This window comes from Enterococcus sp. AZ196, from assembly GCF_050498845.1.
In the GTDB taxonomy this organism is placed as follows: domain Bacteria; phylum Bacillota; class Bacilli; order Lactobacillales; family Enterococcaceae; genus Enterococcus_A; species Enterococcus_A murrayae.
Map to the genome: position 1 here is coordinate 3633751 of NZ_JBIPAM010000001.1, position 82426 is coordinate 3716176.

General features: G+C 40.3%; 77 protein-coding genes and 1 tRNA gene (1 of these 78 cut by a window edge). 55 read left to right on the forward strand and 23 right to left on the reverse strand.

The window, feature by feature from the left end; translation table 11 throughout:
* The 16 genes from IGI67_RS17450 to IGI67_RS17525 form a co-directional block, all read left to right on the forward strand.
* Window positions 1–119, forward strand: the end of a protein-coding gene (locus IGI67_RS17450; RefSeq protein ID WP_429958566.1) for a BglG family transcription antiterminator. 1933 nt of this gene lie to the left of the window's left edge; the window shows 119 of its 2052 coding nt (coding positions 1934–2052); the start codon falls outside the window, past its left edge; it ends in the stop codon at window positions 117–119.
* A gap of 33 nt (window positions 120–152) precedes the next feature.
* On the forward strand, window positions 153–590 hold the full coding sequence (locus tag IGI67_RS17455; protein WP_207109914.1) for a PTS sugar transporter subunit IIA: 438 nt from the start codon (window positions 153–155) through the stop codon (window positions 588–590).
* Window position 591: 1 nt separating this feature from the next.
* Window positions 592–1731, forward strand: coding sequence for a mannitol-1-phosphate 5-dehydrogenase (locus IGI67_RS17460; RefSeq protein ID WP_429958567.1), 1140 nt, complete (start codon window positions 592–594; stop codon window positions 1729–1731).
* Between the two features lie 383 nt (window positions 1732–2114).
* Complete coding sequence (locus tag IGI67_RS17465) at window positions 2115–3383, forward strand: M20/M25/M40 family metallo-hydrolase (RefSeq protein WP_429958568.1); 1269 nt, start codon at window positions 2115–2117, stop codon at window positions 3381–3383.
* Window positions 3380–4186: a DUF3100 domain-containing protein gene (locus tag IGI67_RS17470; RefSeq protein ID WP_207109917.1), complete on the forward strand. Its 807-nt coding sequence runs from the start codon at window positions 3380–3382 to the stop codon at window positions 4184–4186. Before IGI67_RS17465 ends, IGI67_RS17470 begins: the two co-directional genes overlap by 4 nt.
* Window positions 4167–4655, forward strand: coding sequence for a hypothetical protein (locus tag IGI67_RS17475; RefSeq protein WP_207109918.1), 489 nt, complete (start codon window positions 4167–4169; stop codon window positions 4653–4655). The genes IGI67_RS17470 and IGI67_RS17475 overlap by 20 nt, the downstream gene beginning before the upstream one ends.
* Window positions 4656–4821: 166 nt before the next feature.
* Entirely contained in the window at window positions 4822–5523 is a 702-nt protein-coding gene (nagB, locus tag IGI67_RS17480; protein ID WP_207109919.1) for a glucosamine-6-phosphate deaminase, read from the forward strand.
* Window positions 5524–5768: 245 nt separating this feature from the next.
* Complete coding sequence (locus IGI67_RS17485; protein WP_429958665.1) at window positions 5769–6395, forward strand: CatB-related O-acetyltransferase; 627 nt, start codon at window positions 5769–5771, stop codon at window positions 6393–6395.
* Between the two features lie 89 nt (window positions 6396–6484).
* Window positions 6485–7195: a pseudouridine synthase gene (locus tag IGI67_RS17490; RefSeq protein ID WP_429958569.1), complete on the forward strand. Its 711-nt coding sequence runs from the start codon at window positions 6485–6487 to the stop codon at window positions 7193–7195.
* A gap of 73 nt (window positions 7196–7268) precedes the next feature.
* Window positions 7269–7973: an MgtC/SapB family protein gene (locus IGI67_RS17495; protein ID WP_207109921.1), complete on the forward strand. Its 705-nt coding sequence runs from the start codon at window positions 7269–7271 to the stop codon at window positions 7971–7973.
* 198 nt (window positions 7974–8171) lie between these two features.
* A complete protein-coding gene (gene tnpA, locus IGI67_RS17500) occupies window positions 8172–8642 on the forward strand; it encodes an IS200/IS605 family transposase (protein ID WP_429956540.1) in 471 nt (156 codons plus the stop codon).
* A 254-nt stretch (window positions 8643–8896) separates the two neighbouring features.
* Complete coding sequence (tnpA, locus tag IGI67_RS17505) at window positions 8897–9370, forward strand: IS200/IS605 family transposase (protein ID WP_429956784.1); 474 nt, start codon at window positions 8897–8899, stop codon at window positions 9368–9370.
* 201 nt (window positions 9371–9571) lie between these two features.
* Window positions 9572–10246 (forward strand): response regulator transcription factor, encoded by a 675-nt coding sequence (locus tag IGI67_RS17510; RefSeq protein WP_429958570.1) that lies wholly within the window; start codon window positions 9572–9574, stop codon window positions 10244–10246.
* Complete coding sequence (locus IGI67_RS17515) at window positions 10219–11346, forward strand: sensor histidine kinase (protein ID WP_429958571.1); 1128 nt, start codon at window positions 10219–10221, stop codon at window positions 11344–11346. The genes IGI67_RS17510 and IGI67_RS17515 overlap by 28 nt, the downstream gene beginning before the upstream one ends.
* 103 nt (window positions 11347–11449) lie before the next feature.
* The gene (locus IGI67_RS17520; RefSeq protein ID WP_207108917.1) at window positions 11450–12109 is read left to right on the forward strand and encodes an ABC transporter ATP-binding protein; all 660 of its coding nucleotides are present in this window, start codon (window positions 11450–11452) and stop codon (window positions 12107–12109) included.
* Window positions 12110–14593, forward strand: coding sequence for an ABC transporter permease (locus tag IGI67_RS17525; protein WP_429958572.1), 2484 nt, complete (start codon window positions 12110–12112; stop codon window positions 14591–14593).
* A 42-nt stretch (window positions 14594–14635) separates the two neighbouring features.
* On the opposite strand, the gene nrdF is transcribed toward IGI67_RS17525, so the two are convergent.
* The 3 genes from nrdF to nrdH all read right to left on the reverse strand — a co-directional run bounded on the left by nrdF (window position 14636) and on the right by nrdH (window position 18260).
* Entirely contained in the window at window positions 14636–15601 is a 966-nt protein-coding gene (nrdF, locus tag IGI67_RS17530; RefSeq protein WP_207108915.1) for a class 1b ribonucleoside-diphosphate reductase subunit beta, read from the reverse strand.
* A gap of 116 nt (window positions 15602–15717) precedes the next feature.
* On the reverse strand, window positions 15718–17877 hold the full coding sequence (gene nrdE, locus IGI67_RS17535) for a class 1b ribonucleoside-diphosphate reductase subunit alpha (protein ID WP_207108914.1): 2160 nt from the start codon (window positions 17875–17877) through the stop codon (window positions 15718–15720).
* A 164-nt stretch (window positions 17878–18041) separates the two neighbouring features.
* Window positions 18042–18260 carry a glutaredoxin-like protein NrdH gene (nrdH, locus tag IGI67_RS17540; RefSeq protein ID WP_010780000.1) on the reverse strand — a complete coding sequence of 73 codons (219 nt, stop codon included), beginning with the start codon at window positions 18258–18260 and terminating at the stop codon, window positions 18042–18044.
* A 378-nt stretch (window positions 18261–18638) separates the two neighbouring features.
* Between nrdH and IGI67_RS17545 the strand changes: the two genes are divergently transcribed.
* The 4 genes from IGI67_RS17545 (at window position 18639) to IGI67_RS17560 (ending at window position 23535) form a co-directional block, all read left to right on the forward strand.
* The gene (locus tag IGI67_RS17545) at window positions 18639–19109 is read left to right on the forward strand and encodes a FeoA family protein (protein ID WP_207108913.1); all 471 of its coding nucleotides are present in this window, start codon (window positions 18639–18641) and stop codon (window positions 19107–19109) included.
* Window positions 19110–21275, forward strand: a complete 2166-nt coding sequence (gene feoB / locus IGI67_RS17550) for a ferrous iron transport protein B (RefSeq protein ID WP_429958573.1) — start codon at window positions 19110–19112, stop codon at window positions 21273–21275. It begins immediately after the preceding gene.
* Window positions 21263–21397, forward strand: a complete 135-nt coding sequence (locus tag IGI67_RS17555) for a FeoB-associated Cys-rich membrane protein (protein ID WP_207108911.1) — start codon at window positions 21263–21265, stop codon at window positions 21395–21397. Before feoB ends, IGI67_RS17555 begins: the two co-directional genes overlap by 13 nt.
* Window positions 21398–21768: 371 nt before the next feature.
* On the forward strand, window positions 21769–23535 hold the full coding sequence (locus tag IGI67_RS17560) for an ABC transporter ATP-binding protein (RefSeq protein WP_429958574.1): 1767 nt from the start codon (window positions 21769–21771) through the stop codon (window positions 23533–23535).
* Window positions 23536–23591: 56 nt separating this feature from the next.
* On the opposite strand, the gene leuD is transcribed toward IGI67_RS17560, so the two are convergent.
* From leuD to IGI67_RS17580, 4 genes are all read right to left on the reverse strand, one after another.
* Entirely contained in the window at window positions 23592–24176 is a 585-nt protein-coding gene (leuD, locus tag IGI67_RS17565; RefSeq protein ID WP_207108909.1) for a 3-isopropylmalate dehydratase small subunit, read from the reverse strand.
* Window positions 24176–25549 (reverse strand): 3-isopropylmalate dehydratase large subunit, encoded by a 1374-nt coding sequence (leuC, locus tag IGI67_RS17570; protein ID WP_429958575.1) that lies wholly within the window; start codon window positions 25547–25549, stop codon window positions 24176–24178. Before leuC ends, leuD begins: the two co-directional genes overlap by 1 nt.
* 65 nt (window positions 25550–25614) lie before the next feature.
* Window positions 25615–26667 carry a 3-isopropylmalate dehydrogenase gene (gene leuB / locus IGI67_RS17575; protein ID WP_429958576.1) on the reverse strand — a complete coding sequence of 351 codons (1053 nt, stop codon included), beginning with the start codon at window positions 26665–26667 and terminating at the stop codon, window positions 25615–25617.
* A 69-nt stretch (window positions 26668–26736) separates the two neighbouring features.
* Complete coding sequence (locus IGI67_RS17580) at window positions 26737–28251, reverse strand: 2-isopropylmalate synthase (protein WP_429958577.1); 1515 nt, start codon at window positions 28249–28251, stop codon at window positions 26737–26739.
* A 606-nt stretch (window positions 28252–28857) separates the two neighbouring features.
* Here IGI67_RS17580 and IGI67_RS17585 point away from each other — a divergent pair.
* Window positions 28858–30519 carry a peptide ABC transporter substrate-binding protein gene (locus IGI67_RS17585; protein WP_429958578.1) on the forward strand — a complete coding sequence of 554 codons (1662 nt, stop codon included), beginning with the start codon at window positions 28858–28860 and terminating at the stop codon, window positions 30517–30519.
* 47 nt (window positions 30520–30566) lie between these two features.
* Here IGI67_RS17585 and IGI67_RS17590 read toward each other — a convergent pair whose 3' ends face one another.
* The gene (locus tag IGI67_RS17590) at window positions 30567–30911 is read right to left on the reverse strand and encodes a DUF3899 domain-containing protein (protein ID WP_207108904.1); all 345 of its coding nucleotides are present in this window, start codon (window positions 30909–30911) and stop codon (window positions 30567–30569) included.
* 165 nt (window positions 30912–31076) lie between these two features.
* Between IGI67_RS17590 and opp3b the strand changes: the two genes are divergently transcribed.
* Genes opp3b through IGI67_RS17610 form a run of 4 tightly spaced genes read left to right on the forward strand, consistent with a single transcriptional unit; the run spans window position 31077 to window position 35085 of the window.
* Window positions 31077–32018 carry an oligopeptide ABC transporter permease gene (opp3b, locus tag IGI67_RS17595; RefSeq protein ID WP_207108903.1) on the forward strand — a complete coding sequence of 314 codons (942 nt, stop codon included), beginning with the start codon at window positions 31077–31079 and terminating at the stop codon, window positions 32016–32018.
* The gene (gene opp3C, locus IGI67_RS17600) at window positions 32018–33052 is read left to right on the forward strand and encodes an oligopeptide ABC transporter permease (protein ID WP_429958579.1); all 1035 of its coding nucleotides are present in this window, start codon (window positions 32018–32020) and stop codon (window positions 33050–33052) included. Before opp3b ends, opp3C begins: the two co-directional genes overlap by 1 nt.
* A gap of 6 nt (window positions 33053–33058) precedes the next feature.
* Entirely contained in the window at window positions 33059–34105 is a 1047-nt protein-coding gene (locus tag IGI67_RS17605; RefSeq protein ID WP_429958580.1) for an ABC transporter ATP-binding protein, read from the forward strand.
* A 26-nt stretch (window positions 34106–34131) separates the two neighbouring features.
* A complete protein-coding gene (locus IGI67_RS17610) occupies window positions 34132–35085 on the forward strand; it encodes an ABC transporter ATP-binding protein (RefSeq protein ID WP_429958581.1) in 954 nt (317 codons plus the stop codon).
* A gap of 66 nt (window positions 35086–35151) precedes the next feature.
* On the opposite strand, the gene IGI67_RS17615 is transcribed toward IGI67_RS17610, so the two are convergent.
* Together IGI67_RS17615 and IGI67_RS17620 are read right to left on the reverse strand one after the other, a co-directional pair.
* Complete coding sequence (locus IGI67_RS17615) at window positions 35152–36267, reverse strand: LPXTG cell wall anchor domain-containing protein (protein ID WP_429958666.1); 1116 nt, start codon at window positions 36265–36267, stop codon at window positions 35152–35154.
* A 265-nt stretch (window positions 36268–36532) separates the two neighbouring features.
* Window positions 36533–36605, reverse strand: a tRNA-Lys gene (locus tag IGI67_RS17620).
* Between the two features lie 157 nt (window positions 36606–36762).
* Between IGI67_RS17620 and IGI67_RS17625 the strand changes: the two genes are divergently transcribed.
* From IGI67_RS17625 to IGI67_RS17655, 7 genes are all read left to right on the forward strand, one after another.
* Window positions 36763–37314: a DUF1836 domain-containing protein gene (locus tag IGI67_RS17625; protein WP_207108899.1), complete on the forward strand. Its 552-nt coding sequence runs from the start codon at window positions 36763–36765 to the stop codon at window positions 37312–37314.
* Window positions 37304–38161, forward strand: coding sequence for a DegV family protein (locus IGI67_RS17630; RefSeq protein ID WP_429958582.1), 858 nt, complete (start codon window positions 37304–37306; stop codon window positions 38159–38161). The genes IGI67_RS17625 and IGI67_RS17630 overlap by 11 nt, the downstream gene beginning before the upstream one ends.
* A gap of 196 nt (window positions 38162–38357) precedes the next feature.
* Window positions 38358–39062, forward strand: coding sequence for a response regulator YycF (yycF, locus tag IGI67_RS17635; RefSeq protein ID WP_010745757.1), 705 nt, complete (start codon window positions 38358–38360; stop codon window positions 39060–39062).
* A 2-nt stretch (window positions 39063–39064) separates the two neighbouring features.
* Window positions 39065–40894: a cell wall metabolism sensor histidine kinase WalK gene (gene walK / locus IGI67_RS17640; protein WP_207108897.1), complete on the forward strand. Its 1830-nt coding sequence runs from the start codon at window positions 39065–39067 to the stop codon at window positions 40892–40894.
* Complete coding sequence (locus tag IGI67_RS17645) at window positions 40891–42204, forward strand: YycH family regulatory protein (RefSeq protein ID WP_429958583.1); 1314 nt, start codon at window positions 40891–40893, stop codon at window positions 42202–42204. The genes walK and IGI67_RS17645 overlap by 4 nt, the downstream gene beginning before the upstream one ends.
* Window positions 42205–43050: a two-component system regulatory protein YycI gene (locus IGI67_RS17650; protein ID WP_207108895.1), complete on the forward strand. Its 846-nt coding sequence runs from the start codon at window positions 42205–42207 to the stop codon at window positions 43048–43050.
* Between the two features lie 48 nt (window positions 43051–43098).
* On the forward strand, window positions 43099–43908 hold the full coding sequence (locus IGI67_RS17655; protein WP_207108894.1) for an MBL fold metallo-hydrolase: 810 nt from the start codon (window positions 43099–43101) through the stop codon (window positions 43906–43908).
* Window positions 43909–43981: 73 nt separating this feature from the next.
* Here the strand turns inward: IGI67_RS17655 and IGI67_RS17660 are convergent, their stop codons facing one another.
* Together IGI67_RS17660 and IGI67_RS17665 are read right to left on the reverse strand one after the other, a co-directional pair.
* A complete protein-coding gene (locus tag IGI67_RS17660) occupies window positions 43982–44602 on the reverse strand; it encodes an NAD(P)-dependent oxidoreductase (RefSeq protein WP_207108893.1) in 621 nt (206 codons plus the stop codon).
* 74 nt (window positions 44603–44676) lie between these two features.
* The gene (locus tag IGI67_RS17665) at window positions 44677–45318 is read right to left on the reverse strand and encodes a CPBP family intramembrane glutamic endopeptidase (protein WP_429958584.1); all 642 of its coding nucleotides are present in this window, start codon (window positions 45316–45318) and stop codon (window positions 44677–44679) included.
* Between the two features lie 197 nt (window positions 45319–45515).
* Here IGI67_RS17665 and groES point away from each other — a divergent pair, with 197 nt between their 5' ends.
* The 9 genes from groES to IGI67_RS17710 all read left to right on the forward strand — a co-directional run bounded on the left by groES (window position 45516) and on the right by IGI67_RS17710 (window position 59595).
* Window positions 45516–45800, forward strand: coding sequence for a co-chaperone GroES (groES, locus tag IGI67_RS17670; protein ID WP_067623253.1), 285 nt, complete (start codon window positions 45516–45518; stop codon window positions 45798–45800).
* A 23-nt stretch (window positions 45801–45823) separates the two neighbouring features.
* On the forward strand, window positions 45824–47452 hold the full coding sequence (groL, locus tag IGI67_RS17675; protein ID WP_207108891.1) for a chaperonin GroEL: 1629 nt from the start codon (window positions 45824–45826) through the stop codon (window positions 47450–47452).
* A gap of 363 nt (window positions 47453–47815) precedes the next feature.
* Entirely contained in the window at window positions 47816–50731 is a 2916-nt protein-coding gene (locus tag IGI67_RS17680) for an FAD-dependent oxidoreductase (protein WP_429958585.1), read from the forward strand.
* Between the two features lie 155 nt (window positions 50732–50886).
* Window positions 50887–51246, forward strand: coding sequence for a DUF1827 family protein (locus tag IGI67_RS17685; protein ID WP_207108889.1), 360 nt, complete (start codon window positions 50887–50889; stop codon window positions 51244–51246).
* A gap of 296 nt (window positions 51247–51542) precedes the next feature.
* A complete protein-coding gene (locus IGI67_RS17690; protein ID WP_207108888.1) occupies window positions 51543–53015 on the forward strand; it encodes a nicotinate phosphoribosyltransferase in 1473 nt (490 codons plus the stop codon).
* A gap of 15 nt (window positions 53016–53030) precedes the next feature.
* Complete coding sequence (nadE, locus tag IGI67_RS17695) at window positions 53031–53855, forward strand: ammonia-dependent NAD(+) synthetase (RefSeq protein WP_429958586.1); 825 nt, start codon at window positions 53031–53033, stop codon at window positions 53853–53855.
* Between the two features lie 243 nt (window positions 53856–54098).
* On the forward strand, window positions 54099–55904 hold the full coding sequence (locus IGI67_RS17700; protein WP_429958587.1) for an LTA synthase family protein: 1806 nt from the start codon (window positions 54099–54101) through the stop codon (window positions 55902–55904).
* 23 nt (window positions 55905–55927) lie between these two features.
* Window positions 55928–56674, forward strand: a complete 747-nt coding sequence (locus tag IGI67_RS17705; protein WP_429958588.1) for a tRNA 2-thiocytidine biosynthesis TtcA family protein — start codon at window positions 55928–55930, stop codon at window positions 56672–56674.
* A gap of 242 nt (window positions 56675–56916) precedes the next feature.
* A complete protein-coding gene (locus IGI67_RS17710; protein WP_429958589.1) occupies window positions 56917–59595 on the forward strand; it encodes a cation-translocating P-type ATPase in 2679 nt (892 codons plus the stop codon).
* Window positions 59596–59643: 48 nt separating this feature from the next.
* Here the strand turns inward: IGI67_RS17710 and IGI67_RS17715 are convergent, their stop codons facing one another.
* Window positions 59644–60150: a GNAT family N-acetyltransferase gene (locus tag IGI67_RS17715; RefSeq protein ID WP_429958590.1), complete on the reverse strand. Its 507-nt coding sequence runs from the start codon at window positions 60148–60150 to the stop codon at window positions 59644–59646.
* 152 nt (window positions 60151–60302) lie between these two features.
* On the opposite strand from IGI67_RS17715, the gene IGI67_RS17720 reads away from it, so the two are divergent.
* Window positions 60303–60728 carry a hypothetical protein gene (locus IGI67_RS17720; RefSeq protein ID WP_429958591.1) on the forward strand — a complete coding sequence of 142 codons (426 nt, stop codon included), beginning with the start codon at window positions 60303–60305 and terminating at the stop codon, window positions 60726–60728.
* A gap of 269 nt (window positions 60729–60997) precedes the next feature.
* On the opposite strand, the gene IGI67_RS17725 is transcribed toward IGI67_RS17720, so the two are convergent.
* Together IGI67_RS17725 and IGI67_RS17730 are read right to left on the reverse strand one after the other, a co-directional pair.
* Window positions 60998–61159 (reverse strand): hypothetical protein, encoded by a 162-nt coding sequence (locus tag IGI67_RS17725; RefSeq protein ID WP_207108881.1) that lies wholly within the window; start codon window positions 61157–61159, stop codon window positions 60998–61000.
* Between the two features lie 15 nt (window positions 61160–61174).
* Window positions 61175–62194 carry a lactonase family protein gene (locus IGI67_RS17730; RefSeq protein WP_429958592.1) on the reverse strand — a complete coding sequence of 340 codons (1020 nt, stop codon included), beginning with the start codon at window positions 62192–62194 and terminating at the stop codon, window positions 61175–61177.
* Between the two features lie 106 nt (window positions 62195–62300).
* On the opposite strand from IGI67_RS17730, the gene IGI67_RS17735 reads away from it, so the two are divergent.
* Both IGI67_RS17735 and IGI67_RS17740 read left to right on the forward strand, forming a co-directional pair.
* Window positions 62301–62645, forward strand: coding sequence for a PTS glucitol/sorbitol transporter subunit IIA (locus tag IGI67_RS17735; RefSeq protein WP_207108879.1), 345 nt, complete (start codon window positions 62301–62303; stop codon window positions 62643–62645).
* A 12-nt stretch (window positions 62646–62657) separates the two neighbouring features.
* Entirely contained in the window at window positions 62658–63818 is a 1161-nt protein-coding gene (locus IGI67_RS17740; RefSeq protein WP_207108878.1) for an AI-2E family transporter, read from the forward strand.
* Window positions 63819–63848: 30 nt separating this feature from the next.
* Here IGI67_RS17740 and IGI67_RS17745 read toward each other — a convergent pair whose 3' ends face one another.
* Both IGI67_RS17745 and IGI67_RS17750 read right to left on the reverse strand, forming a co-directional pair.
* On the reverse strand, window positions 63849–64469 hold the full coding sequence (locus IGI67_RS17745; protein WP_207108877.1) for an FMN-dependent NADH-azoreductase: 621 nt from the start codon (window positions 64467–64469) through the stop codon (window positions 63849–63851).
* A 98-nt stretch (window positions 64470–64567) separates the two neighbouring features.
* Window positions 64568–64876: a rhodanese-like domain-containing protein gene (locus tag IGI67_RS17750; protein ID WP_207108876.1), complete on the reverse strand. Its 309-nt coding sequence runs from the start codon at window positions 64874–64876 to the stop codon at window positions 64568–64570.
* A gap of 305 nt (window positions 64877–65181) precedes the next feature.
* On the opposite strand from IGI67_RS17750, the gene IGI67_RS17755 reads away from it, so the two are divergent.
* The 4 genes from IGI67_RS17755 to IGI67_RS17770 all read left to right on the forward strand — a co-directional run bounded on the left by IGI67_RS17755 (window position 65182) and on the right by IGI67_RS17770 (window position 69093).
* Entirely contained in the window at window positions 65182–66003 is an 822-nt protein-coding gene (locus IGI67_RS17755; protein ID WP_207108875.1) for a VOC family protein, read from the forward strand.
* A 351-nt stretch (window positions 66004–66354) separates the two neighbouring features.
* Window positions 66355–67386, forward strand: coding sequence for a serine hydrolase domain-containing protein (locus IGI67_RS17760; RefSeq protein ID WP_207108874.1), 1032 nt, complete (start codon window positions 66355–66357; stop codon window positions 67384–67386).
* A gap of 134 nt (window positions 67387–67520) precedes the next feature.
* On the forward strand, window positions 67521–68471 hold the full coding sequence (gene manA / locus IGI67_RS17765; protein WP_207108873.1) for a mannose-6-phosphate isomerase, class I: 951 nt from the start codon (window positions 67521–67523) through the stop codon (window positions 68469–68471).
* Between the two features lie 193 nt (window positions 68472–68664).
* Window positions 68665–69093 carry a hypothetical protein gene (locus IGI67_RS17770; protein WP_207108872.1) on the forward strand — a complete coding sequence of 143 codons (429 nt, stop codon included), beginning with the start codon at window positions 68665–68667 and terminating at the stop codon, window positions 69091–69093.
* A gap of 77 nt (window positions 69094–69170) precedes the next feature.
* Here IGI67_RS17770 and IGI67_RS17775 read toward each other — a convergent pair whose 3' ends face one another.
* From IGI67_RS17775 to IGI67_RS17790, 4 genes are all read right to left on the reverse strand, one after another.
* Window positions 69171–69857, reverse strand: coding sequence for an adenosylcobyric acid synthase (locus IGI67_RS17775; protein WP_207108871.1), 687 nt, complete (start codon window positions 69855–69857; stop codon window positions 69171–69173).
* Complete coding sequence (locus IGI67_RS17780) at window positions 69850–71202, reverse strand: Mur ligase family protein (RefSeq protein WP_207108870.1); 1353 nt, start codon at window positions 71200–71202, stop codon at window positions 69850–69852. The genes IGI67_RS17775 and IGI67_RS17780 overlap by 8 nt, the downstream gene beginning before the upstream one ends.
* 185 nt (window positions 71203–71387) lie before the next feature.
* Window positions 71388–72785, reverse strand: a complete 1398-nt coding sequence (locus IGI67_RS17785) for a TrkH family potassium uptake protein (protein WP_207108869.1) — start codon at window positions 72783–72785, stop codon at window positions 71388–71390.
* 118 nt (window positions 72786–72903) lie between these two features.
* Window positions 72904–73635: an SDR family oxidoreductase gene (locus IGI67_RS17790; RefSeq protein WP_207108868.1), complete on the reverse strand. Its 732-nt coding sequence runs from the start codon at window positions 73633–73635 to the stop codon at window positions 72904–72906.
* Between the two features lie 82 nt (window positions 73636–73717).
* Between IGI67_RS17790 and IGI67_RS17795 the strand changes: the two genes are divergently transcribed.
* Window positions 73718–74176: a MerR family transcriptional regulator gene (locus IGI67_RS17795; RefSeq protein ID WP_207108867.1), complete on the forward strand. Its 459-nt coding sequence runs from the start codon at window positions 73718–73720 to the stop codon at window positions 74174–74176.
* Between the two features lie 275 nt (window positions 74177–74451).
* Here IGI67_RS17795 and IGI67_RS17800 read toward each other — a convergent pair whose 3' ends face one another.
* The gene (locus IGI67_RS17800) at window positions 74452–75987 is read right to left on the reverse strand and encodes a YfcC family protein (protein WP_207108866.1); all 1536 of its coding nucleotides are present in this window, start codon (window positions 75985–75987) and stop codon (window positions 74452–74454) included.
* A gap of 200 nt (window positions 75988–76187) precedes the next feature.
* On the opposite strand from IGI67_RS17800, the gene IGI67_RS17805 reads away from it, so the two are divergent.
* From IGI67_RS17805 to upp, 6 genes are all read left to right on the forward strand, one after another.
* Window positions 76188–76778 carry a thymidine kinase gene (locus IGI67_RS17805; protein WP_207108865.1) on the forward strand — a complete coding sequence of 197 codons (591 nt, stop codon included), beginning with the start codon at window positions 76188–76190 and terminating at the stop codon, window positions 76776–76778.
* Window positions 76779–76869: 91 nt separating this feature from the next.
* A complete protein-coding gene (prfA, locus tag IGI67_RS17810; RefSeq protein ID WP_207108864.1) occupies window positions 76870–77943 on the forward strand; it encodes a peptide chain release factor 1 in 1074 nt (357 codons plus the stop codon).
* Window positions 77936–78766: a peptide chain release factor N(5)-glutamine methyltransferase gene (gene prmC, locus IGI67_RS17815; protein ID WP_207108863.1), complete on the forward strand. Its 831-nt coding sequence runs from the start codon at window positions 77936–77938 to the stop codon at window positions 78764–78766. Before prfA ends, prmC begins: the two co-directional genes overlap by 8 nt.
* A gap of 178 nt (window positions 78767–78944) precedes the next feature.
* Window positions 78945–79958 carry an L-threonylcarbamoyladenylate synthase gene (locus IGI67_RS17820; RefSeq protein WP_429958593.1) on the forward strand — a complete coding sequence of 338 codons (1014 nt, stop codon included), beginning with the start codon at window positions 78945–78947 and terminating at the stop codon, window positions 79956–79958.
* Window positions 79959–80026: 68 nt separating this feature from the next.
* Window positions 80027–81268, forward strand: a complete 1242-nt coding sequence (glyA, locus tag IGI67_RS17825) for a serine hydroxymethyltransferase (RefSeq protein ID WP_207108861.1) — start codon at window positions 80027–80029, stop codon at window positions 81266–81268.
* 64 nt (window positions 81269–81332) lie between these two features.
* A complete protein-coding gene (gene upp, locus IGI67_RS17830) occupies window positions 81333–81962 on the forward strand; it encodes a uracil phosphoribosyltransferase (protein ID WP_207108860.1) in 630 nt (209 codons plus the stop codon).
* Between the two features lie 45 nt (window positions 81963–82007).
* Here the strand turns inward: upp and IGI67_RS17835 are convergent, their stop codons facing one another.
* Window positions 82008–82244, reverse strand: a complete 237-nt coding sequence (locus IGI67_RS17835; protein ID WP_207108859.1) for a hypothetical protein — start codon at window positions 82242–82244, stop codon at window positions 82008–82010.
* Window positions 82245–82426: the final 182 nt, after the last annotated feature.

An 82426-nucleotide genomic window follows, 5' to 3' on the forward strand; every position in this document is an offset into this window, starting at 1 on the left:
AAATCAGCAGTTCAGTCATTGAAAGTGACCTGAATACTGAGATCTATAAATTTGGCAATAAGGAAATCATTTATCAGCTGCTGAGTTCTTTATTTGTTAAAGAGATTCGAGAAAATTAGCGATAGCTTAGAAAAAAATCAGGGGGAATTAAAATGGAATTACAACCAGAAATGATCTTGTTAGACCAGGAGTATGCCAATAAGGAAGAAGCGATCCGTGCGAGCGGGCAGCTGTTAGTAGATGCCGGTTGTGTGGAAGAAGGCTATGTGGATGCTATGATCGAAAGAAACGAGTTGGTTTCCGTTTATATGGGGAACTTTATCGCGATTCCTCATGGTACTGATGAAGCGAAGCGCTATGTGAAAAAGAGCGGTATTTCAGTGATTCAAGTCCCAACAGGGGTTCATTTTGGCAAAGACGACACAGAGGATGTGGCGATGGTCCTGTTTGGTATCGCTGGAATCGAAAATGAACATTTGGATATTTTACAAAAGATTGCAATTTTTTGTTCAGATGTTGAAAATGTCGTTAAATTGGCAGACGCAAAAACAAAAGAAGAAGTCATTGGCTATCTTCAGGAGGTAGAGTAGGATGCAAGCAACACACTTTGGTGCAGGAAATATTGGCCGCGGGTTTATCGGAGAAATTTTAGCAAAAAATGGTTTTTCAATTGATTTTGTCGATATCAATGAAACAATCATCAATGCTCTAAATGAACGAAATGAGTATACGATCCAGCTGGCAGATGAGAGTCAAAAAGAGATTCATATCTCAAATGTGGATGGATTAAACAATCAAACGAAGCCTGATTTGGTGATTGATTCAGTCAGCCAAGCAGATATTGTGACGACAGCAATTGGTCCTAATATCCTGCCCTTCATCGCAGAATTGATCGCTAAAGGTATACAAAAACGTCGCAGCGAAGGCAACACGACTCCCTTAGATGTGGTGGCGTGTGAAAATATGATCGGCGGCAGTCAATTTTTGTTTGAAAAAGTGAAGTCTTTCTTATCGGCTGAGGATGAAGCCTATGTGGAACAATATATCGGATTTCCTAATGCTGCAGTTGATCGTATCGTACCGATCCAACATCATGAGGACCCACTATTTGTTTCCGTCGAACCATTCAGTGAATGGGTGATCGATGCAACCCAAAGTAAAAACAAAGCATTACCGCTTGAAGGTGTAGAGTATGTTGACGATTTAGAACCTTATATTGAACGTAAGCTGTTTTCAGTTAATACAGGTCACGCGACAGTTGCTTATACGGGTGCTTATGCTGGATATAAAACAATTGATGAAGCGATAGCAGATGAACAGGTATTAGAAAAACTACGCGCAGTTCTTGGTGAAACCGGAAATCTATTGATCAATAAGTGGAAGTTTGATCAAGACCAACACGCTGCCTACATTGATAAGATCGTTAGTCGCTTCGAAAACAAATATATTTCAGACAGTATCAGCCGTGTGGCACGGACTCCGATCCGTAAATTGGGTTATGATGAACGCTTTATCCGCCCGATTCGCGAACTGAAGGAACGAGGCCTAGATTACACGAATTTAGTTGATGTAGTCGCGATGGTTTTGAACTATGATGATCCAAACGATGAACAAAGTGTCGAAATGCAAGGGTACTTAAAAGAAAAATCAGTTGCCGAAGTTATTCAGCAAGTGACAGATCTAAAAGATGATGAATTAATCGCAGAGATTTCTGCAAGATATCAAAAATAGTTGTGACATTCCCAATCCGGATTTTTTTCCGTGTTGGGATTTTTTTGTCTCTTTAACGATTAATTATTAGGAATAGCCAGTTTATTGCAATAGATTAGCTAAATCAGCAGCACCTATTCTAAAATATCTGAACGTTCTTTTTGGAAACATTAAGAACGATATATCGATAAATAGTTCGTGTTTTAACGAGAATAAGCTTGATTCTTTCATTTCAAAACGATATTATTAAAAAAGTCGATAAATTTTATTTCAAGCTTCATTAGAAAAGTGTAGTCGTAAATGACGGTAGAATGTCTAGTACTAGATTATCGATTTTTTGACTTTTCTTCTGAAGTAATTTTTCGTGCTTTCGGCTTTTCCATTATAAAACAAGGAGGAATCAAATGACGACATTTGCTGATTATTATCATCATTTGAAAGAGTTCACAGAAGATTTATTTCTACATCCTGAGTTAGGTTACAAGGAGCATCGGACATCCAATAAAGTGATTGAAGAATTGAAACGTATCAATCCACAGATTGAATATTCTAAATTTTCTGAAACGGGAGTTAAAACTTTTTTATCTACGGATAAGAAAAAAACACTGGGCTTTATTGCAGAGCTTGATGCTGTTTATGCGCCAACACATTTTCAAGCAGATGCTGAAACAGGGGCAGCGCACAACTGTGGTCATTTTACTCAAGTTGCAATTGCTCTCTCTTTGTATGATCATTTCGTTAAGACTCAATCATATAACGAGCTGGATTTCAATTTATGCTTTATTTTTATACCTGCGGAAGAGTATCTGGACCTGGATTTTCGCAAGGAGCTTCGAGCGGCCGGCAAGATTCAGTTTTTAGGCGGCAAGCCAGAAGCGATGTCATTGGGAATATTTGATGACGTGGATTTTGGCGTGTGTGTTCACGCTATCGGAGAAGTATTTGACCGTCCGACAATTGAGGTTAATTGTGATTTGGCCGGTTTTTTGTATAAGCGTTACCATTTTTCTGGAAAAGCTGTTCATGCAGGATTTGATCCATTTTCAGGGATCAATGCCTACAGTATATCGACTTTATTCAACACAGCAATTGGATTGAGTCGTCAGCAGTTTAAGGATACGGAGTCGATTCGGGTAAATCCGATCGTGATGGACAGTGATATGTCGACGAACGTGATCCCGAATCATATCACAGTGGGCACCGATCTGCGCTGCAAGACACTGGAATACATGCCGGAAGTTGCGCGTAAACTGGATCGTGCTGCACAAGGTAGTGCCTATGCTTTAGAAGGAGAAGTATCGATTGAAACAGAAATGGGCTATTTGCCATTTGTTCAGGATCGATATTTGAATAGCTTTGTAGAGCGAACGTTTGCGAAATTCGACAAAATCCCAGATATTATCGATGATCGTGGGGGAATTGCGGCTGCTGGTGATATTGGTGATTTGGCATTCATGATGCCTTGTATCCAAATCAGTTATGGTGGTTTTGAAGGAACGATTCACGGAGATGATTTTAAAATGATCGACCCAGAATTTGTCTTAGAGACTTTTCCTGAGTTTTTAGCAGAGGTGCTAAAAGAAATGTCCGGTAATTTGGACGAGACAAAATTCTATCGTCGTTCATTTAAGGAATATAAAGAGTTGATTGATTCAATTGGAGGGAATGTATGAAAAAGCAGTTGGTTTGGCTAGTTGGTTTTGTGGTTGCAGTAGTAACGATCGCAGAAATGATCGGGATGCAATTCATTTCATTGGGAAGTACGACGATTACCGTTTTACCGTTAGTATTTTCTGTTTTATTAGCAATGCTATTTGGTTTGCCAGTAATCCGCAAAGGACTTATCGCAAAAATTTATTCAAAGAGCAATATTCAATTTTCTGCTAAATACTTATTGTATATCATGTTGCCGTTGATGGCGCGTTACGGAGCCGATGTCGCCCCAAGGTTAAAAGAGATCTTGACAGTTGGCTGGGTATTTTTGTTTCAGGAGTTGGGAAATGTCGGTACGGTACTTATCGGTTTGCCAATAGCACTTATGTTAGGCTTACGTCGTGAAGCGATTGGTGCAACTTTAGGATTGGGCCGCGAAGGGGAGCTAGCATATATTTCTGAGAAATACACGCTGGATTCTGCCGAAGGTCGTGGTGTGCTGTCGCTTTATTTGATTGGAACGTTGTTTGGTTCGATCTTCTTCAGTATTTTTGCCCCAATCATGGCAGGCTTAGGTTTTGACTATCGGGCATTGGCGATGAGCTCTGGAGTTGGTTCTGCCAGCATGATGACCGCAGCTTCTTCATCATTGATTGCCTTAATGCCTGAAAATGAAACAACGATTGCTGCTTATGCGGCGGCAAGTCAATTGCTAACTAGTTTTTTAGGAACGTATACGATGGTCTTTATTGCGGTTCCGTTACAGCGATTCATGTATAACTTACTGACAGGAGGATCACGTCGTGGAAAAGAAACAATCTAATGAATATATCAAAATCTCTCTGGTCTTATTATTGAGCATTACCTTGATCTTATTCACGCAAGGAATCAAGCTGCTTAAAAATCCTGAATCAACACCAATTACCTTTAATACGATTCAAGGGTTAGTAGTATTATGGGCCTTCTCTATGATCGGTGTGTTTATCTCAACGTTGGTAAAGAAAACAAACATCAAAATTTTAGCCGATTTTCCAATTCTTGGCTGGGTATCGTTGACTTCATTATTTTTCTGTCTGCTTTCTGACTTTTTTGTTCAAGCAATTGCAGGAGTTGATTTTTTGTCGATTACTACACCGATTTTAGCCTTTGCAGGTCTTTCGGTAGCAGATAGTTTGATGGATTTGCGGAAAACATCTTGGAAGGTAGCGATTGTTGCGATCTTTGTTTTTATCGGTACCTATTTAGGAAGTGCGGTTATTGCTCAGATCGGATTGCTGTTATCTGGCAAATAATTTGGCTAGCTGAAGGAGCAAATCTTGCTTCTTCAGTTTTTTTGTATTGAATTCTTGAGCTATTAAAGAGGAAAACTTCTTGGGCCGAGCTAGACTTTGTTGTTGCAAATCGGATAAAAGGGTGTTAAAATTGGTGTATACCAAATTGAAAAAGGAGCGTTTACCCATGAAAGTAATTCGTGTGAAAGATGCCAACGAAGGCGGAAAAAAAGCATTTGAAATCATCAAAGATGGAATGGAAAACGGCGTAAAAGTATTAGGATTAGCAACAGGCAGTACTCCTGAAACTTTATATAAAGAAATGACTTCTAGTGATTTAGATTTTTCAGAAATGACTTCTGTAAACCTAGATGAATATGTTGGACTAGCTGGCGACGATGTACAAAGCTACCGCTATTTTATGAACGATCAATTATTCAACCAAAAACCATTTAAAGAAACATTCGTACCAAATGGTAAGGCAGAAGATCTAGAAGCTGAATGCAAACGTTACGACGGTGTCATCGCTGATCATCCAATCGATTTACAAGTATTAGGAATCGGTCGCAATGCCCACATCGGGTTCAACGAACCAGGAACACCATTTGATGTAACAACTCACGTAGTTGAATTAACGGAATCAACTATCGAAGCAAACAAACGCAACTTCGATAAAGTTGAAGATGTGCCAACTCATGCATTATCAATGGGGATTGGTTCAATCATGAAGAGTAAAAAAATCTTGTTGATGGCTTTTGGAACAGATAAAGCGGATGCGATCAAAGACATGATCGAAGGATCAGTGACTACAGATGTACCTGCAAGTATTTTACAAAACCATGATGATGTAACAGTTATCATTGACGAAGATGCAGCAAGCAAACTATAAGAAATTTTTTAGTGCCAAGGAAATTTTCCTTGGTACTTTTTTTGGTCAAGAGCAGGATTGATCAGTGGTATACTATTTTAAAGAATATCGAATAGGCATTAGGAGTGTGAGCAGATGAGAAGGTGCATTGTTTAGGCTGGAATAGTATAGGAAACTAATCACTAGTAGTTGATTAGTGGAGCAATGAGAGACAATGTATTTCTCATTGCTGGTAAAAAAATTCTTTAAAATAGGAGTGATGGACTATTCCAGCAGAAAAACGTTATCCAAGAAGCGGTGATCATGAGACGATTTATTTAAAATCAGCAATTACACGACCGAATATTGTTGTCGGCGACTATACGATTTACAATGACTATCGCAATGATCCCTGCAAATTTGAGCAGAACAACGTATTGTATCAGTATCCCATTAATCATGACCGATTGATCATCGGAAAATTTTGTTCGATCGCTTGTGGTGCGACGTTCATTTTTAACAGTGCCAACCATCGACAATCAGCTCTTTCTACCTACACGTTTCCTCTATTTTATGAGGAGTGGCAGCTAGATAAAGAGCAAGTAACATCCGCTTGGGACAACAAAGGAGATATCGTGATCGGAAATGATGTATGGATCGGTTATGAAGCAACGATTTTATCTGGAGTAACCATTGGTGATGGTGCGATCATCGGAGCGAAGGCAGTCGTTACAAAAGATGTTCCGGCGTATAGTGTTGTTGGCGGTGTGCCCGCAAAAGAAATCAAGCAGCGATTTGATTCAAAAACGATCCAAAAGCTGCAGCAATTGAAATGGTGGGAGTGGCCGCATGAAAAGATCCAAAGGGCTATCCCATATTTGAAAAATGGCGATGTTGATCAATTGATGAGTTAGAAACCAAAGCTTAGTCGTAATTTCGACTGAGCTTGCTTCTTTTGTATCTTTTGCTATAGTGAAAAGGAGAAAATTAGTCGGAGGAAATTATGCGTTTAGATAAATTTTTGGCAGAAGCTGGCTTAGGCAGCCGCAAAGAAGTTAAACAGCTGATTAAAAAAGGACAAATTAGCGTGAATCAGCAAATCGAAAGAACAGACAAAAAACAGATTGATCCAGAAAAGGATATCGTTGACTATCAAGGGGAGAACCTGCATTATCAAGAGTTTTATTACTATCTATTGCACAAACCAGCAGGGGTGGTGAGCGCAACGGAGGACACGCGTGATCGGACTGTCATGGACTTATTTTCTCCCGCAGATTATCGGAGTGATCTATTTCCTGTTGGCCGTTTGGATAAAGACACTGAAGGCTTGCTACTGATCACCAATGATGGGAAATTGGCTCATGAACTGCTTTCTCCTAGAAAACATGTGGAGAAGGAATACTTTGCGGAAGTTCTTGGAGTAATGACTGCCGAAGATCAGGATCGTTTTCGCAGCGGGGAAATCATGTTGGATGGGGAACTCGCCTTACCAGCAGAATTATTCATTGATGAAGCGGATGCGGAAACGTCAAAAGTTCGCATTATCTTGCATGAGGGAAAATTTCATCAGGTCAAACGAATGGTCAAAGCCTGCGGAAAGGAAGTAACCTACCTAAAAAGAATTCGAATGGGAAAAGTAGCTTTACCTGAGGAGTTGGCTAAGGGCAAGTATCGTTCGTTGACGGAGGATGAATTACGAGCATTAAAGGGTTGAGAGCCTCCCTATTTTTGTAGCCGTGCTATACTAGAAGTGAAGAGATTTTTATGGAACAGGAGATGGTGCGCAAATGGATTTGAAATTATCTGTTTATGAAATTATGCTGCGATTGTTTTTAGCTATGATCATGGGCGGTGCCATCGGTATTGAGCGGGAGTACAAAAATCGTCCCGCAGGAATTCGGACCCACATCTTGGTTTGTATGGGCGCGACCATCATCGCTTTGATTCAGGTAGAAATCGCGGACCAGGCGTTGCGCTATGCTGCGGCTAAACCAGAATTTGTCGGTGTTGTTCGAGCGGATGAAGCCCGGTTAATTGCGCAAGTCGTCAGCGGGATCGGTTTTCTTGGCGCTGGGACGATCATGGTCAGCAATCGTTCTGTCAAAGGATTAACTACGGCGGCTTCGATCTGGGCAGGAGCTGGTTTAGGTATTGCGATTGGGATGGGGTATTATACAATTGCAATCTGCAGCTTTATTGGGATTATGTTAGCCTTGACTGTAGTGAAACGAATCATCAAAATCAATGCCATCAAGAAGCTGGAGATTCGTTACATTCATCGAGAAGCGACTAAAGAGTTTATCATGAACTATTTTGAGAGCAAAAAGATCGAAGTAGAAGATGTGGATTTCGACGTGGATTTCATGGATGACTACCGTATCTACACGAATGTTTATACGATTGATTTGCCGAGAGGAATGAATTATACTGATGTGATCGAGGATCTATCCATGTATAAAAACATTACGAAACTACGAATGATCAATGTTTAAAAGAGAGGATAAAATCATTTTACTGATGATTTTGTCCTCTTTTATTAATGACTTCAGTCAGTTTCGCTCGTGTTAGCGAGTGAAACAAAAAAACCGCGCGTTTCTACGCGTGGACGAAAGAGCTTTAGCGTTAAAAACTCCTTTCGATATACTACTAAGTGGCTACCAACCGCTCATTTTATCGAAAGGAGTTTTTCTATGCCATCAAATGACGACAAAAGTTTATCACATACACGCTGGAATTGTAAGTACCACATCGTGTTCACACCAAAATACAGAAGAAAAGTAATTTATGGTGAGTTAAGAAAAGATATCGGAAGAATTTTGCGTAAACTTTGTGAGATGAAAGAAGTAGAAATCATCGAAGCTCATGCAATGCCAGATCATATCCACATGTTAGTAAGAGTTCCACCGAAAATAAGCATTTCTCAGTTCATGGGATTTTTAAAAGGCAGAAGTGCGACTCTGATCCATGAGCAGCATGGAAACTTAGTCTATAAATATGGGAATAAAAGTTTCTGGTCTAAAGGATATTACGTAAGTACAGTGGGGTTGAATCAAAAGACAATCGCAAAATATATAAGAGAGCAGGAATCAGATGATCGTATTCGAGATAGTATAAGTAAACGAGAATACGTTGATCCATTCAAGAGTAAGAAAAAGAAATAAAGTAGCGAGCGCCGAGCGGTTGGCGGTCTTTTGGGAAGCTCCATTTATGGAGTACGTGAGTGGGGACCTCTTCTAGAGGTGTTAAAAAGCCACCCGTTTTCACGGGTGGATGGGTTACTTGTATGTTTTGAAAACCATAGGCTATGCCTATGGTTCCAGAGAGCTTCCAGCGTGGTATTAAAAAAGCCTCCCAAAATTGATAAACTGATGATGGTTTCCCGACCGCATCACAATCAAATTTAGGAGGTATCCTTATGATGAAGGATAAAGAAAGTTTAGCACACTCAAAATGGAGATGTAAGTATCATATTGTATTTGCACCAAAATATCGTAGACAAATCATTTATGGGAAATATAGAGAAAGTATCGGAGCAATCATCCGTAAGCTTTGCGAAAGAAAAGGGGTAGAAATTCATGAAGCAAATGCTTGTAAGGATCACGTTCATCTTCTTGTCAGCATTCCACCAAAGCTAAGTGTGGCTCAATTTATGGGATATTTAAAAGGAAAAAGCAGCTTAATGATATTCGATCGACATGCGGAGTTGAAATATCGATATGGGAATCGTAAATTTTGGTGTCGCGGATACTATGTGGATACGGTTGGTCGAAATAAGGAACAGATAGCAGAATACATTCGTAAACAACTCAAAGAAGATCATGTAGCGGACCAGTTAACGTTGTTTGAAGAAGTAGATCCATTTACAGGAGAAAAAAACAAGAAGAAATAAAGAGAGATTCTTTTAGAATCAGCGAGTAGATGTGGTGCGGGAGGAAGCCTTCAGATGGCCTTTCAGGCCAAGGCCGGTAATAGAGGCTTTCAGCCGAAGAGCAAACCACCCGTTTCACGGGTGGTTTTGATTTTAAAGGATGTTGTCAGGCTCTGTGTTCATTGATACAGTTAATAGTAAGAACGGCAGTTGGAGGAAAAAATGGGGAAAATTCTTTTGTTAGAAGATGATACTAATTTGAATAACGGGATTCAATTGTGCTTGAGCAGAGAAGGCTATGAAGTAGCGGCATGCCTAGATATTGCATCAGCAGAGGTGAGCTTCCAGCAGAATGAGATCGATTTGATTATCAGCGATCTTTCTTTACCTGACGGCAGCGGATTGGATTTTTGTCAGAGAGTTCGTGAACAGTCGAATGTTTTAATTTTGATGCTGACTTCTTATAGTCAGGAGCATGATATTGTGACTGGCTATGTTCATGGGGCGGATGATTATATGACTAAGCCTTTTAGTTTAATGGTCCTAGTATCTAAGGTACAAGCAATGATGAAACGGGTAGAAAGAACGCAGGGGCAAGAGTTGGTATCAGGAGAGTTATCAGTTTCTTTGACTGAAATGAAGGTCAAGTTGTATGGTGAACTCCTGTCGCTAAGTAAGACAGAGATTCAATTGCTGATTCTATTTATGGAGAATCCGAAGCAAATTTTATCCTCAGAACAATTGTTGAATCAGATTTGGGATACAAAAGGGGATTATGTTGATACAAATACCGTCTCAGTCAATATCAGCCGCCTGCGGCAAAAGGTCGGCAAGGAGCGGATCAAAACAGTTCGAGGAGTGGGGTATCTATGGATCAACGACGTTCAAAAAAAATAATTCTGCTCTATGTTTTGTTTTCTTTGCTTTTCGTTACACTAGTTATGGTTCAAAATTTACGGATGCGTTCAGAACTTCTGCAAGATCAGCAAGCAACGTTAGCCTTGTTAAATAAAGAAGAATCATTTTCTGAAGCAAAGCTAATTGAGGGTTTTGATGAACCTAAAACAGCCGATTTGATAGCAGAAGGGAAAAAGCTGGAAACAAAATACGGATTGTTAGGAAAGATGAGCCTAGCTCATCTTTTAAATACCTTTATTTTCTGCAATTTTGCAGTTTTCAGTCTGGGCTGGCTGCTTTTTTCACTACTTTTCTATTGGTTACTACGAAAAAAAAGAACGCTTCATCATCAATTAGAGGAGAAAACGAATGAATATGAAGAAACGCTTGCTTATAATGAGTTGATGCTGCGGCGAAGTCAACGCGAAGAGGGAGATTTAAAATCCAGTATTACCGACATCACTCATCAATTAAAAACCCCCGTTGCTTCATTGAAACTAAGCTTAGACATCGCTCTTTCAGAACAATACGAAGAACAAGAACGAAAAAAATTTGCGGAGCAAGCAGAAGTACAGATTAATAAACTGGGCTTAATGCTGGATGGGCTAGGTAAAATTTCGCAATTGGAAACAGAATTAATTCAATTACATCCCCAGAAAGTTTCCTTGCAGCAGCTCTTAACTCAAGCAGTTAACAGTGTGATTATGAAGGCTGTTGAAAAGGAAATTGAGCTGGAGGTTGAACTGTCAGAGGAATCATTTGTTCTGGTTGATAAAAAATGGACGCTTGAAGCTTTGGGAAATGTTTTAGAGAATGCCATTAAGTATTCACCAAAGAAAACAACGGTTGTAGTCCAAACGTCGTTGTTAATCACATATGTTTTAGTAGAGGTTAAGGATCAGGGGCCTGGCATTCCTAAAGAAGAACAAAATAAAATCTACCAACGCTTTTATCGCGGAAAAAATAGTGCGTCTGTAGAAGGCTCGGGAGTGGGACTGTATCTTACTCGAAAGATCATTGAGGAGCAAGGCGGGACAGTATTAGTGAAACGCCGCCAACCAAGGGGCTCTAATTTTCAATTAACGTTGCCGCTAGCGTAACCTCCTATTCTTACAAAATTGTTATGTTCGTTGAAAGAATCCTGCAAGGGTTCTTTTTTATACTAAGGGTATAGAAATGAGAGCAGGAAAGAAGGAGAAAAAAATGATTTTAACAATTAGGGATTTAGTAAAACATTATAATGACGGGAGTTCAATCGTAAAGGCGGTTGACCATATCGATCTAGAGGTAGAAAAAGGGGATTTTGTTGCTATTGTGGGTAAATCAGGTTCAGGTAAAAGCACCTTATTGAACTTAATCGGCGGCTTGGATCGGCCTGATTCAGGACAAGTGATCATTGATGGGAAAAATGTTTTTCGTATGAAGGATGAGCAATTAGCTGTTTTTCGCCGACAAAAGATTGGGTTCATTTTCCAGAATTACAATTTAATTCCATCATTGAATGTGTGGGAGAATGTCGTTTTACCTATCGGCTTAGATAATCGAAAAGTAAATACTGCGTTTATTGAAGAGTTGTTAACGACGATTGGTTTAAATGATCGAAAAAAAGCTTTGCCAAGCATGCTTTCCGGCGGACAGCAGCAGCGTGTGGCAATTGCTCGTGCGATCGCTGCAGAACCAGCAATCATTTTAGCGGATGAACCGACAGGAAACTTAGATACAAAAACAGAGTTAGAAGTGATGTCATTATTAAAACGATCGGTAGAAGCATTCGGCCAGACATTGATCATGATTACCCATGATGAAGGGATTGCACAAACAGCGGATCATATCGTTCACATTGAAGACGGGCGGGTGATCTAAATGAAGATGACCAGTAAAGTGGCTTTGGCCAACACAAAGTATCATAAAGGAAAAAATCTTTTATCTGGAATCGCCATTATTTTGACTAGTGTATTAGTTTTCTTAATCACTTCAATTGGATTAGGTGTCGTAAATGTTCAGAATGCAGCTGTAAATAAAGTGTACCCAACATGGCATGCGATGTATCGTGATGTTTCGGAGGAAAATAAAGGGAAAATTGCCCAGCATGAAGCAATCAATGAATACGGATTGCGGCAAGATATTGGGGAGTCTGTTCTAAATGAAAAAGATTACATCCTGATCAGCTACTTAGATAAGGGTGCTCAAAAATTAGTGAAGCAAACATTTACTGAAGGACATGAGCCTAAAAAGAGCAATGACGCGGTTCTTTCTCGTAATGCGTTAAAGGAACTTGGTTATCCGGCTGCTAAAATTGGTGATACGATCAAAATTCCGATCCAGATTTATGAAGAGGACGGCATGGGTCTGCAGCAGGAAATGACCTTTCGCTTAACAGGGTTTTCTCCTGATGGAAAGAATCAAAGTGAAAGAAAAATCTTCTCGATGCTCATTTCGAAAGATTTCATGAATGAAATTATCCCCAAAAACCAACGGAATTATCGTATGATGGTCCGTTTGAAGGAAGAAGCAGCGACTTCAACCGATGCGATTAAGGATCAAGTCAAGGAGATTGGCAAGAATTTTGATGTTATTGAAAGTAATGTCGTTGAAAATAGTGACTATATTTTTGCGAATTATGTGGACCCTGCCTTTTATTCTGGGATGACGATCATTGTAGGCGTTATTTTGATCGCAGGAACGTTGACAATCTACAGTATTTATTATGTATCCTTGATTAATAAGGTTCAGGAATTTGGAAAGCTCGCGGCGCTGGGAGCAACGAAGAGACAGCTGCGACAAATCATTTTAAGAGAAAATTTGATCGTAGCAGGGATCTCGATTCCCGTTGGCTTATTGATCGGAATCGTTACTGTGAAACTCGTTTTCTTTCGACTAATGTCCACGATCCAAAATGATATAGCGACAACTAAGGTCATGCGAGAAGTTTTGGAAAATGGCGAGGTGTCCTTGATCATTCCTTGGATAATAGGGATGACTGTAGGAGTCACACTGCTGACAGTTGTTTTAGCCTCTCTAAAACCAATGCGGCAGGCGAGTAAAATCATGCCTGTAGAGGCAATGCGTTATACGGGACAAACGAAAGGCAAGAAGAAAAAACTTCGCAAAGGTTTTATTAATCTTGATCTGCGGCATTTAGCCAATGCGAATCTATCTCGAAACAAAAAACGAACGTTGATCACGATTTTCTCCTTAGGAATGACCGGTATTTTATTCGTAGTCATCTCGACTGTTTTTAGTTGCATGAATCCACAGCAGATTGCCCGAGATTCGATTGCAGAGGATTATCGACTGAATATTGCCTCAAAAAGCGGCGATAAAATGCGTCCAGACCTTGAATGGACAAAGATTCAACAAAACAATCCTCTGAACGCAGAGATGATGAATCAACTCAAAGCAGTCAAGGGGGTCGAAAAGGTAGAAGCTTTCCAATCAATCACAGGAGAAATCCCAGCGATTAAAGAAGCCGGCACAGACAAACCGATGGGATTATCGGTCGGGGGAATTTCTAAGAGTCAAATGGATTTAATCAAAAGAGATATCAACGAAGGTAGTGCAACCTATGATGAGTTAGATTCTGGCGATAAGGTGGTTGCAACAAGCTATGTGACAACAAATTACCCGGGAATAAAAATTGGCGATACACTGACATTCAGGTTTTTCGATGGGGATCGTTCCTTTGAAAAAGAAATGACGATTATTGCCGGCGGAGATTTTGCAGAATCAATTAGCGGGTATGATAATTTCTTGATGAGTAATGACGCAATAAAGAAATTGTCAAAAAATAATTTGACCTATTATGTCAATATTAAAGCAGCTAAAGGACAAGCAGAGGCAATCCAACCAGCGATTGAGCGTATTGAAGAATCAAATGAGCTTTTCAACCTGAAGAGTTATGAGGAATTTTTGGAACAATGGGAAGGCGCGCTGCAAATGATGACTGGCGCAGGCTATGCCATCATGTTAATTCTTGCGATTGTCGGGATCATGAATCTAACCAATACGACGATCGACAGTATTCTGAGTCGTAAAAAAGAGCTGGGTGTCATGCAAGCAATCGGAATGTCTAATCGGCAAATGAAACGGATGCTTCAAACAGAAGGATTGGTTTATGCTGGCGGTATCCTGTTATTAGGAGTGGGAATTGGCAGTGTCTTAGGATATTTAGTCTATCTATATGCTGAAAGCCATGCACTGATGCAAATAAAGATCTATCAATACCCGTTGCTTCAAGTCCTGCTGATGATAGTATTGGTCATCGTCGTTCAATTGATTCTCACATATGCAACGACCACGATCGTCAATAAAGAGACCGTCATCAAACGAATTCAAGCTTCAGAATAGAAAAACTGCCAGCAATTTTCTGCTGGCAGTTTTTTGTCATTCTTAGTCTAAACCGATCAAATAATCATCATCGTTCATGGCTTCTACTTGACCAAGCAAGTAGCCATTACCGACTTGTGAGAAGAAGTCATGGTTGCTGGTTCCAGTAGAAATCCCATTCATAACGATTGGGTTCACGTCGTCCGCTGTATCTGGGAAGAGCGGGTCCATACCAAGATTCATTAATGCTTTGTTGGCATTATAACGCAAGAAGGTCTTCACTTCTTCACTCCAGCCGATCTCGTCGTACAACTCTTCAGTATAGCGTTCTTCGTTTTCATACAGTTCGTATAATAAATCGTACATCCATTCCTTCAAACGTTCTTGTTCCTCTTCCGTTTGCTCATTAAAGCCGCGTTGGAATTTATAACCAATATACGTTCCATGGACAGATTCATCACGGATAATCAGTTTAATGATTTCTGCTACATTAGCTAATTTGTTATTGCCTAAATAATAAAGCGGTGTGTAGAAACCAGAATAAAATAGGAAGGTTTCTAGAAAAACACTAGCGATTTTCTTTTCTAGCGGCGTCCCATTTTTATAGATTTCATTGATTCGTTCCGCTTTTTTTTGCAGATATTGGTTGGTATTGGTCCATTCAAAAATCTCTTCAATCTCTGCTTTGGTGTTCAAGGTACTGAAAATAGAAGAATAGCTTTTGGCATGGACAGATTCCATGAATTGGATGTTATTGAGTACAGCTTCCTCATGAGGCGTACGAACATCTTCTCTCAGCTGATCCATTCCGCTCTCTGATTGGACAGTATCAAGCAGTGTTAAGCCGCCGAAAACATGTCCGACAACTGTTTTTTCTAAAGGTGACAGCTTGCGCCAATCATCCAAATCGTTTGATAGCGGAATCCGCGTATCCAACCAAAATTGTTCTGTTAGTTTTTCCCACGTCGATTTATCGATGACGTCTTCGATCTCATTCCAATTAATGGCTTCATAATAAGTTTCTGCCATGGATAGTCCTCCTTATTTCCTTCAAGGGAATCATTCTCGTAAAGCGAAAAATGCAGCTGATGTTCGTCATTCATAGCTTTACCTCTCGAACCGAGGTGCGAGAGGTAATAGTTATTTTAGATTACACAGCTTTCACATTGGTTTGAGCCGATTTCTTCAGCATCATCCGTAAAGGTCCGAACATAATAAATAGATTTGCAACCTTTATAGAAAGCATAGTTACGTAGAATATTCAGATCACGTGTGGTTTGTTTGCTTTCTGTTTTCCATTCATACAAGCCTTCAGGAATTTCAGAGCGCATGAACAAGGTCAAACTCATTCCTTGATCGATATGCTGTTGAGCAGTCGCATAGACGTCGATCACTTTACGCATATCCATATCGTAGGCAGAAGTATAATAAGGCAAGGTATCATTATTCAAGTAAGGTGCTGGATAATAGATCTTACCGATTTTCTTTTCTTGACGTTCTTCAATCAAACGAGTGATCGGGTGCAAGCTGGCACTTGTATCGTTGATATAAGAGATTGAACCATTTGGTGCAACCGCTAAGCGATTTTGGTGATACAATCCATCCTTTTGAACGGCTGCTTTTAAGTTTTCCCAGTCTTCAGCAGTTGGAACGAAGATATCTTTGAAAATTTCTTTGACCTTATCTGTTTTAGGCGTGAATTCGCCAGTTGTGTATTTATCAAAATATGAACCATCCGCATAAGTTGATTTTTCAAAGTTATGGAAAACAGTTTTGCGCTCCTTCGCCAGTTCATTGCTTTCCATTAATGTCCAATAGTTCAGCAAAGTGAAGTAAATATTAGTAAAGTCGATTGATTCCTCTGAACCGTATTCCATCAAATGTTTTGCAAAGAAGCTGTGCAAGCCCATCGCACCTAAACCGATTGTGTGATTCAGTTTATTGCCATTTTGAATAGAAGGAACCACTTCGATATCTGATTCATCCGTAACAAAGGTCAGAGCACGAACCATTGTCCGAACCGATTGACCAAAATCAGGACTTTCCATTAAATTAACGATATTTGTTGATCCTAAGTTACAAGAAATATCCGTTCCTAGTACATCGTATTCTTGACGTCCGTTGATCGTAGAAGGTGTTTGTACCTGTAGGATTTCAGAACAAAGATTACTCATGACGATCTTTCCGTCAATTGGATTGGCCCGATTTGCCGTATCAATGTTGATGATATATGGGTAACCAGATTCTTGCTGCAATTTAGAAATTTCGTTTTCTAGATCACGGGCACGAATCTTTTTCTTGCGAATATTTGGATTTGCGACTAAGTTATCGTATTCCTTAGTAATATCTACATAGGAATAAGGGACACCGTATTCACGTTCGACACCGTAAGGGCTGAACAAATACATATCCTCATTTTTGCGAGCCAGTTCATAAAACTTATCCGGCACAGTTACACCAAGTGAAAGAGTCTTCACACGGATTTTTTCATCGGCGTTTTCTTTTTTTGCAGATAAGAACATTTCAATATCTGGATGGAAAACATCTAAGTAAACGACACCTGCACCTTGACGTTGGCCTAATTGGTTTGAATAAGAGAAGCTGTCTTCGAATAGCTTCATAACTGGAACGACTCCGCTTGCAGCACCATCGTAGCCCTTGATTGGTGAACCAGCTTCACGCAGATTCGACAAATTGATCCCTACACCGCCGCCGATTCGTGATAGCTGCAATGCTGAATTGATTGAACGGCCGATGCTGTTCATATCATCAGTTACTTGAATTAAGAAACAAGAGACTAATTCACCACGACGCTTCCGTCCCGCATTCAGGAAAGAAGGAGTAGCTGGTTGATAACGCTGGTGGATCATTTCATCTGCTAATGATAACGCCAATTTTTCATCGCCATCAGCAAAATATAGGGCATTGAAGGCTACCCGGTCTTCATAACTTTCTAAATATTCTGTACCTGCATTATCCTTCAAAGCGTATTGCGAGTAGAATTTATATGCAGCCATAAATGATTTAAATGTGAAATTTTGGTCCGCTAAGTAATTGAAGAGCTTTTCGATAAAAGCAGGAGTATACTTTGCAATAAACGCTGCTTCCAAAAAATCTTCTTCTATTAAATAGTTAATTTTTTCTTGCACCGAAGAAAAGGTGCGCGTGTTCGGTACAACATTTTCTTTGAAAAAAGCAGTTAAAGCTTCTTTATCTTTGTTTAGCGGTATCTGTCCATTCACTGGACGGTTGATTTCGTTGTTCAACTTGAAGTAAGATACTTCACCTAAGTCCTTTAAACTCATTTCGTCACATCTTTCCTTTTTTCTATCTATTCCGTTTTAGCCTAGCAAACTATTTTTTTTTGCACAATAACCTTTGGCCTAAACTTATTGCAGTAGGGGCCGGGTAATAAAGCTGTGCTATATAAAGAAGAAAACTTTGCAATCGTGGATCGCAAAGTTTCGAATTACGCTAATGCTTTCAATTGATCTGGACGGAAACCGATGATTGCCTGTTGTCCGCCGAAAATAACTGGGACACTTTGGAAACCTTGATCTTTTAGAAAACCTAGAGCTTCGGGTTCATTGTCGATATTGACCTCTTCGAATGAAATATGATTTTCAGTTAAATAACGTTTCGCCATTTTACATTGCATGCAATTATTTTTTGAATAGACTTTTACCATAAGACTACCTCCCTTGATTTCTACAATTACTAGTATAAAAGATGTAGGGAAAAAGTCAATCGTTTAATACCATATATTGTGGTGTTAAGATATTGGTATACTACTCTTTGTGTTTTTTGCAAAAATGCTGAAAACAGACCGTTTCAAAGGAAAATCCCTTTACACAAATCAAAAAAACGTGATGAGATGTTTTTTTACAGGGTAAAAGTTTTTTTAATAACGAAAAATATGCGATTGAAACAAACGTGTCAGGGAATGTCAAACAAATTGCTCACAATTCGCAGAAAATCTTCGACCATTTATTGACTTTGTTATCAAATGAAGCTATTCTTAGTGAGAAAGATTCTCATTATTAATTAGAGTTAGGTGGAGAAGTGTATGACAACTTTAGCAGACGTTTCATTGAATCAAGTCGTCCAAATTGATGAAATGATGTTAGAAAATGATTTAAAGCATCGGCTGCAGGATTTGGGGATGATCGTCGGTTCTAAAGTTGCCGTCGTGAACCAATCGGGTGATAACGGAATTATTCTATTACATAATACACGATTAGCTTTATCCCAGAACCTATTAAAGCAAATACTTGTGAAGGACCTAACGGAAGATCAAGAGACATGGGTTTCACTGGATCAGTTGAGTGTCGGAGAACAAGGTGTAGTGGTCAATGTTCACGGTGCAGGTGCTGTAAAACGCCGTTTGATGGATATGGGATTGACTAAAGGAACCCAAGTAAAGGTCGTGAAGTTGGCACCTTTAGGAGATCCTATCGAACTGCGGGTTCGGGGATACGAATTAAGCTTACGCAAGAACGAATCAGAGATGGTGGTCGTATCAAAGGAGGCGGAGTAGATGGCGAAGACTCATATTGCTTTAGCAGGAAATCCAAATAGCGGGAAAACAAGTACCTTCAATGTTTTAACCGGAACGAATCAGTTTGTTGGGAACTGGCCTGGCGTAACGGTCGAACGAAAAGAAGGGATCTATAAGAAGGATTCCGAAGTGATCATTGATGATCTTCCCGGAATCTATTCACTTTCACCTTATTCACCTGAAGAAGTCGTGGCGCGGGATTATTTACTTTCGGGTACACCAGATGCCATCGTCAATATTATTGATGGAACCAACTTGGAACGAAATCTTTATTTGACGACGCAGTTAATTGAGACAGGGATTCCAGTAGTCGTTGCCGTGAATATGATGGATATCATCAAAAAAAGCGGGAAACAAATCAATTTGGAAAAATTGTCTTACGCTTTAGGTGTTCCGGTGGTTGGTATCAGTGCACTGAAAAATTGGGGATTGGATAAAACAATCAATGAGGCGCTACATCTGATCAAAAAGTGTGCAGAGGAAGAAGTCAGCTTTCCTCATTATGACAATCGTTTAGAAGCAGCATTAAGCGAGATTGAAGAAGTCTTAGGCAGCACAGCGCAGGCAAGGTATAGCCGTTGGTATAGTTTGAAATTATTTGAACGGGATGAACGTGCACAGAAGGATTTAGATCTGAGCTCGATCCAACAAAAAGAGATCGGTGAAATTATCAAAATTACTGAAAAGATTTTCGGGGAAGATGCGGAAAGTCTGGTTATCAATGAGCGCTATAACTTTATTACTCATTTGAAAACCTTGTGTGTCGTTGATGAAGATCAGTTCAAGCTGTCTATTTCAGATAAAATCGACCGTGTTGTAACGAACCGCTTTTTGGCCTTGCCAATCTTCGCTTTAATTATGTGGCTGATCTACTACATTGCTATCCAAACGATCGGTACCATGGGAACTGATTGGGTGAATGACAATCTGTTTGGCGACATTGTTCCAAACTTCGTTAGTTCAACACTGCAGTCTTGGAATGTTGCTGAGTGGATGCAAAGCCTGATTCTCGATGGGATTATTGCCGGTGTCGGTGCTGTTTTGGGCTTTCTTCCTCAATTGATGGTGCTTTTCCTGTGTTTGGCACTTTTAGAAGATTGTGGCTATATGTCTCGAATTGCTTTTGTCATGGATCGGATTTTTCGTAAATTTGGTTTATCAGGAAAGTCGTTTATTCCGATGCTGATTGCTACAGGTTGCGGCGTGCCCGGAGTTATGGCAAGCCGGACGATCGAAAATGAAAAGGACCGACGGATGACTGCGATGCTGACGACCTTTATGCCCTGTTCGGCAAAATTACCGATCATCGCATTGATTGCAGGTGCCTTTTTCCCAAATAGCAGTTGGGTAGCGCCATCTGCTTATTTTGTCGGAATGGGAGCAATCGTTTTGTCAGGAATCGCACTAAAGAAAACCAGACTTTTTGCTGGAGACCCTTCACCGTTTATCATGGAGCTTCCTTTGTATCATATGCCGAGAATTGGTAATACGCTGCGTTATACTTATGATCATAGTAAAGCGTTTGTTAAACGTGCGGGAACGATTATTTTTGTTTCAAGCATTGTTATCTGGTTTATTTCCAGCTACAATTTTTCATTCCAATCGGTAGATGAAAATGATAGTATCTTGGCTGCTTTAGGTGGGTTGATTGCTCCGCTGTTTGCTCCATTAGGCTGGGGGGATTGGCGTGGAGCTGTCGCTGCGATTACGGGGCTCGTGGCAAAAGAAAATGTAATCGGAACATTTGGAATCCTGTATCGTCACACAGAAGTAGCTGAAAACGGCGTGGAGATTTGGAAATCTTTACAGGCGGCCTATACACCAGTTGCCGGTTACTCATTCTTAGTATTTAATTTACTATGTGCGCCATGTTTTGCAGCGATCGGTGCGATCCATCGTGAAATGGCCGATGTCAAATGGACTTGGCGTGCGATTATCTATCAATGCGGGCTTGCTTATGCTGTAAGTTTTATTGTTTATCAATTTGGTCATGTGCTTTTTGAAAATGGTGAGATCGGCATTGGGTTGATTTTGGCAGCGATCATATTAGCAGCAATGATCTACTTCATTGTAAGAAAACCAGTTAAAAAAGCCCCAACCATCACGATTGAAGAAATCAAAGAGGTGAAAGAATGGCAACTGTAATATTAAGCGTATTAATTTTCGGAGGTGCCGGAGTGATCGTGTATCGACGAATCAAAAACGGCAGCTCCTGCGAAGATTGTGATAGCGGCTGCCCAGTTAAAGAAGAACAACATAAGCATTAATTTAAAAGGATTTGGCGAATTTCGCCGAATCCTTTTTTTACATTTAAGATAGCGACATTATCGGTAGTCAGCTTTACGAACTAGCTTTTTCGCTTACAGCGGAGACATACAGCACCTAATTGATGGTCAAAAACTGACTGTCTCGGCAAATTCTTTCTATAATACTTTAGTCTATGAGGTTATAAATTGGCTAAAGGGAAAATAGATATTAAATGTTGACAATCTTTCGGTACCGAACTATAATAGCAAACGAATTAAAGTTAGGTACCGAACTTTAATGAGTGAGTTTACTAAAGAGTGATGCATCTGATAGAAACAAAGGCTAAAAGGATACAGAATGAGAAGATTACTAAAGGAAGAAGGAACCAGAGATGGATCGGGATATGAGTATAGCATCTGAAAGCAAGAATAAGAAAAGCAATTACAAATTAAAAGATTTTCTACGATTGATTCTGAGCGTCAATCCGAAGAAAGCATTGTTTGGTATTGGATTATTTTTAAGTTTGTTGACGAGCGGGGCAAGTCTGATCGTGCCGCAATTGACCAAAGGACTGATTGATACAAGCAAACTGGCGCAAATTGATCAGACCATGCTGATTGTTTTAGTGTTGGCCTTTGTGGCGCAATTAGCATTTGGCGCCATTGGCAGTTTCTTATTACGCTATGTCGGTGAAAGTGCCGTCAAAACGTTGCGGGAAAAATTATGGAGCCATCTACTACAAATGCCTGTCAGTTATTATGATGATCATAAATCAGGAGAAAGCAGCTCCCGCCTTGTAAATGATACGACCGTCATTAAAGATTTAGTCGCAACACAATTTCCCAACTTTATTACAGGTGCGATCCAGTTGGTCGGATCGATGGTGATTCTGCTTGTAATGGATTGGAAAATGGCGGCCATGATGTTTTTAGCTGTACCGATCATGGCATTGATCATGATGCCGATTGGTCGAGTTATGTCTCGGTTAGGTCGCCAGTTACAAGCAGCGACTGCTGATTTCAACGCGGAAGCGAGTGAAAAATTATCTGAAATTCGTCTGATCAAAGCCAGCAACGGGGAAAAGTTTGAGAAAACCAGCGGAGCTTCCTTTATTAATAAAATTTTCAATTTAGGAATCAAAGATGCAAAAGTTGAAGCGATGCTGCAACCAATCATTACGACAGTCATGTTAGGCTTGTTTGTGGGGATATTAGGGTATGGGGCTGTTCGTGTTCAAGCAGGAACCTTAACTAGTGGACAATTAGTCGCTTTTCTATTGTATCTATTTAATATTATGATGCCGGCAGCCAGCTTTGCGATGTTCTTCTCGCAAGTACAAAAAGCAATGGGAGCAACTGAACGAATCGAACAAATTTTAAAAACGGACCTAGAACCGATTGATACAGGAAAAGCGATGGATGTTACAGGGAAAATGATCAAAGCAGAAAATCTTTCCTTCCATTATGCAGCAGAGCGCCCAATCTTAAAGAATGTCTCCTTTGAAGCAAAGCCAAATACGGTGGTCGCATTTGCTGGACCGAGCGGCGGCGGTAAGTCTACGATCTTTGCTATATTGGAACGCTTCTATCAACCGACTGAAGGCACGATTACCATCGATGGTGAGGCGATTGACGATCTCAGTATCACAAATTGGCGGTCTCAAATAGGATATGTTTCCCAAGACAGTGCGGTATTTGCCGGAAGTATACGTGAGAACCTACAATACGGATTAGATCGGGTATTAACAGAAGAGGAATTATGGCAGGGATTGGAGTTAGCTTATGCTGATCAATTTGTTCGTGATTTCCCAGAGCAATTGGAGACTGAATTAGGGGAGCGCGGGGTAAAATTATCCGGCGGTCAAAAGCAGCGAATCGCCATCGCTCGAGCATTTCTGCGGGATCCAAAAATCTTAATGTTAGATGAGGCGACGGCCAGCTTGGATTCACAATCAGAAGAAAAAGTACAGCGTGCGTTGGATCAACTAATGGAAGGACGTACGACCTTAGTAATCGCTCATCGATTGTCAACAATTGTTGATGCGGACCATATTTACTTTATTGAAAAAGGGGAAGTGACGGGTCATGGAACCCATAGCGAATTGATCGCTGAACATCCGCTTTATGCGCAATATGTCCAGGAGCAAGTGGTGAATTAATTAAAGAAAATCGCGTAAAAACTTTACAAATTAAAAGTTTTTACGCGATTTTCTTGTTATTCGTAAGTCGGCATTTTTTTCTCGTAAGCGTCGATTTCATCCTCATACTGTAAGGTGATGCTGATATCATCTAAGCCGTTGATTAGTTTTTCCTTCCAGGTCGGATCAATCTGAAAAGCGTAGCAGGCTTCCTCTGTTCGAACTTCTTGCTTTGGCAGATCAATCGTAATCGATTGATCCGCAGGAATCTGACTAAGGATCTCACGAACCTCTTGATCCATCTGAATGGGCAATAGACCATTTTTCAGTGCATTCATGTAGAAGATATCACTGTAACTGCCGGCAATCACTGCTTTAAAGCCATAATCTTGAATCGCCCAGGCAGCGTGTTCACGTGATGAGCCTGAACCAAAGTTTTCACCTGAAATCAGAATGGTGGCGTTTTTTCGTTCTGGCGCGTTCAAAATGAAATCGGGATTCGGTGAACCGTCTTCCAAAAAGCGCCATTCATCAAAAAGATGCTTGCCGAATCCAGCTTTATCTACTTGCTTTAAAAAGCCTTTAGGAATGATCTGATCAGTATCAATATTGTCATTCATCAAAGGAACAGACTGTCCTGTATAGATTGTAAATTTTTCCATTAGATGACCTCCTTACGGCTATCGACGAAATTTCCATGAATTGCAGCTAGTGCAGCCATTACCGGACTGCAAAGATGTGTACGCGCATCTTTCCCTTGCCGGCCTTGGAAATTCCGGTTGGAGGTTGAGGCACAGTGAACACCAGCCAGAACGCGGTCGGGATTCATGCCAAGACACATCGAACAGCCAGGCTCGCGCCATTCAAAACCAGCAGCTTTAAAAATTTTATCCAAGCCGATTTTTTCAGCAGCTTGGCGAACTGGACGTGAACCAGGGACTACGATCGCTGTGACATTTTCATGAACTTTTTTACCTTCGATGATTTTAGCGGCTTCCTTAAGGTCAGATAGACGCCCGTTCGTACAAGAGCCAATGAAGACATAGCCAACTGGGATGTCTCCCGGTGTCTGGCCTGGTTTCAAATCCATATAATCGTAAGCCTTCTGTAAATCAGGAGAGGTGATTGCTGGGAATGTGCCATCAAAAGGAACGCCCATTTCAGGATTGGTTCCCCAAGTCACGAAAGGAACAAGAGCACTGACATCTAAAGTCAGCTCTTTATCATATTCTGCTTCTTCGTCAGTATACAATTCTTTCCAGTCTGTAATTGCCGCCTCCATATTCTTTGGAGCATATTGCCGGCCTGCAACATAATCGAATGTCTTTTGATCTGGTGCAATCAACCCGATTTTAGCGCCGCCTTCGATGGCCATGTTACAAATCGTCATGCGTTCTTCCATCGATAGTTCCTCGATTGCTTCACCGTAAAATTCGGCCCCATAGCCGACACCGAAATCAGTTCCATATTTAGCGATCAAGGCTAAAATAATATCCTTCGCATAGACACCTTTCGGTAATTTTCCAGTAATTTTGATGCCCATATTTTTCGGTTTGTTTTGCCACAGCGTCTGAGTAGCAAAAACGTGTTCCACCTCACTGGTACCTATTCCGAAAGCAAGGGCACCAAAAGCACCGTGTGTCGCCGTGTGGGAATCCCCGCAAACAATCGTTTTGCCAGGCTGAGTCAAGCCAGTTTCCGGCCCTACCATGTGGACAATCCCTTGATGTTCACTGCCGTTATCACAAAGCTGTACACCAAATTCTTGACAGTTTTCTCTGAGTGTATCGATTTGTTTCTTTGCAATTAGATCGGTGAAATTAAAAATATCAACAGTCGGTGTGTTGTGATCCATTGTGGCAAAAGTCCGTTCAGGGTGACGCAGCGTCCGACCAGCTTCGCGAATTCCTGCAAAGGCTTGTGGTGAGGTAACTTCGTGAATCAAGTGCAGATCAATGTAAAGCAATTGCGGGGCACCTTCTTCGCCATGAACGACGTGGCGATCCCATAGTTTATCAAATAATGTTTTTCCCATATTTTCCGCTCCTTATTAATTAGATAGTTCAACATTTGTATTTTGTATGCAGTATTCGGTTAGTTTTAAGCGGGAGCAGTTAATTCATGAATTACCGCGTCAGTAAATTCTGCTGTTGTTGCTTGCCCGCCTAGGTCATGAGTGAATAGCCCATTGGATAAAACAGCATCGCAGGCTTTTTCAATTGCTTTGGCAGCTTGCTCTTCTTGAAATGATTGACGCAGCATCATTGCCACAGACAAAATCATTGATATTGGATTGGCGATGCCTTTTCCTGCAATATCTGGAGCAGAGCCATGAATCGGTTCGTAAAGCGAGGGACCGCCATCACTGTGACTTGCGCTTGGCAATACGCCTAAGGAACCAGGCAGTACTGAGGCTTCATCGCTTAAGATATCGCCAAAAAGATTTTCAGTAACGATCACATCAAAAGTTTTTGGATTTTGGATCAGTTTCATGGCTGCTGAGTCCACATATTGATGTTCCAACTGACAATCTGGATAGTCTTTTGCGACTTCCTCTGCTGTTGCCCGCCATAATTTACTTGATGCTAGGACATTAGCCTTATCAACAGATGTGACTTTTTTACTTCGACCCTGAGCGATTTTGAAAGCAGAATGAACAATCCGTTCAATTTCACTTTTTTGATAACGAGCAGTATCGTAAGCCATGTTTTCTTTTAACTCACGAGGCTCCCCGAAATAAATACCGCTGCTTAATTCTCTGACGATGATCAAATCAGTTCCTTCAATAATTTCAGGCTTCAATGGCGAAAGATGCAGCAACGCAGAAGAAACCGAGACTGGACGAATATTTGCGAATAAGTTTAAGGATTTGCGCAGAGTCAGTAATCCTTTTTCAGGCGTGTCAGCCATTTTTTCCCACTTTGGGCCGCCAATTGCTCCCAATAGGATCGCATCCGCTTCTCGACAAGCAGCCAGTGTTTTTTCTGGTAGTGAAGTACCCGCTTCATCGATACCTGCACCGCCAAAGGGAAATTTTTCAAGTTCAAAAGTGTTACGGCATTTTTTTTCTACGGCGGCCAAAATTTTAAGACCGCTGTCCATAATTTCTGGTCCGATACCATCACCGGCTAAAACGACAATTCTATTATTCATGTGCATGCTCCTATCTTGCATAAGCTAAATTTTTTCCTTCTATATATTAATAATAGTAGAAAGTTTTAGTTAGTTTTTTTGTTTTAAGTGATTACTAGCTTGTACATAAGCTTTGGCCGACGCCTGCAGAACATCAAAGTCTACGCCAATACCTCGGTATTCTTCATTGGTTTCTTTATCCAGAAGAGTGACGCGAACTTCTGCTTGAGCATCTTCACCGCCAGTCAGAGCTTGAATCTCGTATTCCGTTAATTCAGGATCTTGCTGGAACAATTCATCGATTGTGTTGTAGATTGCTTGAATACTGCCTGAACCGATTCGAGAGGCTACTTTGGTTTCATCCTCTTCATCAATGATTGAGACGATCGCCCCTTGATAGCCATTAGAACTATATTGGACTTGAACATCCGCCAATTTATATTTTTCGGTCTCTTCTCTGTATTGATCGGCTAGCAGAGCAACTAAATCTTTATCGGTAATTTGTTTTTTCTTGTCAGCCAGAGCTTTAAACCGTTTGAAAGCTTCTTTGCTGTCTGCATCGTTTAATTGATAACCGAGCTCTTCCAATTTAGCGTTGAAAGCATGCCGCCCCGATAATTTTCCTAGCGGAAGAGAATTTTGATTGACGCCTACAAGTGTCGGCGTAATGATCTCGTATGTTTCCGGATTTTTTAATACACCATCTTGGTGAATGCCAGATTCGTGAGCATAAGCATTGTCGCCTACGATTGCTTTATTTTTTGGAACTGCAATGCCAGAAAGGCGAGAGACTAGTTCGCTTGTTCGTTTTGTTTCATTCAGCACGATAGCTGATTCACACTGGTAGAAATCTTTCCGGATAGCCAAGGCTAAAGCAACTTCCTCCAAAGCCGTATTTCCAGCTCGCTCTCCAATGCCATTGATCGCTCCTTCAACACGATTCGCCCCATTTTCGATCGCTGCTAACGCGTTTGCGGTAGCCATCCCCAAGTCGTCATGACAATGAGAAGAAAAGGTAATCTCACGTTCACTTCGAATATTTGCAATTAATGATTTAAAAATGCCGCCATATTCCGTTGGATTTGAATAACCGACGGTATCAGGAACATTGATGATTGTAGCTCCGGCATCGATTGCTGTTTGTACTGCTTCTAATAGAAAGTCTTTTTCCGTCCTTGAAGCATCCTCTGGTGAGAACTGAACTTTCTCAAATAAACTACGCGCGTAACTTACGTGCTCTTTAATAGAAGCAAGGACCTCATCTCTAGTCATTTTTAGTTTGTATTGCATATGAACATCGCTTGTAGCTAAGAAAACATGGATCTGAGGATCCACCGCGTCTTTCAATGCCTCATAGGCGCGGTCAATATCTTTTTTCTGACAACGAGCCAATCCAGTCACGGTCATTGTCTTCACCTGGCGCGCGATATTTTGTACCGCCTCGAAATCACCAGGGGAGGCAATTGGAAATCCCGCCTCGATGACATCAACGCCCCATTTTTCTAATTGAAGCGCAATTTGAATTTTTTCCTTTGTATTAAAATTTACTCCAGGGGTCTGTTCACCATCTCTTAATGTAGTGTCAAAAAATTGTATCTTTCTCATTTTTACTCCTCCTTCATTTGAAAAACGGGTATAAAAAAAGCACCCCATTGGAAAAGAACCATTTTCTTCTCCAATGCAATGCGAATAGGGACTCTATGAAATAAATTTCAGAAAGTCCCAGCTATAATAATAAAGTTGCGTTGAAAGACATATTTGATTTCATCATGGCAACCACCCGTTTTATTGTCAGAATTTTTTAAAAATTGTTGTAATCATCGTATAAAAAAAGAAAAGGATTGTCAATAAGATTATGAAAAAAAGATGAGAAATATTTTTAATAAATAGCTGCGGTTATAAAAAGCGATTGGATGAAAGAGAAAAAGAGAGCTTTTTAAAAAATTTTCCTACTATTATAAAAAAGGGCAAATAGCTTCCATCAATATGTCAGGAAAAAACTGAAAAACAAAATTATTTTGGATTTTTTGTAAGAATAAAAAGTTTTCTTAGAATTATTGTTCAATCTACAAGTTTTCTTAGCTTTTTTCAAAAAAATAAAAAGATTATTAAAGCATATGTGTTGATTTATTAAAAACAAATGATTAAACTACTCTCCATATTCAGAACTTCATAATTATTCTGAAAATTGAATCAAAAGGGGAAAAAGATATGAGGAACAAATTAGCTTATGGTATCATCGCGTTTTGCGGGCTCGCTTTGGCGGGGTGTTATGGCGGCGAGAGTGCTTCAACTGATGAGAGCAGTTCAAGCGCGAAGGCAAAAGATAATGGCACATACAATTTAGTGGTACAACAAGAAATGCCAACCGCAGACCTATCTGTAGCCACAGATACAATTAGTTTTACTGCACTAAATAATGTTTATGAAGGAATTTATCGTTTAGACAAAGACAATAAACCACGGCCGGCAGGTGCTAGTGAAAAGGTCAAAGTCAGTGATGATGGTAAAACCTATACTGTGAAATTAAGAAAAGATGCAAAATGGTCGAATGGTGATCCAGTTACTGCCAAAGATTATGTCTTTGGATGGCAGCGTACGGTGAAACCAGAGACTGCTTCAGAATACGCTTACCTTTTTGAACCTGTTGAAAATGCTGCGGATATCTCAGCTGGAAAGAAATCGCCAGATGAACTAGGAATCAAAGCAGTCAATGATCACGAGCTAGAGATCAAGTTATCCAAGCCGACACCCTATTTTGATTACTTGTTGGCATTTCCATCATTTTTCCCACAAAATCAAAAAGTGGTAGAAGAAAATGGGAAGGAATATGCAACGAAAAGTGATAAATCTGTCTACAATGGTCCTTTCACGCTAGAAGGCTTTGATGGTCCGGGTACAGATACTGAGTGGGAATACAAGAAAAACGATACCTACTGGGATAAAGACGAAGTCAAGTTGTCTAATGTAAAAGTCAACGTTGTAAAAGAATCGTCGACTTCTTTGAATTTATTTAAAGACGGCGAAGCGGATGACGTGATTTTATCTGGTGAACTAGCACAGCAAAATGCAAACGATCCAGCGTACAAATCATTCAAAGAAGCACGCACCAGCTATCTTGAATACAATCAGCGAAAAGAAGACTCTCCATTCAAAAATGAAAACTTGCGTAAAGCAATCTCATATGCAATCAACCGGAAGTCTTTAGTGAACCAAGTGTTAGGCGATGGTTCCGTGGTATCGAATGGATTAGTGCCATCAGACATGTCAAAAAATCCTAAGACCGATGAAGACTTCGCAAAAGAAGCAGGGAAGTTAGCTCCTTACGACAAGAAAAAAGCCAAGGAATATTGGGATAAAGCAAAAAAAGAATTGAAGATCGATTCACTTTCATTTGAGTTGATGGCTTCTGATACAGATTCATCAAAAAAAGTGATTGAGTATATGCAAAGTGCTTTAGAAGAAACGTTGCCAGGTATCAAGGTAAAACCAACACCAGTACCATTCTCTGTTCGTTTGGATCGTTCAAATGCGGGAGATTTTGATGTTTTACTTGGTGGGTGGGGCGCCGATTATGCCGATCCATCTAGCTTCACTGATTTGTTTGTAACAGGAAACTCATACAACCGTGGTCGTTGGAGCAATAAAGAATATGACCAATTAGTTGAGGATTCAGCAAATAAAGATGCCAGCGATGAAGAAGCTCGTTGGGATGATTTGCAAAAGGCCAATGAAATCATTTCTAAAGAATCCGGTGTTGCTCCACTTTACCAATTATCTGAAGCGCACTTAGTGAATAAGAAAATCAAGGGAGTTGTTCATCATCCTGCAGGTGCTTCTTGGGACTACAAGTGGACTTATGTTGAAGAGTAGTTAAACAATTAAAAAGAAGTTGGAACGAGAATCGTTCCAACTTCCTTTTAAATCATTGTCAACAACGCACAAAGGATTGATGCCGCGAGTAGAACAGCTGCGATAATCAACCAAAATGAGTAACGTCCTTGTCCAACTTGTGAGAGGGACTGGATGTCTGATTTTTTCTTTTGTTTCCGGTTAAATGCTTGATGCATTGAATGTTGAAAGTGATCAAAGAAACCTGAAGAAAAAATCCAAAGCAGGATGCCGATAATCAAAAACGGTAATCCAACTAAAAAAAATCGGTTTGATAAAGTTAGTAGTGAAGGCGAATCTTGAATGATTGAATAGATCACGACAATGATCAGCAAGCTACCGCCGATTCCAATGGGAAATAATTTATTTTTCATACATACACTCCAATAATTAACAGCTAACGCTATTTAGATAAAATCGTTCCGCGATGTCTTCTACTCTAAACCATAACAAAAGTAGAAGTCAAAATTTAAGAGCGGGAAACATGATTCGTTTTTCTAGAAAAGTAACTATTTTAAATATGGATTAGGAGGCACCTCATGAGTAGTTATCTGAAATATTTTTTTAAGCGTGTCTTTTTCATGTTAATCACCTTGTGGCTGATTGCGACTATTACATTCTTCTTAATGCAGTTATTGCCAGGGACACCATACACCAATCAAGAACGTTTAAGTCCAGAAACGATTGCCATGCTGAACAAACAAGTTGGTTTAGATAAACCAGTAATCGTTCAATACGGGATTTACTTATCGAACCTCGTTCAAGGAAACTTCGGAATTTCTTTCCAATTCAAAAATCAGGCGGTTGCCGCCTTATTAGCAGGACGAATCGGTCCTTCCTTACAATTAGGGCTGCAAGCAATTCTCTTTGGAACTTTTGTTGGGACCATTTTAGGAACAATCTCTGCTATGAAACAAAATTCATGGGCAGATACGTCTTCAACACTCGTTGCCATTTTAGGACGTTCTATTCCTAACTTTGTTTTTGCTGTGCTATTACAATATATTTTTGCCATGAAATTGCGGATCTTGCCGATCGCAAAATGGGAGGGCTTTGCTTATACGATTTTACCAACATTAGCCCTTGCAATGTCTCCGCTGGCAGACTCGGCTCGTTTTATTCGTACCGAGATGGTAGAGGTTTTGCATAGTGATTATGTCGAACTAGCCCGGGCAAAAGGATTGAGCCGTTGGGAGATTGCTTTTAGGCATGGATTGCGAAATAGCTTAATCCCATTAATGACTTTGCTGGGACCATTGGCGGTAGCCCTAATGACTGGCTCGCTTGTAGTAGAAAATATTTTCGCGATTCCTGGCATCGGGGAACAATTCGTGAAGTCGATCATGACGAACGATTATCCAACGATTATGGCGGTAACGATCCTTTATTCATTCATGTTGGTTTTTGTTATTCTAGTTGTCGACTTGCTTTATGGATTAGTTGACCCTCGTATCCGATTATCAGAAGGGAGCAAAAGCTGATGGAAATAAAATATCCTTCAATTGTTGATATTCCTGCTGATGAATTTCAACCCTTGCAAAAAAATACAGAGGAAGAGCGTGAAGAGATTGCAGCCCCCTCACTGAATTTTTTGCAAGACTCTTGGCGCCGGTTAAAGAAAAATAAAGCAGCAGTAATCTCGATGATTTTATTAGCTGTGATCATACTGGTTTCAATCGTGACAATTTTTGTTTCACCCCAAGATCCAAGTAAACAAAATGTTGATTATATTAATTTGCCTCCGCGGGTTCCAGGTCTGAATATTAATGGGCTAAATGGAAAAACAGTAGTCGCTGGTGAGTTAGTTGATAAATATGCGCAGGCTGATGTTCCAAGTAATGTGAATTATTTATTAGGAACTGATGGTTTAGGTCGTGACGTGCTGAGCCGTTTGTTTATGGGGACACGAATTTCATTGTTGATAGCATTCATTGCCGCGCTATTTGATATTACGATTGGTGTTGCCTATGGCTTGATCTCAGGCATGCTAGGAGGAAAAGTAGACAACGCGATGCAGCGTTTTTTGGAAATTCTTTCTGGGATTCCCAACTTAGTGGTTATGATTCTAATGTTAGTTGTGTTTGAGCCGGGAATATTTTCGATCGTAGCAGCTATGGCTATTACTAACTGGATACCGATGGCGCGGATTGTCCGGGCTCAGACACTCAAGCTGAAAGATCAGGAGTATGTTTTGGCAGGGATGACTTTAGGAGAATCAAAATGGAAAATTGCCTTCAAGCACATCATCCCCAATATATCCAGCGTAATTATTATTCAAATGATGTTCAGTATTCCGACTGCGATTTTCTTTGAGGCTTTCTTGAGCTTCATCGGTCTGGGGTTAACTCCGCCTGATGCTTCATTAGGGACTTTATTGAACGATGGCTATAAAACGTTCTTATACCTGCCGTACCTATTATGGATACCTGCAGTAACTATTTCGCTGATCATGATTTGTTTCAATTTATTAGCTGATGGTTTACGTGACGCATTCGATCCCAAAATGAAAGAGTGACGATTTATGGAAAAAATCTTAGTAGTAAACAACTTGAGTATTTCATTCGACACCTATGCCGGAAAAGTCCGAGCCATTCGTGGTGTAGATTTTGACTTGAATAAAGGAGAAACCTTAGCGATCGTGGGAGAATCTGGCAGCGGAAAATCCGTTACTACCCGCACGATCATGCGCTTGCTTTCTAGCAATGCCACAATTGATGAAGGCCAGATTCTATTCAAAGGACAAAATCTCGTTGATAAATCTGAAAAAGAAATGCAAAAGATTCGCGGTCGAGAAATCGCAATGATCTTTCAGGATCCAATGACCTCTCTCGATCCCACCATGACGATTGGCAAGCAGGTGGCAGAATCTTTGCGAAAACATAAAAATGTTTCTAAAAAAGAAAGTTTGAAGGCAGCGTTAGATTTATTGAATCTAGTGGGGATTCCAGAGGCTGAGAAGCGTTTGAAGAATTACCCACATCAATTTTCTGGTGGACAACGGCAACGAATCGTAATTGCTATCGCTTTAATTTGTAATCCGGAGATTTTAATTGCTGATGAGCCGACAACAGCTCTTGATGTGACGATTCAAGCACAAATTTTAGAATTATTAAAAGAAATCCAAGAAAAAATCGAAACGTCAATTATCTTTATTACTCATGACCTTGGTGTTGTGGCGAATGTTGCAGACCGAGTAGCTGTCATGTATGCCGGCAAAATTGTAGAGGTTGGTACAGCCGAAGAAATCTTCTATAATCCGCAGCATCCATATACGTGGGGGCTGCTCGGGTCAATGCCTACCTTGGATAGTGGAAATGATCGTCTATACGCGATTCCAGGTTCTCCTCCAGATTTATTAGATCCGCCAAAAGGAGATGCTTTTTATCCTCGGAATGAGTTTGCTTTGAAGATTGACGCAGAGGTGGAGCCGCCTTTCTTTGAACTTTCTGAGACACACAAGGCAGCGACTTGGCTGCTTGCGCCGCAAGGCCCCGCAGTTAACCCTCCAGCTGAGATTCAGCGGCGTTGGGATATTTTTCGCAAGAAGCAAAATCAATATTCCGCTTAATTTTTACCAGAAGATGGAGGAGCATGATGGAAAAACGATTATTAGAAGTAACTAATTTAAAACAGTATTTTAATACTGGCAGTAAAAATGAGGTTCGGGCTGTTAACGATGTAAGCTTCCATATTAATGAAGGGGAGACTTTTGGCTTAGTAGGAGAGTCTGGTAGTGGAAAATCAACTACTGGTCGAACAATTATCCGTTTGAATCAGCAAACGGCTGGTGAAATTTTGTTTGATGGAAAAGATGTATCGAAAATTCACGGGAAAGTAGAATTAACCAAGTTTCGCCGCGATGTCCAAATGATCTTTCAGGATCCTTATGCTTCATTAAATCCACGGATGAAAGTCAAAGATATTATTGCAGAAGGTGTTGATGTAAACAGTCTAGCTAAAACACCGAAAGAACGAGACAAAATCGTGAATGATTTGTTGGAGACAGTCGGATTAAACCCGAGTCATGGAACGCGCTATCCTCATGAATTTTCAGGAGGGCAGCGGCAAAGGATTGGAATTGCTCGTGCTCTAGCTGTACGTCCGCGTTTTATTATCTGCGATGAACCAATCTCCGCCTTGGATGTATCAATCCAAGCCCAGGTAGTGAATCTGTTACAAGACTTGCAAAAAGAGCATAATCTGACCTATCTATTTATTGCGCATGACCTGTCAATGGTGAAACATATTAGTGATCGTATTGGTGTTATGAACAATGGTCATTTACTTGAAGTTGGAACGAGTGATGAAATTTATCATTATGGTGTGCATCCCTATACTGAAAGTTTATTGTCGGCAATTCCCATGCCAGACCCTGATCATGAACGGCAGCGACGTCGGATAAGGTATCAAACAGAACCACATGATGGAAAAGCTCGTTCGTTAAGAGAGATCGCTCCGGGACATTTTATCTATTCTGCTGAAGATGAAATGGCTTATTATAAAAAGAAATTGCAGCATTTGAAAAATGAAAAAGCGTTAGCAGTATAAAAAGGAGTCAAAACAGAAAGAGAAATCTGTTTTGACTCCTTTTTAGAGAGAAATAGAGAAAAAATGTTAAGAACGAATGCGGCGTTTCAGAATCAGGATTCCAGAAATTAGGAATAGTGCGATCCCGGCAAGGGTAATAGGCAAGGTATTGCGTTCACCAGTTTTTGGATATTCCTTTTGACTAGCAGCTGTTGGTTGGACTGTTGCTTTTTCTGGAGCTTTAGGAACGGCTAGAGTTTGAATTTCTGGTTTAGCCGCAGCTGCTAAATTTTGGATTATCGGAACAGAATCAAGGGTATTCTTAATTGGAAGATTTAGTTCTGAATAGTCGTTAAGACGGTAAAGAATACCGGAAAATAAGTTGATAGCTGCACTTAATTGCCCTTCAGAACCATGCAGTTGATTTAGAATATAAATCAATTCTTCATTAGTGAACTGCCGTACCTCTGGATGGAGAACTCGAAGATACATCTGCAGTTTATCAACATTTTGTGCCAATTCTGTCGTTGTTTGATAGTCATGAGGATTGAAAGCAAGAGCCTGTTCAACATCATTCCACGACATCAGGTTATCTTTGTAAACCATTCGCAGAACACGGACATAACTTCCAAGGTCCATACCAGCAAAATCGAAATTATAACGCACAAATAATTTGAAGGCATTTGTTAGTTCCTGATCGGTGTAACTTTCTAATTCAGCTTGACTGATGATTCCATAGTCCAGAGTTTTTAAGTTATCCCGGATTTTGTCAGATGTCCAATCATTAATCTGCTCTTTTTCAAGCTCTGCCTTAGATTTATCAACTTTTGTTGCTTGCGTTGGTGCAACTGAAATTTTTGCTGCCTCTTTCACTGCAGTTTTTGAAGCTACCGTTGTTGGTATTTCTTTTGTTTTTTCTGCAGATGATTCAGTTGCTGCTTTGTCTTTCGGTTTTTCTTCTGGAAGCGTGGGTTCTTCCGCAATCGGATTTTGAGTTTTGCTAACGACTTCTTTTGAATCCTGAGTTTCCATAGAAACATCTTGGGAAGTATCCTTTGAATCAATTGACGCTTCATCAGGGATAGAACCACTTTCTACAACTTGCTCTTGGCCAGAGGCTATAACACTTTCAGGAACACTATCAGATGTGTCAGCAAATGACATAGCAGGGAAACTCAATACCAACAAACTCAACAAAACCATTTTTTTCACAAGAATCACTCCTTAATTTTTCTGTAACACAATTGTAACATAAGAAATGTTTTTGTAAACTAGTAAAATCAAAAATAATTTAAAAATTTTTTTGAGCTAAACCAATGGCTTATATCGTCTTGACTGAAAATGCTTTTAATTGAGTTTTATTGCCTTTAAAATCTAGACTTAAACACAAAAAAAGTCACCACGTACATTCTTTTCTAAACTACCGAAGTAGCCAAGAATGCACTGGTGACGTGGGTTTGGCACCCAATGGGCCGTGAGGGGCTCGAACCCGCGACCCGCTGATTAAGAGTCAGCTGCTCTACCAACTGAGCTAACGGCCCAAACAAAGTACTTTCATATGTTAGCACTGAGAAAATAAAAAAGCAAGAATAAACTTAAAAAATTTAGTTAAAAAGCGCTTCAATTATCTAGTTTTCGAAACTATATTGTATAATTTTCATAATTTTGATAAACTATCGATGAAAGGGGCGCAAATAAATGGAAGAACCAAAACTCAGAGCTTGGGCAGAAGGATTAAAGGAACTACGTCTGCCACGTTGGGAAGAGTTACCCGAATTAGAGCTATATATGGATCAAGTCATTACCCTCGTTGACCGCTATTTGTCTCCATTAATGGAGGATGAGAAGCACCAGCTTTTATCAAGTGCGATGGTCAACAACTATGTTAAACATAAATTAATCCCGCCGCCTGTTAAAAAAAGATACAATCGTAATCATTTAGCCTATTTAATTGCGATCACTTTGTTAAAACAGGTATTTGCGATTCCAGATATTAATGAGTTGATTCGCATGCAGTTGGCCATCAACAAACCTAAAGAAGCCTACAATAGTTTTTGTAAAGTTCAGGAGGAAGCACTACTGCAAATAGCAAAAATTGTATTAGGAGAAGAGGTTAGTTTGACTCGTAACAGCAAGGATTTTTATTATTTAGCGATGGAGAGCGCTGTGGCTTCATTTACACAAAAAATGTTAGTTGAAAAAATCATTCAATTGGATAAAGAGAGAGAAGGCGAAAATAATGATGAATGAAAAAATTGCAATCTTAGTTGACTCTGGGACGGATGTTCCTAAGGAAGTCATTGATAGCGGACCATTTTTTATGGTACCGTTACGGATCATTTTTAGTGACCGAGAATATAGAGATGGAATCGACATTAGTTCGGATACTATTTTTCCACTAATTAAAAAGGAGTTGCCGACGACATCTTTACCTGATGGCGAACTGATCCATAAAGTGTTTGATGATATCAAGGCTCAAGGCTATACACATGTAATCATCGTGACGATCTCAAGTGGATTAAGCGGTACTTATAATGCATTGCGTGTGCTAGGCGAACACTATGAAGGCTTGATTTTTCAATCGATCGATACAAAAAATGTTGGGATCGGTGCTGGGATTTTGGCGATTTATGCTGGGGATTTAGTTAAGGAAGGAAAATCATTTACAGAAGTGATCACAGAAGTTGAGAGCAAGATTCCAAAAACAAAAATCTTTTTCAATGTTGATACCTTAGAATATTTGCAAAAGGGTGGACGCATCGGCCTGGTTTCATCTTTACTGGGAAGTGCCTTGAAATTGAAACCGATTATTTCATGCAATCCTGAGGGGATTTATTATACTGTTGCAAAGGTGCGCGGTTTGAATAAAAGCATTGATAAAACGATTCAACTGGTAAAAGAGCATGTGGGCAATCACAAGCGCTTTAATTTAGCGGTGACTCAAGCGGATGCTTTGGAAACAGCTGAAAAAATTCGCCAGCGGCTGCAGGAATTATTTCCAACGGCCGAAAATATTTATTTTGGGAAAGTCTCGCCTGCATTATCGGTACACACTGGGCCGGGATCGTTAGGGGTAGTTTGCCAGGTTTTAGACTAGACTGAGATTTTTTTGAGTTTGAAAAAGAACTATAGTTCAGATTTGAGATGAGCAAAGCTCGTCTCTTTTTTTCATTTTTTCTTAAGTAATAGTTGTAAAAAAATCGTCGTCTGTTTGAAAAGGTGAAACAGTATTGAAATTATTGTATAATGGTAAGGCGTACATACAATCCTATAAAGGTATGAGGTGACTCTTAGTGAAAAAAATTCTAGTAGTTGACGATGAAAAGCCGATTTCGGACATCGTGAAGTTTAATTTAACCAAGGAAGGCTACGAAGTCTTTACTGCTTATGACGGTGAAGAAGCCTTAGAAAAAGTCGAAGAGGTTAACCCAGATTTAATTTTATTAGATTTGATGTTGCCTAAAAAAGACGGTTTAGAAGTGGCTCGTGAAGTACGCAAGACCCATGAAATGCCGATCATTATGGTTACAGCTAAGGATTCTGAGATCGACAAAGTTCTAGGCTTGGAGTTAGGTGCTGACGACTATGTGACCAAACCGTTCTCCAATCGTGAGCTAGTTGCTCGCGTAAAAGCAAATCTGCGTCGTGGCGGACAAGCACCTAAGGAAGAAGAACAAACAGCACAGAGTGATTTGACCATTGGCGATTTAACGATTCATCCAGATGCTTATATGGTAACTAAGCATGGGGATACGATTGAGTTGACACATCGTGAATTTGAATTACTTCATTATTTAGCAAAACATATTGGCCAAGTGATGACTCGTGAGCATCTATTGCAGACTGTTTGGGGATACGATTATTTCGGTGACGTTCGAACAGTAGATGTGACCGTTCGACGCTTACGTGAAAAAATCGAAGACAATCCAAGTCATCCAACCTATTTAGTAACAAGACGTGGCGTAGGGTATTATCTACGCAACCCTGAACAGGAGTAAGTATGGAAAAAAGAGTCCGTTTTTATCGATCGGTCAATTTTAAAATTGCCTTTTCATTTATTTTGATTTTGCTGATTTCGATCGAGATCATCGGTGCTTACTTTATTAGAGGTCTTGAAAAATCAACCATTGATAACTTTACTAAAGACATGAATCAGCGAGTTTCCCTTTTAAGTACGACTCTCGGTGCTACAATGGCAGAAGATAGCGACAACGAAGCGGATCAATTACAGCGTATTCTTGAAAACAATACAGCTGCAGATATCGGTGAAATGTGGGTAGTGGATGATAAAGGAATCGTCGTCGCTACCAATGATGTGGGGCAAAAGGACACTATCGTTGGGAAAAAGAATGAGTACAGCGATATTGATGATTTTTCGATGAAGCAATATGTAACACTTGATGACAACAACAAACGGGTATATATCAATGTTCAACCAATTCAGTCCCCGACCGGCGATTCGGCTGTGATCGGGGCTCTTTATGTTAAAAGTGACATTGAGCAAAAATATACCGAAATCAGCAACACTGCGTTAATATTCTTCACTGCTTCATTAATAGCAGGTTTGATTTCGATCGTTGTAGCCTTACTTGTGGCACGATCAATCACAAAGCCAATTAAAGAAATGCAGAAGCAAGCGGTTCGAATCGCTCAAGGCGATTATTCTGAAAAAGTTGATGTACAAGGTCACGATGAATTAAGTCAGTTGGCCGAAACCTTTAATAAGCTATCTGACCGAATCGAAGATGCTCAAGATACAATGGAAGCCGAGCGAAATCGCTTAGACAGTGTTTTGACCCACATGACGGATGGCGTCATTGCAACTGATCGACGGGGAAAAGTTATTACTATTAATGAGATGGCTTTATCTCTTTTGGAGACTACTAATGAAGATGCGATTGGTCAATCAATTTTAACTTTGCTTGATTTAGAGGAAGAATATACCTTAAGAAAATTATTAGAAACACCAGAAGAAATACTGATCAACCGTTTGAACCCTGATTCTGATAAGGGGCTGATGACCTTGCGTTCAGATTTTGCTATGATTCGTCGTGAGTCTGGCTTTATCAGTGGATTGGTTGTGGTATTACATGACGTTACTGAACAAGAGAAGACCGCGGAAGAACGACGTCAGTTCGTTTCGAACGTCTCTCATGAATTACGTACGCCTTTAACTAGTGTTCGCAGCTATCTAGAGGCACTAGAAGAAGGAGCATGGCAAGATAAAGCAGTGGCGCCAGAGTTTATCCACGTGACGTTGGGTGAGACAGATCGAATGATTCGTATGATTAATGATCTATTGAATCTTTCTCGTATGGATTCGGGTGCGCAGCAAATGGATCTTGAACTAGTCAACTTCAATGAGCTTGTTGATTATATTTTGGATCGCTTCGATATGATGGTGAATAGCCAAGAGAAAAATTACCGGATCGTTCGTGAGTTCACCGAACGAGATTTATGGGTCGAGATTGATACCGATAAAATCATGCAGGTGATTGATAATGTTATGAACAATGCGATTAAATATTCTCCAGATGGCGGAAAAATCGAAGTCCATTTAATCGAGACCCACAATAATGTAGTCTTAAGCATTGCTGATGAAGGTTTGGGTATTCCGAAAAAAGATCTGGAAAAAGTATTTGAACGCTTTTACCGCGTGGATAAAGCACGTGCACGTCAACAAGGCGGAACGGGTCTTGGATTGGCAATTTCTAAAGAAGTCATGAAGGCCCATAAAGGTCAAATTTGGGTCGAGAGTGTTGAAGGTAAAGGATCTACTTTCTATATTTCTTTACCTTATGAACCTTATGAGGAGGACATTTGGGAATGAAAATATCAGAAAAAATCATTCGTGTCGCACTTCTTGTTCTGATTTTACTCAGCCTCATTCTAACGTATGCTATTTGGCTCAGTCCGACCTCAAAAACAGCCGAAGTAAATACTAGTAAGCAAGCAGTGAAAACTGATCAAAACTATGCGAAAGCGACAGATGCCTTTTTACCGATTCGCGGTATTTGGGATTTGGCAGAAGGAAAGTTTCAAACCAGTAGTGAAAATCTATTGGCGACGACACAGGCGCGTTTGACAGAAAGCACCTTTGGTCAGCTTCAAGAAGTTGCACAAGGGGAAGAAGAAATCAAAAGCTATTATAGTTTGGATAGCGGTATCGAGTTAAATTATGAAGGCGGCTTTTCTTTGACCGAATACATCAAGGTTTTTGATATGCCGATTAATTTGAACTCTTTGAAAGAGGCAGAAGACATTACTTTCTCAAAAATTCAAATTGATTTTGCTAATAAAAAAATCCGCTTCTTAAGTTATAGCAAGGATACTGTTTATGAAGCGACGATGGCTGGAGATTTTTCCGGATTAGAGACGATTTATCAAAAGAATCAAAGCAAGTATTTACCGATGTCTGATGAAAATCCTTTAGTGCCACGTTTGCTGCGAACCAAGGAACGAGTGCGGCTTAAGAAATACAGTTACATTTTGACCACTCAATCCTACTCGCTTTTCCGGAATGCCTTCTTCCAAAATCCTGATCAAGCAAAAGGGGAAGAAGAGGAAGATGGAGCCCGTTCGTTTGCTAGCGGCCATGAAGAGCTCATAATGGATGAACAAAAACGTTTTGTTACATTTACTGGTGAATTGCCGGAAGATTTGGCAAAGGAAAGTGTCTACAGTCAGAGCTTTAACTATGTTAGTCGACTAGGTACGGCAGTAGGCAACCTGCGCTATTTTGATCACCATGATGGGCAAATAAATTATCGAATCTTTGTTGAGGGCTATCCAATTTTTAGCCAAATATCAAAGGGGAAAATGAGCGTCAAAATTGAACATGCGCCAAACGCTGCCACGCCACAAATAAGAATTGAAACCAGTATGGATACGGTTCAAGTACCAATCCCTTCCGATGAGGAAGTTGAGTTGCCAAGCACCTTGGAGATCGAAAACAATTTAGCAACTGTGGGACTCGATCTTGAAAAAGTTCAGAGCTTTATTATCGGCTATACTTGGCAGGATATCGATGGTGTAAATAAATTAGTGGCCTTGACTCCCGAATGGTTTGTCAAATATGACAATACTTGGTATCCTGCTAGTCAGCTGATGCAAGGGAACCTAGAAATGGAGGCGAGCTGATTGGATTTTAGAAAAATCGAATGGATCTTTTTTCTCGTCTTTATTGGCCTGAATATCTTTCTCTTTAGTATTTACTGGAATAATCAGCATGAACAAAGCCTTGTCACTAATTCAAACCAACGAGAAGATATCCTGCAGCGTTTGGAAAATGATGACATTCGAGTGACGGATGAAGTGACGGATGAGCATAAAGAGGGCTATTATTTGAGTGCTGAGCAGGATACTTTTGATTCACTATTGAATGGTGATTCAAATTCAACGATCGTTGGAGCTTGGGATATTTCCGATAAGGTTCTGAGCAGCAGTCCTACTGGGGATACAGATTTTGATTTAAAAAAGGCGACCAGCAGTTTTAAACATCTTATGAAGGATAAAGAATTCATTCTGGATGGTGAAGAATACACCTATCTGCCAGATATATCTAAGAAAGATGATGATTTGGGAAAAATTGTCGGTGTGCAAACGTATGAAGGAATTCCTTTTATTGATGAAACCTCACGTGTCACTTTAGACATTGTTAAAAATGATGATCAAGAACGGGTGTCGAAATATACTCAAACGCATTTGAAAGAGATTGAACCTCTACGAGAAAAAATGACGCTTTATTCTGAAAAGGAAATACTGAATACGTTGTATATCAACAATAATATTCCTAGCAAGTCAACGATTACGAATGTTTATCTAGGATATTTTCGTACACTTGAAGTGCGTGAAAAAAATGTATATGTCCCTGTTTGGTTCGTTAAGATAAAGACTTCGGAAAAAACGACGCAGATTGAAAAAGTCAATGCGTTGAACAATCAAGTGATCACGAATAATTTAGTTCCAAAGGTGGAAAATCCATAAAAAGGGTTGTATACTGAGGACAGTTTTAAAAGAGAGGACCAATTGCTCATGTTAGAAATGAATAATGCCTTCAATATCAGCATTTTAGCTAGCGGAAGTACAGGGAATTCCTTGTACTTGGAAAGCCCGCAAAAAAGAATTTTGGTCGATGCTGGGTTGAGCGGAAAAAAAATCACTTCGCTATTAGCAGAGGTCGATCGAAAACCTGAGGATTTAGATGCAATTTTAGTTACCCATGAACACCGCGACCATATCCATGGTGTTGGAGTTCTTGCACGAAAATATAAATTGCCTGTTTATGCCAACGAAAAAACTTGGGAAGCTATGGCTCCTTTGATTGGAAAAGTCGATGTGGAGCAGAAGCATATTTTTGAGATGGGAAAAGTTTTAACTTTTGGTGACTTAGACATTGAAAGTTTTGGCGTTTCACATGATGCGGCGGCCCCGCAATTTTATCGCTTCTATAAAGATGGGCATTCTTTTGTGATGTTGACAGATACTGGCTATGCGAGCGAGCATGTTCGAGGAACGATTCGAGATGCAGATGCTTACTTAGTTGAAAGTAACCATGATTTAGAGATGCTGCGGATGGGGGCTTACCCTTGGAGCTTGAAGCAGCGGATCTTGGGTGACCGCGGCCATTTGTCAAATGATGATGGGGCACTGGTTATGACTGATATTCTTGGCGATCGAACTAAACGCATTTATTTGGGACACCTGAGTAAAGAAAATAATATGAAAGAGTTAGCTCATATGACGATGGAAGAAACGCTGACTCGTTATGATCTAGGGGTTAACCATCAGTTCCAAATTTTTGATACCGATCCAGATAGCGCAACTGAATTATTCGCGATCTAAAAAATGACAAATCTGTTTAGGCAGGTTTGTCATTTTTTTATCTGTTGGAATTAAAGTGGAAAACAAGCGGTCATTAACTATAAACGCTAAAATGCTGATTTAAGTGTCTAGGTTCAACGATTTCATCGACCATAGCAATAGCATAGTCTGCCATACTTATTTCACTTTTTCCTTCTGAATTTTTTTGCATGTGATCATCGCTGATTTTGTAATGTTCGGTGCGCAAACCATCAGGTATAAAGTTTGCGGCAGGGCTTAAATAGGTCCATTTCAACTCTGGAACAGATTTCAAGTCTATAAATGCTTGGTACATATTATAAGCTGTAGGATAATAAATGGCTTTTGGATCAGAGACATCAATCATACGGTGTTCATCATCGATAAATAAAGAGGAAGCACCGCCAACCACTATCAAACGTGTATCTGTTCCCTGTAAGATATTGCTGAGATGTTTCAATGAGCTTTGATGCATTTCTTCTTGGCCAACTGGTGGACGAAACGCATCAACCACCACATCAAAGAACGCTAAATCCTTTTTTGTTAATTCAAACAAGTCTTTGACTAAAATGGGTACTTTTACCTTAAGTTTCTCTGGATGGCGTACGATCGCGGTGACAGCTAGCTGACGATCCAAAGCTTCTTTTAAAATTAATGATCCAGCATTTCCAGTGGCACCTATAACTGCTACTTTCATAAAAAAACCTCCTTAGACTAGTAGTACCTTTAGTCTAAGGAGGTTTTAATAAAATAGCAAAAGATTGCTCTTTTTTAGGATTGCAATGCTAATTGAGTAAGAATTACTAATAAATTCATCCCTACGTGTGTAATCATCGACGTCCAGATGCGTCCGGTATAACGATACATTCCGCAAAATAAGAATCCTAAGCCAGCATACAATAGATAGTGGCCGTCATTATGAGCAAAGGCGAAAAGGAGTGAACTGACAAGTGCCGGCAGAAGGAAGCCGAATCTTTTTTCCAATGAACCGAAAATTGCACGGCGAAAAACAAATTCTTCCATGAGAGGTCCAGCGATTGTTGTCGCCAAAATAAAAATCATATTGTTCCTAATTAACTGAACGATATTCTGTGTGTTTTGCGAAGCAATCGGCTCTCCTAGGAAACGTTGCTCGATTTGCAGAATAATCATTTGTAACACCAAGGAAGCTGGAATTCCGACAATTCCAATCAAAACAGCAATCAGTAATTTTTTTTGTCGTTTTTCCAAATCAAAGGTTTGTGATTTCAAACGGTAAGCAATCATTAAAGCAGCACCAAGAAAATAGGCTAGTGTTGTAAGCTGGATGATTTGGGAGGGATTCGCTTGAAATACACGAACAAAAGCTATAGGTGAAAATAAAACTAATCCGTAGGTAAAGATTGTTATAAAGCTATATTTTTTTTCGCTCATTATTTTTCCTTTCTAAACATTTATTGTTCTCAAGTATACCATATTTTATTCAAAAGCTTAGTAGAAGAAAAATCAAAAAAGCAGACGAAGGACTTGCAAAAAGAAACAAAAATGGTATGATAAGAGTTGTGAGTTAGCACTCTTAGTTATAGAGTGCTAACAACTTGAAAAATCATTACTAGTTGGAGGGATTTATCGTGTTAAAACCATTAGGTGATCGTGTCATTCTTGAAGTTACTCAAGAAGAAGAAAAAACAGTTGGAGGCCTAGTCTTAGCTTCTGCAGCAAAAGAAAAACCACAAACAGCGAAAGTTGTGGCTGTCGGTGAAGGCAATGTGCTGGAAAACGGTCAAAAAAGTCCAATGCCAGTAGCTGTTGGTGATATGGTAATGTTTGAAAAATATTCTGGTACAGAAGTGAAATATGAAGGCAGTGAATACTTGATTATCGCTGCAAAAGATATTATGGCAATCGTTGAATAAAAAAATAATGAGGTGAAAGAATCATGGCAAAAGATATTAAATTTTCTGAAGATGCGCGTGCGGCAATGCTACGCGGTGTAGACAAATTAGCTGATACAGTAAAAGTAACATTAGGACCTAAAGGACGTAACGTTGTTTTAGAAAAATCCTATGGTTCACCATTGATTACTAATGATGGAGTGACTATCGCAAAAGATATCGAACTGGAGGATCATTTTGAAAACATGGGAGCAAAACTTGTTTCTGAAGTTGCTTCTAAAACCAATGATATTGCTGGTGACGGTACAACAACAGCGACAGTTCTTACTCAAGCAATCGTCCGCGAAGGCTTGAAAAACGTAACTGCTGGAGCAAATCCAATGGGAATTCGCCGCGGAATCGAATTAGCAACAAAAGCTGCAGTTGAAGAATTACACAATATTTCTAAAGAAGTAGATTCAAAGGACGCTATTGCACAAGTTGCGGCTGTTTCTTCAGGTAGTGAAGAAGTCGGCAAATTGATCGCCGAAGCCATGGAAAAAGTTGGTAACGATGGTGTTATTACTATTGAAGAATCAAAAGGGATCGATACTGAATTAGATGTAGTTGAAGGAATGCAATTTGATCGTGGTTACCTATCTCAATACATGGTGACTGATAATGATAAAATGGAAGCTGCTTTAGAAAATCCATATATCTTGATTACTGACAAGAAAATTTCAAACATTCAAGACATCTTACCGTTGTTGGAACAAGTTCTGCAACAATCTCGTTCATTATTAATCATCGCTGATGATGTAGACGGTGAAGCATTACCAACCTTAGTCTTGAACAAGATTCGCGGAACATTCAATGTGGTGGCAGTTAAAGCACCTGGTTTTGGTGATCGTCGTAAAGCCATGCTTGAAGATATTGCAATTTTGACTGGCGCTACTGTTATTACAGAAGACCTTGGTTTAGATCTTAAAGAAGCAACGATCGAAAACTTAGGTACTGCTGGCAAAGTTGTTGTAGACAAAGACAATACTACGATTGTTGAAGGCGCTGGAGACAAAGCAGCTTTGACTGATCGGGTTGAAATGATCAAACGCCAAATCGGTGAAACAACTTCTGACTTCGACCGTGAAAAATTACAAGAACGCCTAGCTAAACTTGCTGGTGGTGTGGCTGTAGTTAAAGTAGGTGCGGCTACTGAAACAGAATTGAAAGAATTAAAACTACGGATTGAAGATGCCTTGAATTCAACACGCGCCGCTGTTGAAGAAGGAATCGTTTCTGGTGGTGGTACAGCATTAGTGAACGTCATTAAGAAAGTTTCTGAATTAAACGCTGAAGGCGATGCAGCTACTGGTATTAAAATTGTTGTACGTGCTTTAGAAGAACCTGTGCGTCAAATTGCTGAAAATGCAGGTTTTGAAGGATCTGTAGTAATTGACAAATTGAAAAATGCTGATCATGGTACAGGGTTCAATGCCGCAACTGGTGAGTATGTAAATATGATCGACACTGGTATCGTTGACCCAACTAAAGTTACTCGTTCAGCTTTACAAAATGCCGCATCTGTTTCTGCGTTGTTATTAACAACTGAAGCAGTTGTTGCTGACAAACCTGTTGAAGGTGGAGCTGCCGCTGCACCAGCAATGGATCCATCAATGATGGGCGGCATGATGTAATAGAAAGCCTAGCTTTATCGGCGCTTTGAAATTCAATAAGAAAGATCGTGATTTTCATGTCACGGTCTTTTTTTCGTCCATTGGACATTAGCAATGGGCGGATACATAAATAAAACTTATCGATTTCATATAAATAAACTATTGGAATTTATCGATTAAATTTCTTACAATGAGCGTAAGAAGGAAGTAGAATTCCTTGTTCACAAATTAGCAAAGAAATGATTAGACACTCTTAGAGCAGCGAACGTGAATCTGGAACATAGAAAAGTTTAAAGTTAGTCGTTTGTTTCGCCACTTATGTGAAAGTTGTTACATATCAAAAGTTTTTGATGAATAAGGTGTTCATTTTGAAAGGAGAACCACATGTTAAGAAATTTATTCGATGAGATTCCATTAGCATCCGGTGCCAGTTTTAAGAATCGCTTATTTATGTCGCCAATGACGACTCAATCGGCTTTTTATGATGGGGAGATTACTCAGCAAATCATTGATTATTATGCGTTTCGTTCTGGTGATGCAGCCGCAGTTATTGTAGAAAGCTGCTTTGTTGAGGACAAAGGGCGCGGCTTTCCTGGCGCTTTAGGAGTAGATACAGATAAAAAAGTAGCAGGTTTGACCGAGTTAGCTGCTGCAATCAAAGCAAAGGGTTCAAAAGCAATCATGCAGATCTATCATGCTGGTCGAATGGCTTGGCCGGAAATTAATGGTGGTGCAACCCCGATTTCTGCGAGTCCAGTCGCCGCATTGCGTCCAAATGCACCTGTACCTCGTGAAATGACTGAAGAACAAATTTTAGAAATGATTACGATGTTCGGTGATGCGACTCGTCGTGCGATCGAAGCAGGATTTGACGGTGTAGAGATTCACGGGGCGAATACCTTCATTCTACAACAATTCTTTTCTCCTCATTCGAATCGCAGAGAAGATCAATGGGGCGGAAGTCGTGAAAAACGAGCGAAGTTCCCAGTAGAAGTCATGAAAGAGGTTCAACGGGTAGTCGAAGAACAAGAGGCTGAAAACTTTATCATCGGGTATCGCTTCTCGCCTGAAGAGTTGGAAGAGCCTGGTATTCATTTCGAAGATACGATGTATTTATTGAATACGCTTGCAGAGCTGCAGCCGGACTACTTCCATTTTTCAATGGGTGCTTATACACGGCCTTCGATCGTCGAGTCAGATGATCCGGAGCCATTGATTACTAAATATTTAGCGCAACGCTCATCGGCATTGGCACAAATTCCGATTATGGGCGTAGGCTCAATCCTGCAACGAGCAGATGCGGATGACGCGTTGAAATTAGGATATGATCTATTAGCAGTTGGAAAAGGATTCTTAATCGAACCAAACTGGGTAAATATGATCAAAGACGGCAAAGAAGTTATTGACTATGCACATATCAATGCGCAGCGGAAATTACTGATTCCAACACCGCTTTGGGACTTTATGGCGTATATGGTAATTGATCCGGAGGAAGAGAAACGGAAGCATGAACGCCTAAAAGAGCTGCAAAAGGTAAAATTGACCTTCAAGCCAGGTACTTATACGGTTGAAGCTAAAGGGCACAATAGCGAACTGGCTATGAATGTGACCTTCTCAGAAGAACGGATTGAAAAGATCGAAGCAGATCAAAGCAATGAATCGGAAGGATTATCAGATCAAGTATTTATTCGTTTGCCTCAACAAATCATTGATGGACAAACATTGAATGTGGATGTGATCTCAGGAGCATCTGCCTCCAGTCAGGGATTGATTGATGGCGTGGCAGAAGCAGTTGAGATGGCTGGCGCTAGTTCAGAAGTCTTGAAAGCTCGACCTAAGCCGACTGTTCAATGGTCGAAAGAAGTTGTCGATGAAGAGGCGGATGTTGTAATCGTCGGTTCAGGTGCAGCAGGGATTTCCGCAGCATTGCGAGCGGATCAAATGGGATTAAAAACGATTCTGTTAGAGAAATTAAGTTTTGTAGGCGGCGCAATCTCTATCAGCGGTGGAAATCAGGTCGTTATGGGCTCAAAACTTCAAGCAGCAGCAGGAGTTTGTGATGACAGCGCTGAATGCATGATCGAAGATTTTCTAGCTAACGGCAGCGGCCTAAATGTACCTGAGCTTTTAGCTACACTAGCTGAAAATGTTGGCGAGACAACTGATTGGGTTCACGAGTATATGGGTGTTGAGTATGATATGGAAAATGGCCTGCATACTTTGGCAGAGTATCGCAAAAATCGTGAGCTGGCCTATGAAGATGGCGGACATGGTTTTGCCGCTAGTGCCAGAAAGGCTTTGGAAAGAAGTGACATAACGATTTATCTGCAAACGAAAGCAGAAAGCTTATTGACTGATGGCAATGGAAAAGTGACTGGTTTGACCGCTGTGGAGGATACTGGAAAACGACACAATATCCATGCACAGGCTGTCATCTTAACAACTGGAGGCTATGGTAATAACCCAAATCTGTTAAGTCATGAATTAAACAATATCTTGTTTTATGGCACGAAATCTTCAACGGGTGATGGAATTTTGATGACGACGACACCGGAGTTGAATGCGGCAACACGCCTGATGGAATATGGAAAAATTTATCCAAATGGTGTTGAGGTTTCACAGGGCTATGCGAAATCTACTATTGGTGGAAACATCGAAGTATTGAAACGTAATGGATTACTGGTAAACACTTCTGGCAAACGAGTAATCAATGAACGAGCAAGCAACAAAGAAATTTTAGAAGTACTTTTACAACAAGATCCGCAAATGCTATTTCTTTTAATGGATGCTCAACGCTTTGAAATCTTTACTGAAGCAGTAGAAGAAGGCGGCATTACACGTGAAGATTTGGCACGCTGGATCGAAAATGAAGATGAAACACCGCAAATTTTCCGAGCAAATACGCTGACGGAGTTAGCAGAAAAAGCTGGCATGAGCCATGAGAGTTTAGTGGATACGGTTGCTCGTTACAATGGCTGGGTAGAAAAACAGAATGACGAAGATTTTGGTCGTCAGTTGGAGTTTTTACAAGAAAAAGTTGGCGAAGGCCCATATTATATGATTGAACAAAAACCACGTTTTGCGACTACGATGGGTGGTCTAGTTGCAAATGGCGAGCTGCAGGTCTTAAATCGCAACGATCAAGTGATCGAAGGATTGTACGCAGCCGGTGAATTAGTCGGAGGAGTGATGGGAAGCGATTCACCATCAGGTGCGAACAACGCATGGGCGTTGACCTCTGGAAAATTAGCAGCGGAAAGTGTTCAAAAAACAGTTCAAGTTGAATATGTTATGCAGTAAAAAGTGATCCTGAGGCAGCTGTCTCAGGATTTTTTTCTTTTTTATAAATTTTTTTTATTCCTTAAAAAAACATTTATTCCATGTGTTAAAATAATCAATGAAAAGAAAATAAATAAGTCATTTCGACTAAAATACATAGAATAGGAGCTCGTTGAATGAAATTAATTGAAACCCCATTAAATAGCAATGTTAACTTAGAGACACTATATCCTAATCTAACGAAATACTTTTTTGATAAGCGTCAGGCTGTGAAACTACTTAAATTATATGCCTATGACCGTACAAAGATTATCTATGCAGATCGTTTTGATACGATCGATTTATTATTGCTAAATCGTAAACGTAAAATCAGCCATCAAGAGGTGGATACGATTATCCATCGTTTATTGAAGGTGGATCGTGAAGATGTGATTGTGAATGTCGGCTACAAAAAACAAATCATGGACGCAGGGTTGCGTCCCAAAGAAGACTATAAGGATATTATCGCGATAGAATACAAAGTGCCAAAGGAATAGTGCTGTTAGGAAAGACGTCAGGTCTTTCCTTTTTTAATGTTCAAAAAGAGCAGATAGTTTTTACACTGAAGATAGCAGCATTATCGATGTCTGACTTAATGAACTAGCTTTTTGAGCAAGTCCGTTAAGTCTTTCTTATTCAACCGCCCGAAAAATAAATTGGAGGCGCATGTGAGCAGATCTCCAGAGGAAAAATTTCAAGATTCTGCAGGGAGCAAAAGCTACTCCCTTAGAGCTCTTGTGATATAATGAGTGAAATAGTTAAAATTACTAAAAAACAAATGAGGAGCATGACTATGAAAAAGTTGTACGAAGATGACAGTTTGACACTTCATACGGACCTTTATCAAATCAATATGATGAAAACTTATTGGGAGACAGGTCGGGCGGATCTTCATGCCGTATTTGAGTGTTATTTCCGTAGTATGCCATTCGATAATGGCTATGTCATCTTTGCTGGTTTAGAACGTTTAGTTAAGTATTTAGAAAAATTAACATTTAGTGAAAGCGATCTAGCCTATCTATCTGAGGTAGAAGACTATCCGGCAGATTTTATTGCCTACTTACGTGATTTCAAGTTTGCCTGCACGGTTCGTTCAGCGGAAGAAGGCGAGCTGGTCTTCAGCAATGAACCAATTATTCAAGTGGAAGGACCATTGCTGCAATGTCAGCTAGTTGAAACGGCGCTTTTGAACATTGTGAATTTTCAAACGCTGATTGCGACAAAAGCCGCTCGAATCAAATCAGTGATTGGTGACGATCCGTTGCTAGAGTTCGGAACACGGCGAGCACAAGAGTTGGATGCAGCTCTCTGGGGAACAAGGGCAGCATATATTGGTGGAGCTGATGCTACAAGTAATGTACGAGCAGGCAAAATTTTCGGTATTCCGGATAGTGGAACCCATGCTCATTCATTGATTCAATCTTACGGGAATGATTACGATGGCTTTAAGGCTTATGCCGAAACACATCGTGATTGTGTCTTTTTAGTCGATACTTACGATACGATCAAATCAGGTGTGCCAAGTGCGATTAGAGTCGCTCGGGAAATGGGTGACAAGATCAATTTCTTAGGCGTACGGATCGATAGCGGTGATATGGCTTATATCTCAAAAAGAGTGCGTCAGCAATTAGATGAAGCAGGCTTTCCAGATGCCAAAATCTACGCTTCAAATGATCTAGACGAAAGTACGATCTTAAACTTGAAGATGCAGCATGCCAAGATCGATGTTTGGGGTGTTGGTACGAAATTAATCACAGCTTATGATCAACCCGCACTGGGGGCAGTCTTTAAGCTAGTTTCGATCGAAAACGAACAAGGCGAGATGGTAGATACCATCAAGCTTTCCAGTAATGCCGAAAAAGTCACAACTCCTGGAAAAAAACAGGTTTGGCGGATTACTCGCAAGTCTGACGGCAAATCAGAAGGCGACTATGTGACACTGTGGGATGAAGATCCACGGAAAGAAAAAGAGATTTATATGTTCCATCCCGTTTATCCTTATATAAACAAAACAGTGAAAAACTTTGAGGCTCGGCCTGTACTTAAGGATATTTTTGTTGATGGCAACCGTATTTATGAGCTGCCAGATTTAGAAACAGTCAAACAGACTGCAAAAGACAGCCTTGATTCGTTATGGGAAGAATACAAACGTGACTTAAATCCACAAAAATACCCAGTTGATCTGTCTACAGATTGTTGGAACCATAAAAACAAAATTATGGACCAAGTACGTCAATCTGTGGTAAAAACGGAACAAGAAGATTAAAGGAGTGGATTTGTCATGACGATGCAAGAGGAAATAATCAAAGAGCTGGGAACGAAACCAGCGATTGACCCGCAAGAGGAAATTCGAAAGAGTATCGAGTTCTTAAAGGCGTATCTTAAAAAGCATCCTTTCTTAAAAACATTTGTCTTAGGAATCAGCGGCGGACAAGATTCCTCATTAGCTGGTCGATTAGCTCAACTTACAATGGAAGAAATGCGTCAAGAAACAGGGGATGAAAGCTATCAATTTATCGCTGTACGTTTACCTTATGGCGCGCAGGCCGATGAGGCGGATGCCAAAAAAGCGTTAGATTTTATCCAACCTGACAGGAGTCTAAGTGTCAATATCAAAGGCGCTGTTGATGCAGAAGTTGCGGCTTTAGAAGAAGCTGGTGTAGCCATTAGCGACTTCAACAAAGGGAATATCAAGGCACGTCAACGAATGATTACTCAATACGGTATTGCCGGGGATAACCAAGGTGCCGTTATCGGAACAGATCATGCAGCAGAAAATATCACCGGCTTCTTTACGAAATTTGGTGATGGCGGTGCGGACATTCTGCCCTTGTTCCGTTTAAACAAGCGACAAGGAAAAATGCTGCTGAAAGAACTAGGAGCGGATGAGGCTCTTTATTTGAAAGTTCCGACTGCTGATTTAGAAGATGGCAAACCATTGGTTGCGGATGAAGCAGCATTAGGAGTGACTTATGATGATATCGATGATTACTTAGAGGGTAAGAAGATTGAAGCAAAGGCACAGACGACGATCGAAAATTGGTGGAACAAGACACAGCATAAACGTCATTTGCCGATTACGATTTTTGATGACTTTTGGAAATAATCAATAAACAGGCCTAATGAAGATTCGTCTTCGTTAGGCTTTTCTATATGAAGCGAAGGGGATAGGCCTCGATGTTCTTTACATTCCATGGTTTTCTCGCTAAACTATTTAAGGTATCCGGCCAAATTTTTCAGCCATTATTGCTGTAAAAACTCTAGTTGGATACGAGCACCAAACTCCGAGTGCGCATTTGACAATCGTGTTTATCGATATGAGCTGGGAGTTTATGAATGGGAGAAAGATATGCAAAAAGTTCGCAAGCTTCCTTGGCGCCAATTTCTAAAAATTATCGGCGTGCTAGGTTTAATTATTGTTTCAAATCTTTTTTTTCAATTAACGCAAAATGAGTTTTCTTTTGATTTGGCCTTCAAATTTGCTTTTTCTTGGCATACAGAAAAATTCTTTCTAGGTTGTTTCGTGCTGTTTATCTTTTATGGGTGGATCAGCAGCCTCTTAGGATCATTAAAAACCGGCAGTATATTTTATGCTTTAGCAGTGATTGGTGTTGGGATCGCTAATTATTTAAAGATGAACTATCGAATGGAGCCGATTTATCCTGATGATTTGAAAATGATTACGGAATTCGGAATGATTCGGGACATGGTTGGTACTCGTTTATTCATTTTATTTTTATTGCTTTTAGCAAGCGGCATTTTTTTGCTTATTTTTAGCGTAAAAAAAAGTCTGAAGCTGGAAAAAAAGCGGCAATGGACACGCCTGATCCTCTTCGTTTTGACAAGTGGCATCCTGATATATATCGGCAGCTTTAATCAGCAAGGAAATTTATTACGGAAGGCATACGATAAAACAGCGCTATGGATTCCCTATAGTCAAAAAATGAATTATTACAATACCGGCTTTATGGGAGGCTTTTTATATAATCTGCCGGTGGAGGCGATGGAAAAACCAGAAAATTATTCGGCGGCAACTGTTAAAAAAGTAACGAAAGAGTATCAAACGGAAACCCGAAAAGAAGCTGCTGAAAAACCAAACATCGTTTATGTGATGAGTGAAAGCTTTTCTGATCCGAGTCGATTAAAGGGCTTAGAAATTTATGGCGGTGATCCGCTGCAGGAATATCGCGCTGTGGCAGATAAGACGTATAGCGGTCAAATGCTATCGCAAAACTATGGCGGAGGAACGGCGAATATCGAGTTCGAAGCGCTGACGGGCTTTTCAATGGAACTTTTTAATGCGCAAATGACGACGCCTTATACGATGCTGGTGCCAGAATTTGAATCATTTCCTTCATTAGTAGGAACTTTGAAGGCGCGGGGATATGAAACGACAGCGATCCATCCCTACAATACATCGATGTATAAAAGAAAAGATGTTTATCAAACATTCGGCTTTGATCAATTTTTAGATGAAAGTACGATGAAGCATACGGATAAGATCGAAAGCAATCCCTATATTTCTGATAAAGCTGCGTATCAGGAAATTTTTGATCAACTAGAAAAAAATAAGAAGCCGCAGTTTTTGCACCTTGTAACAATGCAGACCCATATGCCGTATGAAAATAAATATGATGATTTGCCCTACGTCGTTCAAGGGGATAATAGCTTAGCGTTAAGAAGTTATTTGCAGGATATTGCCTACAGCAGCGAAGCTTTGAAGGGGTTTTTAGAAAAGCTGGATGAGTTGCCAGAGCGAACGTTGGTTGTCTTTTGGGGAGATCATTTGCCAGGGATTTATTCGGATGCGATCCAAGAAGAAAATCAAGGCTATCCATTGCATGAGACGGAATTTTTGATGTATGATAATCGCCACCGATTGAATAATCAGCAGGTGACGACGAGCCCATTTTATTTTGCCGCTGATCTCTTTCAACAGGGGAGACTTCAAATGACTGGCTTTCAAAAGTTATTAACCACATTGCAAAAAGAATTACCGGCATTTGAAAAAAGCATGTATTATCAAAGCGGGCAATGGTTTAAAGAAGCTCGGTTAAATAAGAAGCAAGAGAAAATCTATCAGGATTATCAGATCATCCAATATGATATTACGGCGGGCAAGCAGTATAGCCTGCAAGAAAATTTTTTTGAATAGACAGATGAACTAAAGGAGCTGCTATGGGATTTAAAAAGAAAGACAATCAAAATTATTACAATCCGCTGCGTCGGGCCATTTTGAATCACCGAATGATCGAAGCTGGTGATAAAGTGGCGATCGGCATGAGCGGCGGGAAAGACAGTACGACATTGCTTTACCTATTGGATCGCATTCGGCGGCAAAAACGGTTAGGGTTTGATTTTGAGATCGTGCCGATTTCCCTTGATATGGGATTTGAGGGCTGCGATATCACACCTATGAAGGACTTTGTGGAAAGCTTAGGGTATCAATTAGAGGTTGTTCCAACGAATATTGCAAAGGTTGTTTTTGATATTCGGGAAGAAAAGTCTCCCTGTTCTTTGTGTGCAAAATTACGCAGGGGAATTCTCTACAATCGTGCGGGTGAGCTAGGCTGTCAAAAGGTTGCCTTGGGTCATCACGTGGATGATGCACTAGAGACTTATTTTATGAACTTTTTGTTTCACGGACGCATGAACAGCTTTGAACCGAAAAGCTATTTATCGAAGACAAACGTGACATTGATCCGCCCGCTGATCTATGTGGAAGAAAAACAGATCATTCGACTTGTGAAACGCGAAGAATTACCCGTCATTTTTAATCCCTGCCCTGTGGATAAGAAAACAAAACGAGAAGAAATTAAGAGTTTGGTGACGGAGCTTGCTAAAAACTACCCAGATATTCGGGAAAAGTTTATAATGGGCATGGAACAAGGAACAGCTGAAGATTTTTGGACAAAAAGTCTCTAGTGGAAGCTCTTACAATCGATTATTTTAAAAGTAGTGATTGTCTTCCCGCCTTTTCTCATGCTATAATTCGTTTTGTATTCATGAGGGAGTAACTAGCAGCGCAAGCTGTGGCAACGCCACCAACAAGAAAAGATATTTTTCTGGTGTTGTCTTAAATAGTGAGACTTATGTATGTGCTTTTCGCATACACAAGTCTATTTTTTTTTACTCCCGAAAGGAACACTATTTTAAGGAGGAATATAATGACCGAGGAGAAAAAACAGCAACTGATAAAGCCGTTCTATTCGGAAGAAAAGGAACAAGTTTTAGCGGAAGTTCAAACGACAGAAGATGGGCTGACAGCTGCTGAAGCAGAAAAACGCTTAAACGAATATGGATTAAATGAACTAGAAGAGGGCGAAAAGAAAAGTATGCTCGCTCGTTTCTTGGAACAGTTCAAGGATTTAATGATCATTGTCTTGTTATTTGCGGCAGTTATTTCTGCAGCGGTGTCCCACGAAGTAGTTGATTCGATTATTATCTTAGCGGTGGTTATCATCAACGCCGTAATGGGCGTGGTGCAAGAATCTAAAGCGGAACAAGCTATCGAGGCCTTGCGTGAAATGTCAACGCCAAATGCGAATGTGTTGCGCGATGGACATACGAGCTCAGTGAAATCAACGGATCTTGTTCCAGGGGATATCGTGATGCTGGAGGCAGGCGATGTGGTTCCTGCGGATTTACGTTTGATTGAGGTTGCTTCATTAAAAATCGAAGAAGCAGCGCTGACTGGTGAGTCAGTTCCAGTTGAAAAAGAACTAATCGTAATTGATGAAGGCGAAGTTGGTATTGGCGATCGTGTCAATATGGCTTATTCAAATAGTAATGTGACTTACGGCCGCGGTAAAGGTGTTGTTGTCAATACGGGAATGAACACTGAGGTCGGAAAAATCGCCGGCATGTTGGCCCAAGCAGATGAGACGGAAACACCGCTTAAGAACAACTTAAATCAGCTTGGTAAATTCTTGACCTTTGCTATTATTATTATCGCTGTAGTGATGTTCTTTGTAGGGACAGTCTTCAATGATACTTCATGGGTAGATATGCTGTTGACATCTATTTCATTGGCTGTTGCTGCGATCCCAGAAGGCCTGCCTGCGATCGTTACGATCATTCTGGCTTTAGGTACACAGGTAATGGCGAAACGAAATTCTGTAATTCGTAAATTGCCTGCGGTTGAAACGTTGGGTTCAACGGATATCATTGCCTCAGACAAAACAGGTACCTTGACTTTGAATCAAATGACTGTTGAAAAATTATACGTAGATAATCATCAATATGCTGCAAATGGTGAAGTGCCTAGCGACAGTATGGCGATGAAAGTGATGAACTATGCGAATGATACGAAAATCGCTCAAGACGGCAGCTTGATCGGTGACCCGACGGAAACCGCCTTGGTTCAATTTGGTTTGAACAATGACTTTGATGTACGTGAAAAAGTAGCTGCAGAACCTCGTGTCGGCGAACTGCCGTTTGACTCGGATCGTAAACTAATGAGTACGCTCCATGAAGAAAAAGATGGAAAAATCTTGGTTGCTGTTAAAGGTGCTCCCGATGTTTTACTTGATCGTGCGTCTCAAATTTTGTTAAACGGTCAAGTCGTGCCGATGACAGACAAAGAGAAGCAAGATATCTTAGCGAATAATAAGGACATGGCCCAACAAGCATTACGTGTGCTGGGAATGGCTTACAAGTATGTGGATCAAGTTCCAGCGGAGCTGGAATCTGAAATCATTGAAAATGATTTAATCTTTGCTGGTTTGGTCGGCATGATCGACCCAGAACGTGCTGAGGCAGCTGAAGCGGTACGTGTCGCTAAGGAAGCTGGAGTTCGACCTATCATGATCACAGGAGACCACAAGGACACTGCAGAAGCAATTGCTGTCCGTCTAGGCATCATCGAAAAGGGTGATGACGACTCTGTTTTAACTGGGGCACAATTAAATGAAATGTCTGACGAAGAATTTGCTCAAAAAGTGGAACATTATTCTGTTTATGCGCGTGTTTCTCCTGAACATAAGGTTCGGATCGTAAAAGCATGGCAAAAAGAAGGAAAAGTGGTTGCGATGACCGGTGATGGCGTTAATGATGCGCCTGCATTGAAACAAGCGGATATCGGTATCGGTATGGGGATAACAGGAACAGAGGTTTCTAAAGGAGCATCTGACATGGTCCTTGCCGACGATAACTTTGCGACAATCGTTGTTGCTGTTGAGGAAGGGCGTAAAGTCTTCTCCAATATCCAAAAAGCAGTTCAATATCTATTAGCGGCTAATCTGGGTGAAGTGCTGACCTTGTTCATCGCAACATTGCTTGGCTGGGATACATTATTGCCAATCCACCTACTATGGATCAACTTAGTAACGGATACCTTCCCAGCGATTGCTTTGGGGATGGAACCAGCTGAAAAAGATTTGATGCAGCATAAGCCTCGCGGCCGCAGCTCAAACCTATTTTCTGGCGGAGTCTTCTCAAGTATCATTTATCAAGGGATCCTAGAGGCTGCTACAGTATTGTTTGTTTACTGGTCTGCCATTCAATGGCCAGTCCACACAAGCTATGGCGAAATTCATTCCGATGCGTTGACAATGGCCTTTGCTACTTTAGGCTTGATGCAGCTATTCCATGCCTTCAATGTGAAGTCTGTTCATCAATCATTGTTTAAAGTTGGACCTTTCCGTAATAAGAGCTTCAACTGGGCGATCTTGCTGTCCTTTGTATTGATGATGGTGATTATCGTTGTTCCTGGTTTGAATGACATTTTCCGTGTAGCTCATCTTGATTTGTATCAATGGGGAATCGTCATTGGAGCGTCCTTTGCGATTATCCCAATCGTTGAAATCGTAAAAGTTTTCCAACGAGGCGCACAGAAAGATAAATAAAATAAAACTTCGCATGAGATCATCACTTGATCGTCATGCGAAGTTTTTTTATTTGATCAAGGCATACATCTGCATGTCCTTTATCTCACCATTTTTAATGGCGTTTTTCCGCAAAGTCCCTTCGAGTTGAAAGCCGCATTTTTCCAACACACGGCAGGAGCCGTGGTTCGTTGTAAAAGGCTCAGCGAAAATTCGGATAATATCCGTTTCGGCAAATAAGTAATCTGTCAGCTCTTTCACCGCTCGTGTGCCGAAACCCCGACCCCAGTATTCTTCAGCTAAATAATAGCCCATTTCGGCTGTTTGACGATGGATATTCTCGCAGCGGAAAGCTCCGATGCTGCCGATCGCTTGATCATCAGTATTGGTGATCGCAAATGCAAATGTTTGTGTCGGATCAGCTGCAAGCATGTCATGGATAAATCCAGAGGCGTCTTTTTCGGTATAGGGAAAAGGCAAGCCATCTCGTAAATTGTCTTGAATTTTTTTGTTGTTTAACATTTCGGCTAAAAGCTTAGCATCCTCTAATCGCCATTTTCGTAGAATGGTATTCATAAACCTACCTCCTAAAAATAGTTTATTCTTAAAAGGTACCATCAATCAAAGCAGAAATGAAGCCATTTCTAAATATTTCCTGAGCAGCTTTGCATATTGGCTGAAAATCGGTAAAATGAAGGTATCAAAAGATAGAAAGTAGGAAGAAATGAATGCGACCTAATACAGGGTTTTATGCTAGAGAAATTAATGAGATCGTCCAAAATACAGAGAAAATGGGTGAACGTTTACATCCAAGTTATGAAGAAATCCGCACGGCCTTAGATGAAAAGAACATGGCTGATTTCGATCAAGAGCGTTTATCAGAGATTCACGAGCTATTCAAAGAGGGAACTCAATTTTATCAGCTAAATCTAGAAAAGATCGGTATGTTAAAGGCTCCAGCGAAAGTAATGGGGAACCATAAAAGCTTTGAGAAAGCTTATGTTCAATACGTAGCTGGTTGTCAAGAAATGACGGACAGCTTGTTGCCAGAAGTGAATGAAGAAGCTTTTAATGCGGCTGAAAAAAAACAAGACGCTGCAACAGATACGATCTATAAAACGATTCAGAAGGTTACAAATTTGTTATTGAAATAAGTAACAAGTTTAAATTCAAAGAGAACAAAGGTTTTCTAATTTTATTATAACGTTATTTTAAATACAAATGGAAAAGAATCGAGTATTATTAACTCATAACCAATAACAACCTTTTCTTTTTCATTGCATTTAGGTAATACTCCTTTTAGCACCGATTTGCCGATCGGTGCTTCTTTTTTTGTATTTTGTTCAGCGAGAATCAGATGGAGGGTTTTGTTATATAAAGAAAAAAAGTTGGGCTTAAGCAAATTTGCTTGAGCCCAACTTTTCTAGTTCTCGATATTTCTGACATAATTTTCGAAGTAATCATTTAAATCGTTTTTGATTTTTTGATATTCTTCTTCAGTGTATTCTTTTTCTTCTAATCGACCTTTAAAATTCGGCAATCCCAAATCTTCTTTCAATCGTTCGATAACTGCTTCTTTATCCATATAGCTGATTCCTTTCTACTCGAAATATACACAAACAGCTTCAGGGGCGAAAACATCTTTTTGAATCATCGTTAATAAGCCAGACTCGTTATCGCGGCGATAGAGAGTCAAATTATCGCTGTTTTGGTTAGCTGCAACAACGTATTTATTATCTGGACTTAATGCAAAATCTCTTGGAAAATCACCTTCAGTAGAGACTGACTGAATCATCTCCACACTCAAACCGTCATCAGCGATTGCGAAGACTGCGATTGAGTTGTGTCCACGATTTGATGCATACAAGAAACGGCCATCATTTGATACGCGGATCGCTGCGCCGCCATTTTCGCCATCAAAATCTTTTGGCAAAGTGGAAACCTTCTGTTTTTGTTTAAAGCTGCCGTCAGATTCATCATAGGCTAGAACCGTTACAGTACTGTCTAATTCTCCAAAAAGATAAGCGATTTTTTGAACTGGATGAAAGACTAAATGACGTGGTCCCGTACCAGGCTCTGCCACGTAAACAGCACTCTCTTCAACTTCGCCAGCGTCGGTAACATCATAAGTATAGACCCGGTCTGTTCCCAGATCGCAAACAACTAAGCGTTGATCCGGTGCAAGATCCGTGTAGTGGGTATGTGCCTTGTCCTGATTTTTATGTGGTCCAGTTGGTTCCTTATGGAAAAGAGAAGCGACAGCTTCAAGAGAACCATCTGGCTGGATTTTGTAAGTATTCAATTCACCCTTGTGGTAATTCGCGCCGTAAACCAATTGACGAGTTTCATCAACGGCGACATAGCAAGGTGAAGCGCCTTCTTCTGTTGCCGCATTCATAAATGTATTTTGAGGATCGTAACTAGATATTCCCCCTTGACCTTCACGACTTGTTACGGAGTAAAGAATGTTCTCTTTACTTTTGGCAAGGTAGGTAGGGCTTGTTTCTTCTGTTACTAATTCCAAATTCGTTAACGTCTCAGTCGCAGTATCTAATTGAATTTGATAAATTCCCTGACTGATGCGTCGTGTATAGGTACCTAAAATTATTTTGTGGATCATCAAAAAACCTCCTTCATTGTATGTCTATTCTAGCAAGTTTATTCTCACTTGGATAGCGTTAACTTTATGATATAATTGAGAAATAAACGAGAAAAGAGCGTGACATATGACAGTGACAGAAATTACTCAAATTGGGAAACATGCGATTAATGATGAAAACATCTTAGTTCTTTTTGGTGAGACGATTACACCAGATTTGTTGGATGTTTCGATCGTTCAGAAGAAGCTTGGTGAAACAACCATTGAGTTGAAGAAGGGCGGACAACTGATATTTGGTGATCAAAGCTATCAAGTAAATGGTGTGGGACCATTAGCCAATGAAAATTTAAATGAGATTGGACATGCGACTGTGTTCTTTCAAGAAGAAGTCGGTGTGATTCCAAATGGGATTTATGTCACCCCGGAAAAGCTTCCAGATTTGGAAGTTGGGATGAAAATCAGTTATCAGTAGGAGTGTGAGTGAGTGGATAAAAAGAAATTAACGCAAAAGACCTCGTGGTTTTGGAAATGGTTTTTAAATAGCCAAGTGGTTGTAGCGTTGATCATTGTATTATTGCTGCTATTGATTGCATTGGTGTTTACGAAGGTATCGTATCTTTTTGAGCCGGTGGGGCAATTTTTTGCTATCGTTGGACTGCCAATCATAATAGCTGGGATTCTTTACTATTTAATGAATCCGGTAGTCAATTACCTGGAAAGAAAAGGGTTGAAGCGAACCTTTGCGATCATCTTACTTTTTATCGCAGTTGTGGCTTTGCTAATCTGGGGAATCGTCGTTATCATTCCTCAAATCAGAGAGCAAGTCGGCTCCATGATGCGGAGCCTGCCGGGGTACTTTGATACCATCAGTGATAAGATAAGCGAGATATTTAAAGACCCATCCTTCAAGCCGTTTCAACAGCACATTGACAATAGCTTGCAAAAAATATTGGAGTCTTTGACGGAAACCGCGCAAAAGCTTTCACGGGTGACTTTACAGGGATTAGGCAGTGTCGTTTCAACATTAGCAACAGTGGTAATCGCGCTTATTACAGCACCGATTATTCTGTTTTTCCTGTTGAAGGACGGTGGTCAGTTAGCGCCTTACATTCTGAAGTTTTTACCTACTAAGGCTCGCAAACCTACGTTACGAGTTATGACTGAAATGAATTCGCAATTAGCTTCATATATTCGCGGCCAATTAACGGTAGCATTTGCAGTAGCGGTAATGTTTATCGTCGGATTTTCGTTAGTAGGCATGAATTATGCGATCACTTTAGGGATATTAGCCGGATTCTTAAATCTGATTCCTTATTTAGGCTCGTTTTTAGCGATGGTACCGGTAATTTTTATCGCGATCGTTACAGGGCCAATCATGTTGGTCAAAGTGATTATAGTCTTTACGATTGAACAAACGATCGAAGGACGGATTGTTTCACCGTTGGTTTTGGGGAATCAATTAGAGATTCATCCAGTGACGATTATGTTTGTACTGCTGACAGCGGGGAAGATTTTTGGTATTACTGGTGTGATTTTAGGAATTCCTTTTTATGCGGTGGCAAAAGTTATCGCGATCCATGTGTTTGAATGGTATAAAGGGGTCTCAAATCTTTATGAGGACGAAGAAAAAAATCCTGTCGAATAATCGACAGGATTTTTTATTCTCTAAGTAAGACTAGAATTGCGCAGCCAATGATTTGGCCTTTTCTTTTGCCGCTTCCATAATCTCAGGCGCTCTGGCTGGATCATAATCAGCACCTTCGATGTAGATGGAATCAAAATCAGTAATACCAATAAAATTCAAGATGCCTTTAACATACTGTGCTGAGAAATCTTGACCATTATATGTACCGCCGCTTGATTGAATATGGATCGCTTTCTTGTCAGTTACCAATCCAACAGGTCCTTCTGCTGTATATCTGAAGGTTTTACCAGCAACATTGATTGTATCAAACCAAGCCTTCAATTTTGTTGGAATATTTAAATTCCATAAAGCATTGGCAATGACGATTTTCTCACTGCCTAAAAACTGATCAGTGAACTCATTGAAAATGCGAACCTTCTCTTGTTGAAGATTACTTAGTTCAGTAAATTCGGTACCTTGTTGCAAAGATTTCCAAGCCGATAAAAGATCACCGTCAATCTCAGGGATATCTGTATAATATAAATCCAACATGGTGAAAACATCTTCTGGATGGCTTGCTTGGTGCGCTTCTATAAAGGTATCTAAAACAGTCACCGTTTGTGAGTCTTCTGCGGACAACGGGTGTGCATTCACTACTAGAACATTTGCCAAAACTAACACTCCTTAAATTTAGTTACTAAAGAATAGTACATAAAATATCTAAAACAAACAATTTATCTGCTTGAAATATTCAATTAAAACTTTTTTTGTTAACTTGCAAGATATTCCTCATAGGCGGAAGTACCACCAATGACATTCGCTACTTGGAAGCCTTCATTGCGTAAAAATTGCGCCATCGTTTTCGAACGACCACCGAATTGAGTGAAGAGGTAATACGTTTTACCTTTGTCAAGTTGGCTTAGACGATTGGGCAACTGGGTCAATGGAATGCGAGTAACGTGTGATCCTTCTAATAAATCAAAAGAGTCAACAAAATCAGGGTCTCTTAAATCTAAAACTTCTACAGGGCCTTTTGCAGCGAGCAGCATAAATTCTTTAGTTGTTACTGAATAATTCATCTTTTTCTACAGCCTTTTCTTTCTTAATATTGATTCTAACTTTAATCGATTTATAGTCTGATTACAAGTGTTATCATAGTCATTTTACTGGAATTTGACGAAAAGTAAAGAAATCATTCAAAAATATTTCAGATTAGGAAAATATTGATAAGCATTTTTATTGTATTTGTCGAAAACAGTGGTTTTTTCTTTTAAATAGGCACTTTTCACTACCAGAAGGATAGAAGTCATTTTTTTATAGAAGGATATTGCTTGCGTGAATTCGATGGCATCGTTAAAATAGGAGTGATGGAGGGAAGAGAATAATGGGAAATTTTCATTTGGGGAAACTTAATTTAAAAACGATCGCTGTTCGTGTACGAGATCGTGACGGAATGATTCATTTCTACCGTGACATCATCGGCCTGCATTTATTGCGGGAAGAAAACGAATTGGCGATTCTAGGATACAAAGATCCAGCCAGTGAATTGCTTTGGTTGGAAGAGAGTCCGCGAGCAGATGAACATCGTGGTGAGATTAAAAAAATGCAACGGTTTTCACTCGTTGTACCGAATCTAGAAGAGCTAGCGAACGTTTATTATCGGGCAGAAAAAGAAGACTATCCAGTCAAATCCGCCTTACAGGCTGATGATGAAAAGGGTTTGCTATTTGAAGACCCTGAAGGAAATGAGATCGAAATTTTCTATGCTCCTAGTAAAGAACGTTCTACTTCGGAACCAATCAAAATCGATTTTACCGAGTTAGAAAAAAAAGCAACAAAACGGGAAAAAATTCATGGAGCGTATTTCGATAAGATCCATCTGAATGTCAGTGATATTGAAAAGCAGCAGGCATTCTTAGCGGACATCTTAGGCTTGAAGGTACATGATGAAAGCGATGAGGAAATACTTTTGAACCGCGGCGAGTTTAATGTAGGATTGAGCACAGCGACTGGCGGCACAATTGATTTACCAACGGATAAGGTTTTGGGCTTGGATTTTCTGCAATTTAAGGTCTCAAAAACTAAACTATTGGAATTATCGAAGCACTTGAGTGACAAGCAGCTAAACTTTTTTTGTGATAAAAAGAAATCCTTGATTACTCTTTATGATGCAGCAGGCATTGAATGGTGGTTCGTATTGAAGTAAAAAAATCCGCGAGAAATCGCGGTTTTTTTATTGTATCATGAGCTGTTCAAATGAAGGGTGTAACAGAAATAGTTATCCAAATGGCTGAAATGACTCCTGTTAAAAGAACCCAAACATTTTAAATGACCCATCGTCCAACAGAAAATCCGCAAAAAGAATCAAGGCTGAGGACAATATGTAGAAAAGCAGTTTTTGTTTGAGTCTCCTACTCATAAAACAGGCCTCCTTAAATGCTATAATTTCGTCCTCTTTAATTCTAAACACTAACCAACTAAAATTTTTAAAACGCTAAGAAGTTTTGTTTTTCTGTATTATGCTATACTTTTAAAAAATATGTTTAAGGAGGCCGCTATGTATCCTGAAACCCTTCGCTTAATAGAGAAAAAAATGCGAGAAGGTGTGTTTCCTGGCACTGTTCTTCGTTTTATTGAAGAGGATGAAGAGGAGACAAAAACTTTAGGCTATGCACAAATCGAGCCAACGATGATTGAAATGCAGGAAGCCTTTCGATTTGATGTCGCTTCTTTGACAAAAGTTGTTTGTACGACGACTGTTATGCTGAAGCTGAAGGAAGCAGGCAAATTGTCTTGGGACCAAACCCTTCATGAGCTGTTTCCGGCATTTCAAAATGAGACGATCACTGTTCGACATTTACTAACTCATACGTCAGATATTCAGACTTATATTCCGAATCGGGACCAATTAAATGCTGAGGAGCTGCGTAGGGCCTATCTGACCTTGCAACCGGGTGAGAAGCTTGGAGAAGTTGTTCAATATACTGATGCGGGAACGATTTTGCTAGGCTTTTTGATTGAGGAAATCTATCAAAAAGATGCTGTCGAGGTTTTTAGAGAAGAAGTTTTACGACCGCTTGGAATGACTGATAGTGAATTTTTGCCTCAACCGCCGTATGATACGATCGTACCGACGCAAAAGCTTGCCGATGGAACGATCTTGAAAGGATCGACTCACGATCCAAAGGCACGTGTCTTAGCGGCACATGCAGGAAATGCTGGGCTTTTTACAAATATGAAAGATTTAAGTAAATTTGCAAAAATGTATTTGAATCTTGGGCGTGTTAGCGATATTATTTATTTGCATGACAAGACAGTTCAAGAATTACTTTGCGATCAAACCCCAACAGGAAAGGCTAAACGATCGATTGGGTGGGATTTAAAGTTCAGTCCATTTGATCAATCGCCGCTGCTTTTTCATACAGGCTATACAGGAACATTCATATTGCTGGATATCGTAAAAAAATCAGCTTTTATTTTTCTGTCAAATCGTGTTCATTTAGAGGATCATCGTGCCAGTTATGTGGCTCATCGTGATGAAATTTTAGTTTGCTATTTGAATGAGCGGAAAAAAAACTATCAAAAGTAAAGAATGTCAGCCTAATTTTTCGCTGCTAGTTAGTGGGAAAGAATATACACCCTAAATCCCAGGTTATGAAGAGCGATTTAGAGTATAAACGGCTTAAAAATAAACTATAACAATAGGAAAAAGGAGCAGTTATCATGGAACCATTATTTTTACAACCAGTTTTTCAAGAGAAAATTTGGGGCGGAGATCAACTACACACCGTTTTTGGCTTTGATATTCCAAACGATAAAATCGGAGAAGATTGGGCGATCAGCGGACACCCTCATGGTGTCAGTATTGTAGAAAACGGCCCATATAAAGGCTGGAAGGTCAGTGACCTTTGGAAAGAGCATCGTGAGTTATTTGGAAATGCCGATGGAGATGTGTTCCCATTATTGACTAAAATTTTAGACGCAGAAGATGACTTGTCCGTCCAAGTACACCCAGATGACAGCTACGGGTTGAAGCATGAAGGCGAATTAGGAAAAACAGAGTGCTGGTACATTATCAACGCTAAACCAGGCTCAGAGATCGTTTACGGACATAATGCGAATACCCGAGAAGAGTTAGCAGAAATGATCGAAGAAGAACGCTGGGATGATCTTTTGCGTCGCGTACCGGTCAAAAAAGGTGATTTTTTCTATGTTCCAAGCGGAACGATCCATGCGATCGGTAAAGGCATCATGATTTTAGAAACGCAACAAAGCTCAGATACGACTTATCGTGTATACGACTATGATCGTAAGGATGATCAAGGAAATACACGTGAGCTGCACATCCAACAGTCGATCGATGTGACAACAGTTCCAGCTATCAGTCCAGAATTGGAAGTAAGTGAAAGCAAGAAAGGGACTTCTTCTGTGATCACCTATTTGAAGACGGATTTTTTTAATGTCTACGAATGGGATGTCATGGGTGAACTTTCTCTTAAAAAGAAAGGCGACTACACTTTAATGACAGTCGTCGAAGGATATGGTAATTTGGTCGTTGATGGTCAAAGCTATGAAATGAAGCCTGGTACAAGCTGCATTTTACCAGCACAAGTTACTGAATGGAAAGTTGAAGGTGAAATGAAGATCATCGCTTCGACACCAGGAAAAAAATAAACCAAAATGATCAGCCTGATTTTCAGTGCTGATCATTTTTTCTGTTATCGATATTTCACAAGACTCTTTTTTTCTCTCGTGAGAATATGGTACGATGAACATAATTATATTGAACCTCGCGAGATTTCTAGGAAAAAATCTCTAAAGAACCTGTAAATGACTCAGTGAAAAACGATACTGGGAGGTACTCATTATGTTCCATGTCTTTTTAGTTTTACCACTTTTTATTTTTGCTTTCTTTATGTTGGCCACTATGATATCTGCTATCGTTATACTGGTGGCAAGTGCGGTAGGCGGAGCGTCTGTCGCATTACTTGTGAAGAATAAGGATGCTAAAAGATTACTTTTTGTAGGCATCTCAATCATCGCGTTTATTGCAGGGTTATTTCTAGTCCCATTCATCCTTATTTATAGCAATCTTTCTGGTAATCTGTTTCTACCATTAGAAATCTGTCTCTTGATTTGTATAGCTGTTCTTTCATTCTTGGGTATTCGATTTACAAATACTATCGAAGTGAAGGCCGGAAAAACCATTCTAAAAGGTATTTTTTTCGTCGTGCTGTTTCTTGCTGTAGTTGGAGCAATTTCGATGCCGATTATTGTGAGTTTTTTCTCTGTTTAGAAGCGGCGCTTTAGATTCAACTTTAAAACTACTCCAATAGAAAAGACCGCCAGCTCAAAGCTGACGATCTTTTTGTTTTATGATAACTCTGGCAGATCGATATCTTTGCCATATTTGTTCTTTAATGCAGTGTGTAACAACCGGATTGCCAATGATTTGTTCCGAGCTAGAATCGGTCCGTGGAAGTAAGATCCGTAGACATTCTTGTAGATGACACCTTCACCTTGATCTTCACCGTTATTTCCGTTCCCTTTGACGATGGTTCCAAGAGGGCGTTCGCCTTCACCTAGGAATGTGCGACCATTGTGATTTTCAAAGCCGTAATAGGTCTCGCCGAATTCTTCATTATGAATCTCAATATCACCAATAAAGCGATGATTGTCCTGACTCAAGGTATAGTGATCCAGAGCACCAATGCCATCGATTTTTTCACCATGAGCACCGATATAATAGTGCCCTAATAGCTGATAGCCCCCGCAGATTGAAAGCAGTACGCCATCATTTTCGATATATTTGATCAACGCTTCCTTTTTGTCTTGGATATCTTTTGAAACGATGACTTGCTCGTAATCTTGACCACCGCCGATAAAAACAAAATCAAATTTATCAGGATCAAACGCTTGATAAATACTAACGATCTCTGAATGGATCTCGATATCCATCTGCTTGGCGTAATAATTCAAGGTTAAGAGATTGCCGTTATCACCATAAGTGTTCAATAAATTTCCGTATAAATGTGCTAAGTTTAATTCGTATTTAGCCACGATCCATACCTCCATCAATGTAGCCTTTTTGGGCCAATTCTTTGCGTAGCTGAAGAACTGCTGTGTAGGTCGCAAGGATATACACGTGTTCTGTCGGCAACAGTTTGATCTTTTCAATAACATCCGTCAAGCTTTCTGTCTCGGTCAGCTTATCCTCTGGAATTCCTGCGACCTTCAAGCGAAGGGCCATATCGGTGTGGCGGTCACCGCCAGCGATTACAGCAGGAATATCCATCTCTGCAAAAGCTTCATGATTGCCGTCCCAAATCCAACTGATATCAATTCCATCAGCGTAGTTGGCGTTTAATAGCGATACTAATGAGAATGGATAAGGGGCTAAGCCGATCATATCGATCACCTGATTCAAACCAACCGGATTTTTTACTAAGACCAATGTACATTTTTTTCCATCGATCTCAAATTCCTCTTGGCGTCCAAACACCTTCTCATCATAGCCTAGGCCGCGCTTGATTTTTTCTTTGGAAACGCCGTAATATTCTGCTACAGCGGTGGCCGCAAGAGCGTTGTAGACATTGTACATGCCGCCAACTTCGATTTTATAGTCTTGCCCATCAATCACAAATTCAGAGGACTTGTTGTCCATCGCCTTCATCTCAGTTAATTTATAATCTAACTCAGGACGATGGAAGCCGCAGTTTGGACAATAGTATTTTCCGAGGTTTGCATAGGTAATCATTTTATATTTTAAGATGTGCTGACATTTTGGACAAAGCAAACCATCGGTATTGTAGTGTGCATCCTGATCCTCATCAGGTAAATGATCAAATCCGTAATATTTTCTTGGATTGATTGTTTCCAGCGAATTGAAGATTGGCGAATCCCCATTACATAAAATGGGCGCGTTCGGTGATTTCGCCGCACCGTCGACGATCAATTTGTACGTCGTGTAGATTTCACCATAGCGATCCATTTGATCACGGAAAATGTTGGTGAATAAGAAGAGCTCCGGCTTGATGTATTCTGTTACTTTGCTCAAGCTGGCTTCATCGATTTCTAAAACAGCTATTTTTTTGCCGCCCTTTTTTCCTTTGGCATTCAGGAAGGTTGAAACAATCCCCTGCACCATGTTTGCACCAGTCGGATTCGTCAATACGTAATCAAACTCTTGCTTTAAAATATTTACGGTCAAAGCAGTCGTCAAGGTCTTTCCATTGGTTCCTGTCACGACAACAACTTTATAGTCCTTTACTAGTGTATCTAAAATCTTCGGATCCATCTTTAAAGCAAGCTGACCAGGATAGCTTGATCCACCTTTAAAGAACGTTTTTAATACCCATTGGGCGGTCTTGCCGGCTGAGATCGCCAGTTGACTTCGTAACCCCATTACACATCCTCCATGTCTGTAACAAATTTAATTCATCTTATCATATTTGAAAAAAAAGTTTAAATAGCTTTCCTTATTCTTAATTTTTAGAAGTGATTCTGCTGATCATTTTGAAAGTGATCTCGCTAAGCGTGTAAAAAAGCAACATGCAGCTCACAAAAAAAGGCTGGAGCAACTATTTGCTCCTAGCCAATAATAATCTTTTCTTCTGGAAATTCATAGCCTAAGTCCTGAGTTTCTTTTGGTACAAAGAGCATCAATGTATAGAGCATCCCGACACGGCCGATGAACATTAAAACAGCGATCATGATTTTACCGGTATTGGAAAGGTCATCAGTAATACCTAAAGAAAGACCTGTAGTTCCAAATGCCGAGGTAACTTCCACGATAATCGAAATCAGAGAATGATCTTCTGTCGCTGTCAAAAAGAGAATACTGAAAAGGCACATTCCCGCAGAAAGCATGAAGACGACCACCGATTTCCGCACATCTTCTTGAGCAATTTTACGACCAAAAATGTTGATATCGTTCTCGTTTTTCAAGAAAGAGTACAAATACAAACCGATGATTGCGATTGTCGTAGTTCGGATACCGCCGCCAACAGAACTAGGGGAACACCCGATAAACATTAAGAGAGAGAAAATGATCAATGTTGTATTTTGGAACAAATTCAGATCATGGATTTGCAAACCGGCATTTCGTGTTGTCATGGAGTAGAAGGACGAATTGAGCCATTGATCGAACAAACCCATGTTTGAGAAGTTATGATCTTTCTCCAACAGCCAAATCGCTACTGTTCCGCCGATAAAGAGCACGAAAAATGCTAACAAAGCAATTTTTGAAAAGAGACTAAAGCGAAAAGGAATTCGTGATTTTGATTTTTTGTGGTAAATCCATCCATGAAAATCCATCAAGACTGGAAAACCAATCCCGCCGATAAAGATCAATACCATTATTGTAATGATGAAAAAGACGTCATGAGAAAAGGGAATAATCGATTCACCTGTTACGTCAAAACCAGAGTTCGTAACTGCTGAGATCGCTTGGTAAAAACCAAAAAAGACTGCTTGAGAAATTTTATGGTAGTACCCTGCGAAATAGAAATAAATCGAAAAGATCGTGCCAAAAAGAACTTCGATCGCTAATAACATCGTGAAGGTGATCCGAATCAAATTAACGATTCCGCTAAGCCGAGGCTGGTTCATGTCCGTCATTATCAATTGCCGCTGCTTTAATGTGATTCGGCGCTTGGACACAATAAAAAAGAAGGTGGTAATCATCATGATCCCCAAGCCGCCGATATGGAAGAGCACCTCCAACATCAAGACACCTGTATCGTTGAACACTGAATTAATATCAAAGGTTGTTAAACCTGTTACTGAAATCGTTGAGATTGCCATAAACACCATGTCAAGGAATGAAACATGTGAACCTGGTTCGCGAAAAATCGGCAAGCTGAATAAAAACAACGAGAGCACCGTCATAGCCAAATAGTAGAAGACGATAATCTGAATCGAAGAAAAACGATTATTTATTTTTCGCCAGTTTTTTTTGAGAAAATTTACTCGTCGATCAAACTTCATAAAAAGCTCCTTAAATCATCTATCGAAAATTTTTAACAATAGAGACAGTATATCACGCTTCCGTAAAAAAAACTCCCGCCGTTTTGACAGGAGAAAGGTAGAGGAATATAGCCTACGATTAGGCGTCTTGAGCTGTTGCAGCAATATCGATTTCACGTATCGTTACTTCTTGCGGCATGTCGTAAATGAATTTGACACTTTCTGCAACGTGGACAGGGTCTAGAGTAATCCCGCCCATGCTTTCCTTCCAAGCTTGGTAATCAGTCAAAGCTCCTTGATCTGTTACATGAGTTAATAATTCTGTTTCTGCAGCGCCGGGAGCGACTAGAGAAACACGGACATTTGAACCAGAAACTTCTTCACGAATTGTTTCACTTAGACCATGAACCCCAAATTTTGATGCAACATAGGCTGCATGATTAGTAAAAGTTTTCTTACCAGCCAGAGAAGACATGTTGATGATAGTCCCATGTTTACGTTTTTTCATGGCAGGGAGAACAATTTGCATCCCGTTCAACACACCCATTACATTTGTATTCAGCATTGTTTGCCATTCTGCTGGATCTTGATTCAAGACGTTACCAAGGAGCATCACGCCTGCATTATTAATCAATAAATCTACTGGACCGTATACGTCTTCCGCTTTTCTGATGCTGGTTTCAAAAGCTTGATAATCCGTCACATCAACTTGTTCGATTAAGACGTTATCAAAGTTTAAAGGGAGTGCTTCAATTTTTTCTACCCGACGACCTAACAAAAGTAAGGGAAAACCAGCTTGATTAAAAAGCTTGGCGATTTCCGCACCAAATCCTGAACTTGCACCGGTAATAACAACTAACGATTTTTTCATATAAATTGCCTTCTTTCAAATTTATGATACACTTACTCTACTACCTGGAGTTAACTCCAAGTCAAGAAGGAAGTTCAAAAAAATGAAAACATTTTTGATTGGCGATATTTCTGCCATGTATGGGATCTCGCAAGATACTTTAAGATACTATGATAAGGCCGGCTTGTTGCCATTTGTTAAGAAAAATACTGCCGGCCGCCGAGTATTTACGGAAGACGATCTGGGCTATATCGAAGTGATTGATTGCCTAAAGCGTTCCGGGATTCCTGTCAAAGAAATCGCGAAATTTATGGACTGGTGCGTGGAAGGGGATCAGACCTTGCCACAGCGCTATGCTTTTATGATAGAACAAGAAGCTGTTCTGGAAAGGAAAATCCGTGAGCTGCAGACCCAGCTTGATTTTCTGCGCTGGAAAAAATGGTACTATCAAACCGCCAATGAAGCTGGCACGGAAAGCGTCTTTTTCAAAGAGGGAACGCGACAAGTTGATGATAGTTGGCATCAAAAATATTTAGCCGAAAAAGGACATGAGTCTAATTAGATTCATGTCTTTTTTCATGCTTAAAAACAGCGAGAAAAATTGTAAAAGTAACAAGAACAAAAAAGGAAAGAAAGGAAAAAAGGGAAAGGGGAAATAAATAGTAGTTGAGCAACTGATTTTTTTGCTGAGACAAACGATGAAAAAAACGACCTTATCATGAGTTTTTTGGCGTGAACAATTTTCAAAACAGGATTCCCCCTCGGTTTTCGAGGGAGAATCCTGTTTTGTCTGTAACCAACTAGCCCCAAAATTTTCTTAAACCTTTTCCTCAACGCTTAAGAAATCAACACACCAGCTGCTAAAAAGACAAGAATCAGAATGATAATGGTAACTAGCAGCTTGGTCACAAATTTTATCCATTTATCAAAACCGATATTCACTACCGAAAGAGACACTAAGATCAATCCGGTTGGAGCGACTAAGCCAATCAATCCTTGTCCCCAATTGTAGGCATCAACAATTAACGCACGGTCTATCCCTACAACATCGGCTAAAGGAGCCATGATCGGCATGGATAGTACTGCTAGACCAGAAGACGATTGAATGAAGAATCCTAAAATAACATATACTAAAAACATAAACCAGATGAAAATGACATTATTCATCCCGCTGATGGCATTGCTAAAGAAGTTCATGATCGTGTCGCTGATGAAGCTATTTTCCATAACGATACCGACAGAGCGTGCCAGACCGACGATTAAGGCAACACCTAACAGATCAGCTGCGCCTGTAACGAAACTGTCGATGAATTTCTTTTCGCCTAAACCAGAGACGAAAGCGAGAATATACGTGACTGCTAAGAAGACTACCGCGATTTCTGTGAAATACCAGCCCAACTGCTGTACGCCATAGATCATTACAACAAAGCCTAATACAAAGACGATTAATGAGAATTTCTGACGGGAAGTGAAATCTCCATTTTTCTCTCGCTGCTGCCCGCCTAAGAAACGTTCGCGATCGCTCTCTGCTTGATCAGCAACCAGTGAGGCCGCTGGATTTAGCCGAACTTTTTCTGCGTATCGAATTGTATAAAGAATTGAGATTCCAACAGCAGAGATCCACATCAAGATCCGTAACGGCATACCGTCAGTAAAGCTAATCCCTGCTGCGTTAGATGCAATAACTGTGGAGAAGGGATTGATCGTGGAGCCCATTGTTCCGATCGCCGTTCCGAGATAGATCGTAGCGACTGCCGTGAGTGTATCATAGCCTGCTAGTAGGAAAATTGGAATCAGAATGGGATAAAAGGCAATGGTCTCTTCAGCCAAACCAAAAGTCGTTCCGCCGATCGCAATCAATGTCGTAACGATCACAATCAACCATTTTTGTTTTCCTTTTAATTTTTCTGAAAGGCGCATCATACCGGCATCCATCGCACCCGTCGCATTAACGATCCCAATTACCCCACCTAAAATCAGAATGAAAATCATTATATCAACACTTTCGGTAATTCCCTGCACTTGGGATTTTAAAAATTGTGTGATAGTGCCTGTGATCCCACGTTTGGGCTTTGTGATTTGTTTATAGGAATTTGGAATGGCAGCTGGACGATAAATTGTTCCATCGCGAAATTTGTCGACTTTGATATGAATGTCGTATTTGTCCAATGTTTTCTGTGTTGCTGGTTCCATGATTGTTTTGTCTTGCGCGTTTGTGATCGCGAATTTATCTCTTTCACTATCATAAGTCAAGGTACTGTACTTGCCTGAAGGAATAAAGAATGTTAATGCTTGAACCAAAATCAGTACAATGATGATGACCGTATACGCAGAAGGAAAACTGTGACGCTTCTTCTTGACCGATTGTTCCATGAAAAAACCTCCTATTTATATAAAATAATTACCACGAAATTATAGCATTGAAGGCTTATATTCTTAAAAAGATAGCCTGTGACTTTGTTGAAAATAATTGTTGAATCTTCTAAGACGTTCTTCCTATGAAAATTATTACTGTAAATAATCCAGTTTTTCCGCTATAATACGATAGGAACAAAAGGGAAAGGTGACAAGAAATGGCCCAGCTTTTTTTTAAATACGGCGCGATGAATAGCGGCAAGACGATTGAGATACTGAAGGTTGCTCATAATTACGAGGAACAGAATAAACCAGTGGTACTGATGACTAGCGGTTTAGATACACGTGAAGGTGTGGGGACGATCTCCAGTCGGATCGGTTTAAGTCGTCCTGCGGTACCGATTTTTTCTGAGACCAATATCTATGACTTTATTAAAAATCTTGATTATAAGCCTTATTGTGTTTTGATCGATGAATCACAGTTCTTATCGAAAGAGCATGTTGTGCAATTGGCGCAAGTTGTAGATGACTTAGATATCCCAGTGATGGCATTTGGTTTGAAAAATGATTTTCGAAATGAAATGTTTGAAGGCTCGAAATATTTGCTGCTCTATGCAGATAAATTAGAAGAATTGAAAACAATCTGCTGGTTTTGCCATAAGAAGGCAACAATGAACCTGCATTATATCGACGGTCGACCAGTCTACGAAGGGGATCAAGTTCAAATAGGGGGAAATGAAGCGTATTATCCTGTTTGCCGCAAACATTATTTACACCCAGAAATAACCAGTTCTGCTGGTGAGAATTAGCGGACTTATTGATGTGATGAAACCTATCTTCGTTTTTCTCAATGAAAAATGATTAGTTTAAAAGAATAATTAATTAGGAGGAATACAATCCATGTACGATCAACTGCAGGCTATCGAAGATCGTTATGAAGAGCTTGGTGAATTACTGAGTGACCCGGAGGTTATCAGTGATACCCAACGCTTCATGCAGCTTTCAAAAGAAGAGGCCAATACTCGAGATACGGTAGAAACCTATCGCCGCTATAAAAAAGTGGTGGAAGGAATCAGTGACGCAGAAGAATTGCTAGGTGAAAACTTAGATGCTGAAATGGCTGAGATGGCAAAAGAAGAGCTGTCTGATTTAAAGAAAGAAAAAGAAGTTTTAGAGGATGAGATCAAGATTCTTCTATTACCTAAAGACCCTAATGATGATAAAAATATCATCATGGAAATTCGCGGAGCCGCTGGAGGCGACGAAGCGGCATTATTCGCTGGCGATCTGTTCAATATGTATCAAAAATACGCTGAAAATCAAGGCTGGAAGACTGAAGTCATGGAGGCCAACGTTACAGGTATTGGTGGATACAAAGAAGTTATTATGATGATCACTGGTGACAATGTCTACTCAAAATTGAAGTATGAAAGCGGCGCGCACCGTGTTCAACGTGTGCCTTCGACTGAATCTCAGGGACGTATTCATACCTCGACTGCGACTGTAGTAGTTATGCCGGAAGCGGAAGAAGTAGAGATAGATCTGGCTGATAAGGATATTCGGACGGATATTTATCACGCATCCGGTGCCGGCGGACAGCACGTCAACAAGACTGCATCGGCTGTTCGTTTGACGCATATTCCAACCGGGATCGTTGTTGCCATGCAGGATGAACGCTCTCAGATCAAAAACCGTGAAAAGGCGATGAAAATCTTACGTGCACGGGTTTATGACAAGATTCAACAGGAAGCACAAAGCGAGTATGATGCAAGTCGTAAATCTGCTGTGGGTACTGGTGATCGTTCAGAGCGTATCCGTACGTACAATTTCCCGCAAAATCGTGTGACCGATCACCGTATTGGTTTAACAATTCAGAAATTGGATCAGATTCTAGCAGGTAAGCTGGATGAGATTATTGATGCCTTGATTATGTACGATCAAACCAAGAAATTGGAAGAGATGCAGAATGGCTAAAACTTATGTAGAAGTCCTATCGAGGGCTTCTTCTTTTTTAGAAGCCGCAGGAAAAGAAGGCTACGCAATCGAATACCTTTTTCTTGCTCGCAAAAATTGGGATAAGACCCATTGGCTGTTGCATTTGCGAGAGGAGATTTCTTCTGCAGATGAAGCGTTGATCGAAAAGGATCTAGCAAGTTTGATGGCTAACGTTCCGCCCCAATACTTGCTGGGCTATGAATATTTTTTTGATCATCGCTTCAAAGTAACAAAGGACACGTTAATCCCGCGGCCAGAGACGGAGGAGCTAGTGGCTCTTTGTTTATCCATGAACGACAATGCACCCAAGCAAGTTGTTGATATCGGTACTGGTACAGGGGCGATTGCTGTTAGCTTGAAACTGGCTCGACCAAGCTGGCAGGTGACTGCTGTCGATATTTCAGAAGCGGCGTTAAACGTTGCTGAAGAAAATGCAGAAACATTGCAAGCGGCTATCGATTTCAGGCAAAGTGATGTGTTATCGGCAATTACTGAAAAGCAAGATATTATTATCAGCAACCCTCCCTATATCAGCCAAAATGAGTGGGAGTTAATGGATGAAAGTGTCCGAACCTATGAGCCTAAAACGGCCCTCTTCGCTGAAAATGAAGGTCTGGCGATCTATCAAAAAATTGCAGCGGAGAGTCGTAACCTTCTCCATCCAGATGGGATGATTTTCTTGGAGATCGGCTTTCGTCAGGGGAGCGATGTGCAGGAGATCTTTCAATTGGTCTATCCGGAAAAAGAGGTGAGGATCCATCAGGACATGACCGGAAATGATCGAATGGTGGTTGTTTTCTAAAAATTATTTTTTGCGCGAAAAATAATAAAAGAACACGATAGCAATGGGGTTTAAACGCACAAAAAGTTATCAACATGGTTATGCACACTTGACATTTCGCTTATCCACAATAAGGGGATAAGTCTAGATAGAAAGTATTTATAGCAGGAAAGTTAGAAAAAGGAGCTGTGGAGAAGCTGTGGAAACGAAAATTTTTCAAACAGAAGAAATAGATCAAGCGGCGGAGTTATTGTCTCGTGGGGAACTGGTGGCTTTTCCGACGGAGACCGTCTATGGACTAGGTGCCAATGCGCTTTTGCCGGAGTCAGTGCAACAGGTTTTTTCGGTCAAAGGGCGTCCTAGCGACAACCCATTGATCGTCCATGTCGCTGATTTTTCAATGACAAAAGCCTTTGTTGAAAGTTATCATCCTTTCACCAAAAAAATCGTTAATCACTTTTGGCCAGGACCGCTGACTTTGATCTTTAGTATCAAAGAAGGCAGTTTGAACCCTGTTGTGACAGGCGGGTTATCCACAGCTGCCTTCAGAATGCCAGATAATAAAAAAACATTATCTTTAATTGAAAAAACAGGGGCACCGCTAGTTGGACCAAGCGCCAATACTTCAGGAAAGCCAAGTCCAACCACAGCGATGCACGTATTTCATGACCTAAAGGGAAAAATCGCTGGGATTTTAGATGATGGTGCAACACAAATTGGTGTAGAGTCGACAGTCTTAGATTTAAGTAATGAAGTACCGACAATTTTGCGGCCAGGTGCTGTCACTAAAGAAGCATTGGAAGAAGTCTTGGGTGTAGAAATTCCTTTAGATAAGCATCTGGTCAAGGAAAGCGAGACACCCAAAGCTCCAGGTATGAAGTACAAGCATTATTCACCAGATACCCCAGTTTTGATGATTGCTCCTGATGATTGGGATAAAGCTTTAGCATGGGCAAGGTCAAACGATCAAAAAGTTGGCTTGCTTGCGACACCGCGAATTGCTGATCAGTATTCTTCAGCGGATCGTTTTGTGTTTGCTGATCAATCAGTTGAAGCCGCAACACGCGGCTTGTTCAGCGGATTGCGGGCATTGGATGAAGCAGGAAAGACAGATATTATCTTCGCGGAGGTCTTTCCAGAGGATCATTTGGGCTTGGCTTATATGAATCGCTTAAAGAAAGCGGCAGGCCAAAATTATTTTAGTGAAAAGTAAACAAAAGATTCGATTATCTTCAAAAACTTTCGTATACTTAAATCAGAAAATTGAAAGGTGGCGTTGGGATGGATTACAAAACACTAGATCCCGAACTATGGGGAGCAATTGAAAACGAGGCAGAGCGTCAAGAACAAAATATTGAGTTGATCGCCTCAGAAAACATCGTGTCAGAAGCAGTGCAGATGGCACAGGGGAGCGTCTTAACCAATAAATATGCGGAAGGCTATCCTGGCCGACGTTATTATGGCGGCTGTGAGTTTGTCGATGTTGTTGAGAACTTGGCCATTGATCGTGCAAAAGAACTGTTTGATGCAGAATTTGCCAATGTACAAGCGCATTCTGGCTCGCAAGCTAATCAGGCAGCATATTTTTCATTAATCCAACCTGGCGATACGGTTTTAGGAATGGATCTATCAGCTGGAGGTCACTTGACACATGGTTCGCCAGTAAATGTCAGCGGTAAGCTGTACAATTTTGTCAGCTATGGTGTCGATCCGCATACAGAGACGATCGACTATGAGGTTGTTCGTATTTTGGCGCGGAAACATCAGCCGAAATTGATTGTGGCAGGTGCCAGTGCCTACAGTCGGACAATTGACTTTGCGCGTTTCCGTGAAATCGCTGATGAAGTCGATGCAAAATTAATGGTAGATATGGCCCATATCGCTGGACTAGTAGCAACAGGCTTGCATCCCAACCCAGTACCTTATGCCGATGTCGTAACATCAACAACACATAAGACTTTACGCGGACCTCGTGGCGGCCTAATCTTGACTAACGATGCTGATTTGGCTAAAAAAATCAACAGTGCTGTTTTCCCAGGATTGCAGGGCGGACCGTTGGAGCATGTAATTGCAGGTAAAGCTGTAGCCTTCAAGGAAGCTTTAGCGCCAGAGTTCAAGGTGTACAGTGAACAAGTTTTAAAAAATGCGCAAGCAATGGTCAAGGTATTTAATCAGACACCTGAAACACGTGTGATCTCTGGATCTAGCGACAATCACTTGCTGCTGATCGAAGTAACAGGTTTTGACATTACAGGACGTGAAGCAGAAGAATTATTGGATAGCGTGCATATTACTGTCAACAAAAACTCGATCCCATTTGAATCAAAAAGCTTCAAAGAAACTAGTGGGATTCGCATCGGAACACCTGCGATTACAAGCAGAGGTTTTGAAGAGGAGGATGCGAAGCAAGTTGCTGAATTGATCGTTGAAACGCTGCAATCTAAAGGTGATGAAGAAAAATTAGCAGCGATCCGCAAAGCTGTTTTAGAATTAACAGATTCTCATCCAATTCATGCACATTAGACTAGTTTTCTTATACCAGTTGTCTTATAATTAGGAAAGATGCAGAATAAAGGAGCAATTTATTATGGGCAAGTTTCAAGTAATCGATCATCCATTGATCCAACACAAATTAACGATTATTCGTGATAAAAATTGTGGAACGAAGGTTTTCCGTGAAGTAGTTAATGAAATCGCGATGCTGATGGCATACGAAGTTTCTCGTGATATGCCATTGGAGGATATCGAGATCGAAACACCGATCACGTTATCAACTCAAAAAACTTTATCAGGAAAGAAAGTGGCGATCGTTCCGATCTTGCGTGCCGGGATAGGCATGGTAGATGGTATCTTAGAATTGATCCCTGCTGCGAAAGTTGGGCATATTGGACTTTTCCGAGATGAAGAAACGTTAGAACCACATGAATATTTCTTCAAAATGCCAGAGGATATCGATAGCCGTCAATTATTCATCGTTGACCCAATGTTAGCTACAGGCGGTTCAGCGATTATGGCGATTGATTCATTGAAAAAACGTGGCGCGTCAAACATGAAATTTGTTTGTTTAGTCGCTGCACCTGAAGGGGTAAAAGCTTTACAAGAAGCACATCCAGATGTTGACATATATACTGCGGCATTAGACGAACAGTTGAACGAGCAAGGATATATCGTTCCTGGTCTAGGTGACGCTGGTGACCGTTTATTCGGTACAAAATAAAAAAGATGCGAACCGTTGATCGGTTCGCTCTTTTTGATTGAAAAACTAAATCTTTTTCATTTGCTTATAATTGACAACGACGACGCCATTGGAATGAGTAATCAAGTCTTCATTATCTTGCTTCTCATCAATTTCAATGACTGCTGCGTTTTTCAATTGTTTAGCGACCACCCCAGTTTGGGATTGACCGCGAATAGTGAACATGACGTGTGTCTTTACGGGGAATTTTTTCCCGACTTCGGAAGGATCAACGTGTGCCTCTATTTTGCCAAATGTAGCCATCTGTTTGGAACGCCTCCTTTTTTCACATACTTAATTTTAGCATATTTTCAAGTTTTTTTCATGTAATCGCTTTTTAAGAAGAATCTTACTTTACTTTTTCGTAGAAGTTTTCTATAATTTCTCTTGTACGAAACGCCAGCTTAGCTCAGTTGGTAGAGCAACGCACTCGTAACGCGTAGGTC

Excerpts from the sequence above, each read along its gene's own strand:
- IGI67_RS17455 (WP_207109914.1), top strand. The coding sequence starts at position 153 with ATGGAATTACAACCAGAAATGATCTTGTTAGACCAGGAGTATGCCAAT.
- IGI67_RS17460 (WP_429958567.1), top strand. The coding sequence starts at position 592 with ATGCAAGCAACACACTTTGGTGCAGGAAATATTGGCCGCGGGTTTATC.
- IGI67_RS17465 (WP_429958568.1), top strand. The coding sequence starts at position 2,115 with ATGACGACATTTGCTGATTATTATCATCATTTGAAAGAGTTCACAGAA.
- IGI67_RS17470 (WP_207109917.1), top strand. The coding sequence starts at position 3,380 with ATGAAAAAGCAGTTGGTTTGGCTAGTTGGTTTTGTGGTTGCAGTAGTA.
- nagB (WP_207109919.1), top strand. The coding sequence starts at position 4,822 with ATGAAAGTAATTCGTGTGAAAGATGCCAACGAAGGCGGAAAAAAAGCA.
- IGI67_RS17490 (WP_429958569.1), top strand. The coding sequence starts at position 6,485 with ATGCGTTTAGATAAATTTTTGGCAGAAGCTGGCTTAGGCAGCCGCAAA.
- IGI67_RS17495 (WP_207109921.1), top strand. The coding sequence starts at position 7,269 with ATGGATTTGAAATTATCTGTTTATGAAATTATGCTGCGATTGTTTTTA.
- tnpA (WP_429956540.1), top strand. The coding sequence starts at position 8,172 with ATGCCATCAAATGACGACAAAAGTTTATCACATACACGCTGGAATTGT.
- tnpA (WP_429956784.1), top strand. The coding sequence starts at position 8,897 with ATGATGAAGGATAAAGAAAGTTTAGCACACTCAAAATGGAGATGTAAG.
- IGI67_RS17510 (WP_429958570.1), top strand. The coding sequence starts at position 9,572 with ATGGGGAAAATTCTTTTGTTAGAAGATGATACTAATTTGAATAACGGG.
- IGI67_RS17515 (WP_429958571.1), top strand. The coding sequence starts at position 10,219 with ATGGATCAACGACGTTCAAAAAAAATAATTCTGCTCTATGTTTTGTTT.
- IGI67_RS17520 (WP_207108917.1), top strand. The coding sequence starts at position 11,450 with ATGATTTTAACAATTAGGGATTTAGTAAAACATTATAATGACGGGAGT.
- IGI67_RS17525 (WP_429958572.1), top strand. The coding sequence starts at position 12,110 with ATGAAGATGACCAGTAAAGTGGCTTTGGCCAACACAAAGTATCATAAA.
- nrdF (WP_207108915.1), bottom strand. The coding sequence starts at position 15,601 with ATGGCAGAAACTTATTATGAAGCCATTAATTGGAATGAGATCGAAGAC.
- nrdE (WP_207108914.1), bottom strand. The coding sequence starts at position 17,877 with ATGAGTTTAAAGGACTTAGGTGAAGTATCTTACTTCAAGTTGAACAAC.
- nrdH (WP_010780000.1), bottom strand. The coding sequence starts at position 18,260 with ATGGTAAAAGTCTATTCAAAAAATAATTGCATGCAATGTAAAATGGCG.
- IGI67_RS17545 (WP_207108913.1), top strand. The coding sequence starts at position 18,639 with ATGACAACTTTAGCAGACGTTTCATTGAATCAAGTCGTCCAAATTGAT.
- feoB (WP_429958573.1), top strand. The coding sequence starts at position 19,110 with ATGGCGAAGACTCATATTGCTTTAGCAGGAAATCCAAATAGCGGGAAA.
- IGI67_RS17555 (WP_207108911.1), top strand. The coding sequence starts at position 21,263 with ATGGCAACTGTAATATTAAGCGTATTAATTTTCGGAGGTGCCGGAGTG.
- IGI67_RS17560 (WP_429958574.1), top strand. The coding sequence starts at position 21,769 with ATGGATCGGGATATGAGTATAGCATCTGAAAGCAAGAATAAGAAAAGC.
- leuD (WP_207108909.1), bottom strand. The coding sequence starts at position 24,176 with ATGGAAAAATTTACAATCTATACAGGACAGTCTGTTCCTTTGATGAAT.
- leuC (WP_429958575.1), bottom strand. The coding sequence starts at position 25,549 with ATGGGAAAAACATTATTTGATAAACTATGGGATCGCCACGTCGTTCAT.
- leuB (WP_429958576.1), bottom strand. The coding sequence starts at position 26,667 with ATGAATAATAGAATTGTCGTTTTAGCCGGTGATGGTATCGGACCAGAA.
- IGI67_RS17580 (WP_429958577.1), bottom strand. The coding sequence starts at position 28,251 with ATGAGAAAGATACAATTTTTTGACACTACATTAAGAGATGGTGAACAG.
- IGI67_RS17585 (WP_429958578.1), top strand. The coding sequence starts at position 28,858 with ATGAGGAACAAATTAGCTTATGGTATCATCGCGTTTTGCGGGCTCGCT.
- IGI67_RS17590 (WP_207108904.1), bottom strand. The coding sequence starts at position 30,911 with ATGAAAAATAAATTATTTCCCATTGGAATCGGCGGTAGCTTGCTGATC.
- opp3b (WP_207108903.1), top strand. The coding sequence starts at position 31,077 with ATGAGTAGTTATCTGAAATATTTTTTTAAGCGTGTCTTTTTCATGTTA.
- opp3C (WP_429958579.1), top strand. The coding sequence starts at position 32,018 with ATGGAAATAAAATATCCTTCAATTGTTGATATTCCTGCTGATGAATTT.
- IGI67_RS17605 (WP_429958580.1), top strand. The coding sequence starts at position 33,059 with ATGGAAAAAATCTTAGTAGTAAACAACTTGAGTATTTCATTCGACACC.
- IGI67_RS17610 (WP_429958581.1), top strand. The coding sequence starts at position 34,132 with ATGGAAAAACGATTATTAGAAGTAACTAATTTAAAACAGTATTTTAAT.
- IGI67_RS17615 (WP_429958666.1), bottom strand. The coding sequence starts at position 36,267 with ATGGTTTTGTTGAGTTTGTTGGTATTGAGTTTCCCTGCTATGTCATTT.
- IGI67_RS17625 (WP_207108899.1), top strand. The coding sequence starts at position 36,763 with ATGGAAGAACCAAAACTCAGAGCTTGGGCAGAAGGATTAAAGGAACTA.
- IGI67_RS17630 (WP_429958582.1), top strand. The coding sequence starts at position 37,304 with ATGATGAATGAAAAAATTGCAATCTTAGTTGACTCTGGGACGGATGTT.
- walK (WP_207108897.1), top strand. The coding sequence starts at position 39,065 with ATGGAAAAAAGAGTCCGTTTTTATCGATCGGTCAATTTTAAAATTGCC.
- IGI67_RS17645 (WP_429958583.1), top strand. The coding sequence starts at position 40,891 with ATGAAAATATCAGAAAAAATCATTCGTGTCGCACTTCTTGTTCTGATT.
- IGI67_RS17655 (WP_207108894.1), top strand. The coding sequence starts at position 43,099 with ATGTTAGAAATGAATAATGCCTTCAATATCAGCATTTTAGCTAGCGGA.
- IGI67_RS17660 (WP_207108893.1), bottom strand. The coding sequence starts at position 44,602 with ATGAAAGTAGCAGTTATAGGTGCCACTGGAAATGCTGGATCATTAATT.
- IGI67_RS17665 (WP_429958584.1), bottom strand. The coding sequence starts at position 45,318 with ATGAGCGAAAAAAAATATAGCTTTATAACAATCTTTACCTACGGATTA.
- groL (WP_207108891.1), top strand. The coding sequence starts at position 45,824 with ATGGCAAAAGATATTAAATTTTCTGAAGATGCGCGTGCGGCAATGCTA.
- IGI67_RS17680 (WP_429958585.1), top strand. The coding sequence starts at position 47,816 with ATGTTAAGAAATTTATTCGATGAGATTCCATTAGCATCCGGTGCCAGT.
- IGI67_RS17685 (WP_207108889.1), top strand. The coding sequence starts at position 50,887 with ATGAAATTAATTGAAACCCCATTAAATAGCAATGTTAACTTAGAGACA.
- IGI67_RS17690 (WP_207108888.1), top strand. The coding sequence starts at position 51,543 with ATGAAAAAGTTGTACGAAGATGACAGTTTGACACTTCATACGGACCTT.
- nadE (WP_429958586.1), top strand. The coding sequence starts at position 53,031 with ATGACGATGCAAGAGGAAATAATCAAAGAGCTGGGAACGAAACCAGCG.
- IGI67_RS17700 (WP_429958587.1), top strand. The coding sequence starts at position 54,099 with ATGCAAAAAGTTCGCAAGCTTCCTTGGCGCCAATTTCTAAAAATTATC.
- IGI67_RS17705 (WP_429958588.1), top strand. The coding sequence starts at position 55,928 with ATGGGATTTAAAAAGAAAGACAATCAAAATTATTACAATCCGCTGCGT.
- IGI67_RS17710 (WP_429958589.1), top strand. The coding sequence starts at position 56,917 with ATGACCGAGGAGAAAAAACAGCAACTGATAAAGCCGTTCTATTCGGAA.
- IGI67_RS17715 (WP_429958590.1), bottom strand. The coding sequence starts at position 60,150 with ATGAATACCATTCTACGAAAATGGCGATTAGAGGATGCTAAGCTTTTA.
- IGI67_RS17720 (WP_429958591.1), top strand. The coding sequence starts at position 60,303 with ATGCGACCTAATACAGGGTTTTATGCTAGAGAAATTAATGAGATCGTC.
- IGI67_RS17725 (WP_207108881.1), bottom strand. The coding sequence starts at position 61,159 with ATGGATAAAGAAGCAGTTATCGAACGATTGAAAGAAGATTTGGGATTG.
- IGI67_RS17730 (WP_429958592.1), bottom strand. The coding sequence starts at position 62,194 with ATGATCCACAAAATAATTTTAGGTACCTATACACGACGCATCAGTCAG.
- IGI67_RS17735 (WP_207108879.1), top strand. The coding sequence starts at position 62,301 with ATGACAGTGACAGAAATTACTCAAATTGGGAAACATGCGATTAATGAT.
- IGI67_RS17750 (WP_207108876.1), bottom strand. The coding sequence starts at position 64,876 with ATGAATTATTCAGTAACAACTAAAGAATTTATGCTGCTCGCTGCAAAA.
- IGI67_RS17755 (WP_207108875.1), top strand. The coding sequence starts at position 65,182 with ATGGGAAATTTTCATTTGGGGAAACTTAATTTAAAAACGATCGCTGTT.
- IGI67_RS17760 (WP_207108874.1), top strand. The coding sequence starts at position 66,355 with ATGTATCCTGAAACCCTTCGCTTAATAGAGAAAAAAATGCGAGAAGGT.
- manA (WP_207108873.1), top strand. The coding sequence starts at position 67,521 with ATGGAACCATTATTTTTACAACCAGTTTTTCAAGAGAAAATTTGGGGC.
- IGI67_RS17770 (WP_207108872.1), top strand. The coding sequence starts at position 68,665 with ATGTTCCATGTCTTTTTAGTTTTACCACTTTTTATTTTTGCTTTCTTT.
- IGI67_RS17780 (WP_207108870.1), bottom strand. The coding sequence starts at position 71,202 with ATGGGGTTACGAAGTCAACTGGCGATCTCAGCCGGCAAGACCGCCCAA.
- IGI67_RS17785 (WP_207108869.1), bottom strand. The coding sequence starts at position 72,785 with ATGAAGTTTGATCGACGAGTAAATTTTCTCAAAAAAAACTGGCGAAAA.
- IGI67_RS17790 (WP_207108868.1), bottom strand. The coding sequence starts at position 73,635 with ATGAAAAAATCGTTAGTTGTTATTACCGGTGCAAGTTCAGGATTTGGT.
- IGI67_RS17795 (WP_207108867.1), top strand. The coding sequence starts at position 73,718 with ATGAAAACATTTTTGATTGGCGATATTTCTGCCATGTATGGGATCTCG.
- IGI67_RS17800 (WP_207108866.1), bottom strand. The coding sequence starts at position 75,987 with ATGGAACAATCGGTCAAGAAGAAGCGTCACAGTTTTCCTTCTGCGTAT.
- IGI67_RS17805 (WP_207108865.1), top strand. The coding sequence starts at position 76,188 with ATGGCCCAGCTTTTTTTTAAATACGGCGCGATGAATAGCGGCAAGACG.
- prfA (WP_207108864.1), top strand. The coding sequence starts at position 76,870 with ATGTACGATCAACTGCAGGCTATCGAAGATCGTTATGAAGAGCTTGGT.
- prmC (WP_207108863.1), top strand. The coding sequence starts at position 77,936 with ATGGCTAAAACTTATGTAGAAGTCCTATCGAGGGCTTCTTCTTTTTTA.
- glyA (WP_207108861.1), top strand. The coding sequence starts at position 80,027 with ATGGATTACAAAACACTAGATCCCGAACTATGGGGAGCAATTGAAAAC.
- upp (WP_207108860.1), top strand. The coding sequence starts at position 81,333 with ATGGGCAAGTTTCAAGTAATCGATCATCCATTGATCCAACACAAATTA.
- IGI67_RS17835 (WP_207108859.1), bottom strand. The coding sequence starts at position 82,244 with ATGGCTACATTTGGCAAAATAGAGGCACACGTTGATCCTTCCGAAGTC.